The organism is Siphonobacter sp. BAB-5385 (genome assembly GCF_002261125.1).
GTDB lineage: Bacteria > Bacteroidota > Bacteroidia > Cytophagales > Spirosomataceae > Siphonobacter.
Genome location: NZ_NMPS01000214.1, coordinates 1 through 106,192, shown reverse-complemented (window position 1 = coordinate 106,192; position 106,192 = coordinate 1). Strand labels below are relative to the sequence as shown.

The window sequence follows — 106,192 nt, the reverse complement described above, 5'->3', positions numbered from 1 at the left end:
AGACGCGAAACCATTCCACCCCGATCATTCCATAACGATTTAAAATCGGGGTGAGCTAAATTTTTTCGTTACTTCGCCCCTGTTCTCAAACCTCTCTAAACTGATGAAATTTCTCTTTGCTGGCTTTTTTTTCGTAAGCCTAACCGCCTGCCAATCCCATGATGACCTTCAGGGAACCTGGCAATTAGTATCCTCGGCTAAAATCGAAAAGGGTCGAACCACTACGGATGACTGGTCGGGTAAGAAAATGATCAAAATTCTGAATGCGACTCATTTTTCATTCCTTAATCACGATACAAACGGCGGGAAAGATTCTACGACGGCTTCGTTCGTGGCCGGAGGTGGTACCTACACACATGAAGGAGATCGGTATACGGAACAGGTAGAATACTGTAGTTACCGACCATACGAAGGAAAAAGTTTTGATTTTACTGTAGAAATTAAACAGGATACGCTTATTCAGACGGGCAAGGAAGAAGTGAAGGAGATGGGTATTAACCACGTTATCGTGGAGAAGTACGTCCGGGTTAAAAATTAAGCAGCCTGTTTCAATCCTACTGTCTTTTTTAATCAGCCCGGTTCGTACCGGGCTTTTTCTTACCCAATCTGTTTCTTCCTGTCGATACAGTTCAGACGATGTTTTCAGCAATTCAGTCAGGTTCGTCTATAAGCTACGCATCTCTTCTACTAGGTTCGTGGAAACAAAAGCCATGAACTATTTTTTTATCACGTTAGCCCTGCTGGCCAGTACCGTCGCCCGAGCTCAGTACCAGCCCCTGGGGGCCATCACGCAACCCGTCGAAGGTTTCGTCATCACTACGCAGGGCGATACGCTGGTCGGTGAAGTTCGCATTGTTTCACTTACCAACGCCTCACCCGCTAGCGTAACCGTACAAATTCCCGATCACGAAAAGCAGAAGTTCAGGAGTGTTGAACTGCGGGTAATTGCCCAGCAGATTCCTGATTTTGCCTACCGAACGGGCAGCATTCCCCGCGAACGCGAGTATGTACTGTTTGAACGCGTTACGAATCCGAGAACTGATAAATCAGTATTACTGGAACGATTGACGCCAACGGACGGTCCTTTGGCTCTGTATTTCGATCCTTCGGGTTGGAAAAATTCGCCGGGATTTACCTTCGGCAATTTCACCATTAGCCGGCAGCAGGAACTCAGCTATATTCTGGTGAAAAACAATCATGCTTTTTTCCTGGCTCGTCCGACTGACGTTGAGCAGATTCACCAAAAAGTCATGTCCGACTGCCCAGCTTTTCTAGAGCGTTATCCAACGGCTACACGTCGCGACTGGCAAGAACTGGGCGAACGCGTGGTCTTCTACAACCAATCCTGCCCGTAATTCAAGCTACAGAAGTTATTCCATCTACCACGTTCTGAGTTATCTATTCATGAAAAAGTATTGGCTGATATTCCTCACCACCGTGAGTCTGACTGCCTGCGAGCGTTCTATTGATTCGTTTACACTCCGGATCGAACCCGTTTTTGCTCGAATCACCCAACTTCCTGAAACGGGACAAGTTTCCAAACCACTCCGGATCAACCTTCGGGTGCAGGAACCCAATCCGTGTTACCAGGACATGAACCTTCTATTGGAAAAGGAAAGTGAATTTACGTATCGCCTACAGGCTAATTCAGGATATGTAAATCATAACCATGCCTGTTCACAGGTTGTAGTCGTGACGGATACAGCCCTCACCTTTGTACCTCCACAAAAAGGCACCTACGTTATTCATACCAACAAGCCGCCCCTGCCCGTACAAACCGATTCTATTCGGGTAGATTAACCTGGTATTGGTTAAGTAAAAAGGGCGATATGTTAAAAACATATCGCCCTTTTGGGGAGATAAAACTACTTTTTAGATGCCAGATATTGTTCGTAAATTGAATCTGACTTACCCAGGTATTGATTTGCTTCGCGTAAGGTCCAGCGTTCTTTTAATACCAGGTACGTATTCGGATAAGCATTGTACGGAACCGGAGTAAATGCTACGTTCTTGGGAAAATAATAAGCCGTGAGTTGATTCACGCGAACCGCTCGAATGATCCGACCGATGGCAATGAAGCAGGATGAAAATACGAGCAGTAAACAAATCGTTATGAATTGACTTTTACCGGGAACCTCTTTGACTATACGAATGGGTTTGATCAAATTAGACAGGGGCTCAAGCAGATATGAACCAATAACAATTAAATAAGGCATCGGGCCCCGGAAGAGAAAATCATTGACTTTACCCATTCGATACAGGGAAAAGAACAGAATTAAAACTAAAATAGTATTAAATAAATAGTCTGGTAAGAGTTGACTGTATTGTCTTAAATACCGCCGGGCCAGAAAGAACAGCAATAGATTTAAGCCAATATTCGTAGCAAACTCTTTGAAGGTATTTACATGATCTTCACGAAAAGTCCAGATGAAGCCAGAAATGGGTACTTGCTGATGGGAAGAAAAATAGAAGAGAGCGGGTAATACGATTAAAGCTGGCACTACTAACTTCAAAATAAATGTAAACCAATTACGCCTGTAATGTGATAAAATAAAGTTTCGAATGACCATAATCGCCATTAATAAACTCATGGTAAGGGCGGGAAATACAGCCCACCAGAACGAAAGTACAATAGCAAAAAAACTGTCTTCAACATCCTGTCTGTATTTGAGAGCAAAAACTAACATTCCAGCCATAATGAACGAAGGAATCGATTGATTGGGTACCCAGAGGAGGTTTTCAAAGTTCGACCAGATTTCCACACCAAAGTCCTGATAATCATAGAAATGTACTGAAAATTTAGCAAAGAAAGTTTTCAGTACATGGGCCGTATCTCCGATCGTCAGGGCCAGCAATACCAGAACTATTTTCCGATTAAGTATCAGATAAATCCAGAATAATCCCAGAAAGAAACCTACATACGTCCAGATAAATATAGCTGATTCACTTAATTGATGGGTAATTTTGGATACTAATCCAGGCACTACGTAGTAGCCAAAATAGTACGAAACATTAGGTCCTCTTTCAGGCATTTTTAAGGGCCAGTCGTGCACGAATAAATCATAATGCTTGGTATTGTGGGCCCAATAGTCAAACGTTTGATGACACAATCCGCTAACGCCCGAAATCAGGGTAATAAACAGAGCGAAGGCCGCAACGATAGATACATCTTTACGCCGGATGGATTGTCCAATCGGTAAAGTCCGAACCTGATATGCATATACTAACAACAGCAGAGGAATGGCAATACAGGCAACTATTGTATTGAACCAGTAATAAAAGAAGACGAGATTTGGCAGCAATAGGTAACCCGCACTCAGCAGATGTAACTGACGAGAATTCATACCAGTCTTTTTTAAGGGCTCTTAAAAAAACAAGTTCATGCAAATTCTTACGTACTCCAGAAACGATACTGAATTTAAAAACGACCATACCCTACCCGTTAGATCATCCATACGGATACATCTTACTAGGGAAAAGTACTTAAAAATGGTGGATTTATTACGAAGCGGTAATCGTATCAACAAGCCAAGTCGTACCTTTAAAAAGTGTGAACAGTAAGCGGCCTGTTCAGGATAGATAAGCGAAAAAAGAATAGATACTGTTCACAAATGGGATATACGCTAACGCGTGGTTAACGTTAGCCAAGGTAAAGAATAAATTTTAAATACCGAATTAAAAGCCGTGTAAATTCACTTCATCACTTTCGCGTATGTCCACGCTTTTTCCCATTTTCTTCTGAATGATTTTGAAGTGGTGTTCATCCTCGGGTGTAATAAGCGAAATCGCTTCACCGGAGGCTTCCGCTCGTCCGGTACGGCCAATCCGGTGTACGTAATCCTTGGGCGAACGGGGTAACTCATAATTGATCACGTAGGGAAGAAACTGAATGTCGATTCCCCGACCAATCAGGTCCGTGGCCACCAGTACCCGAATTTCTCCGGATTTGAACCGATTCAGGGCCTGCACCCGGGCTCCCTGGCTTTTCTGACTGTGCATGGCGTAGGCCTGAATGCCGTTTTTATTCAGTTTCACGACCAGATTGTCCGCCGTACGCGTGGAGGATACGAAGACCAGTACTTGCTGCATGTCCTGACTCTTGATCAGATACCGAAGGAAAGGACCTTTACGTTCGTCCGCCACCCGATACGCTACCTGCTGAATTAAATCCAGGTTTTGCTCTTCTTCAACGATCTCAATTTTTACCGGATTATTCAGTAATTGCTGGTTGATCCCTTCAATGGCATCACCCAGCGTAGCCGAAAACAACAGGCTCTGCCGTTTGCGGGGCAAGCGGGCAAATACCTGTTTCATTTCTTCAGCAAAACCCAGATTCAGCATTTTGTCCGCTTCATCGAGCACCAATATTTCCACCTCGGCCAGCGACACAGCCTTGTTCTGCATCAGATCCAGCAGACGACCCGGCGTGGCTACCAGAATCTCCGTACCTAACATTGCCTTCATCTGGGGATTGATCGATACCCCGCCGTATACCGCCAGCGTTCTTATTTTTCGGGGAAGGCGGGTACTAAACGTCTGAAATACTTCGGCAATCTGCATCGCCAGCTCACGGGTGGGCACCAGCACCAGTGCTTTGGGCGAACGGTTGCGAGTCGAAGGCTTCTGCTGAAAGAGTTCCAGGATGGGCAGAGCAAAACTGGCCGTTTTTCCCGAACCGGTTTTCGCAATTCCAAAGAGGTCTTTTCCCGCCAGAATCGCAGGAATTGCTTCTTTTTGAATAGGATACGGTTGTGTATACTGCTGTTCAGCGATTGCTTTCAGCAGGGGTTCGGAAAGACCAAGATTGGCAAATGACATAGAATTCGGGTACGATGAAAGGCCAAATATACGACGGATTATCCAGAGCAGGGGCGGATGGGGTCAAAGCGTCCCCTGTTAAGCTTTGTTGGAACAGTTCTTTCTTTTTTCCCTGAAAAACGATCCATTCCACCTATGAATATCTTCGAACTTCTGGTTGCCAGCATTGCTGGCACGTCGCTCATGACGTTGTTTATGTACCTGATGAGTTTTCTGACGGGTTACAAAACGAAAGTTATCAACGTGTTAGGAACTCTTCTCACGTTTCAAACCAAGCCTTCGGGTGAACTGTCGTATTCACCACTGGCCGTTGCAGTAGGGACCGTTGCTCACTATGCGGTAGGCTTTGCGTTTGCACTGGCGTACGGCTGGCTTTGGTCGGAAGAAATCCTGCAGCCCAATCTCTGGGGTATCCTGATTTTAGGTACGGTGAGCGGTATTCTGGCTGTGATTTTCTGGTGGTCTTTCTTTAAAATCCACCCGAAATCGCCGGATTTGAAACTTTCAGCCTACCTGACGGCCATTTTCCTCGCCCATTATTTTTTCGTCGCTGGCGTAGTCTGGTGTTATAATTTTTTGCGATCCTGAGTTGAAAGCCATCCATTTCCAACGGAACTACTATTTTTGCGGCCAGTGAGCCGGAAATGCCGTGGGAATACCCTTTTTGAAGCCTGTATTTTCACTTTTTCATCATCTAAAACCGAACTTTTCCATCACGTATCGTTCATACACTACTGAAAATGAGCAAGAAAGTTTTAATTATTGGTGCCGGTGGCGTAGGCAATGTGGTTTCTAAGAAAGTAGCCATGAATCCGGATTCTTTTAGCGAAATCCTGTTGGCCTCGCGTACCAAGTCCAAGTGTGATAAAATTGCCGCCGAAGCTCGTGAGCATGGCCTTCCTACGCCCATTCAGACGGCCCAGGTGGACGCTGACAACGTAGCTGAGTTAGTTGCATTGATCAACGACTTTAAACCCTTCATGGTCATCAATGTGGCTCTGCCCTACCAGGATCTGACCATCATGGATGCCTGTCTGGAAACAGGTGTACATTACCTGGATACGGCCAACTACGAGCCCAAAGACGTAGCGAAGTTCGAATACTCCTGGCAATGGGCCTATCAGGATCGCTTCCAGAAAGCTGGATTGATGGCCTTACTGGGCTGTGGTTTTGATCCGGGCGTAACGCAGGTGTTTACGGCGTATGCGAATAAGCATCAGTTCTCGGAAATGCAGTACCTCGACATCGTAGACTGCAATGCCGGTGATCACGGAAAAGCCTTTGCTACGAACTTTAACCCTGAAATCAACATCCGGGAAATTACGCAGCCGGGTCGGTACTGGGAGAATGGCGAATGGGTGGAAATTCCCGCCATGAGCGTTCATAAACCCATCGAATACCCGAACGTCGGTCTTAAAGAGAGTTACGTTCTGTACCACGAAGAACTGGAATCGTTGGTGAAGAACTTCCCAACGCTGAAGCGGGCCCGTTTCTGGATGACGTTTGGTCAGCAGTACATTACCCACTTACAGGTGCTCGAAAACGTGGGTATGACCAGCATTCAGCCCATCAAGTTCCAGGGTATGGATGTGGTTCCGCTGGAATTCCTGAAAGCTTTACTACCCGAACCCGGTACGCTGGGCGAAAATTATACGGGTGAAACGTCCATCGGTTGCCAGATTCGGGGTATTGGTAAAGATGGTCAGGAAAAAACCTACTTCGTTTGGAACAACTGCAAGCACCAGGATGCCTACAAGGATACGCAGGCTCAGGGCGTAAGCTACACGACGGGCGTACCTGCCATGATTGGAGCCAAGCTGATGTGCGACGGGGTGTGGATGCAACCCGGCGTCTGGAACTGTGAGCAGATGGATCCCGATCCGTTTATGGATTTGTTGAATAAACACGGTTTGCCCTGGCACGAAGCGGTGAATGAACCGTTGTCCGTAGAGCAATAGAATAAAAAAGCCGATTCTTTAGGGAATCGGCTTTTTTGTGTTTGATGGATACTATTCTCGACCCCCACATTGCACATGGGGGCTAGACTGGTACCGTTTGCGACTGGTGCAGGTTTCCAAACCTATACCCGCCCTTTGGCCGTTTCCAATTGCCTTCATTAGAGAAGTAATTGTAGTTACAAGAGGTAACCGTTCCCCGCATTGCATACGGGCTATTCAAATTGAACCCCTTCGGGGTTAAGAACTTCTTTTGTATAGAAACTAGACTGGTGCAGGTTCCCTAACTCCATTAGAATTTCCCAATTATTGCAACTCCGCCTTAAATCCAGCTTTTTCGACAGTTTGAATGACGGTTGCGGCTTCCAGCTCCTCTCCTTCCACCGTTAGAATTTTATCCGGATTGTTAGTGTCTACTTTCCAATTATCAATCGAATCTTCCTGATTCAGAAACGGAGAAACTTTGGCTACGCAATTGCTGCAGTTGATATTAGTTTTGAATTGAATCGTTTCCATGTGTTTAGTTTACAGCGGTCCGCCGCTGCGGTTTTTAATTTTCTGTTTTCAGTTAAGCACCTGACCTGTCCGTACTCTGAAAACAGCTAATCTACTCCTTCATTTATTTATTTCATTAAAAATCAAACCCTCCGGTACTTTAACCGTAGACTATTCATCACGACGGATACCGAACTCAGGGCCATGGCTGCTCCGGCGATCATGGGATTCAGTAAAAATCCGTTCAACGGGTACAATACCCCGGCGGCAATGGGAATACCGATGACATTGTAAATGAAAGCCCAGAACAGATTCTGTCGAATGGCGTGTACCGTCAGTCGGGAAATTCGTAGTGCTTTGGGTAATTGCAGTAAGTCCCCTGAAATCAATGTCATTTTTGCTACGTCCATCGCCACATCCGAGCCGTGCCCCATCGCAATACTTACGTCGGCCTGAGCCAACGCCTGCGAGTCGTTGATGCCGTCGCCTACCATGGCGACTACCTTTCCCTGGCTCTGGTAGGCTTTCACCACCTCGGCTTTATCACCGGGCAGGACTTCCGCCCGGAACTCAGTTACGCCCACTTCTGCCGCCACCTGAGCGGCCGTCTGGGCATTATCGCCCGTCAGCATGAGTACCTGCACGCCTTGCTTTCGCAACTGCGTAATGGCTTCTTTTGAATGAGCTTTGATCGGGTCGTTGATCGCCAGTACGGCCAGCACTACCTGCTCCCGAGCCAGTACAATCACCGTACGAGCCTGATTTTGCCACTGCTGTACGGGCCAGTGGTCCAGTACTACGCCTTCGGCCTCCATCCAGCGGGGACTTCCTGCCCGAAAAACTACGCCTTCTACCTGACCGCGGATGCCCTTCCCGGGTACATTTTCCAAAGCCGACACCGCGGCTGGTTTTACTTTCTCTGCTTTCAGAGCTTGTACAATAGCCTGAGCCAGCGGGTGCGTCGATTGACTTTCCAGGCCTAACAAGACGGGTTTCCAGGCTTCGTCGCTCCATTGGCTATCCGTTACGCTGGGCTTGCCTTCGGTGATCGTTCCGGTTTTATCCAGAATAAGGGTATCCATGCGGTAGGCTCGTTCCAGGCTTTCCGCGTCTTTGATCAGAATGCCGTTTTCGGCTCCCTTACCTACCCCAACCATAATCGCTGTGGGCGTCGCCAGTCCCAGAGCACAGGGACAGGCAATGACCAGTACCGTGACGGCATTAAGCAGGGCGTACGTAAGGGCGTTTTCGCCACCTATCAGCCACCAGACCACAAACGTCAGTACGGCAATTCCTAAGACTACTGGAACGAAAATACCCGCAATTTTATCAACCAGTCGCTGAATGGGGGCTTTACTCCCCTGAGCTTCCTGTACCTGCCGGATGATCTGAGCCAGTAAGGTATCGCTGCCTACTTTTTGGGCAATGAAGTGAAAACTCCCCTGCTGATTGACGGTTCCGGCAAATACCTTGGTCCCCTTCGTTTTTTCTACGGGAATGGGTTCCCCCGAGATCATACTCTCATCAACGTACGACTGGCCTGATTTGACCTGCCCATCCACGGGTATCTTATCACCGGGCCGTACCAGCAGACGATCGCCCACGCCTACTTCGGCGAGAGGCACCTGTACTTCCTCGCCGTTTTCAATTCGTATGACCGTCTGCGGTTGCAGCCCCATTAGTTTTTTGATGGCCGAAGACGTATTAGACTTAGCCCGTTCTTCCAGCCATTTGCCCAGCAGAATAAACGTTACTACGACCGCCGCTGCTTCAAAATACACGTGTGGATGCAATCCCCGCTGATGCCAAAATTCCGGATATATCGTGTTGAACACGCTGAAGGCATAGGCAATACCCGTGCTCATCGCGACCAGTGTATCCATGGAAGTTTGTCCGAAGCGGGCCTGCTTGACGGCATTGACGAAGAACTTCCGCCCGAACCAGAAAAGTACCGGCGTACTCAGTCCCCACATCAGGTAGTTGGCGGGCGGCCAGTCCATCCATACCATCCCCAGTACTACCACCGGAATCGTCAGTATGGCCGACCAGATCAGGTTAGACTGTAAGGTTTTGAGGCGATTTTCTTTGTATTCGGCCTGCTTTTCCTGAGCACTCTCCGCATCAATGATCAACCCATAGCCAATGCCCTGTACGGCCTTTTGTAGCTTTTCCAGGGACGTTTGCTGCGGATCAAAAACAATACGGGCGGATTCGTCGGCGAAGTTGACCGTTGTGGTTTCTACGCCAGGCTGTTTCGTCAGTATGGTTTCCACGCTTTGGGCACAGGCCGCACAGCTCATGCCCGTGACGGGTATACGTAAAGATTCGGTGGATGTTTCAAGCGTTTCCATAACTACTTCCATTACAGATACAAAGTTCGGCATCCTGGTGTGCTTCGGCATTACAGCTTTCCGGAAGTAATTTGCATAGTTTTGCCACTAGCGTCGGGGTTTACGCGGGTAATCTTCCATCTCCACGGCGGGCAGTACCGGATTCAGAATTTGCTTGGAAATGACCACCCGGAAAAACTTTACCCCACTCACTTCGTAATCCTGCCAGAACTTATCCCGTAACTGTAAATTTCGGTAAATCGTTGAGTAACTCACCTGAGGTTCCCAGCCATGAATGTTCAGCGTAGTTAACAAAAATTCTACCGTTTTTTTCAGATTAGAAAAGTACACCACGGACGCGTCTCGCCGCCGCTGGTCGGGTAAAGCGGGATAGGGCTGGATACTGAGTTCATAAATAGGTTGCTGATTCATAGCACATTCCTGGAAAATTATGAGCTTATTTTTCAGTAACACAATTTCAGGATAAGAAGTGCCGTTTTACCCACATACACCAACAAAAAGACCCCGACTGCTTACGGCTGGGGTCTTTCTTTTTTTGTTTGGTATCTTCCAGCTTTATTGCAAACGCTTAAACAGACGATTAGGTAGGTCTACATATGATCCTACGGCCAAATCAATCTGCATGGCTTCAGGGCATACAAACAATCGCCCACTTAGGTAATTGTCAGGTCTGGTTCCATACCTGGCAAGGCCCAAGGAATCAGCAATGGCAACTCCTTTTTCTAGTTTAATAAGTTGATAGCTTCCCTTGTACAGCACACTTTTCTCTTTTCGAACTTCAATGTGATTCGTATCGGCGAAAATCATTTCCACGTTCGGTACCGGAGCGGTATAATTCGTAACGGATGAACTCGTATAGACAAGTTTCCATTTGCCCAGCAATTGCTGTCGAAACGTTTTGACATCCGTAGCGGCATTCTCTGCCAAACAAGGCCTTAGTACCGGCTCAACGGATTTGTTTTTTTGACAGGCCACAGCTAGTACCAGCAGAAGAAAAGTAGTTTTTTTCATTGATTTCCCTTTTTTCACCAGGACCCAGGCGTATATCCTAACGTTGGAAAGCCATTTCATTATTTTCATTTTTTATTCAGCAGCCAATCGGCTGACGGCCAATTTTTTAAGTACTCCGGTCAAAAAAACTGTCAACCGAAAACCGAAAACTCTAAACTTTTGCTATTATCTTTGTATCCCGTACACAAATCATACACGTCGTCATGTCCACGGCCAAACCGACGAAATATATCTTTGTTACGGGCGGGGTTGCATCTTCTCTCGGCAAAGGCATTGTCGCCTCCTCGTTAGCTAAACTTCTGCAAGCCAGGGGTCTTTCCGTTACTATTCAGAAAATCGATCCTTACATTAACGTCGATCCCGGTACGCTCAATCCGTATGAGCACGGCGAATGCTACGTTACCGATGATGGAGCCGAAACGGACCTGGATCTAGGTCACTACGAACGCTTTCTGAACGTTCCTACGTCACAGGATAACAACGTGACGACGGGTCGTATCTACTACAACGTCATCATGGCCGAACGCGAGGGTAAGTACCTCGGTAAAACGGTTCAGGTGGTCCCTCACATTACCGACGAAATCAAACGCTGCATTACGGCGTTGGGTACGACGGGTAATTTTGACATTGTCATTACTGAAATCGGCGGTTGCGTAGGTGATATTGAATCCTTACCCATCATCGAAGCTGCCCGTCAGCTGAAGTATGAACTGGGCGAGAACAATACGCTTTTCATTCACCTGACTCTGGTTCCGTACCTGAGTTCGGCGGGTGAATTGAAAACCAAACCGACGCAACACTCGGTTCGTACGCTTTCGGAATCCGGTATTCAGGCCGATATTCTGGTTTGCCGTACCGAGCACCCGATTCCGCAGGATATGCGTCGCAAGATCGCTCTCTTCTGCAACGTACAGCCTAACGACGTAATCGAATCCATCGACGCCGAGACCATCTACGATGTGCCGCTGTTGATGAAAAAGGAAAAGCTCGATCAGCGGGCGTTGTACAAACTCAATCTGTACAACGATCAGGAACCCGACCTGGATTCCTGGAAAGATTTCCTCGGCAAGTACAAAAACCCAACGGACCAGATTACGGTAGGTCTGGTAGGTAAGTACGTCGAACTGAAAGACGCCTACAAATCCATTGCGGAAGCTTTCATCCACGCCGGTGCTGAAAACGAGTGCCGGGTTAAGGTAGAATGGATTTCTTCGGAAACCCTGGAACAGGAAGAAGTGATTGAGCAATTGCTCAATCTGGATGGAATTCTGGTAGCTCCGGGTTTTGGTGAGCGGGGTCTGGAAGGAAAAATCCGGGCCGTACAACTCGCCCGCGAGAACAAGATTCCGTTCTTCGGTATTTGCTTAGGTATGCAGATGGCCGTCATCGAGTACGCTCGCAACGTAGCGGGCATTGCCGGTGCTTCCTCTTCCGAGCTGGAACCTTCCACCCCGAATCCGGTCATTGACCTGATGCAGGAGCAGAAAGCCATCAAAGCCAAAGGCGGTACCATGCGACTGGGAGCCTGGCCTTGTGATCTGCAAAAAGATTCACTCGCCCATCAGATTTACGGCAAGAAGAAAATCTCCGAGCGTCACCGTCACCGGTACGAATTCAACAATGCGTATCTGAAGCAATTGAATTCTGCTGGTCTGGTTACCTCAGGTATCAATCCGGAAAGTAAACTGGTCGAAATCATTGAGCTGAAACCTGACGTTCACCCCTTCTTTATCGGTGTGCAGTTCCACCCCGAGTATAAAAGTACGGTGTTGAGTCCAGCTCCGCTCTTCGTGCATTTCGTGAAAGCAGCCCTTACTTACTCCCTGGCGAAACGGGAATCGGTAACGGTAGGCGTATAAAATCGCTCTAAGTAAACGGAACAAGCATCTGATCATTAACCTATTATCTCATTCTAACTAAAGTATATTTTTAGAAAAGATAAGCCGTTAGGTCCTAGGTTTTATTGCCACCAATCGGCACTGTCGGTTACCGTTTAACATTAATTCCATTCTATTACTGGAAAAAAAGGACGAGCACGCAGGGCTTTCGGGATTGTTTCCGAACTTTGCGTGCTCATTTTTTTAAACTCTAATTACACCGGAGCCTTGTTGTCTCCCCACCATCCTTATGGATCGTAATACCATCATTGGGTTGCTATTGATTGTTGGCATGTTGCTTGGGTACCAGTTTCTGATGCCCGAAGAAAAGCCGCAACCCCAGAAACCCCAGCAAATGGGTGTTCCCAAGAAGAATGTCTCTACTGCTGCGACGCTGGACACCGCCGCATTAGGTAGCTTTTCATCCGCTGCGAAAGGCACTTCTCAGGAAGTAGTCCTTGAGAACAAAGACGTTCGCGTCACGTTCACTACCCAGGGCGGCCGGATTAAGGAAGTATTGCTCAAAAACTACAAAACGTACGATCAAAAGCCGCTGTACCTTTTCGATGACAAGGGTTCCCGTCTCGGACTGGAATTGCCCAACGGTCCCGGCAAAGTAGATGCCAGTCAGTTATTCTTTACCACGACGGATCAAAGCCAGGTAGTTGCTGAAAATGGTTCAGGTACGGTAGCTTTCACGCTCCAACTGGCGAGTGGCCAAACCATCGAGCAACGCTATACGCTTCCCGGCAAAGGTTTTACGCTGGGGTACGATCTAAACGCAAAGAATTTCGGTGGTAATGCCCGTTTATTCTGGTCACATACCATCGACCGTACGGAGAAAGATGTTAATAAACTGCGGAATGAGAGTACCATCAACTATTTAACGACGGATGAATCCTTCGATCACCTGAGCCAGAATAGTTCCGGTACGGAAGAGCAGACGCTGGAAGAACCGATCAAATGGCTTTCGTTCAAGCAGATGTACTTTGTATCCGGTCTGGTGGGTGAAGGTACGAACCTCTCGGGTGTAAAGCTGAAATCAACGGCCTTCCCCGACAATAACGAGGAAAATCTGAAAACGCTGGAAGCCGAAGTACAACTGCCTGCGGCTGATCTGGCGGCGGGTAAAGGCAAGTTCAAGCTGTACTTTGGCCCGAACGATTACCAGCTTACCACGCAGGTAGCTCCCGACTTTAACGAAAACGTGTACCTGGGTTACGCCTTCCTGAAACCCGTGAACCGGTATGTATTCGTTCCGCTGTTCAATTTGCTCGGTGGATTTATTTCCAACTACGGCGTACTGATTTTTGTACTGGTCTTCATTATCAAACTGATTCTGACGCCTCTTACGTACAAGAGTTACATTTCCATGGCGAAGATGCGGGTGTTACAACCGGAGCTTGCGGCCCTGAAAGAAAAAATCGGCGACGACGATGCTCAGAAAATGCAGCAGGAACAGATGAAGCTGTACCAACAGGTGGGAGTCAATCCTTTATCGGGCTGCGTACCGCAATTGCTGACGCTGCCCATTCTGATGTCGGTGTTCTTCCTTTTCCCGAACCTGATTGAGCTGCGTCAACAGCCCTTCCTGTGGACCAATGACCTTTCGGCGTACGATGACTTGATTAAGTTCGGTTTCTCGTTACCGATTCTGGGTAATCACATCAGCTTGTTTACGGTGATGATGACGGGTTCCAGCATTCTGTTTGCGTATTACAACAACCAGACGACGGTAAGCACGCCGGGTCCGGTAGATTATCGTACGCTGGGTTACATCATGCCGCTCGTGTTCTTCTTCATCATGAACTCCTTCCCGGCGGGTCTGGCCTGGTACTATCTGGTATCCAACCTGATCACAATCGGGCAACAGCAATTGATCAAACGCTTCGTTGACGAAGACAAAATCAAGGCTATTCTGGAGGAAAACCGTCGCAAGATTTCGAGCGGAGAAAAGAAAAAATCGAAATTCTCTGAGATGCTCGAAAAACAGTTGAAAGCGGCGGAAGAAGCGAAAAAACAAGCCGAAGCTCAGGCCAACAAAAAGAAAAAATAGTTGGTAACTGGCCCGATGGCCTGCCTAACGTGACAAAAGCCCCTGACCTACCGGAAAGGGGCTTTTTGATTGGTATCTTTCTTTTGCGTAAATATTGGGGGCGGTTGGTAAGACCGTCCATTCTGATTTACTTTTGTTCAAAGACGTATTCATGATTCGACTTACCTTCATCTTTTTCAGTATCCTTTTCTCGCTGAATGTGTTGGCCCAAACCGCTCCTGCGGACTACCAGCAGGCGTACCAGAAGGGCGAACGGGCTCTTCGCGATAAAAAATACGATCTGGCCCGCGAGTACTTTGCTCCGCTCACCTCGGCCCGTTACCAGAACGAACTGGTACCCTACAGTCACTACTTCATGGCTCTGGCCTGTTTAAAAAGCGATCGGCTGGCCGAAAGTCGCACGTACTTACGGCAGTTAGAAAGCCGTTACCCCAACTGGTCAAAAATCGCTGATGCCCGCTACCTGTACGCCAATGTGCTGCTGGAAGAAGATCAGTTTACGGCCGGTGTGGATGCCCTTAAACGCCTGCCGGAAGCACGCATGAAGCAGGACATTGAATCACTGGAAGCGTATTATCTGGCTCAGTGTACGAACCTTTCCACGCTGCGTCAGCTCCATACCAAGTACCCGAATGATGCCATTATTGCCGAAAACCTGGTCGCTCTGATTCAGCGGACGTCAACGAATAAGGCCGATCTGGATTTAGCCGCCCGACTTACTACTCGGTTTTCCCTGAAACCCCGCACGGCTCCAACGGGTCCAAATACACCGGTAGTGACTGCCCCGAAAGGCAAGAAAAGTGCCTATACCGTTGCTGTCCTTTTCCCGTTCCGAATGAATGAGCTAAACTCGGCAAACAATCAATTCGTGGTGGATCTGTACGAAGGCATCCGGCTGGCCGTCAAAAAACTGCAAAGCGAAGGGATCACGGTCAATGTCCTGGCCTATGAAGTGGATAATACGGCTGAAAGTATGCAGAAGGCATTCGGTGATCCGCAGTTTCAGCAATCGGATGTACTCATTGGACCGCTGTATCCGGTTACGTACGAATTAGCGACGACCTGGGCTGCCGAACGGAACATTCCCATCGTCAATCCCATTTCGACGAATAGTTCTTTACTGGAAAACCAGACGTATCTGGTACAACCCTCCGTTGAATCACAGGCTCGTCTGCTCTTCCAGTTTTCGCAACGCTTCACGCCTAAATCCACCTACATCGCCTACGGCAATACGCGTCAGGATTCACTACTCGCTGCCACCTACGCTCAAGTAGCAAAAACCAATGGCGTGCAGGTACTGGGCATGAAACGCGGTCGCAGCGAAAGCCTCACCGTTGAATTAAAGGGTAAGAAGCCGGGTCACATTCTGGCTGCTTTTACGGGTAGCGGCGAAGGCCCCGGCGTGATTTCCTGGAATCGCAGTACAAACCTGGGTGTCCCCCTGCTGGTTCCTTACGAAGCCTTTAATACGAATACGTCTTCGGCGTCCACATTTTCGGGTTCGAATGTGTATTTCTTTGATTCCATGTTTAGCAGTGATACCGATCCAGCGGTACTGGATTTTCGACAGAAGTACATGACGCAAGTCAATACACTGCCGTCTAATTACGCCTACCTTGGGTACGACACCATGCTCTTTTTCGGTCGTATGCTGGGTAAGTACGGTAGCGATTTTACCAAAGGTCTGAAAAATCAGTCCTACAAGGATGGCTATACGCTGGGTGGATTCGACTATCGGCAATCCACCGACAATCAGAATTTCAACGTTCTAAAATTCAGTAATTATCAATTTATTCAGGTTAAATAAATGAGTTTACCGTTTTCTGTTTACCGTTTTCAGTCTAACTAAGCATTCATCAATTCAAAGCCTATTGTTCTTGCAAAGCTTCTTGCCTTTGTACTTACTCACCCAAATGGTACGGTAGATTACTGAAAACTGTAAACTTCAAACGGATAACTGCTTCTGCTTCCATGACAACATCTGAACAACTTTTTCAACGAGCCAAAGAGGTCATTCCTGGTGGCGTCAATTCGCCGGTACGGGCGTTTCGGGCCGTGGGTGGCAATCCCCTATTTATCAAAGCAGCTCAAGGGCCTTATTTGATTGATGAAGATAACAACCAGTACATCGAACTGATCAACTCCTGGGGGCCGATGATTCTGGGCCACGCCAATGAAATGATCCAGAAAGCCGTTTCGGATGCGGTTCAGCATTCGTTTTCCTTCGGGGCTCCTACCCGTCGGGAAGTAGAAATGGCGGAACTCATCATTTCAATGGTACCCTCCATCGAGAAAGTTCGGATGGTGAATTCCGGTACCGAGGCTACGATGTCGGCCATTCGCGTGGCTCGTGGCTTCACGGGTCGTGAAAAAATGATCAAGTTCGAAGGTTGCTACCACGGTCACGGCGACAGCTTCCTGATTGCCGCCGGTAGCGGGGCCGTAACGATGGGCGTTCCTGACAGTCCGGGGGTAACCAAAGGCGTCGCTAACGATACGCTGACGGCTCCCTTCAATGATCTGTATTCCGTAGAAACCCTGGTAGAGGCCAACAAAGGCCAGATTGCCGCCATTATCCTGGAACCCGTGGTAGGAAACATGGGTCTGGTATTGCCCGAGCCCGGTTTTCTCGAAGGCTTACGGGAACTGTGTGACAAAGAGGGAATTCTGCTGATCTTTGACGAAGTAATGACGGGCTTTCGTTTGTCTGCTTCCGGTTTTCAAGGCATCACGTCCGTACAACCCGATTTAACTACACTGGGTAAAATCATTGGCGGCGGTATGCCCGTAGGAGCCTACGGGGGCCGCAAGGAAATCATGGATTTTGTCTCTCCGGCGGGTCCCGTGTATCAGGCAGGTACGCTTTCGGGAAATCCCATTGCGATGGCCGCTGGAAAGGCCATGCTTACCTACCTCAACGAAAATCCGGAAGTCTATACGGAACTGGATCGCATCGGAGCCAAGCTGGAAAACGGTCTGCGGGCAGGTAACCAGAAAGCCGGCAAAAATTTTACCATCAACCGGATTGGTTCGATGTATACGCTCTTCTTCAACGAGCAGCCCGTTACGGATTTTGCCTCGGCCAAGGCTTCTGATCTCAGTATGTTCGGAGCCTATTTCCAGGCGATGCTGAAACGCGGTGTGTACCTGGCTCCTTCGCAGTTCGAAAGTCTCTTCATTTCAACGGCCCTGACGGATGACCTCGTCGATCAGATTATCGCCGCTCACGAAGTAAGCCTGCTGGAGGTACTGGGTGGAGCGTAGGTAGTTTGAAAGAGGTTTGAAGAATTTGATTGAGTTTGAGGTTTGATTCGTGTTTGAGAAAGGTTTGAAGGTTTGACTACAGCGAATGTCGCCTTCCCAGAAAAGGTGTTTCAGAAGATAAGTTTGTGGAAGTGATTTAAAAGCTCGCCAATCTTCAAACCTTAATCAAACATTCAGACAGCCTTCAAACCCTCAAACATTAATCAAACTTTGAACCATTTATGAAACCTCAAACACCATTCAAACCTTAAACTATATTCAAACCCTTTCCCCATTCATGCGTCGCTTTTCCATCATTATTCCCGTGTATAACCGTCCAGACGAATTAGCCGAATTGCTGGCGTGCCTGGCCCGACAAACGGTTCGGAATTTTGAAGTCGTCGTCGTGGAAGATGGATCAAGCGTACGGGCGGAACACGTCGTTCGGTCGTTTGAGACCGCTCTGGACATTCGTTATTACGAAAAGCCCAACAGTGGACAGGGTTTTGCCCGCAACTACGGCATGGAACGGGCAGCTGGCGACTGGTTTATTATTCTGGATTCGGATGCTCTGGTGGAGCCGCAGTACCTGGAAATCGTCAACCGGGAAATCGATTGCCAGCAACTCGATCTGTACGGTGGCCCTGACCGCGATCATCCCAGCTTTACGCCCGTACAAAAGGCCATCAGTTATTCGATGACTTCCCTCTTTACTACGGGGGGCATTCGGGGTAAAGCTAAGAATGCGGGCGGTACCTTTCACCCCCGGAGTTTCAATATGGGACTGAGTCGGCGGGTATGGGAACAAACGGGCGGTTTCCGGATTACCCGAATGGGTGAAGACATTATTTTCAGTATTCAGGCCCTCAAACTGGGCTTTCGCAGTGCTTTGATTCCCGAAGCTTTTATCTACCACAAACGCCGGACCGACTTTGGGGCTTTTTTTCGACAGCTTCGTTTTTTCGGACGAGCCCGCATCAACATTACCCGCTTTTTCCCGGATACGCTGAAACTGGTACATTTTTTCCCGGCCGCGTTTACCGTATGGCTGTTTAGCTTTCCGCTTCAACTGCTCATTTTTAAACCCTTGTTTCAGCTTTCGGTACTGGCTCTGCTGGCCTACTGTCTGATGATTTTCTTTGATTCCTGGAAACAGAATCAGAGCATTACCGTCGCCATTCTCAGTGTGCAGGCCGTTTTCGTGCAAATGGTGGGCTATGGCCTGGGCTTTTTAAGTGAAGGTTGGAAGTACCTGCGGGAACCCAAAGGCACGGTACAAACCGGCGAACGCGTGGAATATCCCTCTTAATACTAAAGCCCGACGGTTCTTCCGCCGGGCTCTATTTTACAACGAAACGACACGATGAAATTTGACTCCCTTTCCCTCAACGTAAACGAGGACGATCAGCAATTTGAATTACAAATCGACCAGCATACGGCTCTGATTACCTATCGCGTACTGGATGCTCATACGCTGGCTCTTGATCATACGGAAGTTCCGGAGGAACTCGAAGGTCAGGGCGTAGCTTCGGCACTGGTCGAAAAAACGTTTCAGTACCTGGACGACAACCAGCTCAAGCTCGTACCCAACTGCTCATTCGTACGGACGTATCTGGAACGGCATCCCGACTGGAAACGCCTGGTGGCCTAATCCAGCAGTCGCGTAGCTTTGATGAATCCGCGTTGCCAGTAGTCGTTGTACAGGTTGTCTTCAATGACGCCCCGACTACTGGACGCGTGGATAAACATGACACCCTCGGAGCCATTGATGTGCGTGACGATACCCGTATGATTGATTCGGTTCGCACCGAAACCTTTGTATTCCGTGTTGAAGAAGACCAGGTCGCCGGGCCGTAAGTCACTTACTGAGATCGATTGTCCCACATTGGCCTGTTCGGCGGCCGTACGCGGCAGTTTCAGTCCGATCTGCTTAAAGCTTACCTGTACCAATCCTGAACAATCGAGCCCAACACTGGTCCCCCCGCCCGTTCGGTAGTTGGTCCCGCCGTAACTCTTGGCGGTATTGATTAAATCATTCACCAGCTGTTTGTCGTACCGAACTGCCTTTGGGTTGTACTCCGCTTTTTTAGTTAAAGCATATTTGGCCGGTGTAGCTGGGGAAGCCGCCGCCGAAGCCCCCGCATACGATCGCGAGGCGGATGTTCCGCCATAAGAAGAACGCGAGGCCGTAGAGGCACGATTGACAGGTGCCCGGTACGTGGTTTGGCGACTGACGGGTTTACTACGAGTCGTCGTACGAAATAATTCACAGGAACTAAGTAAAATACTTAGCGTACAAAGGAGCGGAAAAGTCCAAAAACGCATAAGCCAGTGTTTAAGTGAGTTGTGAAGGAAGACTAGTACTTACAATTGATTTTCAGCTATTTAAGACCTGTTGTCTTCCAAAAAACTTCGGTTTAAAATACCCTATATCGGCTTGAATGTAAGGATTCAGTCCTAAAAACGACAAAACGGGAAGCATATTTTTTTACATGCTTCCCGTTTTTTTTATCAGAATTTCATGGTCAGAGCAATGCGTTTGCGGGTCAGATCGACCTCCACTACTTTCACCTGAACCTGCTGTTGCAACTTAACGACCTCATTGGGATCCCGGACAAAGCGATTCGACAATTGCGATACGTGCACCAGTCCATCCTGTTTCACCCCGATGTCCACGAAGGCTCCGAAAGCCGTAATGTTGGTAACGATACCGGGCAGAATCATCCCCTCCCGCAGATCTTCTGGCTTCCGTACGGAAGCATCGAATTCGAAGGCCGTAAGGGGTTGACGCGGGTCCCGACCGGGTTTTTCCAGTTCGCTCACAATGTCCTGCAAGGTGGGCAATCCTGCTTTTTCAGTAACGTATTTTTGTAACTGAATTTTCTTCCGCTGCTCGGTCTGGGTCATCAGGTCTTTTACTGACACGCCCAGGTCTTTCGCCATCCGTTCGACGATGTCGTAGCTTTCCGGATGTACCGCTGAATTATCCAGGGGATTGGCGGCTTCCGCAATTCTCAGAAAGCCCGCACATTGTTCAAAGGCCTTTCCACCCAATCGCGGTACTTTCAGGAGTTCTTTCCGGGATTTGAAAGCTCCGTGTTCGCGGCGGTACGTCACGATGTTCTGAGCCAGCGTAGGACCCAACCCGGAGACGTAACTCAGCAAGTGCTTGCTTGCGGTATTCAGGTTGACGCCTACCGCATTTACGCAACTTTCTACCACCGTATCCAGACTTTTCTTTAACGCTCCCTGATCTACGTCGTGCTGATACTGTCCTACACCAATGGACTTGGGATCGATTTTAACCAATTCAGCCAAGGGGTCCATCAATCGACGACCGATCGATACGGCTCCGCGGACCGTAATGTCTTTATCCGGAAATTCATCCCGGGCCACCTCCGAAGCGGAGTAGATGGAGGCTCCCTGTTCGGAAACCATGAAAATGGGAATCGTCAGGGATAGTCCTTTCAGGAAATCTTCCGTTTCCCGACCGGCGGTACCATTACCTACCGCTACGGCTTCGATCTGGTACGAAGCAATGAGCTGACGGACTTTCGCTTCCGCCTCCTGCTTTTTGTCAAAGGGATAAAGTACCGTATCACTCAACAGATTGCCCTGGGCATCGAGTACAATGGTTTTGCAGCCCGTCCGGTAGCCGGGGTCAATACCCAATACGCGTTTTTGTCCCAATGGCGACGAGAGAAGCAATTGCCGGAGGTTTCCCACAAAAATGGTGATTGCCTCAGCGTCGGCTTTTTCTTTCGAAAGTCGGGCAAATTCATTTTCAATACTGGGCTTGATGAGTCGCTTGTAACTATCCGTAATAGCATCTTCTACGAATGGTTTAGCGGGTGAAGAACCCCGAACGAACAATCGATCTAGCTGTTCCAGCGAGCGTTCTTCATCCGGAGAAATGCTTACGGATAAAATGCCTTCTTCTTCCCCCCGCCGAATGGCCAGCAGGCGATGCGAGGGAATTTTCCGCAACTCTTCCGAAAAATCGAAATAATCGCGGTATTTGGCTCCTTCCTCTGCTTTATTTTTTTTGAGTTTAGCGTAGACAATTGCCTGTCTTTCAAAGACTTTACGAATGGCATTTCGGGCGTCCGCGTTCTCGGAAATCCACTCGGCCATAATGTCGCTGGCTCCCTGATAGGCTTCTTCCAGCGTGGGTACCGCCTCGTTAACAAAGGCTTGAGCTTTCCCCGTAATATCGCGTTCGCGTTGCTCAAAAATTAGCCGGGCCAACGGTTCCAATCCCTTTTCAATGGCGATACTGGCTTTGGTTTTCCGCTTGGGTTTATACGGCAGGTACAGGTCTTCGAGCTGGGTAAGCGTCTGAGCGGCTTCGAGTTGCTTCCGAAGCTCGGCCGTTAATTTACCCTGTTCCTGAATGGATTGCAGGATACTCTCCCGACGCTTTTCTACTTCCTTGAATTTCTCGTACTGATCTTTGATGGCCTGAATTTGTACTTCATCCAGACTGCCCGTCATTTCCTTACGGTACCGGGCGATGAAGGGCACGGTAGCTCCTTCATCGAAAAGTTGAATGGTATGCTCGACCGAACGAGCGGAAAGCGATAACTGACTTGAAATAAAAGCTACTGCGGTACGCATGGGTACAATATTCAGTTTACGGTTTTCAGTTGCCTGTTTTGGGTTTAGCGTTTGGGGTTTTGAGTTTCCTCGGCTCACCCCGATTTATAACCGTTATGGAATGATCGGGCTACAACTGGTTAAGTGTCTCCGACGCGAAACCAGTCCCCTCCTACTTATTGCTGATTACAGACTGAGCAGTTAACCCAAAACGCTAAACTCAACACTCACTTCACAGATACAATCTCCCCGGTTTCCAGATACACAATCCATCCTTCAACCTTTGTATAGCCCATTTCGCGGTAACGGCGGGCGTAGGATTTCATTTGGTCCCGGTGGCTTTCGCGGATCTGGCCGGTTTTGTAATCCAGAATGGCTATGCTTTGATCGGGGCGAATTACGACCCGATCCGGACGCAGAATATCTCCGTTGGGCATCAGGATTTCCTGTTGCGACAAAAACTCGGCGGGCAATTCAAAATACGGTTTCATTTCTTCCCGACTCAATACCCGCTCAATGGCTTCCCGGAGAAGAATCACCTGCGACTCGTCAATGAGTCCCCGTTTCTGCATTCGATCAATCACGTTGGGTACGTCTTCAGGCGTACGGATTTCCCGCATGACGGCATGAGCTTTATTGGCCCAGTCTTTCTGACTGGTAAACGTATCCCATTCCGTTAGCCTGTCTTTCTGCCGCCGTAAACGCATGCTTTCCCGCCGGACCGTGATCACGTTCTCAATGCTGATCGTCGTGTCATCTTTGACTGAGACAGGGCGGGGCTTGGGAAGATTTCCCTGCCGTACGATGTGCTGTCCTTCGTCCGAATCGACGTAACTCACAAAAAACTGCCCGACGGTATCTTTCAAAGGCTCGCCTTTCTTACTCCGTTTTACTTCCATTGACACGTACAGTCGTTCGACCGCCCGGGTCAAGGCCACGTACAACAGGTTTAGATTATCGAGAAAGGTCTGCTCCGTTTCGCGTTCGTATTCGGCCTTCAAGTGGGTTTGAGCGAGCTTCTGCGTCACCGAAAAAGGAGCGGTACGCAAACGACGGAGCTGACGCTCCCCACTCTCGGGCAGTTGTAGTTCCTCTAACTCGACTTCCTCCAGATCTCCCCATATTTCGTCCCATTGATTCGACGTGAAACTCCAGTTGGCGTACGGTAACAAGACGACCCCGTACTCCATTCCTTTCGACTTGTGGATCGTCTGAATGGTAACGGCATCACTACCTTCGGGGGTATTGACGCACAATTTGTTCTTTTGCTGTTCCCAATCCTGAACGAAATCGCTCAGGTGGCCGCTTTTGCGAACGGAGAAATCCTGGGCGTAGTCCAGAAACCGAAACAGATACGGAGCCTGAGCGGGTACGTCGAATAGCCGGAAACGGGCAATCAATTCTTCGCAGAGTTCGAACAGTCCGAATTTTCGTAATACCGAAGGCTCCAGGGTTTGCCCTTCTTCTTTCAGCCACGTCCAGAAAGCTTTCCAATCCGTCGATTCCACCATCGCCCGGATCCGGGTGTTGATTTCCTCATTCGGAATTTTCCCCTGAATGTCCTTCAGATACAGGTAGGCTGCTTCGTATTTGACCAGTGGCTGATCGGGTGCATCCAGAACCCGTAAAAACGCCATGACTAAATTCACCGCTACCGAGGCACTCACCAGCAGTGAATCGGCGGAAATGACCGGAATCCGGTGGGCAGTCAGCGTATCCGCCAGCAGCCGGGCGTGCCGGTTTTTTCGACACAAAATGGCAATATCTTTATACGTATATCCTTCAGCCCGGCAGGCGTTGATTTGGTTGATGACAAAAGCAGGCGTTGGTTCGGTATCCGCCTCCGTTTCCAGAAAATCGATCTGTACGTGTCCGCCGCACTTGGGATTTACTTCGGGCGTTTTCTGGAAATAGGTCTGGTAAATTCGCGGCGTGACCTGCCACTCTTCCCGAATCTGATGATCCAGCACATGCTTTAACAGGTCATTGTTGAAATCCACAATTTCCTTACAGCTCCGCCGATTGTAGTTGAGTACCTCCGGTTGCAAATGTCGGGAAATGGTCAGCAAACGATCGCCTACGTTCCAGTTAATGGTATTCCCGGGCGGTAACATCGGCGACAAATCACTGCCTTTTTTCTGGTGAAGATGCACCAACTGCTCCATTTCTCCCCCCCGAAACCGATAAATACTTTGCTTCGCGTCACCCACCACGAGGTTGTAATGACTGGACGATAAGCTATTGTCAATCAGCGGCATAAAGTTCAGCCACTGAAGTTGTGATGTATCCTGAAACTCGTCAATGAGGATGTGATGGAACTTCTCCCCGAGTCGTTCGTACAAAAAGGGTACGGGCTCTTCCAGTACAATGTTGAGAATGGACTGGTTGAAGCGGGAGATGTGAATTTGTCCGGAGTGATCCTCAATAGCTTTTACTTCATCGGACAGTTGCTTGAGCAAAGCCAGTTTATGCAGGTGTTTCTCTAACTCCTGGCACAGCGTATATTTTTCAATCTGACTCTCGTACAGATTGACCACTTCACGGCCAACCACTTCCAGCTCTGCTTCAATACTTTCGAACTGCGAAAGAATCAGCAGGGGTGTTTTGGCTTTCATCCAGTTTTGTTCTCGCTGAATAACGGCCTGTAAACGCGAGGAAACTCCTTCGGCGAACTTCTTCTGTCCGTCGCGTACTTTTTGCAGAAAACCGGCGGCCCCGGTAGCTCCGTAATTAAAATCACTAATGGTCAGCGTTGCCTTCTCCTCAATGAGTTCCATAGCCAGACGGCCCAGGCGGCGGTATTCCTCCTCCTGACACTGGCAGTACTGACGGATCTGTCGGCGTATTTCCCAAAAGTCTTCCGCACTGAGTTCGGATAGCTTTTGCAGTGCATCCCGGTGTTTATCATCCAGAATTTTCTTGCCTACGGTTTGTAATTCCGTTCGCAGGGAAGTCCAGCTTTTGCCTTCATCGGCCATTTCGGCTACGAGTTCTTCCAGTACCAGCGTCAGTTGGCTAAACTCTGTCTGCCCTACCTTACTCAGCAACTGTTCTACCCCGGCGGCTACGATTACATCCGATTCCAGACTTACTTCAAAGTTGTAGGGAATGCCCAGTTCTTCCGTAAACGCCGCTACCACGCGTTGCGTAAAGCTATCGATGGTGGAGACGGATAATCGGCTATACTGATGGAGAAGTACCTGGAAGGTTTGAGCCGAACGTTTTTCGAGTTCTGCTTCCGTAATCGGTTGCCCCGTCTGGGGGTCCGTAATTTCCTGTAAGAGCAGTTGCCGATACGCTTCCACTTTCCGCCGGGCCATCTCATCGAGCGTACGGTATCGGCTGATCCCCTGCAAGGTTTGCAGGATTCGGCTTTTCATTTCATGAGCCGCATCATTCGTAAACGTTACGGCCAGAATGTGCTGGAAGTACGAAGGGCTAAACTGCGACAGGCCTTCTTCGTTTGGATGACTCGATAGAGCCAGTTTCAGAAACTCTTTGGCAAGCGTAAAAGTCTTTCCTGACCCCGCCGAAGCCGCGTAAATCGTAAACATTACCGATGAAAAAAGCAGGCTGGGCCTGCTTTCGTTTAATACTATCTCAAGTTACGGTCGTTTCGTATAAAATCCCGCTGCTTTCCGGATTTTTCACCTTAAAAATTAAAGCGAACCCCAACGCCTCCCTGTACGTGCATAAAGATCGGTACGGGTAGTAATTCTACGTACAGACCAGCATCCGCAAAGAGAGACAACGGCGAATCCCGCAGGAAGTACTCGACGCCAGCCAGGCCGCTCGCTCCAATCCCCGTTTTATTTTCGTAAGCATTATAAGGGGCCAAACGATCCGGGTAACTCCGGCGACTGGTAATTTGTCCCCCAAATCCGTAGTAAGCCTGAAAACGTTTGCCTTCGTTGCCTGTATGGAAGAGGTAATTAGCGTTCAGGGTCCAGCCCGTATTCTTGAATCGGCCGTGTGGACCGTACTTCCGCTCCCGTCCCCAAAGCATTCCGTAGGTACCTAAGCCCACGTCAATAGCCCGGTTATTGTTGAGGTACATCCGGGCATTGAGGCCCAGGGGCTCTCCTACTTTAAAGCCAACGGCGTACTTCTTGGCCTGACCAAAACTAACGTGTGAACCGGCGAGCAGAACGCCCACCAGAAGAACCGAAATACGGAAAAAGTTTTTCATTGGTTGGTTAAACGATAACATGGAGGGATAATCGATATAAGGAAGGAGATCTGAATTCAGACCTCCTTCGCCATACACAAGCAAAATTTGTACTAGTCGTGAACAATCGCTCGGGTAAATTCCAGCAGGGAATCAAACAACACGTTATCCTCTTCCTCGGTACCTACCGAAATTCGGAGGCAGTTGTCACAGTGTTTGACTTTAGAACGATCCCGGACGATGATTTTGTGTTCGAGCAGGTAAGAAAATACGGCCGCCGAATCCTGAAACCTCACTAACAGCTGGTTAGAATCCGTCGGAAATACTTTTTCAACGTTGGGTAATGTTTCCAGACGCTGGCGTAGGCGTTCGCGGTTGACGAGAATCGTCTGTACCATTGCATCCTTTTTCGCCACCTCCGTCAGAGCTTCGGCCAGTAGTTGCTGGGTTACGCTACTGATATTGTAGGGGGATTTGATTTTGTTTAGTAAAGCAATAATGGCTTCACTGGCAAAACACATCCCGACGCGTAAACCGGCCAGCCCCCAGGCTTTGGAGAACGTCTGCAAAACGACGAGATTCGGGTAACGATCCAGTTCCGTCAACAACGTTGTATCCGCCGCAAAATCAATGTAAGCTTCATCAACGACCACAATGCAGGACGTCGATTCAATAATTTGCAGAATGTCCGCCCGCCGCAGTACGTTCCCCGAGGGGTTATTGGGCGAACAGAGCCAGATGAGTTTGGTATGTTCATCTACGGCGGCTAGTATAGCCGGCACGTCGATCTGAAAATCCGGCGTCAGCGGTACTTTCTGAACGGCCACGTTCTGAATATTCGCGGATACCTCGTACATGCCGTAGGTTGGCGGCAGAATCAGAATGTGGTCTTCCTTGGGTTCACAGAAGGCCCGGACCAGTAAATCGATCGGTTCGTCGGAACCATTGCCCAGCATGATCTGCGAAGGCCGCACGCCTTTGAGGGGAGCCAGTTTTTCCTTGACGACCCACTGGTACGGATCGGGATAACGATTGTAGGCATTGGCCGTAGCCGAGCCTAAGGGGTTTTCGTTCGCATCCAAAAACACGCCTTCCTTGCCACTGTATTCATCACGAGCGGACGAGTACGGGGTAAGCGAAAGCAAGTGCGGACGTACTAGTTTCTCTAACTGAAACATCGGTATGTGCTATCTTTTTTGGGCTTATTCACCCGTTTCTAACTGTTCCAGACGAATTTCTACGGCCCGTCGGTGAGCGTCCAGCGATTCGGCCGCGGCCATTTCCATAATCGTCGAACCAATGTTCTTCAATCCTTCTTTCGAAATGGACTGCACCGTAATTTTCTTGACGAAGCTATCCAGCGAAACGCCTGAATACGCCCGGGCGTACCCGTTGGTAGGCAGGGTGTGGTTCGTACCCGAGGCGTAGTCACCCGCTGATTCGGGTGTATAGTGACCCAGGAAAATGGAACCGGCATTGGTAATTTCATCCACCAGAGCTTCGGCATTTTCGACCGAAAGAATGAGGTGTTCGGCGGCGTAAGCATTCAATAAATCCAGTGCTTCGCTTGAATCGCGTACCAGCACGGCTTTGGAATGCTCCAGAGCCTGCGTAGCGAAGTCCTCACGGGACAATTCGCGAACCTGTTTTTCTACCTCATCCATTGTCTGAGCGAGTACGGATTCGGAAGTAGACACCAGCAGTACCTGACTGTCCTTCCCGTGTTCGGCCTGCGAGAGCAAATCAGACGCCACAAAGGCCGGATTGGCCGTCTCATCGGCGTATACGGCCACTTCGCTGGGTCCGGCGGGCATGTCAATGGCCACGCCTTCTTTCGCCACCAGCATTTTAGCCGCCGTTACGAATTGATTGCCGGGACCGAAAATCTTGTACACCTGTGGTACACTTTCCGTGCCGTACGCCATGGCGGCAACAGCCTGAGCCCCACCGATGTTGTATACTCTGGTTACACCCACCAGCTTGGCAGCGTACAAAATAGCCGGGTGCTGACTAGGCGAACACAGTACTACTTCCTTACAGCCCGCCAGTTGAGCCGGTATACCCAGCATCAAGACGGTGCTAAACAGCGGTGCTGTACCTCCGGGAATGTAAATGCCGACTTTCTCGATCCCAACGGATTTTCGCCAGCAGGTCACCCCCGGCATGGTTTCGATCTTCTCGGGAGCCTGCCGCTGAGCCGCATGGAATTTAACAATGTTCGAATACGCCTGCCGGATGGCATCCTTGAGGGCTGGCGAAAGCTGCCGTTCGGCCACTTCCATGACTTCCATTGGCACATCCAGCCGATCCAGCCGGACGTTGTCGAATTTCAGGGCGTATTCTTTCAAAGCCGCATCGCCGTGGCTTCGTACGTGTTGCAAAATGGGTTGAACCAACTGCTCGATTTGAGCCATTTGCTGTACGGGCCGGGCCAGCAGGGTATCCCAGGTTTCCGGCTCAGGGTAACGAATAAGTTGCATACACAAAGTGCCTGAAACAGACACTGATTAGTAAATCATTTTTTCGATCGGTACGACCAGAATGCCTTCGGCACCCGCCGTACGCAGGGCATCAATTTTATCCCAGAAATCTTCTTCACTCAGTACCGAATGCACGGCCGACCAGCCTTCCGTTCCCAGCGGAACGATGGTGGGAGCCTTCATACCGGGCAGTAGAGCCGTAATGGCTTCCAGCTTTTCGTTGGGAGCATTCAGTACGATGTACTTGTTGTTTTTAGCCGTCTGTACCGCGTGAATCCGGAACAGCAGTTTCGACAGAATTGCCCGCTTGGCTTCACTCAGGGAAGGATGAGCAATCATTACGGCTTCGGATTTGAAGATGACCTCTACTTCCGATAAACCATTGGCCAGCAGCGTACTGCCTGACGAGACAATATCGCACACGGCATGGGCCAGACCGATACTGGGGGCTATTTCCACGGAACCACTGATTTCGTGAATTTCCGCTTCGATTTCGTTTTCTTTCAGAAAGTTACCCAGAATGGTCGGGTAACTGGTGGCAATGCTACGACCCTGCAAATCCTGTACGCCCTGGTACGAATCCCCGCGAGGAATGGCGATGGACAGGCGACACTTGGAGAAGCCCAGTTTCTTGGCGATGTCCACGTTGCGGCCCGTTTCTACCTGAACGTTTTCGCCCACGATGCCGATATCCGCTACGCCATCTTCGACGTATCCGGGAATATCATCATCGCGGAGAAATAGAAATTCGGCGGGAAAATTGCTGGACGTGGTTTTAAGCTTGCCGGCTTTGGAATCAAACTTGATTCCACATTCCTTAAAAAGAGTAAGGGAGTCTTCGCTGAGGCGACCGGACTTTTGAACGGCTATACGGAGGAAATCTTGGCTCATGAGTAGATCTGCGACTTCGGGCTTAGGCCCAAAGCAAATACGATTAGGCCCGCAAAATTAGCTATTCGTCCGGAATAAGAATCATGCAGGAGCAAGGACTTTCACAAGCGGCAGTATTCTCTATTCTCCGGGCGGATCTGATGCCTTGCCCGACGCTTTGACAGCGTCCAATTTCAGTATATATGGATACAGGAAATCCGATTTTTTTTCTTTGATTCGCTTTTGGACTGTTTGCTCAATTTTACTTCATTGGTATCCTAACGCATGATTACGCTCCTTCGCACCAATTCTGAACACCCCGATTTCCGGACGCTGGTCACTTTACTTGACCGCGAACTGCACCAGCGTGATGGTGAAGAACACGCCTTTTACGCCCAGTTCAATACAATTGACGCCATTGCTCACGTAATTGTTGCCTACGCTGAAGGTAAGGCCGTAGGCTGCGGAGCGATTAAGTTCTTTGCTGAAGATACCACCGAGGTAAAACGGATGTTTGTGCATGCCAATTACCGCAGTCGGGGAGTGGCTTCGCTGGTATTAAAGGAACTCGAAGCCTGGGCTCAGGAGCTGGGATTCACGGTCTGCGTACTCGAAACGGGCAAGCGACAACCCGAGGCTATCCGGCTATATGAGAAAAACGGATACGTACCAACCCCAAACTATGGTCAATACATCGGTGTAGAAAACAGTGTTTGCTTCCGAAAAGAAATCCAGTGAAAAATGATCGGCTTTTCAGGCTGATATGAGAAGCCGATCATTTTTTACTACACTAGGCAATAAGTATTGTTTTTCTTTCTTTTGATATTAATTTTAAAGGCTAATCGTTTTCCATGAAAATTGTTTTATTTTCATCGGATAAATAGACTAAAGTCTACAATTTACCCCCAGAACACCCAACTTAAATCGATGATTTCCTCTGCCAAGTCATCTTTAATTATTTCTACGTATAACTGGCCAGAAGCACTCCGGTTTTGTCTGCAAAGTGTAGCGGATCAGAAGATTATGCCTGCCGAAGTAATCATTGCCGACGATGGTTCCGGTCCAGAAACCCGTGCGGTCATTGAGGCGATGCGGCCCTTACTTTCGGTTCCTCTTTTGCATGTCTGGCACGAAGATCGGGGATTTCGTAAAGCTGAAATTCTCAACAAAGCGGTTCAACATAGTTCAGGCGAATACCTCATCCAGGTAGACGGCGATGTCATTTTACATCCCTTCTTCATTCAGGATCATCTGTTGGCTTCTGAACTGGGAGCTTTTGTTCGAGGAACCCGGGCCCGAATTACCGAAGCCCGAACATCGGAGTTACTTTCGAGTCTGGACTCTGCTTCCAGCTATCCTTCGCTGCATGCCCTTTCTCCAGGTGTTTACAACCGACTCAATGCCCTTCGGTTACCCTGGCTTCAATCACTTGGGGAGCGAAAGGAAATGAAAAGCCGCGATGTCAGAGGTAGTAATCTTGCCTTCTGGAAGGCCGACTTTGTTCGGGTAAATGGCTACAATAACGATTTGCAGGGCTGGGGACACGAAGATGAAGAATTAGCTGTCCGATTTATCAATAATGCAATCGTGAAAAAAATTGTGAAACTCCGGGCCGTTCAGTTTCACCTGCACCACAAGGAACAACCCCGCGAACACGAACCTTTTCACGCCCACACAATTCAGAAGGCCATGTCTTCTAAAATTAAAACTTGTTCTAATGGATATGGCCGCGATTAACTCAAAACACCTCATCAAAACAACGCTTATCATTTCAACGTATAACTGGCCCCAGGCTCTACACCTCTGTTTGTTAAGCGTGAGTCGCCAGTCCGTTCTTCCGGATGAAGTAATTATTGCCGATGACGGCTCGACCCGTGAAACACGCGACCTGATCGAAATGATGCAGAAAACCTTTCCCGTACCTCTTCTACACGTCTGGCAGGAGGATGAGGGTTTTCAGCTGGCCCGGATTCGTAACAAAGCTATTGCCCGATCTTCCCATGAGTATATCATTCAGGTAGACGGTGACCTGATTTTACACAAGCACTTTGTGAAAGATCATCTGGAAATCAGTAAACCCGGAACCTTCGTGACGGGCAGTCGGGTGCTGATGAATAAAAAATTATCCGATAAGCTGATTCATGCAAAAAAACCAGTACGGGTCTTCTGTGCCGGGGTCTGACAAATCATACCAATCGTTTTCAGATTCGTTTCCTGCGTAACTATTTCGCCGATCGTTACAAGGCCAATAATATCATGAAACTGCGAGGTTGTAATATGGCTTTCTGGCGAAAAGATCTTATTCAGGTCAACGGCTATAACGAAGATTTTTATGGCTGGGGAAGGGAGGATAATGAAATTGCGGCCCGCCTGGCCAATGCAGGCATCCGAAAAAGAGCTATCAAGTTTGGCGGAATTGTTTTTCACCTGTATCACCCCGAGAAATGCCGGGAACACTGCGAGGAAAACGAACGACGACTTGCCCAGACCATTACCGATAAAATCACATATTGTAGCCAAGGTGTCAATCAGTATACGTATGCACTTTCAGAGCTATATGCCTGATGAATTCCATTCCTTTAATTTCAGTAATTCTTGTGACCTATAATGCCGAAAAATGCTTGCAAGCTTGTCTGGACAGTATTTTTCGGCAAACGTATCCTCGCATTGAACTTATTATCATGGATGGGGCCAGCACCGACGCTACTGTGTCCATTCTGGAAGCGAATACTGAAAAAATAACGTTCTGGCGGAGTGAAAAAGACCAGGGTATTTATGACGCCATGAACAAGGCTCTAGATTATGTCCGGGGTGAGTGGGTGTATTTCATCGGAGCAGATGATGAGCTAACCCACGAATTTTCCAGCATGGCTAACGAATTAGTGGATTCCAGAACCATCTATTACGGAAGTGTCTGGAAGGATGGCAGAAAGTATCTAGGTAAACTTTCCTCCTATCACCACGCCAAGACGGGGATTAATCACCAGGCCATACTTTATCCCGCTTCGATCTTTCAGCAATACCGATATGACCCGATGTATCCGATTTCCGCCGATCATATTCTGAACATGTGGTGCTGGAAGGACACTGACTACCGTTTTGAATTTAGGGACTATGTCATTGCTACCTTTAATCACACGGGTATTTCTTCATTGAAAAAAGATATCCGCTTTGAAAAGAGAAAGGCTCAGTTCATTCTGGAAAACTACGGTGTCGTAATCTGGTTGCGATTCCTGTTTAAAAAGCTTAAGGCTTCCCTTTTCATGCCATAGTGAAAAGTTTGATTACATGTTATACTAATTGCCTCTGACCGCCCAGGCCCCTCAACGTGGAATACTCAGTTCATCTCTGCTCTCCCTGTACGAACTATTGCCCTTTAACTAGTACCCTAATCCCCTAATGCTTTATTTCTGTACGCTATTTGATTCTGCCTACCTCTCCCGGGGACTGGCTCTGTATACGTCTTTAGAGGAACATTGCCCCAGCTTTCACCTCTATATACTCCCCTTCGATTCGCATTGTCAGCAGGTACTTGAGGCGTTATCCCTTCCACACGCCACTCTGATTAGCCTGGCCGACTTCGAGAATGAAGAACTTCTGGCTGTCAAGGGCAGCCGTACTCGCGGCGAGTACTGTTGGACGTGTACGCCCTCGCTGCTTTCTTATTGTCTGCATACTTATAGTCTGGAAGCGTGTACCTACCTGGATGCCGACCTGCTCTTCTTTTCGGATCCGGGTGTGCTGATTCAGGAAATGGGTAAGGCTTCCGTACTCATCACTGAACATCGCTATAGTCCCGAGTATGATCAATCGGTTTTGTGCGGCATCTATTGTGTCCAGTTCATGACTTTCAAACGTACGCCGGCAGGACTTCACGTGCTCAACTGGTGGAAAGACGCTTGTCTGGACTGGTGTTACCGTCGCTTTGAAGACGGCAAGTTTGGTGATCAGAAGTACCTCGATGACTGGACCACTCGCTTTGAAGGCGTGCATGTGCTCAAGCATCTGGGGGGTGGAGTGGCTCCCTGGAACAACACGCGGTATGACTACGTTGAGGCGAACGATCAGGTCTGGGTGCGGGATTCTTCCGTAGCCAGTCCCCTCGTGTTTTACCATTTTCACGACTTTCGTTACTGCCAGGATGAAACCTTCCGTTTAACCAATGAAGAGTACCGGCTCAGGAAAGAAGTCATTGCTCTGGTTTACAAACCTTATGTGAAAGCCTTACAGGCGGCGGCTCAACGCATCAGGCAGGCAGACCCAACCGCCTGCTTTCATGAACCTCCGTTCTCTCTGGACTGGTTGACAACGAATGCGGGCCGTAGAGTTACTTTTTTACTTAAGGGTTCCTATAAAAACTATCATAAACATACCAGACTCTGGCAGTAGCGGGCCTAGTCCTACCCAAATGCAAAAGGGACCCGTTTGTTTACGGGGCCCTTTTGCTGCCTGTCAGATTTAAACAAACAGACGTTATAGATCATTTACAACGAGTTCACCATAATACGTCGGCTGGTATGGAAGCCATCCGCGTCGATCACCAGAATGAGCAAGCCCGAATTGTCCTGAATTTCGATGGTTTGCGTATCATCCAGTGAACCTATCTTTTTCTCCAGAATCGGGTGACCCGTCGGCGTGAACAAACGTACGGTTACATTTTTCAGACCTTTCAGCGTCTCCAGCGTTACGCGACCATTGGTCGAGGGATTAGGATAGATACTGATGTCCTGGCTTAATGGATCCAGCACAAAATTGAGCGTACTGTTCTTGGCGGAATAACAGGAGAGCGTTCTACCCGAGGACAGGGTATACACCAGCTCCGACCGCACGGAATAAGTACCCGTAGCCGTAGCTTTAATGACGGCCTCGTCGGTGGTCAGTGAATCCGTCCCGCGTTTCCAGTAGAAGTTCTTTCCCGTACCTCCCGCCTGTAATTTATACGTACCTACTTTGGTAATGGTCGGTTCCGTCGGGAGCGGATTTACTTTCACAGTCAACACGTTCGAAACGGGCGATGTACAGCCAATGTTATCTGTCACCTGAGCGGTGTAGTTACCCGACTGTTGAACCGTAACGCGATTACCGGCATCGCTGGTACCTATCCAGGTATGCTTCAGGCTATTGTTGTTAGAGGTCAGCGTAACCGTACCGCCTTCGCAAAACTCCAACGCTCCCGAAGCCGTGATGGTTGGAGCAGCGGGCAGCGGACGCACACTGGTCGTAACCGCATCCGAGGTGGCAGACAAACAGTTGAATGTGTTTTTCGCTTGTACCGAAAAAGAACCTGCTTTTGAAATAATCAACGATTGACCCGTTTCACCCGTATTCCAAACGACGGCAGCCTCTGAAGAAACGGCTTGCAGGGTTACACTCTTATCCTCGCAGAAGGTTGTTGATCCGACTACAGTGATCCTTGGTTTTTCCGGACGGGGATTCACGGTTACGGTAACCGGATCGGATGAAGCCGATCCGCAACCAAACGCATCTTTCACGGTCACACTGTACGTACCGGCCTGCGTAGTTTGAATCGTAGCACCAGAAGCTCCATTACTCCACTGATACGAAGCTGCCGTGACCGAAGACGCCAGCGTAACGGCCGCACCCGAACAGATCGCCGTTGGGCCCTGAGCCACTACCGTAGGTTTCGCCGGTAAGGGGTGTACGGTTACTACTACTTTGTCAGAAGCATCCGAACGGCAGCCGTTGGCATTGACTGTATAAACCGTAAATTCACCGGATTCGCTTACCGTGATAGCCCGGCTATCTGACTGATTCGACCAGACGTAAGAATTACCCTGACTAGCCGTAAGTGTTACATTTTTTCCATCGCAGAAAGCTACTGCTCCCGAAGCGGCAATGTTGGGTTTATCGGGTTTTGGAGAATACGACACGACAATGGCATTCGAAGCGAGGGATACACACCCATCGTTATCAATGGACTGAGCCGTGTAACTGCCACCCTGCTTAACTGTTAAAGTAGCCGTATTGTCCTGGCTCGTATTCCAGCGGTAGTTGATTCCGTTGCTAGCCGCCAGCGTCACTTCCGTACCCGGACAAATGTCTTTGATTTTATCAGAGGTGGTAATCGTTGGAGCCGTGGGTAGGGTACCCATTGTTAAAACTAATGCCGAAGAATTAAGCGACTCACAACCCGTAGTAGGGTCTTTTTCTTTCGCTGTGTACGAACCAGCCGTTTTCACGCTGATCGATGTCCCCGTTTCACCCGTACTCCACACGTAATTTTTTCCGGCAGGAGCACTGAGCGTAGCCGCAGAACCAGGGCAAATGACTTTGGTAGAAGACGTAAGTGCCGGACCCGGTCCAGGTTCGGTCTGCGTAATTTGTACGGCGGCTGACGTAGGCGATTCACACCCGTTGCCATCGTTAATGCGTACCGAATACGCACCAGATTGCTTTACCGTAATCGACTTTCCAGTTTGTCCGTTACTCCAGACAAAGTTATTACCGCCTCCGTTGGCCGTCAGCGTAACTTGGCTACCGACGCAAAAGGTTGTACTGTTTGCTACTACCGAAGGCGTACCGATGTCATTCGGTACAATAAAGGGCGGAGCAAACGCGGAATTTCCAATACCATCTTTCACGCGAGCGTAATAGGTTTTTCCGGATTGCCCGACAATAGTACCATCGGTTTTATTATTCCCATCACTACTAATCCAATAGTATTGACCCGACCGACCAGCAATGCTCAGATTGAATTGATTTTTTGCCCGACAGGCAAACGTTACCTGCAACATATTCGCCGCTGCCTGCGGTTGTGAACTGGATAGGAAGTTAGAATTTACGATACTTTCGAACCAGGCCTGAGCGTGTTTTTTATGATTTTCCGGGCCCGAAAAATGCCACAAATCAGCGGCATCGCGGGGGTTTTGAATATTATCCGTTTCGGGACCCGCAAAGCAGTTTCCGGCTTGTTGAATGGCCATATTCTGTCCCTGAATTACACTGGCCCGGCTGGAGACCTGGGTTACCCCTGAAGGATACAGCGATGCCGGGCAATCATCCAGGAAACGTTTTTTCCACCCAGGTCAGACCTCGATTTATCAATTACGGTCTTGATCTGATTATAGTAGGTCTGAGCGGCGGTTCCATTCAAGCCATCCCATTCGCCCTGATGCCACAAAACAGAACGTACGCCCGTCAGATTTGTATAATATTGTAAGGAAATCCGTAAGTTGGCATAGGGCATACCCGCCGGCATGGGGGTCTTATCAGCAAAGGGGAAATAGGTTGTTTTGCCCTGAGCACTCTCGGCCCAGTTGTAAGCTCCTGTGGCAGAGTAGGCTGAATTAATAAACAGGACGGGTACGTTAAGACGAGCCGTTAACAAATCACCCAAATGCCCCCAATGCCAGGCCGTTTGCCCGTACGGAGCATACAATTCATTCTGGGTCATTTTTTTAAAGACCGGAAAAGCTGAACCGGGGTCCTGATTACTCTCACCGTTATTGCTGAAATTGGAAATAACATTGATCCGATCATCTTGCGGGGCGGGCGAATCATTTTGTTCGGTTCGTCCCTGAGCGTTCGACTGCCCAGCAATCACAAACACCTCTCCTACCCCAACGCGTTCGAGCGTAGTGCTCTCCAGAACGTTGCCCCCTGACAGGGCCCGAACTTCCACATTATACCAGCCACCACTTACGAAGACTGTTCCCTGGAAGTTACCGCTACCTGCGGCTATTGGCGTCCAATTGGTGGTCACGCCGCCGTTCCGGGCGACAAAACGAGCTTCAATCCGTTCGGCATTATTGCTGAAACTACCCGCTACCGTGACATTAGCCGAATTGCCATTGTTGCGTTGAAAAACAATGCGTTCAACGGGGAAAGTAATTTTTAATTGACTAAAAGCCGAGGTTGAAAACGCTAGACAGCAAAGGGAAAGGCCATACTTAAAAATAGATTTTAATGTCATAGCATAGTGCCTATTCATGTACACAATGGTTGTTAATCTGGGAATAAAAACTCGTAAATATAAAAATCAAGAGAAACGCTAAACCTTAATCCTAGGGAGAAACCCGTATTTTGGCAGATTGTTTAAGATTATTTAACAAACGGTCTGTCCGGTTGACGACTCCTTAGAGCCGGTAAATAAATACTGTTTTACGAACACAACTCCGGTAATTCCCAGCGTATAAGCGATCAAATCCGTATACAGAAAGCCTTGGCCTAACAGGAGCTTCCCTGGCAGTGTCGACCGGAGTTGTACGAGCCAGGAAGCTTGCCAAAGCTGACTGAATTCAACGGCATAGCTGATCAGTAAAGCAACCAGGGCCAGTCGAAAGGTTCTAGCTTCTGGAATTAGCAGGTGCAGTCCCCAGAATACCGCTACGGCCCACAGTGCATCTCCCGTAGCCAGAGGCACAAAGGATAAACGCCTGCCAATCAGACCTAACGTGATGGTTATGAGCAATAAAACCAGGTACGCTGCCCGACTAGATTTAATCATCGCTGAAAAGTCTGGGCTTCGTTTAATAAATACTCAAGTCCATTGAGCTTAATTTCGTAAAGGGACTGAAGCAATACGCCCAACCTGCCTTCCGGAAAGCCCTTGCGGGCAAACCACTCCAGGTAAGAGACAGGCAACTGTCTGAGGAGCTGCCCCTTGTGCTTTCCATAAGGCATCCGATAGGTTAGCAGTTGTTGAAATAACTGGGCATTTGCTTGAGGTAATTCTTCCATGGAATGAGTCGTACTTTTATTTAATTCAGGGAACAGGAATACTCGCTTTTAAACTTTTGTCTTCGCTTATTTCAGGTATTGGTAAATCGCGATTGAGCGACTTTTGCGGAAATGATAAAAATTATAGTTTAGCTAGTTTTTATGAATCTAAAAAGCGTTTGTATCACGGGTTCATCTTCTTTGCAACGCTACTATTTATGTGTTTATACGGTTAAAGACACCAATCTTTAAAACTTAGTTGGACCCCGGCTCTCCGTTAAAAAAGTTTTCAAAAAATGACTTATTTTCTCTAACTTCATCACTAAGTACAAACATCTAATTAGTTAATCCAGCAGCCTGATCACCAGCTGGTATGTATCTATGAGCAACCACCGCTATTTCATTGTTAATAAACCTTTTCAAATGCTATCTCAGTTTACAGGAACGGAATCTTTGCCTATGCTGGGTGAATTGGATTACGATTTTCCTGAGGGTACGCATTGCATTGGCCGACTGGACAGTACTTCAGAAGGTCTCTTAGTATTGACGACCAATAAACAGGTGACCCGCTTACTTTTTGACAGCCAAACGCCGCACCAACGCCAGTATCTGGTACAGGTCTACAAGCACGTGAGTCCGGCCACATTGCATCAATTACGAACCGGTGTGCCCATTCCGATTTCCGGAGCTTTACATTATATCACGGAGCCTTGTGAAGTATCCATTGTAGAAAAACCAACCGATCTCTTTGAAAGCGGTTGGTCTTACCCTGACGACCGTCCCCATACGTGGCTACTCATTTCGTTGACAGAGGGAAAATTCCGTCAAATCCGCAAGATGTTAAAAGCGGTTCGTCATCATTGCCAGCGGTTAATCCGGGTAGCTATTGAAGACTTAACTTTAGGTGATTTGCAGCCGGGTCAGGTACGGGAAATTCCCGAAGCCGAGTTTTTCGCCAAACTCAGAATTCCCTACCCTCATTCATAAAAAAAAGGAGCGGCTTTCACCGCTCCTTTTTGTATACTACCTATACTTCTATTCTTCTGTAATCGTTTCTGGCTTTTTCGCCGTGATGGTCAATGTTTCACTGGTTCCATCGTGGTCAGCCAGTAGAATATCGCCTTCGGCTAAATCACCTTTCAGGATTTCCTCCGCTACGGGATCTTCCAGATAACGCTGGATGGCCCGGTTCAGCGGACGAGCACCGTACTGCGGATCGTAACCTTTCTTGGCCAGAAAGTCTTTAGCAGCTTCCGTCAGCTCAACGCGGTATCCCAACGTGGTAATACGAGCGAAGAGTTTGCCTAACATCAGTTCGATGATCCGGTGCAGGTGTTCGCGTTCGAGTGAGTTAAACACAATCACATCATCCAGACGGTTCAGAAACTCCGGTGAGAACGCTTTACGCAAGGCATTCTGAATGGTGCTTTTTACGGCTTCATCCTGACCTTCTACCCGCGTTTTAGTGGCGAAACCGATACCCGTACCGAAGTCTTTCAGATCACGTGCTCCGATGTTCGAAGTCATGATAATGATTGTATTCCGGAAGTCAACCCGACGACCCAATCCATCCGTCAGAATACCGTCATCCAGTACCTGAAGCAGAATGTTGAATACATCCGGGTGAGCTTTTTCGATCTCATCCAGCAGTACAACGGAATAGGGTTTGCGACGAATTTTCTCCGTCAGCTGACCGCCTTCTTCGTAACCCACGTATCCCGGAGGAGCTCCGACCAGACGGCTTACGCTGAATTTCTCCATGTACTCCGACATGTCAATCCGCACCAGCGAATCATCTTTATCGAAAAGGTGGGAAGCCAGCACTTTCGCTAACTCTGTTTTACCCACGCCCGTAGGACCCAGGAAGATGAAAGAACCAATCGGTTTCTTCGGATCTTTCAGACCTACCCGCGTACGCTGGATAGCTTTCGCCAGTTTTTCAATGGCTGATTCCTGACCAATTACTTTACCTTTCAGGTCTTCCGCCAGCGTCAGCAGTTTTTTACCTTCATCTGTCGAAACGCTACGCACGGGAATGCCCGTCATCATTGCTACTACTTCGGCTACATTGTCTTCCGTAACCGTATAGCGACGCGTTTTGGTATCTTCTTCCCAGCGTTGTTTCGCCCGGTCGAGTTGTTCGAGTAATTTCTTCTCCCGATCCCGCAGTTGAGCCGCTTCCTCGTATTTCTGCGATTTTACGACCTGATTTTTCTGCTTTTTGACTTCTTCAACGGCTTCTTCCAGTTGAATAATGTCTTCGGGTACCGAGATATTATTGATGTGTACGCGAGCACCTACTTCGTCCAGTACGTCAATGGCTTTGTCAGGCAGGAAACGGTCAGAGATATAACGTTCTGACAATTTCACAGCGGCTTCCAGAGCTTCCGGTGTGTAATTTACGTGGTGGTGATCTTCGTATTTATCTTTAATGTTATTCAGAATCTCAACCGTTTCTTCAATGCTGGTGGCATCTACCATCACCATCTGGAACCGACGGGCCAAGGCACCATCTTTCTCGATGTATTGACGATACTCGTCCAGCGTAGTAGCACCAATGCATTGAATATCACCGCGAGCCAGTGCGGGTTTGAACATGTTCGAGGCGTCCAGCGAGCCTGAAGCTCCACCGGCTCCCACGATCGTGTGAATCTCATCAATGAAGAGAATCACCTCGGGCGATTTTTCCAGCTCGTTCATCACGGCCTTCATCCGCTCTTCGAACTGACCGCGGTATTTGGTACCAGCCACCAGCGAAGCCAGATCCAGCGTTACGACACGTTTGCCAAACAGGACACGGCTCACTTTCTTCTGAACAATCCGGAGGGCCAGCCCTTCAGCGATGGCTGTTTTACCAACGCCGGGCTCACCGATCAGAATCGGGTTGTTCTTCTTACGACGGGAAAGAATCTGAGCGACCCGCTCAATTTCTTTCTCACGACCCACGATGGGATCAAGTTTGCCTAATTCGGCCAGCTTGGTAAGATCACGGCCGAAATTATCCAGTACAGGTGTACGGGATTTTTCTGCACCCGGCTTACCGGACTCACTACGAGGGCTGGAACCGAACATGCGGCTGTCTTCATCATTGTCGTCCGTATCCGGGCCGGCATTGATATTCGGGTTCGATTGATATTCCAGCATTTCCTTAACGATTTCGTAGTTGACGTTAAACTTATGGAGAATCTGAGTCGCAATGTTGTCCTCATCCCGAAGGATAGCCAACAGTACGTGTTCAGTGCCAATCAACTGGGTTTTGAAGACTTTCGCCTCCAAATGGGTCATTTTAAGAACTTTCTCGGACTGACGAGTCAAAGGAATATTGGCCATGTTCCGAACGCTATGCGTCGCCGTACCCTTCGTAGCTTGCTCGATAGTCATGCGTAACTCATCGAGGTTGATACTTAATTTTTTCAACAGGGCCACGGCTACGCCTTCGCCTTCACGGATCATACCCAAAAGCAAATGCTCTGTCCCGATGTAATCATGTCCAAGTCGCAGAGCTTCCTCTCTACTCAGGGAGATGACTTCCTTCACGCGGTTTGAAAATTTTGCTTCCATACTTAAGGTTTAGCGTGCTTCTATTAACCAGCTAACGCCGGAAGAACAGCTATTGTTCAATTTAGGATCAGAATCTCTACTAAAATTGTCGGGAATTACACGTCCAGTGAAGAATCAGCGGTTGTATAGTGGGCTGAAGCGTTAAGAATGCTTAAGGCTTCGTTTCCCTGACAGAATAATAAATCGAGAATACTTAAATTGGGAAAAAACTGTTCCCCAAAATTTTGCCGGTAGGGTATCGGTTTATAAAACGGTCGCTCCTGATAACTTATTTTAGGCGTAATCAGGCCTCTAGCATCAAAAACTTCCTTTTCGTACCCTTTCTCATACTGGCTGGTGTAGTCAAAATTGGTTTTCAATCGTAACAGTTCCCGACAAACTGTCAGCATTTCCAGATTCAGATCGAACAAAAAGTCAGGTTTGCGATCATATATCCGTTTGAAGCGTTCTTCGAAGTATTCAAAGAAAGGCGTTTTCCGATACGCTGACTCAATAGCTCCCCAGTGTCGTTTCACCCAGGGTTGCCGGTAATCAATCCGAATATCCCGAATGAACGTCTTCTGCTGGCTTCTCCCTTCGAGTATCGGAACTACCAAGGTGTCGATTCCCTGACTGGTTAGAATTTGACAGCGATTCCGAAAGGTCTGTTTCTGAAAATGTTCATGGCTTTCAAGCAGGATCGTGTCAAAGGATGCTCCACACGTCCAAAATTCCAGACCTGGCAAATACTGTAATTCTATAACTAAACGCTTACTTTCTGACATTTGTACTTAAGGATCACTTTTTTAAAGAAACGAAAAAGATGTCAAGTATCAAATTATTTTTTAATTTTTGTAGTTAGATAGTTACTACATGTATCTTTTTGAATCTATTGATTGCATAAATGGTATTTTTCCAAGTCATATCCCGATTACCCCTCACCGTACTGTATTGGTTTTCTGATTTTTTATTTGTACTGATTTACTACGTTTTCGGCTATCGTAAACAAGTAGTATTAGGAAATTTAGCAGCAGCATTCCCCGAGAAATCAGAGGCTGAGCGGCAGGCAATCGCTAAAAAGTTCTTTCGTAACTTCTGCGATCTGATGGTAGAAACGGTGAAATCGCTGACTATCTCACGGGAGTCTATTGCCCGTCGGATGAAATTAGAAAATTCCGAGGTTCTGCACAGTCTCATCCATCAGAAAAAACGGTGTTTGTGATGCTGGGGCATCAGATGAACTGGGAGTGGATTTCCCTGAGTATTGCCAACGATGGAATTCCGGCAGATGTGATCTACAAGCCGCTCTCCAATTCCTTTTTTGAGCGTTTCATGCTGGCCATTCGTTCCCGCTTTGGCATCAAGCCCGTCTCGATGCATACGATTTTGCGGGATATGATTACGCGGAGAAACGAACCCCGTGTCATTGGTACCCTGGCGGATCAGGCTCCGCACCATCCGGATTCGGCGTACTGGTCCACCTTCTTTCATCAGGAAACTGATTTTTTTACGGGTACCGAGAAATTAGCCCGTAAGTTCAACACTCCATTGGTCTTTGGCAAAATCAGAAAAATCAAGCGAGGCCATTACAGCTTTCACCTTGAACTGATTGCCGAACCCTCCTATCAGGATATTGAGTCGGGTCTGCTGACGGAACATTACGTTCGCTGGCTGGAAACTATGTTACGGGAACAGCCTGAACTTTGGCTCTGGTCGCACAAACGCTGGAAACACAAACGCGAAACGCACCCGACCGAAGACGAAATGGTACTGGCTTAGCTTTATATAAAAAGGGACTGATTTGAATCAGTCCCCTTTTTATAGGTAGAAGGTTTTATTCCCACTCCCCTAAACCCTGACGGATCACTTCAAAATCATTGTCCGTCGCATCCACAATCGTAGAGGGAATCAGTCCACCCGGACCCCCATCAATGACCAGATCAACCTTGTGCTGAAACTGGTGAAAAATTTCTTCGGGATCGGTTGGGTATTCCATAAAATCATCATCAGATTTAATGGAAGTCGTCACAATGGGATGCCCCAGCTGACTAACGATTTCCCGGGTAATGGCATGATCAGGAATCCGGATACCAATTGTTTTCTTTCGGGGATTCAAGGTTCGGGGCAACTGCGTATTGGCCGTGAGTACGAAGGTGTACGGGCCCGGCAGTATTTTCTTCATCGTTTTGAAGGCAACATCCGAAACCTTGGCATAGTCAGAAATGTGACTCAAATCATTACAGATGATAGAAAAATCACTCTTATCGGGTTTAATTCCTTTCACCTGAGCGATCCGTTCGATGGTCCGGGCGTTGTGAATATCGCCACCCATACCATATACGGTATCGGTTGGGTAAATAACGATTCCGCCCTGACGGAGCACTTCCAGTACCCGGGCAATTTTACGGGGCTCGGGATTGATGGGATGAATAGACAGAAATTCAGCAGGCATATGGATTCGGGATAAAAGGTTACCGTGCTTATCGTCGCAGTTTTTGATAGGTTCGGTACACCTGATAAAACGGAATTTTTAACTGACACGCCCACGCAATTGCTTGCAGGGACGAAGGCAACGGTTTGAATCGTCGGTATAAGGCCGCGTACTGAGCTCCCAGTGCATAGTGTTCCAGGAAAAAACATTGCCGAAGGCCATTTCGCAACCGAATGAGCAGAGCCGTAATTTCCTCTGGCGTTTGGACCAGAACAGCGGCTTTTTCGCATACCTTCCAGGTGGACTCCATCTGCTGCGTACGCCGAAGTTGCTGCTGCTTCGAATGCGAACCTTTCACCTGCCGATACCCTACCCAGCATTCATCCTTGAAACCATATTTCCAGCGGCGGGACGCTCGGACCAGGAAGTCAAAATCTTCGTAAAGCAGACTTTCATCGTAACCGTCCAGAGCCTCGTACACCGACCGGCGGGTCATGGCCGTTACTGTCAAAATGGGCGTGCCAGCCAGCACTGCTGCAAACACATCTCCGCAAGGAACGTGCTGCAAACGCTTTCCCTGAGCCGTACGCTTATACCAGGTTCCCAGCTTTTTGCCCGTTTCGTTAATCAGTACAGCATCACCGAAAATGGCCCCATATTCTTCGGAAAGCGTTTCAAAATAAGCTACCTGCTTGGCAATCGTATCGGGAAAAAGTACATCATCCGCCGCCAGATCCACTATGTATTTGCCTTTTGCCAGGGCTAATCCCTGGTTGAAACTCCGGCATACGCCCCGGTTATCGCAGTTTTGAATGAACTGATCCTGCGGCCGTAACACCCCTTCTATTATGGATACGCTACGGTCTTTACTGAAATCATCGACAACGATTAACTCAAGGGCCGGGTATGTTTGCCTAAACACGGATTGCAGGCATTCCGCTACAAAACGTTCGTGGTTATAACACAGACAGATAATTGAAACCAGGGGCTGCTTCCTACCCATTTGAAGTACAGTTATTCAGTTTCTTCCTGCTTGGAGGCATCGTCCAGGCTCTGATTGACCTCAAAGCCCAAAATCAGTACCAGAGCCACCAGATACAGCCAGATCATTAAAGCCACCAGCGTACCCACCGCTCCGTACAATCGGTTATAGCTGGCAAAATTCGAAAGATAGTAGGAAAATCCCTGCGTAATCAGAATGATCAACAGGGAGGCGGTGACCGAACCCGCATTGAAGAATCGCCAGCGTTTATGTAAAGCCGGAGCAATGTAGTATATGATGGAAACGGCCATAAACAAAACGACGAAAACAGTCAGGTAACTAATGCCCTCAACAAACGAATATGTAGAATCGACATTGATCAAACGACGCTCGACTAAAATATCTACCGCAATTCGTCCGATAATGAGTACACCCACGGCCACCAGTAGTACCACTGCCAGGAGCACCGTCAATAAGATGGAGATCAGTCGGGTTTTGATAAAGCCGCGATCGTCCTGCGTACGCTGGGTGATATTGAAGGCCCGCATGAGGGCAATCATGCCATTGGTTGCCGAAAACAGGGCAAACAGAAAACCGAACGACAATACGCCGCTTCGTTTTCGGCTCACAATGTCTTCAATGGTAGGCAGTACTTCTTTATAGATTCCCCGAGGCATTGCCTCCGACAGAAAGGCCATAATCTGATCATCCAGCCCCGCAATTGGAATATAAGGAATCAGGGTAAAGAGGAAAATTACCGCCGGAAAAAGAGCCAGGGTAAAACTGTAGGCAACCGCCGTCGCCCGCTGGTCAATGTCAAACTGCAGGACATTGGCAAACAGTACCCGAAGCAGGTGATACAAAGAAAAACTTCTTCGCCGAATGCGTACATTTCTTAAGAAGGTCTGTACGCGTTGCAGGGGCTTATGTTTACGGGAAAATTTCGCCATTGATGCTTCTTGATACAACTTCTGGAGTGGGCTAGGAAATTGACTACGCTTTAGTTTACCTACTCTTCTTTAAAGTAAGGCTGCAATTTATCCAAAAAGTCGACGGGAGCCATGATGGGCCGATTCGTTTCCCGGTTGATAAAAACCAGCGTTACCTCACCGGTATTCAATAGCACATCTGATTCATTGAGCAACTCGAAGTGAAAGATGATGCGGGCCCCGGGCCGTTGCTCAATACGCGTCCGAATGGTAAGCAGTTCGTCATAACGGGCCGGTTTTAAATACCGCGTTTTCATTTCATAAACGGGCATCATCACACCCGACTCTTCCAGAACCTTATAGGCAAAACCTAAACTACGCAACGCTTCCACGCGGCCAATTTCATAAAGCCGGGCGTAATTGCCGTAGTACATATATCCCATCTGATCCGTATCGGCGTAACAGACCCGGTACGTGTGCTCATGTTGAAAAGCCATTCACTGGATAAAATTAAATGCGGGCGATGATTCATCGACGAATCATCCGCCCGCAGGATACTTGGTTTATTTTTTGATTCCTAGCTGATTTAACGCTTCCTGGTAGAGTTTGGCGTTGCGTAGGTGATCTTCGTAGGTAACCGCAAAAATGTGGTAGCCATTCAGTTTCGGACTCGCACAGAAATACAGGTAATCGTGCTTTTCCCGGTTCAGTACGGCATCGATCGACGACGGTTCAGGCAGGTTGATCGGCCCCGGCGGCAAACCCGTGTTGATGTAGGTATTGTACGGAGATTTGTACAGCAATTGATTGTGTAACAGACGTTTGATACCAAAATCACCGATGGCGTAGATAACGGTCGGGTCCGCCCGCAAGGGCTCCGATATCGCCAGACGGTTCAGATACACACCCGCGACCCGTGGTTTTTCATCCTTCTTTTTCGTTTCTGCCTCTACGATACTCGCCAGCGTAATCACCTCTACGGGAGATAAACCCACCGCCTTGGCTTTGGCTTTGCGATCATCCGTCCAGAATTTGTCGTACTCCGACTTCATCCGACCCATCAGTTTCTGCGGTGTTGTATTCCAATACACCTCGTAGGTATTAGGCAAAAACATGCAGAGAATGGTTTCGGGAGTAAAGCCATAAAACCGGCAAACCTCAGGATCATTCAGCATGCGTTTGAATTCGGTGGAGTCAAACTCGAACCTGGTTCCAATTTTCTCAACCAGATCCTGCTTCAAACGGACGTTATTAAAAGTAAGTTTTACGGCCGTCTGATTGCCCGAACGTAAGGCTTTAATCACCTCGTAATTGCCCGCACTCGGTTTGATTCGGTACCGACCCGGCTTCACGTGATCGGGGTACTTGAGAACCTTTGACAGAAAGCGGAAATACATTTCGTTGTTTACCATTTTATTGGCTTTCAACGAATCAATAACCGTTTCGAAACGAGCTGATTTACTGGGAATTAACAAATAGAAATCCCGGTCTTTCTCCGTATTCAGATTGGCCGTGTAAAAAATTTGCCAGAGGTAAAAGGAAACAATCGGAGCCAGAATGGATACGATGATGATAAAGTATTTGAAGAATTTATTACGAACCATGGGTCGAAATAGGTTACACGCTAGGAGAATTATTCATTTCGCCGGGAAAGGCTACGCCAAAACGTTCGCCCAGGCTTTTTAAATCAGCGATTACAGGAGTTAGTACCGGAATTCCTTCCGTCCGACGAATGGCTTCCATTTCCCGCTCCGGATCGCCTGGGATGCGTACACTTTCCCCGTTCAGTCCTTCCGCCGAGCGGAATCTACGAATCCATTGGTCCAAATGGGTTTTAAATTCATCCGCTGGTCGGAACGCATCCACCCGCATGGCCCCCAAGAAATGCCCCGTCCCAATACCTACGCCTTCTTCCGCAGCCATGAACCCAGCCGTAGCAAAGGGAGGCACCCAGGGTCCGTAGTTGGCTCCGGAAAGGACGCCCGAAAATAAATCGACCATCGCCCCCAGTCCGTAGCCTTTATGACTGCCGTGTTCCCGATCACCCCCCAGCGGTAGCAGGGCTCCGCCCTTCCGTACGGCATTGGCATCGGTAGTGGGCTGACCTTCGGCGTCCTGTACCCAACCGGTGGGCGTATCCAGATTTTTCCGCTGGAGAATTTCCAGTTTGCCGTAAGCGGCCGTTGTAGTGGCCATATCCAGCAAAAAGGGAGGTTCTTCCTTGGCGGGCATGGCTACACAGATGGGGTTCGTTCCGAGAAGGCGTTCTTTCGAAAAGGTCGGCGTAACCAGCGGCCCGGCGTGCGTCATGGACCAGCCGATCATGTCCCGTTCCAGGGCCATGGAGGCATGATAACCGGCAATACCGAAGTGATTGGAATTGCGTACCGCGACCCAGCCCGTCCCTACCTTGTCGGCTTTTTCCATCGCAATTTCCATCGCTCTGGGAGCTACAACGAGTCCTAGGCCCGCGTCGCCATCCAGAACAGCCGTAGAAGGCGTTTCATGGACGATCCGCATCTGGGGTTTCGGATTCAGACGACCGTGATCCATCAGCCGGACGTAACCGGACAACCGGGCCACGCCGTGGGAATCAATGCCGCGTAGGTCGGCAGAAACCAGTACGTTAGCCGCCAGCGTAGCTTCGGATTCGGGGCAACCCATGGCTAGAAAAATATCCCGAACGAAGGCATTAAGTAATCGATGATCAATCATTCACACGTACAATCACGGCCAGCGTGACTTATTTTTTCGGTACAAAAATATCAGTTGAAGGTCAGAATGGAAAAAGATTGAGGGATCACTTCAGGCGTTCGAGCAAGGCTTTTACCAAAGCCGCCGAGTTTCGGGCCGCAATCGGTCCGTAGGTATGCATGTCTACTGAAGCCGAATGGTTGGCATTATCCGAAAGACTGCGAATGATCAGAAAGGGTACGCGTTGCTGCCAGCAAATCTGACTGACGGCCGCCCCTTCCATCTCGATGGCATCGGTCTGCATGGTCCGACGGATGTGTAGACTGGCGGAATCAGAGGCCATAAAAACGTCCCCCGTTACGACGGTACCGCTGTAAATGGTCGGTTGGTAAGTCCCCACTTTTTCCAGCTTTACTTTCGGAATTACGACCCCTGCTACGAGTAACAACGATGAGTCAGCCGGGAAATACAGCGGGTTTTCCTGAAAATTATACGGATTACGCGTGGGTCGAACGATCATTCCCTCTTTCAGTACGCGACCGTAATCGTGGTAGGCCACTTTGGTGGCCATTACGATATCTCCGGGCTGATATTTTGGATTCAGGCCGCCGGCGATTCCCGTGAAAATCACTTCGCGGGGCCGGAAATGTTCCAACAGTAACGTCGTGGTCAACGCAGCGTTTACCTTTCCGATCCCACCCTGCACCAATACAATTTTCCGACCTTCCAAACTACCCGTGTAGAACGTCAATCCTTCGATGTGTTGTTCACGACGACCTTTTATTTCTTTTTTAAGCACTTCTACTTCATCAGCGAAAGCACCCATAATCGCCGTCAGATTACTACTTTTTCGGGGGAATCTGGTTTGAGCGTCCGGCGTAGTGGAATAGGTAAGCTGAGCAGAAAGATTAAAACAGATTCCGAGCAAACCTACGAGTACGAGTGTACAAATTTTCATGAAGTAAGGAGCTTATTCTACGATCAAGGCGACCACGCACAGAGCAATGATGCACCAAAACGCCAAAGGTAATTCACGAAACTTACCACTGGCTGCTTTTAGCACCGCATAACTTAAAAAGCCCCAAATGATTCCTTGCGTAATGCTATAGCTAAAGGGAATGAGTACCATGGCCAGAAAAGCGGGTACCGCTTCCTCCCACTCGTCCCAAGGAATTCGGGTAACCGTTTTCATCATAAGCACCCCCACCAGCACCAGCGAGGGGGCCGTAGCCACGGAAGGTACCATGCTCAACAAGGGCGATAAAAACAGACAGGGCAGAAAACAGAACGCTGCCGTAATGGCGGTCAATCCGGTACGTCCTCCGGCTTCAATACCAACCGCAGACTCGACATAAGCCGTACCGGGACTCGTACCGACCAGACCCGCCAGCGTAGTCGATACCGCATCAGTGAGTAAAGATTCTTTCAGCATCAGCGGCTCTCCGTCGGCATCCAGCCGGCCCGTGGCTTCCGCCAGGCCTACAAAGGTGCTCAGGCTGTCGAACAGATCGGTAAATACAAAGGCAAAGATGACGGGTGCCAGCGACCAGCTCAGGGAACCTTTCAGATCAAGCTGAAGCAGCAGGCTAAAATCCGGGGCGGCTACTACTCCCTGCCAGTTGACCAGTCGCGGACTGTCATCCAGCCGACCGGGTAACAAAGCAAGTAATGTGGTCAGTACGATTCCCCAGAGCAGGGCTCCGTGTACTTTCTTCTGAATAAGAACCGCGGTCAGAAACAGACCTATCAGAAAGGTACAGACGGCGGGCGTCAGTGGTCCGATGCTAATCATCGTTGCCGGATTAGCAATCACAAATTTCGCATTACCGAATCCAATCAGGGTAATGAACAGTCCAATGCCCGCCGCGATACCGTATCGCAAGGACTTGGGGATTGTTTTAATGAGTAAGACGCGTACGTTAAACAGCGAAATGATCAGGAAGAAGACGCCCGACCAGAATACGGCACCCAAAGCCGTGGGTACGGGAACTTTCATACCCTGCACGACGGTAAACGTAAAAAACGCGTTGAGACCCATGCCTGGAGCCACCACATAAGGGCTTTTGGCATACAGACCCATCATCAGGCTACAGAAGAAGCAAACCAGCACGGTAGCGGTTAATACACCCGAGAAGGGCATTCCGGCGAGGGATAAAACGGAGGGATTTACTACCACGATATACGCTGTGGCCAGAAAACTGGTGACGCCGGCTAGTAATTCAGTACGAATAGAAATGGGGACATGATCCATAGATTTCATGTCCCCAATTTCCATCAAAAAAGATCAAAATGCGAATCTTTTCTAATTAAAGATATTTACGCAGACGACTCAGGGACTCAGGGGTAACGCCCAGGTAGGAGGCTAAATGGTACTGCGGAACACGTTGAATCAGCGAGGGATGATCCTGTAACAGGCGTAGGTAACGGCGGGCCGCATTGTCAGCAATCTGTGAATCAATACGTCCTTCCATATCCTGGATGGTACGCTCCAGCATCATCATGGAGAAACGTTGATACGCCAGGGATTCTTCAAAAAGAGCCTTGCGACGTTCACTGTTCATGACCAGCAAGGTAGAATCCTCCAGGGCCTGTACGGTGTAGGGACTCAGGCGATGAGCAGAGTATCCTGTTACACTCGTTACAAACGAATTTTCATCCTTTAAAAACAAGGTAACTTCTTTGCCTTTATCCGTACGAAAAACCCGCATCACACCTTCGATGATAAAAGCGACTTCATCGATGTGATCTCCTTGGTGAATAAAATAGTCTCCTTTCTTAAACGTGCGTGTTTCGTACGCACCGTTAATAGACTGCACATCCTCATTAGACAGCTCGACATATCGCCGGATGTAGGACAATAAGGGCTGGGTGATCGTTTCAGAGAGCATAATTTTCAGGAAATATGTAACGGCGGTTTAATTAGGGGCTAAAGTAAGAAATTTTCTTAGATTTTACACATTTAAACCGCTTTCAAAAAGTGACTTTCTACTTATTTTTTAAACATTTCATACGTGTATCACACTTCTATAACTGTAGATCTACCTTATACTATACGTTTTTTCGTAAAAAGTTAATTATTGAGCTTCACTAGCTAATAATTAGGGGATACTCTTGAGAAATGTAGATTAGATGTATAGTTAAACAATCAGACCGTTCTAACTAATACAGTAAGAACTTGCAGCAGATCAATTGATTCGCTGCAAGTTCCTATTTTATTTTCTATAAATTGAGTACTAATCGTTATAAAATGGTAACGATTTTCCCCAAATCCTCCCAGAAGTGGGGATAAGATTTTACGACTACAGAAGCATCATCAATTTCCAGATTTGTACGCATGGCTAATGGGGCAAAAGCCATGGCCATCCGGTGGTCTTCATACGTATGAATGGAAGTCCCCGGCCGATCCCAGCTGGTCAGTTCGTTGGTCACAATTCGGTATCGGGTATTCGCTTCTTCTTCCACCAGGTTGGCATCGAACTTCTGTAATTCCTGCTGAATGGCCAGTACGCGATCCGTTTCCTTCACTTTAAGGCTTTCGATCCCCGTAAATTCGGCCGGAATACCCTTCACTGCCGCAATCACGGCAATAGTTTGAGCCAGATCAGGGCAATGAGTAAAATCCCAGCTAAAGGACTGCTGGGCAGGAATCTGAGTTAGCAGGAAACCCCTTCCGGTATAAGTACTTTTGACCCCCAGCTGTTCCATGATGGCGATGATGGCCGAGTCTCCCTGCAGTGAGTTTTCTTTTAACCCCAATAGCTCGGCTTCCGATCCTTCTGGCCCCAGGGCTACAAGGCTATACCAGTAACTGGCAGCGGACCAATCCGATTCCACGGCGTAATCACTGGAATGATACGGCTGGGCGGCTACCTGAATCTGTCGGTTTTCCCAATCAGCCGTGACATCCGCTCCAAACTGCCGCATTTGCTGGATCGTCATTTCGATGTACGGAATCGACCCGAGCTGTCCGGTCAGATGCAGCGTCAGCCCTTCCGGCAAAGTAGGGGCAATCATCAGAATAGCTGATATAAACTGACTACTCACGTCACCCCGCATCGTCAAGTCTTTGGCACCCGCGTACGAGAAACCTTCCAGCTGAAGCGGTGGATACCCTTCTTTATTCTGATACGTGATGCGGGCTCCCAGTTCACGCAAGGCTTCTACCAGAATACCAATGGGCCGTTCCTGCATCCGGGGGGTGCCGGTCATGACTTTCTGACGATTGGCCGTTGCATAATAGGCCGTCAGAAAACGCATGGTTGTACCCGCGTCAAGTACATCGGCTATGGGTTCGTCGCGTTGCAGCAGCCGTTGCATGGTTTGCGTATCGCGAGCTTCTGACAGGTTACTAAGTGATCCTGTTCCCCCCGCCAGAGCGTTGAGAATTAGAGCACGATTGGACTCTGACTTGGATGCCGGTAGCTGAATTTGGGCCTGAAAAGGCTGAGTGATCTTATGGAGGAGAAGCTTTTTCAAAACGGTACAGAAAAATAGATCGGTGATTGCAGGGCCAAAATTATTCTTTTTCGCTGGTTTTGTCCCTGTTTTCTGGCAAACTGTGTTGCCGCTGTATAAATAAAGGGCTACTTCCCAGTGGTTTCCGGAAGTAGCCCCTCGCCTATTCGCTGTGTCTTTTAAAACGTCTGCAGTACTTTCAAGCGGTGTCGATTGCCAATTTTCATGGCTTTGTGCGTGGACTTGTAACACAAGGCACCCAGCCCAATCAAGCCACCACTGACAACGGCCGTCGAAGGCGTTACCCGCAGGGGTGCTCCTTTGAATTCCTTATTCCAGACCGGACTAAAGAAATCCATGATGAAGTATAACGCACCAGCCGCGGGCAGCAGATACCCCGCCTGCGTAGCCAGCGAACTTCCTTTCATAAAGTACACCTTCCGAATATCTTCCAGTCGATATTCAGTGTATTCCTGCTGGTTGGTGATTTCGCTAAAATCGGCGAAGACAAGCGTGGAGTCCGTTACTGCGAAAATGTTGTCACGGATTTTACGACTCTGACCTTTGGCCTTGAAGACAAATTCATCGCCCGCAAAAAATCGCTTCCGCCCCCCCGGATAATCCACGGCAATGTATTTTATGGTCTGGCGGGACGTTAGTACCCGGCCCGTTGGCGAAGGAGGTTGCTGGGCGTACAAAGCAGGTGCCCCAAGCAACATAAGTAGAAAAAGTAGCCGTTTCATGGTTTCAATTACGGATGGAGGTATGGAGGAAACGTACGGTATCAACAAAACGTATTTCCTACCCCGCGGTTTCAAACAAAGGTATACAATCCCTCGCTTGCTCCACAGACACCTAAATGCTGGTTAGGATTAATGAATCGAGACGCCACCGGAAACAATAAATTTCATCACTTCGGTTGCGTTAGCTTTTACGGGTTTTACGTTTTCTTTGGGCATGATGAATAAATGGCCCGAAAAGGCGTACGATTGCGGGAAATAGACCGCTACTGAGCCCGGCAGTTCCCACTCCGAAAGATCAGATTGGGTTAAGAATCCCAGCCGGTATAATTCCGTATTCGTATCCATCTTCACGAGCACGGGCTGGTTAAACTTTTTCTTATCGCCGACGAAAGCAGAGGTTAAATCTTTCAGGGAAGAATAAATAATTCGTACCAGTGGTAAACGATTGATAAACTCTTCGAAAAGATTAAATACGGGAATGATGACAAACGTAGAGCCCAGAAAACCTACAAGAAAGACGATCGCCAGCACGATGAGCATTCCCATTCCCCAAAGTCGAACCTGATTTTCACCCGTACCGATTCCCACTGGAACCAGGCCGTCGAGGTATAAAAAGGATTGATACAGAATATAGCCAGTGAAGAATAACGGAGCAATTAACAGTAAGCCTCGAATGAAGTAACTGACAAAGCGATTTACTAATCTTTTTTCATGGGAGAAACAGATAGAAGGGGGAATCTATTCTACAATTCGGATTCCTTCGTCAAAGTTCATCCGGTTGCAATTTTAAAATCTCCAAGTACCTACAATTGAAAAGAGTCGCAGGCCTGGGCTTACGACTCTTTCGATGGTATAGGAATAGCGATTTTTTTATTCTTTACGCTTAAGTCAGATAACGAAAATCCTGTCCGGCTTCCAGTTTCAGAAGCGTTTCGTACATCAGGCGAATGACTTCCTCCACGTCCTGCTTGTGCACGGTTTCTACCGTCGTGTGCATGTATTTGAGGGGCAGAGAGATCAGGGCGGAAGCCGTTCCTTCGGCGGCGTAGGCAAACGAATCTGTGTCGGTTCCCGTTGAACGACTGACAGCCTGCCGCTGAAACGCAATCTGCTTTTCTTCGGCTACTCCGATCAGAAAATCCAGCAGATTATTCTGTACGGCCGGACCGTAGCACAACACAGGACCACCTCCGCATTTCAAATCTCCCTGTTCTTTCTTGTCGTACCGGGGTGACGTAGTATCGTGGGTAACGTCGGTACAGATCGCCACGTCCGCTTTCAGACGCCGGGCAATCATCTCAGCCCCCCGAAGACCAATTTCCTCCTGTACAGCATTGACTACATAAAGCGTAAACGGTAGGGAAACGTTATTCTCCTTCAGCATACGGGCTACTTCAGCAATCATGAAGCCGCCGATCCGGTTATCCAACGCCCGACCTACGTAGTACCGATCGTTGAGTTCCGTCAGCTCGTCTTCGAAGGTTACGACACAACCCACGTGAACGCCTTTTTCCTCCAATTCTTTTTTGGTAGCCCCGCAATCAATCGTCAGGTCCGTTACCTTGGGAGCAGTGTCCTTTGCCAGATCACGTACGTGAATGGCAGGCCAGCCGAAGATACCTTTGACGATTCCTTTTTTGGTGTGAATATGAACACGCTTGGACGGAGCAATCACGGCATCCGAACCCCCATTCCGACGAACGTAGATATAGCCGTCGTCGGAAATGTAATTAACAAACCAGGAAATTTCATCCGAGTGAGCTTCAATGACCACCTTGTACGGCTGGCCGGGGTTAATGATCCCTACTACGGTGCCATACGTATCGACGATGTAGTCGTCAATATAGGGTTTAAGATAATCCAGCCAAATCCGTTGTCCGGCGGCTTCAAAGCCCGTTGGAGAAGGGTTATTCAGGTATTGATAGAGAAAGGTTTTGCTACTTTCAGTCATCATAGAATAGAAAATGTGTAGTGATTCGTTAGGTGCTTCGAACGAAAGTTCGTAGGATCCGTTTGCCAGTGTACTAAAAATCCGGACCGTTTACCTGCCTTTTCGCAGTTCGTCCTGCCATTCTTTCAGTTCTACCCAGCGGCCCTGCGTTGCCAGACGAGCCTGATCAGGCCAGGTCGTCGGGTCATGCATCTGGAATCGGGAACCGGCGGCATTCAGGATTTCTTTAATTCGCTCGGGCGAAACGGCGGCCAGCTGCGTAAAGCTGGAAATACCTTCATTATTTAACAGCTGCTCGATTTTGGGACCGATGCCTTCAATGACTTTCAGATCATCCGGTTCTTCGTACAAGATCGGAGCGGCGGTTCCGGTTGTAATTCCTGGAATACCTTCAATCGGCGTTATGTCCATCGGAATTTCCATCAACGGCGGTTCTTCCACGACAATGGGAACGGGTGGTTTCGGCTTGGGCGGATTCGTCTTTGACTCGCGACAGTGCTCCAATTCTACCCGTTTGGTAGCGATTTGCATTTGCATCGTGTCGATCTTGCCGTGCAAGGCCCGGCGGCCCAGTAACCAGCCCAAACCAGCCACCAAACTCATAAACGCGACCGCTTCGAGTACGGCAATGGGAATATTCTGACTTAATGATTGTAGGAGTAACATAGTTGATGTCGAAGGATGAAGCTCTCTTTATTCTTTCCCCTTTTGCAATTCCTGTTGCCAGGCCCGAAGTTCATCCCACTTGCCTTCCTGAGCCAGGCGAGCCTGACGGGGCCAGGTATTGGGATCCTGAATCTGAAACCGGGAACCCGCCGCCCGCAGAATGGACATTACATGCGAGGGTTCGGCTACGGCTAGCTGAGCAAACGTTTTGATGCCGGCCTCGTGCAGGAGCTTTTCAATCTTCGGGCCGATTCCTTCAATTTTTTTGAGGTCATCTTCTTCGTGCGGTACGACAGCAAATGGTTGTACGGCTTCTTCCGCGGGGGGAGCCACAATGGGTTCGGGCAGCGGGCCGGCGGTTCGAACCGTTGGCTTGGGTACGTACAGCCCTTTATGACACTGATCCAGGTCAAACTCAATCTGGCGAATTTCCGCTTCGAGATGATGGAGTGTATTCTTACTTTTCAGAAATCCAATCAGGTACCCCAGGATACCCGCCCCCAGCAGAAAAAGCAAGTGTTGAAGCCACGCACTTTCCAGTTGTAAGGGATTAAAATGTTCATACATAATTGCAGTGATTTGAAGGATAAGTCGACCTGCCAAAATGGCTAGTGCTTACCTTTTTTGTTCCTGAACAACGATCGTAACCCGACGGTTGGCTTTTCTGCCCGCAGGCAGGGCATTATCGGCAATGGGTTGCGTTTCGCCCTTTCCATCGGTTACCAGCTGTTCGCTTTTCATGCCTTTCCGGATGAATTGTTTCTTTACCGCTTCCGCCCTACTTTTTGATAAACGCAGGTTATGATCGTCGGGCCCTTCGCTGTCGGTATGACCAATCAGCGTCAAGCGTTTATTTGGATGTTGTCTGAGGTATTTCTTCGCTTCCTCAAAAAATTTATCGTTGTCTTTTGTCCGAATAAACTGGTTACTACTAAGCGGGAAATACAAATCCATGGGTTTGAAAATCCCATCGTACGTCGCAGCAGCGGCCAGCTCTTCTTCGTTTTGTCCCTTCGGTGCTCGTAATACGGGAGCAGGTTCAGTCGATTCAACAACGGCGGGTTCAGATACTGCCGGCTCGGCTACGCTGGTTTCAGCAACTGTATTAGGAAGTTCGTTAGTACCCGCAAATGCAAACCCAGCTCCGTAAATGGAGTCAGCTGGACTAAAGGCCATATCCAGTTGTTTAGCATCGATCCGCAACTGATTTGGTGAGACCCCAGCCTTCACGAAGTACTGACGGATGGCATCCGCCCGGGCTTGTCCCAGCGTAGGAAACGAAGTATTGTTTTCCTCAATGGATGAATAAAAGCCCGTAACGGTCAGCGTTTTCTTAGAATTCTCCTTTAAGTAACCCGCCAGTGCCTGTAATTGAGGCTCGACGGCTCCAGTCACGACTCGTCCGTTTGACCGGCCAAAACTCAGGTTGTTTTCGGAAGTAACGTGGAAATGAGAGCCGTCCTGAATATCCAGGGCAGGACTGATGAAGGCTTCCGACGATTCCGTTTTCGTAAGGGGTTTGGGGTTTCCATCACACAATTGTTTAATCTGACAGACGTGCCAGTAGGTCCCTCCGGCTATCCAGCCGATGAGTACCAGCCATGTCAGGGTTTTGGCGATTGACATACAGAAGGTTAGCTAATAAATGTACCGATAAACATAAACTTGTTTTCTTAGACTAAGCTTCAGGATGTGGGAGTCATTCACGATTCGGAGCAGCGAAAAAAGACAGAAGCCTAATCGAAAGCAACAAGAATTGAATGATAAATGCAAATTTACTTTCGATTCCAATCCTGCCTCGCTTTATCCAGGCATTTGGCAGAATCACTTAAAAAGCAACCGTATTTAACGGAAAAAGTTATAAAAAAAGCCTCACCCGTAGGCGAGGCTTTTCATATACGCTTATCGTAAGGTCAAATCTTAGCGATTCATTGACAACAGGAACTCTTCGTTCGAACGGGTACCTCTCATTTTTTCGAGCAGGAACTCCATCGATTCCACCGAGTTCATGTCGGACATATACTTCCGCAAAATCCAGACACGCTTGAGCGTTTCGGGATCCATGAGCAGGTCTTCGCGACGTGTACCCGAAGCTGGTACGTCGATGGCAGGGAACATCCGACGGTTGGACAGTTTCCGGTCCAGCTGGAGTTCCATGTTACCCGTACCTTTGAATTCTTCAAAGATTACCTCATCCATCCGGCTTCCGGTTTCGATCAGGGCCGTAGCGATGATCGTCAGCGAACCACCGTTTTCCACGTTACGGGCCGCTCCGAAGAAGCGTTTGGGTTTGTGTAAGGCGTTGGCATCTACCCCACCCGAGAGAATCTTACCGGAAGAGGGTACCACGGTGTTATACGCACGGGCCAGACGCGTAATGGAATCCAGCAGAATTACGACATCGTGACCGCATTCGACCATTCGCTTGGCTTTTTCCAGGACCATGCTGGATACTTTTACGTGACGGTCCGCCTGTTCGTCGAAGGTAGAAGAAATCACTTCCGCCTTCACACTACGCTGCATATCAGTTACCTCCTCGGGACGTTCGTCAATCAGCAGAATGATCAGGAACACTTCCGGGTGGTTACGGGCAATGGCGTTGGCAATTTCTTTCAATAATACCGTTTTACCCGTTTTAGGCTGAGCAACGATCATCCCCCGTTGTCCTTTTCCAATCGGAGCGAACAAATCGAGAATACGGGTAGAATTTTCGCGGCCCGAAGTAAATAGGTTCAGTTTTTCCGTCGGGAACAGCGGCGTCAGGTATTCGAATGGAATCCGATCCCGAATTTCCTCCGTCGTTTTTCCGTTTACGGACTCAACCCGTAACAGGGCAAAATACTTTTCTCCTTCTTTCGGCGGACGGATGGCTCCACGTACGGTATCCCCCGTTTTCAGGCCGAACAGCTTGATTTGGGAAGGAGACACGTAAATATCATCGGGGGAAGCCAGGTAATTGTAATCCGCCGACCGCAGGAAACCGTATCCACCATCGGACATGATTTCGAGTACGCCTTCGTTTTCAATCAGGCCATCAAACTCCCGAATGTGCTGGTTATAGTTTCGCTTCACCTGCTGCTGCAATTGCTGCGAACGCGGGTTAGGCTGCAAAGGCTGACCACTTTCGTCAGTACGACCTTCACGGGGCTCACGGGTATTGGGACGATTCGGGTCAGGGCTTACCGGATTAACTGCCGGGGCCGATTCACTTTCCGAAGGCATCACTTCCATCGTGGACTGATACGCTTCATCCAATGAGAAATCATTCGCCAATTCGGCGGGGATTTCCATTTCATCTACGGGTTCAAAACTAGCGTCCTGCTCTTCGTTTTCCGGAGCTACTGGAGCAGCCGAAACAGGAATAGCAACGGGTACCTCTTCAGAAACACTGCCCCGCCGGATACGTGCCCGTTTATGGCGGTTTTCGGCTTCATTCTGGGCAGTAGTAGATGCTTCAACCGAAGCAGGCTCGGGCTGAGACGCGGGAGTCGCTGCAGCAGGGCTTTCTTGAACTTCTTCCTGAACTTCTGAACTTGAAGATTCCGTTTCGGAAACGGAAGGTGCAGCGGGCTCTTGGGCCGTTTTTCGTGTACGACGAGCCCGTGGTTTATCGGATGCTGCTGGCATAGGGGTAGGACTGGCCGGCTTCTCTTGGGAAGCCTGCCGCTCTAAAATTTTGGTAATGAGTTCGGATTTGGACAGTTGGGTTGGATTGGATATACTCAACTCCCTTGCGATTGCTCTCAATTCGGACAGCAGCCGCAAACTCAGCTCTTCTGATGTATACATGAAAATTACGTATCAATCACGGCCGTGCCGGAATAGAATGAAACAGGATAGTCAGGCGAAATTGATAAATGCGTTGAGTTCTTTAGAATTCATTCACAGGAGGGTAAAAGCTACTACTGTCGGGGAAGAGGATGGTACCGGCTTCTGGGATGCGTCGCTGGGGTGAATGAATTGCAAAGGTAAAATGTTCTTCAGCAATTTGTCAATATCTCTATGTAAACTTTTTTAGGACAGCGAATTATCACTGACGGACTGGGTTTGAAAATCATTTTTAAGATTTACGGTGCTGATTGGACTGGCAAAGCGAACGTCGTTTGCTTCGACAATCTGCATAATTTTAAAATTCAGCTCTTCCTTCACGCGATTAAACGTCCGGAAATCGCTGGTTTCTACGTGATAAATGATCAATACGTCAAATGACTGATCGCCGAAGGTATCGAAACGAACGCTTCCGGGCTTGCTTTTGGTAAATTCATGGGCATCAATAGCGTCCTGAATCTGATCAATCACTTGCTTTAAAGTCGCCGCAGACGTTTTTAAATCCAGACGAATGGTGTACTTCGCTCGTCTGAACTCCCGCTGACTCTGGTTTTCCAACATTTGAGAAACAATCAAGCGATTGGGAACGGTCATCATACTCCCGTCTACCGTGCGTATACGTGTACTGCGAAACCCGATTTTTTCGACGTCGCCCATCGTCTGGCTAATCTGAATGGAATCGCCAACGACAAAGGATCCATCGGCAAAGATGGTAAAGGAAGCGATCAGGTTTTCGAGCGTTTCGCGGGCAGCCAGAGCGACCGCGATACCTCCAATACCCAACCCTGCAATCAGTGTCGCAACATCAATATTAAAAATCTTGCCTGTGATGATTAATCCGGAAATTACCACCACCAGCACAATCAGAATGTCCTTCAGAAAAGGTACTAACTGATCGTCTACTCTGGTTTCGGTCCGTTCGGCCCTTCGTTTGAATACGACAGCCAGAAACTTAACGAAACGAATCACAGCCCACGTCAGGGCCAGGATAAGCAAACTTTTATAAATCCGGTAAAGGATGAGTCGAATGCCAAACTCGGTTTTGTGAGCTAAACCCCAGTGGATGGGAATACGGATCAGGTCGAAAGCAAAATACACCATGACCAGTAAAAAAACGTATTCCAGCGGACGGCGTAATAGTGCGACAAACTCCTGTACACTTACTTCGTTTTCCCGGGAGACCTTGCGAACGACGGCGAAAAGTACCTGGCTGAGTAATCGTCCAATGGGGCGACGCAGGAAGGTACCGACTAGCAGAGTACCAATAAAACCAAAAAAATTGAACCAGTGATTACCTGGAAGTACTTTATTTAAAAATTCCTGAAACGGTTCCATTCGAACTGAACGGGATTGTAAGCCTTAGCACGACGAAGACGCCAGCTGCTCTTTCCAATACCGGTAGGCTTCGGGGGTATCAACGCTAATTAACTCTGAGGGCTGCGGGGGACACAGAAGTGTAACGTCGGAAGTTGTTAAAAATTTCCGCAAGCTTAAATGATTTTTTTCAAATAATAAGCGAATCAGCGAAAAACTCCTGGGTTCGTAAATCGTTACCAGGGGTTCCGGTAACGCATCAGCCCCGGAAAAAGCGGTTGCCAGGCTTGCGGGCTTACGATTTTGAACTAACGATTCAAGCGTAACGTGCTGAACGAGTGGCATATCCACTGCTAAGATCAACCAGGCCACGGAGGAATTGGTTCCGAAGGCTGTAAGTAATCCGCCCATGGGGCCCTTTTGGCAGAAATCAACCTGACAATTTTGGACGGATGGCCGTTGCTGTTCCGGATTTACGGATACGTATACGCATTCGCAGTACCGTTGCAGAAGTTCATAACTTCGTTTCCACTGCGGCTGGTCACTGTACTGAAGCCAGGCTTTATCCGTACCCATGCGGGTACTTTGTCCGCCACCCAGTACCAGTCCCCAGAGCGGTGGCGTCACCTCGGTATCGGGAAGTAAAGCCATAGGTGCGTATTATTTTCCCTGAAAATCGGATTTACCTCCGGTTTTTTTCAGCAAACGGGTTTCCTCAATGACGATCTCGTGCGAAAGAGCCTTACACATGTCATACACCGTCAGAGCCGCAATGGTGGCTCCGGTGAGTGCTTCCATTTCTACGCCCGTTTTCGCTTCCAGGGCACAGGTACAGTCAATCTGCACCCGATCTTCAATGACTTCGATCTGAAATTTACAGGAATCGAGCCCCAGGGGATGACAGAATGGAATCAGCTCTGACGTTTTTTGGCCCCCATCGTTCCGGCAATTACAGCCGTATGGAAAACGGGACCTTTCTTGGTACGAATGTCGCCATCCTGCAAAGCCGCCCGTACGGCCTCGGGCAGACGCACCACACTACGGGCCGTAGCCGTACGCCGCGTTACGGCTTTATCGCCCACGTCTACCATGGTTGGATTGGCCTGTTCGTCAAGATGAGTGAAGCTCATAAGTGTGTTTTCAAAAGTCGATAAAAAAACGCGTATCCGGGAGTCGCTCCCGGATACGCGTTCAAATGTACTTTTTTTACGGATTATCGGGCACCCGGAGGGCAGTTTTTCAGTAAAAAGTCCGTATAGGTTTTAGACAAGTGCTGAGACGTTCCCTGACCTTCGGAAATACTGTGCGTCCGGTTCGGATAAATCATCAGACTGAACAATTTACCGGCCTTGATCAGTTCGTTGATCAGTACCTCCGCATTCTGGTAATGGACGTTATCGTCGCCCGTACCGTGAATGTAGAGCAGGTTACCCTTCAGATTTTTCACGTGACTGATCGGTGAACCTTTCAGATAGTCGGCCTCGGCTTCTGCCGGAATACCCATGTAGCGTTCCTCGTAAATGTTGTCGTACAAATGCAGGTTCGAAATGGCCGCGATGGCGATACCGGTCTGATATACGTCAGGGTACTGCATCAGGGCATTCAGGGTGGACATCCCACCCCCACTCCAGCCCCAGATGGCGATCCGGTCTTTATCGACGAAGGGCCATTTGATGATTTCCTGCGTGGCCAGAGCCTGGTCTTTGGCGTTGATAATGCCGTTGTTCCGGTAAATGGCTTTCCGCCACTCCCGACCCTTCGGAGCGGGCGTACCCCGGTTATCCAGTGAAATGTAGATGTACCCTTTATCGGCCATACTACCCTGGAATAGACGGTTATACCCGACGCCAAACTGATCGGTTACCGTGGCCGAAGCGGGTTCGCCGTACACATAAAACACCACCGGATACCGTTTGGTCGAATCAAAATTGGTCGGTTTCACCATCCAGCCGTCCATTACGGTTCCTTCGGAGGTTTTTACCTGGAAGAATTCAACTTTCATCCGACCGGGTTTCAGTTCCGGCAGACTTTTGCCATCCGCGGCTTTATGCGACGGCAGACTGATGAAGCTCTGCATCGGCTGCGTATTGGCCGAGGAGAAATCGTGCTGAGCCCACAAACCGTTGGGAGAAATTTCGTAGTCGTTCGTGCCCGCGTACGTGGCCGGAGTCAGACGTTCAGCTTTCCCTTTGCCGTTGAGTTTCAGGCGGTACAGATACTGTTGCGTCGCGTTGGTGGGGGAAGCGGAGAAGTATACCCAACCGTTTTTCTCATCCACCGTATAGATTTTAATAATGTCGTATGGTTCTGCCGAAACGAGCGTTTCCTTGCCCTCTTTCGTAACGCGGTACAATTGACGCCAGCCCCCTTTTTCGCTCAGGTACAGGAATTCCTTGTTACCGGCCAGCCAGTACCAGTTGGTCACTTCGCTTTCGGCCCAGTTACTACGAACGTCTACCCAGGCGGCGTCCTTTTCGGTGTTGATGGCCTTCGCCGTTCCCGTCGTTCCATTGGCTACGTAGAGCGTGCTAACCTGTTGACGACGGTTCAACTGCTGAATGAGCAGTTCCTGACTTCCCGGAATCCATTCCATGCGGGGCAGCAGGTTGTTGTCCGGCTCACCGGGAATTTGAATCGGTGTAATTTTTCCGGTGGCCACTTCTACCGTTTTCACAAACGTTGGAGACGGTTTCTCGCCTGCTTTCGGGTATTCAACGGGAACGTTAAAGGAGTACGTTGAATCCGTATTGTTGATCATCAGGAAGTTCCGGATCTTACGGGCATCCACCGTCCAGAACGCGATGTATTTGCCATCGGGCGACCAGCGGAAGCCATCGCGGCAGTCGAGTTCTTCTTCATACACCCAATCGAAAGTACCATTGATCAAACGATCCGTACCGTCGGTAGTCAGGGCTTTGGCCGTTCCCGTACTCAGGTCTTCTACGTACAGGTTATGACCGGAAACGTAGGCCGCCTGCGTCCCGTTGGGCGAAAGCTTGGCAAACATCAGCGAGCTTTCGGGCCGCGACGCTCCGAGCTTTTTCAGGGAATTACTGGCCAGATCCAGCACGTAATAATCGCCCCGGGTGGGGTACCGCCATACACGTTTGGCATTGGTATAGAGAACGGCTTTTTTGAGGGTAGGCAGGTAATCAAACGCCAGGACGCGAATGGGTTGCGTAGCTCCCTGCGGAATGAGCTGCTCTTTTTTAATGAGCGTCGTTTTCGTACCCGTTTTTACGTCAACCTGTACGAGCTCGCCACTCTGAAACTGCCAGTACGCATTTCCATCGGGCGACCAGTGAAACTTGCGGGCATCCAGGATGGTCAGGGCCTGGGGGCCATACGGCTCGGTACTGGGCTGAGCCAGCGATACCACCGAAACCAGTAAAGTGATCAGGGGGATTAAGAAGGACTGTTTTCTCATAAACTTGGTTTTGCATGTGTGACTGGAGCCGGTTCACTACGCTATCCTTATCAGATGGGGCCAGAGCGGTTTCCCGACGATCACAATTCCACAAAGAGAACCAAGAAAATTAATATTTACAAAGCATTCGCCGACCGAAGCATTGATTGAATAGACATCCTCTCCCATCTTTGAGTTTCATTTGTTCGCTGCTGCTCTTATGCTTTCCGTACACGAAGCTTTTACTACTGTTTTTTCCCAGACGATCCACTGGGGTACTGAATCGGTCTGGCTCCACGAAGCCGGCGGACGCGTGCTGGCGGAAGCCATTACGGCCGACCGTGATTTCCCGCCTTTTGACCGGGTAACCATGGATGGCATTGCTTTATATCTGGAAGCTCCCATTCCGGAGGGTTTATTCCGGATTGAAGCCACGCAATACGCGGGCGAGGCGGCCAAACACCTCGTCTCCCGGGCTTCGGCTATCGAAGTGATGACCGGGGCGGTATTACCCGAAGGAACCAATACGGTGGTTCGTTACGAAGATCTTGTCTTTTCCAATTACGGAGATAAACGCTTCGCGGCCCTGCAAAATCCGGCTACGCCCGGACAGAACATTCACACCAAAGGCAGTGACCGTGTAACGGATGAAGTGCTCATTCCGACGGGTACACGCCTGGGATCATCCGAGATTGGTATCCTGGCTTCCGTGGGAAAAACGCAGGTAATGGTTGAAAAACGTCCCAAGGTAGCTCTGATTTCTACGGGTGATGAATTAGTGGAAGTCAATCAGACGCCCCTGCCCCACCAGATTCGACGGTCGAGCGGCTATCAGCTGGCGGCGGCTTTGCAGCAAATTGGGTTTTCGAGCCAGTTGTTTCACCTACCCGACCTTCCAGAATCCCTGGAATCGAACATTCAGGATATTCTGAATCGTTTTGAGATCCTGATTCTGACGGGGGGTGTATCGGCGGGTAAAAAAGATTTCATCCCCGCTACGCTGGAAAAACTGGGCGTACAGAAGCATTTTCATCAGGTGGCCCAGCGACCAGGGAAACCGCTGTGGTTTGGCACACGGGGTACGCAGCATGTGGTATTTGCCCTGCCCGGAAACCCCGTATCGACGTTTGTGTGCTTTTTACGGTACGTTCGCCCCTACCTCCTCCACGAGTCGGCGGTTGCTGCCAAAGCCGTACTGGCGGAAAATCTCGTATTTAAACCTAATCTCACGTACTTCGTACCCGTGGCCGTTAGTTTTGCTGAAGATGGCCGACTCATGGCCCTACCGCTCAAAGGCTCGGGTTCCGGCGATTTCGCGAATTTGCTGGATTGTACGGGTTTTCTGGAATTACCCGCCGATCGCTCGGAGTTTCAGGCGAATGAAGTATTTCCGTATCTGGCGTTTCGGTAAAACCTCCGCCTGGATTGATTTGATTCGTATTTTGCTCTACGGGTAAACCCCCTTTTTTATTAAGCTAGGAATAGGTTTACAGGTATGGCGTTTTTTGAACAATTAACACTATACGTCAGAAATAGAAAAGGCAAACAGTGCCCGCTCGTATCTGAACCGTCCCGCTATTCGTCTGCTTGACCCAGGAAAGAAAGTACTGCTTCAAAATCGCTAAACCTATGCTCACGCTACCCGCTATGCTTCAGGAAGTTCAACAAGAGTTCCGGCGAATCTTTCAGTATTGGGAAACGCACGACGTCGATCCCCGGGGCGGGTTTTATGGTCGCGTGGATGCTCAGAATCAACCCGATCCGGCGGCGGATAAAAGCATTGTACTCAACGCCCGGATTCTCTGGTCTTTTTCGAATGCATACCGGGTTACCAAAAATCCGACCTATCGTACTTTAGCCGACCGGGCCTTCGCGTATATCCAGCAATACTTCCTGGACCCGAAACACGGCGGGGTGTACTGGTCGGTCCAGGCCGATGGTACGCCGCGTGTCACTACCAAGCAACTGTACGGACAGGGTTTCGCCTTGTACGGCCTGAGTGAGTACTACCGGGCTACGAAGCAGGCCGAGGCCTTAACGGCCGCTCAGCAATTATTTCGTACGCTGGTTGACCGGGCTTATGATTCTAAAAACGGTGGCTTCATTGAGGCGTTCCATCAGGATTGGTCCAATACGGACGAGTACATTTTAAGTAAAGGTGAACTCCGCAAGTCCATGAATACGCATTTGCACCTGATCGAGCCTTTTACCAATCTGTATCGGATCTGGCCCGATGCGAGCGTACAGAAACACGTCCGTTCGATGCTGGAAAATGATTTCATGCAGCACATCATCGACCCCACGACGTACCACATGCGGTTGTTCTTTACGGAAGACTGGCAGGTACGCTCTTCGGAAGTATCCTACGGGCATGATATTGAAGCTTCCTGGCTACTCTACGAAACCGCTGAAGTATTGCATGACAAAGCCTTACTGGCGAAGACGAAAGAGCTGAGTTTAAAAATGGCGACGGCAACGCTGGAAGGCCTCAACACCGACGGAGCCCTCACCTACGAGTACAACCCCCAGACCGGGCACAAAAACGAAGACCGGAGCTGGTGGGTGCTGAGCGAGCAACTGGTGGGTTATTACAATGCTTATCAGTTGTCGGGGAAGCAACATTTTCTCGAAAAAGCCCGCACAAGCTGGGAGTTCATCAAAACGCATTTACTCGATACGAAAAACGGCGAATGGTACGAGAAAACCGATGCTGCTCATCATCCTTCGTTGAAAGCCGATAAAATCAACGCCTGGAAGTGTCCCTATCACAACAGTCGGGCGTGCTACGAAATCATGCATCGGCTTCAAGCCAAGTAACGAATAAAGTTTTTAAAAAAAATCAAAAACTTTATTCGTTGTCAAATAGCTCTGACCTACAATTAGTTACCTTTTAACAATCAACTTACCCTTCTTTTCTGCTCCCGATATTTTCAGCCCTTTTCCAACCCGGCCTTTTAAAACCGGGTCATCAAACGTAGAAAGCTTTTTCAGACCTTCCCGTCTGCCACTGCATCAGTGCGAGATTACGTATTTATTTTAACTAACGACTATTCCATGAAACTGACGAAATGGCTATGCGTGTGGTTCCTGGCCGCCGGAATCATGAGTTGCAGCAAAGAGAGTTCAACTCCTTTTTTATTAATGACGACGGATTTTACGCAGGGCGTAAGTCAGGACTGGAAGGCCGGTTTTGCCGAATACTCTACGGAAACCGACACCAGTTCCATTCAAATACGGTCGGGTGCCCGAAAATTACCCGCTCCCCTGAACACGAACGAATCGGGCTTCATGCTTTCGGCGTACAACCGTAGCGACGATATGTTCATGTACATTTACCAACGCCTTCCCAACTTTGCTCCCAACACGAAGTACAACGTGGAATTTTTCGTTAAACTGGCTTCTGATGCCGCCGAAGGCAGTGTAGGCGTAGGCGGTTCGCCCGCTCATTCGGTCTATCTGAAAGCCGGAGCAACGGGTACTGAGCCCGTGACGAAGCTCGAAGGAACCCAGTATGTCTTCAATCTGGATAAAGGCAATCAGGCCAATGAAGGAAAGGACATGATTATTCTGGGAGACATTGCCACGGGGCTAAGCACGCCTACGTACAAGCTTATTGAGCGTAACAGTACGAAACCATTTCAGGCTACATCCAACGCCAAAGGTGAACTGTTTCTTGTTGTTGGTACGGATTCCGGTTACGAAGGCCTGACGACGCTGTACTACAGTCTCATTCAGGCCCGCTTTACACCGGTTCAATAATATTGGTTTTTCAACGCTTCCTATCTGCTCTATTACGGAAAAAGCCCCTGCATTGGGGCTTTTCTTTTTGGATGGAGCTTACTGGAATTTCAGATCCGCTACGATGGCTTTGTGATCGGACTCCTTCATATCCAGGGTACGGAAACCTACCGTTCGGAAGCCTTTGTTGGTCAGCACGTGGTCGATGGGAATCATCAGGGGGCCGTAGCCATTGCGATACGTTGGACTGATACCAAAACCCTTGCGGGACGCCTGCATCCCCGAAGATGCCACCAGCGAACGATACACGGGCGAGAACACACTAACGTTAAAATCGCCCGCCAGAATGGTCGGCACGGATTCCTTCGCCGCCTGATCGAAGGCGTATTGCAGGCGTTCGTTCCGGCTTTCAAACCAGGTAGGATTCAGGGGCGTCTTCGGATGTACTGAAATCAGGGCAATTTCCCGTCCTTTTACGGTAGTATGCACGTGTAGCATTCGATTGGCAGTTACCGCGGCGTGGTTGACCCGCAGGGGGGTTCGGCTGCCAATGGCCACGTAACAATGCGTTTTCGAATACACCAGATAGCCGTACGGATACTCGCGGTGCAGTTCCTGCCGAAATTTCTGGAACAAGGGTGGCGTAGCTCGGCAATGAGTATAAGGTCAGCGTTTTCGCGGCGAATGCTTTCCAGGATAGCGTCGTACTCCCGATTCGTAAAGAGTACATTGGTATGCATGATTCGCAGATCGGCCGGCTCCGCCGCCGGAGTTTTACTCGTCACCCAGGGCAGTACCAGCCAGGCATTCAGCAGTACACTGAATAAAGCCACCGCGTACAGTCGGTTCCGAAAAAGAATCCAGTAGACGAACAGGAATCCGGCAATGGCCAGGCATTGGGCGGAAAAGTGGCTGAACAACTCGAAGAAAAAGAAGTAGCTTCCCAGACGCCCCAGCAGGCATACCAGCAACAAAGCGTACGTGCAAAGGGCGACCACAGACTGCCAGAAATGAAATTGTTTTTCAGCTTTTCGGTTTTGAACGGGAATCGGACTTTCGATGGTTTTCACGAGTTCAATGATTAATGATGGCGGAGGGAAGGAATGACACGTTTGATTTTCACAAAAATACGGGAATGATTCTGATTCTCAGAAGTCCGGTTTCAATGCCTTTTGAAACTTCCAAAGAAAGCATCGCACAAATCAAGTAAATACCAAATAATACCTGCCCTTTCAATAAAATTGCACAATTTTGTTCCTTGGTTAATGCAATTAATGCCTTAAACCAAAGCTTACGTTTAGGGTCTAACTACTGCTTATTTCTATTCGTCTTTTATCCTTCTATTCCATTGAAACTGCTTCTTCACACTCATACGTTGCGGCTCCGGCACACGTTCACGATTACCCACGAATCCCGAAACGAGCAGCCTACGCTCATTGTTGAACTTCAGGACGGCGAGTTTTCCGGCTACGGCGAGGCTACTGAAACCACCTATTACGGCGTTTACATCGAAGGCATGAAGGCCCAGCTGGAAGCCGTACGTACCCTCATCGAAAACTACGCCGGAGGTACACCCGAAGAATTCTTCGACTTCATCGAGCCGCATTTGCGTAATGACCATCCCTTTGCCCTGTGTGCACTGGATGTGGCCTATAACGATTTATACGCGAAGAAAGCGGGCAAAAAACTGTACGAGGTCTGGGGGCTGGACCCCTCCCATAATCCCATCACCGACTATACCATCGGTATGGATACCCTGGAAAAGATGGTGGAGAAGATGAAGGAAATGCCCTTTCCGCTCTACAAAGTCAAGCTGGGGACCAAGGAAGATATTGCGATCATTCAGGAACTACGGAAGCACACGGACGCGGTATTTCGGGTGGATGCCAATACGGCCTGGGATGTGGAAGAAACCCTTCAAAATTCGCGGGCGTTGAAAGAGCTGGGTGTTGAATTCATCGAACAGCCCATGAAAGCCACCAACTGGGAAGGCATGAAACGGGTATTTGAAGAATCAGCCCTGCCGCTGATTGCCGACGAAAGCTGTATTGTAGAAGCCGACGTGGCCCGTTGTTACGGCTTTTTTCACGGCATCAACATCAAACTGATGAAGTGTGGAGGCCTGACGCCCGCCCGCCGCATGATTGCCCACGCCCGTCAACTGGGCCTGAAAGTGATGGTCGGTTGCATGACCGAATCGAACATTGGCTGCTCGGCCATTGCCCAGTTGTTGCCTTTGCTGGATTACGTGGATATGGACGGTATTCTGCTCGTCGACGACGATTTGTCCACGGGTGTATCGATTGAGTACGGCAAGGTGATTTACGCCGAAGAAAATGGTACGGGAGCCCGCTTATTGAATCGCTAACACGGTTTCAGAGCAAGCATTCGTGGGATTTAAACGCAACGTTTATGTTTTATACGGACGAACTTCCGGGACGAACCGTCGTACTCGACCAGCGGGAATACCTCTGGTGCAGCGGCACATCGTACCTGGGCATGAGCCGAAATCCGGTCTTTATTGAGCGGGTACTGGAGGGCATCCGTCGGGTGGGCATCAACTGGGGCAGTTCCCGGAACAATACGCTTCGCCTGACGATTTATGAGGAGGCCGAACGCGTACTCGCTCAATGGATGGGTGCTCCGGCGACCCTGACCGTATCGTCGGGCATGATGGCGGGACAGGTGCTCATGAAGTGGCTAACCTTCTCGCAGCCGGGCGTGCTGGTTTTATACGCACCCAATGTGCATCCGGCTCTTTGGGCGGATGATTTCCTTCCCGCCACGGAATCGTACGAAACCTGGTTTGCTGAGTTGCCCGAACGCATTCGACAGTCGCAGGCCCCGGAAGTGGTGATTGTGACCGATTCCGTGGGTTCGCCGCATACCCGGCTGGTTCCCTTCGACTGGATGAATCACTTGCCTACCGAAGCCCGGATTACGGTCGTGGTCGATGATTCGCACGGCCTGGGGGTGTTTTCTCAGGGCCGGGGGATTTATTCGCAATTGTCCGCACCCGCGAACGTACGACTGTTATACGTCGCTTCTCTGAATAAAGCCCTGAGCGTCCCAGCGGGCGTACTGGCCGGACCCGTGGAGGTGATGGAGGCAATCCGTCACTTTCCGATGTTTAGTGGAGCCAGTCCGGCAAATCCGGCCAACCTCTGGGCATTTACGCAATCGCTGGAACTGTACGATGAAGCCCATCAGTTGCTTAGCCAGCGGGTGGATCAGTTTGTTGAAGAACTGGGGCCCTCTATACGCCTTTTTCACTGGCTTCCGGCGTATCCGGCCTTTACCACGAAGCAGCCCGGCCTGCACGAGTATCTACGCGAAGCAGGGATTCTAACGGCCTGTTTCCCCTACCCCGGCCCTAATGATCCCGCCATTACGCGGCTGGTCATTACGCCCCTGCACGAGCCTTCGGATATTAGCCGTATCGCGGCGGCCTGTCGAGCGTACGAAGTCAGGGCCAGTGTAGCGAGTGAACAGACGGAAGCTTAACATCGTTGGCCTTGCGTAGGCGATGCCGTCCTTCTTATCTTTCCTGAACTGATGAAGAAAATCCTAACCCTGGGTCTTTGCCTGACCGCATGGTCCGCGATGGCTCAGCATACCCCGATGAACGAGATTATTGCCAAAGTCCAGCAGCAGTATGCCCCCGATAAACGAACCGTCATTTTTCAGGTAGAAGCGACCGAAGACGGGCATGTAAAGGGTAAGACCAGCAGTCCGGAAGCCCATCAGGCCCTGCTCGCTGAACTGAAAGCCGCGGGTACTTCGGTACACGACGACATTCAGGTACTGCCCTCCGCTGAACTGGGTGAGAAAACGCAGGCCATCGTTCGCGTATCGGTGTGTAACATTCGTTCCACTCCCAAACATGCCGCCGAACTGGCGACGCAGGCCCTGCTGGGCACACCTTTGAACGTCTACGAACAGGAAAACGGCTGGTACCGCGTCCAGACGCCCGATCAGTACATTTCCTGGGTCGATCATGGCTCCATCCAGCTGGTTACGAAAGCCGAGGCCGAAGCCTGGGAGAAGACCCGCAAGCTCTTGTATTTAACGCCCTACGGTTTTACGTACAGTGAGCCGAATACGGACAGCCAGACGGTATCGGATATCGTCGCTGGCGATTTGCTGGCGTACCAAGGCGAGAAAGGTTCCTTTTACGAAGTGGCGTACCCGGATGGCCGAAAAGCGTACATCAAAAAGACGGACGCCCGTTTTTACGCCGACTGGCTGGCTTCGGTACGGATTTCGGAAATTTCGCTGGTGAATACGTCCAAAAAACTCATGGGACTACCCTACCTCTGGGGTGGTACGTCGTTTAAAGGCGTCGATTGCAGTGGTTTTACGAAGACGGTGTATTTTTTGAATGGCGTACAACTGCCCCGCGATGCTTCCCAGCAGGTACATTCGGGCTTATTAGTAGATGCGGAAAAAGACTGGGCGAAGCTGCGGCCCGGTGATTTGCTCTTCTTTGGGAAACACAACGAGGACGGCACGGAGAAGGTGGTACACGTGGCGATGTGGCTGGGCGAAAACCAGTTCATTCACGCTTCGAACTACGTCATGGTCAGTAGCGTGGACCCGACGGCGACGAATTACGATGCGTTCAACGTAGGTCGGTACCTGCGGAGCAAACGTATTATTGACCATTACACCAACGCCCTGAAACTCAGCAAAAAATAAATTATTTAAAAAAAGGCTGCGGGGAAAGCTTGACAAAGCCTCTTGAAGTCACTACTTTTGCATTCCCGATCGGAAAGATACCCAGTATCAAACGATCAAAGGACGGTTGCGTAGCTCAATTGGATAGAGCATCTGACTACGGATCAGAAGGTTTGGGGTTCGAATCCCTACGCGACCACTCAAAGCCTGCTTCAGCTGAAGCGGGCTTTTTTGTTTTTCAATCTTCATACTTTCGTCACACCAAAAGTTTTGTAAAACGACCCCCAATCCCGTTTTTTACACCCTCAAACTACGTTGCACGTAGTAAAAACGGAAATTGGACCAATATAGTCCTTCTTCACTTACCTAATCAATACGCTTCTGCCTGACCAGGATCTTATACCATTGATCAGCATTTTTTCGCGTACGTATGTCTCTTTTTCCTTTTCGAATGAAGTATTACAGGCTCAGCCTGAAGTGTTTCCTGTTGGTGTGGTGCTCCGTGTGGCACGCGGTGGCTTTTGCCCAAAGTAATCAGGTGAATGTGTTTCTGGGGTCTTCCGGCGATCATGGACAGCTATCCCCGGCGGCGACCTCTCCCTTTAGTCAGCTGAGTATTCTGCCGCTTACGGTACCCGGTACGCACACGGGCTACGAGTATCTGGCGAAGGACGTGCTCGGTTTTACGCACAATCGCTTTGAAGGCGTGGGCTGTCAGGGCAGCGGTGGACTGCTGTTACTGAAACCCTTTCTGGGGACGCAGGACGATGGCAAGCCGCTCCGCAAGGTTTCCGATACCGCCCAACCCGGTCAGTACGCGATCTCGTTTACGAACGGCATACGTATGAAAGCGACCGTTCTACAGAATGAGGGCCAGTCCGAATACACCTTTCCCGAAGGTGCTAAAGGCTTTCGGCTCGATCTGGAGCATACCTTTAACCGGGCCTTCGTCGGCGAACAGCATACCCTGAACGGATCGCGGGTGTCAGGATGGATTCAGGCGAAAACGACCTGTCACGCAGGCACGTATACGATCTATTACGCCCTGGACCTGGGTACTACTGCTACCTGGACGGAGGAATCCAACCACATTCTGGTCGCTCATCTGTCGCCCGCGACGCGTCAGGTTCCGGTACGGATTGCCTTTTCGGCGGTCGATCAGGCCTCCGCTGAGCAACGCCTACAGCAGGGAGCTACGCAGACGTACGCGTCCCTTTTCCAAAAATCCACTGCCGCCTGGAACGACCTGCTGGGTATTGTTCAGGTGGAAGGCCCCAAAGATCGCACCTCGCTTTTCTACTCGTTACTATACCGAACCATGCAGTCGCCCTTCCGGATTTCGGAAACTGATGGCCGTTTTCGGGGAACGGATGGAAAAATTCACGAAGCCACCAGCCCCCGGTACCACGGTTGGGCCATCTGGGATAACTACAAAACGCAGCTACCCCTGCTGGCTCTGCTGTATCCCGGCCTGTATCAGGACATTACGCATTCCATTGCCAACCTCTACCGCTACGGCAAATACGATTTTGCGGGGCCGACCGAACCCGCCAACTCCGTGCGTACCGAGCACGCGGCGGTGGTCCTGCTGGATGCCGTCCGGAAAGGGTATACGCTGGATGTACCCGCTATCCGGCAGGCCCTGCTGGCGGATACGGCCCGTTTTGATTTTAGCAAGCCGGATAAATTCCTGGAAGCGTCCTACGATCTGTGGACGATGGGAAAACTCTTCGAGGGCCTGCACGAGAAACCCCTGTCCGAGCATTTCCTGCGTAAATCCCAGGCGTATCGCTCCTTGTGGGAGAAGGAATTCAAAGACCTGAGTAAGTCCGACGTGGACCGCATGTCGGCTCGCAGTATGTACCAGGGTACCATCCGGCAGTACCGCTGGTCGGTACCCTTTGATGTTACGGGTCTGGTGCAGTTGGCGGGCGGCCGGAAGGCCTTTACGGAGCAACTCGACGACTTTTTTGATAATCAGTATTTCAACCGGGCCAACGAACCCGATTTGCAGTCGCCGACGCTGTACTACGCCAGTGACAAACCCTGGAAGTACCAGCAGCTTGTGCAGCAACTGGCCGTTGATACGGTCGTGCAGTATTACTTTAATGATAACAGTCGCGGGATTGGAGCCCACATCGACCGCATTTACAAGAACGAACCCAAAGCCCTGGTACGCACGATGGATGACGACGCCGGAGCCATGTCGGGCTGGTTTGTGCTGACGGCACTGGGCATTCAGCAGCCGCTGGTGGGCGAACCCATCTATTACCTGAACGTTCCTTTATTCAGGAAAATTACCATTCGGCTTCCCTCGAAAAATCTGGAAATCAGCGTACCTAATTTTTCCAGTCAACGGCGATACATCCAGCGGGTGACCCTGAACGGCAAAGATCTACAGCGACTCTGGCTCACGCACGAGGAACTGACCGGAGGGGGCAAACTGGTGATCGAAGCCAGCGATAAACCGACCACGTACGGAACGGGGAATATCTGGATTTCGGGTAGTAAAAACTAATCTCCGTTTTTTAAACCGCTGGTTAACCCACAAAAAAGCGCTTCAAGCTGAAGCGGGCTTTTTTGTAGTACTAGAAAAATTCCTATTTGTGTTGAAGACGTAAGGCCGAAAGAGCCTGCTTCAACGAAAGCGAAGCGTTTTTGCCGGCCTTGTATTTACCTTTAAACAACTGCTTCAAATCTTTCGCAGCTACGCGGCCACCGCTTGCAAAATCAAATGGAACGTATACGGCTACTAAACCCGCAGAATCGTCCACTAATAGACCCATGACTACTTTATCTGAAATGGCTACGTACAGCTCATTTTCACCTTCTTCAACATCATACCGCTCATAATAATAAGTAACGGCTTCCTGAGCGACTTGGTTAGTAACAGTCAAGAATAGAATCGAATTAATCAAGGCAGCGTTTTCAAACTGATACCCAACCCCTCTTAACTTTGCATTCTCTCCCTGATATTCTAAGGTGTTGTCCGTTTCCTGTACCAACGTTCGGGTTTCCTTAGCTTTCACCGTAGCTTTACTATTACCGAAATCCAATGCTGGTTCTTTCACGAATGAAGCTACATAGGGAATCACCGTTACCTTACTTTCCACGCGATTTTTACCATCGGCGGACACCCCAGTAACGGTGGTTTCGCCAATGCGATTCCCCGTGAAAGTACCGTTTGCATCTACCGTACCTACGGTTTCGTTGCTGGAAGTCCATTGATACTGACTGGCCGTGAGCGTATTATTTCCCTGCGTTAATACAAACTGATGTTCTTCATCGAAGTGGATTTGTAGTTGCGGCTGGTCGATCGAAACGGCCGGAGCTTCATCTTTTTTAGAGCAGGACGTAAAAACCCAAAGCAGGCTTACGATTAAGAAAAGGTGTTTCATGAAAGCAGATTTTTGCTGGATATGAGGTAAGTACGGAAATAGGTAGCGAGAATCCAAATAATAAGTTTTTGCCTGCCGCCCTATCTGTCAACATAAAAAAAGAAGGCCTGCCAGAAGCCTTCTCTTTTTAAATGAGGTACGCTCTTTTTTTATAGAACGCCGGGCAAACGACCACCCTTGACATAGGGACTGTACTGCACCATCAGGCCGTAATCATTGGTGTACTGATAGCGGATGGTCACTGTTTTTCGTCGGTAAACACACTGGCTCCGTTGGACTCTCCTACGTACTTATACCGCTCATCGAGGAAGCGGCTGCCTTCGTTGGCGATGTCCTGCGAATCCATCAGTAGTACGCTGGCTGAGCTGAGTTTGCCCGCCGTGAAGTTGTACCGGATCGCCCAGGTTTTACTGTTTTCGCCCTTAAAAGTCGTTACAGTGGCGGATTGCTCGCGTAATTCGCGGGTCTCTTTACTCTTAACCTGTTCTGGGGTCAGGCTGAAATCCGTTACGGGTTCGCGGTAAAGCGTGCTGTACGGAACCACGGTCACCTTGCTGGTCCATTGCTTTTTCCCATCCTTCGAGCTTGCCGTAATGGTCGTTTCGCCAATTTGCTCGGCTTTAAAATCGCCATCGTATACGGTTCCTACGTACTCATTGCTTGAGGTCCAACGATATTGACTGGCTTTCAACTCGCCCGTCCCCTGCTTCAATTTAAACTGGTATGTCTGATCGTAGTGTAATTCAAGCTGGTCCTGATCGAGCGTAATAGGCGGAGCATTGTCCTGATCCTTACCGCATGAATTCAGTACATACAGGCAAGTGATTCCAAGGAAAAGGTGTTTCATTCGAGAATAGATCTATAAAAGTTCTTCAAAGTTGGCAATTCCTTTTCACATCCCAAGCAGGTCGTTCAGGAGTCGGCTACCGCAGACGGTTGTCCAGGATAGGCCATTGTGGAAATTTCTTCGGTCCCTGCCAGGCTAATATCCTCAGGTCTTTCGCCGTACCGCCATACAGTCCTGATCGTTATCCTGGTCCTAATCAGCAACTTCCATGGTAAGGGTGGTGCGGGTTTTTCAGGAGCCTGCGTCCGGTAGCTGGAGTGAAGCAGAATTGGGAAATCCCTAGCAAACCGGACTGACAAGCCAGCTGTTCCGCCATAAGCGGAAAATCCGAAGTAAATGATTGCTTTCAGACGTAATCTGAGAAAAGAATACGGCTACTGCTCCCATCCGCAACAGGCTTTTAGTAATCGCATGAACTGTTCAGGGAAAATATCTTATTGTTGATCCTGCGTCCTGAGGTAAGGATCATAGCCCTATTTAAGCTACGAAGGCGTACATACCCTAAACAAAAGAAAATGGTCAATTTTTTGTACTGAATTCGATTTGTACAGAAAAAAAAGCTAGTTTAAATCCGTATTTGCAGAATATTATCATGATCAATTTTCATGTCATGGGAATTTATTTCCCTGTAATGGGATGTTTGTAGAAAAAAAGTCGCATTTACAGATCGGTTATTGCCCCATTCGTTAACATTTTATAATTGGTCCGGTCTTTTTGTAAAATATTTTACAAACAAGATCCGTAAGTATTGACGAATACTTAAGACACTTGTGCCCTCGAGCATTGGCGGATGTTCGAGGGTTTTTTTTGCCTTTTTGTGGCTCTACTTACCCGATTCGTAGATTTTGTAGGTTTAGAATACTTTTTTAAAATCTGATTTGCGTCACCATCCATTTGAATCACGTTCCGCCAGACGTTATGAAAAAGGTCTTTTATCGCCTCACTACACTGCTCAGCCTTGCCTTACTCGGCATTGGTTTCGGCTGCGAAAATCCCTTCGAAGGAATTGAATTTCAATTCAAGGATCCACTCACTCAGGCTACGCTTCACATTCAGTATACGGATGCGAGTGCTGGTTCCAGAATCAAAACACCCCCCAATTTGCAGGTAGCTGTGGTGGGTGAAGATGCCAATCGTGTTAAAAATCTAACCGGTGGAGAGCTCATCAAACCCAGTTCTGAAGGTTTCCTGGGTTTAGCCGTAGACCCTGATCAGTTACCCTCCAGCCAGAATCCGGTCACCGTGGCCGTATGGGCACAAGCCGATGGCTATCTCAGCAGACTTACGGAATGGCAGCTCAATACGCCCGATAATGTCAATACTACCGTTCCGCTGATTAGTGCCAGTCAGCCGCCAGCGGGGATAGCCGCCTCGCAGCAGGATCACAGTACGGGGGCTCACACGGTCCAAACGACGGCGATTAACGGAGCAAACGCCCAGTGGAGCTTACCGCAGAATACTTCGCTGAGTACCGCCGATGGACAGAATGCCCGGGGTGAAACCAAGACTACCCTCTACTACTATACGCCGCAGGCTGCAACGACGTATTTACCCAATCGTTCACTCCGGTCCTTTAATGCGATTGGTCAGAATGGGCAAAAGCTTCCGGCGTTTTTATTCCAGGGCTTAGTGTTCTTCCAGTTGGAAGGCTTTACCCGGGAAGGGCAAGTCTTACGCCGTACGTCCGCTCCGACGGAAGTCACCGTGGCGATTCAGCCGAATCAGCGGTTACTCAATGGACAAGTCCCGAAAGAAGGCGATTCACTCCCCTTCTGGATGTTTGATGTTACGCGAAATGCCTGGGTGCAGCAGGCTTCCCTGCGACTTCAGCGAAACCCGCAGAATAATCAGCTATTCATCAAAACCCAGCTTTCCCAGCTAACGCACTACGCATTAGCCGAAACCCAGGAAATCTGTGAAAACGGCCCAACGTTCCGATTCCAGACGAATCTTTCGGGGGTGGATATTCGCTACTACGCCCGGTTGGTTGATGCCGCTACCAATCAAACCGTTTACGAAACGTACGTGGACCTGAATAATGGTGCCCAGCGAACGTTTTCGGGGATGATTCAGCGAACGGTGAAATTGCAGGTGTTCCGGGCCAATAACCACACGGGCGGGGATCAGATTACGCCCATTTATGTATCCGAAGCCGTTGACCTCTGCGATACCCGAACCATTACCGCTCCGATTAGTTTCGCAACGCCGCCTACCAAAGTATCACTCATCTTTGATGTTACCTGTCCGGAAGGACGTCAGGTGGATGAAGCCAAACTACCCGCTGAATTGCGGATCCAGTATCAGATTGTGGGTACGGAAGACTGGGTAGACCTGATTACCATGACGCGTACGGTTCGGGCAGTGGCCTCCAATCGACTGGAAATCGGCAAACGCTACCGCTTCCGGGCGACACCCAACCCAGCCATCGGCTGGCCCTTTACGCAAAAAGATACCACGCTCAGACAAGCCGTATACCGATTAGATATTCAGTCAGATACGTTTTGTCGGTAGTTGTTGAAGGGTTTTGATTGGTTTCAAGTTTGAGGCTTGAATGGTTTCAGTACAAAAGGACATCCTAAAAGCCAAAACTTTTGAGATGTCCTTTTGTGCGATTTGATGCTAACAAGCCCAAAACTTAATCTAACCGACAACTATTAGCTACCGACCACTAATAGAAAGAAATCCCGAAAGCTCACAACTTCCGGAATGTCTTGTATTACTCAAACTTGAAACCATTCAAACCTCAAACCTGAATGAAACCCCTCCAACAACTCCTACTCCACCCGCACCGTCTGCCCATCCCGGATTTCTTCGGAGGCTTTTCGTACCAGTACGTCTCCGGCTTTTACATTTCCGAATACTTCTACGAGACTGTCGAGGGTATTTCCAGTGTCTACGGTTACCCACTGGGCTTTGTCGCCATTCATTCGAATTACAAATACTTTTTCCGAAGAAGTCACAACCGCGGTTCGCAGTACAAATAGCGTAGGCTGCGAGCGTTCGACGGGCAGTCGCACCTGAGCGTACATGCCCGCTTTCAGTTCGCCTTTCGTATTTGGAATGTCAAATTCAGCCATCATCGAACGCTGGGCGGCCTGTAGACTTTCGGCACTACGGGCCAGACTGCCTTTGAATACGCGTTCAGGAATGGCATTCACCGTAAAATCAACCGTACTCTTTTTACCCAGCTGATTGGCATACGCTTCAGGAATGGCTACCGTAAGTCGAAGCGTGCGACTATCTTCCAGTACCAAGAGAGGCTTTCCGGCTTCCCCCGCTCCGACCAGGGCTCCGGGACTGATATTCCGTTCGATAATCACGCCATCGAAGGGAGCCGTCAGCGTCAGGTACTGTTTTAAATCCTGCTTACTTCGCAGATTGGCTTTTGATGCCTGCACGCTTTCCTGAGCGGATAGTACCAACGCACTGTCGGCCTCCATTCGGGATTGAGCCTGATCGATTTCCTGCAAAGAAACCGCTCCTTCCATCCGGTTGGTTTCCAGTAATCGGCGATAGGTGAGCTTACTGGCCCGGTATTTCGATTGTTGCTGAATAAGATTGGCCTGCTGAGCCTGTACCTGAGCCTGGGCCTGATTGACCTCCGCCAGTACTTCCGGGGCTTCGAGTTGCACGAGTACCTGCCCTTTGCGAACCCAGGTACCACGGTCTACGCCGACCTGACGGACGAAGCCTTTTACTTTGGCGTATAGATTTACCCGGTTCCAGGGCAGTAATTCGCCCGGTAGGGTTACTTCTTTACTGGGTTGCATTTCCCGTACCTGCGTGGATTCGAGCCGGGCGGGAGTGGCGGGTTTTGCTTCCGCTTTTTTTGTTTCACTTCCGGCGGGACTACAAGCGTACACACTAGCCAGAGCCGGAATCAGCAGCCAATTGATTGAGGGTTTCATACCGTTTCTTCTTGAAGTTGAAAAGATTTGCTTTCGGGATCTTCGGGATCCAGGGATACCGACTGGAAGGAAGCTTTCGCCTGTACCTGCGTGAACACACAGGGCAAAATCAGCAGGGCGGCCAGGGTTGAAGCCACCAGACCTCCAATAACGGCCTGTCCCAGCGGTGCAATCTGATCACCCCCTTCACCCAGACCCGAGGCCATGGGTAACATCCCCGCCACCATGGCAATACTGGTCATCAGAATGGGACGAATCCGGCTACCCGCCGCCAGTACTACGGCCCGGTTGGCATTTCGAATGGAAAGCCGCAGGTTTTCGGCATTGGTAACCATCAGAATGGCATTCGCTACCGATACCCCTACCGACATAATGAGGCCCATGTACGATTGCAGATTCAGCGTAGCCCCGCAGGCCAGTAGCATCAGCAAGGCTCCGGCTACTACGGCGGGTACGGCCGACAGAATCACCAGTGATAATTTCAGCGACTGATAATTCGCACTCAGCAATAGGAAAATAATGACGATCGCCACGATCAGACCCGTTTGCAGACCACTGAGCGTATCCGTCAGCAGTTGGGTCTGTCCTTTCAGTTCGACGATCACCCCCCGGGGCGGATCGCCTGCGTCTTTGATGGCCTGTTGTACGGCTTTCTGGGCCGTTCCCAAATCGATTTTCTGCAAGTTGGCATTGATGGTCACCAGCCGGTTCGGTCCGGCCCGGTCGTATTCACCCGGAGCGGTTTCTTCCGTAAAGCGGGCCACGTCCGAGAGTACCGGGTGCATTTCCCCGGACTTGAGCGGAATGTTTCCAATCTCGTTCGAGGAAGTCATCAAATACTCGGGAATCTGTACCTGCACCTGATACGCCAGTCCTTTCGCATCATCGAGCCAGAGGTTTTTATCCGTAAACCGGCTGGAAGACGTCGCCGCCACCATCGAGCGGGCCACCTGCGTGGAGGTTACGCCCAGTTGTCCGGCCCGCTCCCGGTCCATCGTCACCCGCAGAACGGGATACTCCAGCGGTTGGGCAATCTGCACATCCCGCAGGAAATCGATTTTTTCCATATTGGCTTTGATCCGCTGGGCAAATCGTCCAGCTTCCTTCAGGTCTTTCGCCGCCACGCTTACTTCAATGGGTGTTGCCGACCCCTGGCTCATCATCTTGTCCGTCAGCTCAATGGGTTCGAAGGAAATGCGGGTACTCGGCAGGGCCTGGCCAATCCGGCGGCGGAGTTCTTCCTTCAGGTTGTCCATTTTCACGTGGTACTCCTCCTTCAAGGATACCTGCATCACGGCTTCGTGGGGACCGCTGTTGAAGACGAAAATGTTGGACGTCCCGTAACTCGAAGGCACCGTACCAACGTAGGCCGAGGAAATTTCCACGTTTTCGGGCCCCACGGCCTCCTTAATAATATCCAGAATTTTCAGCGTTGCGGTTTCCGTCCGTTCGACCCGCGTGCCGTCCGGTACCCGAATCCGCATTTGAAACTGGTGACTATTGGCGTGCGGCAGAATGTCCGTGCCCAGCCATTGAAAGCAGAGTACGATCAGTCCGATACTGCCCAGCAGATAGGCGGTTACGACCAGCTTGCGGCGAGCAATGAGCTTTTGTAAAAACTGCGTATACCGGTGTTTGAAGCGTTCAAAACCCGTTTGGGGTTCGTGCGTGTCTTCCTCCAGGATACCGAGTCGCTCCCGTTCGTCCAGAGCCAGCGTGGGGGCTTCATGCGAAGGATGGGATTTGAGCAGCCAGTTGGAGAGCACCGGTACGAGGGTCTGCGAGAGTAAAAACGACGCGATCATGGCAAAACCCACCGAGAGCGAGAGCGGCAAAAACATGGACTTCGGTACCCCTGTCATCACAAAGGCCGGAGCGAATACCGCCAGAATCGCCAGCAGAATCAGAAACTCGGGAAATACGATTTCCTTACAGGCTTCCCAGATGGCTTGGGCCTTGGGTTTACCCATCTCCAGGTGCTGGTGGATATTTTCAATGGATACCGTCGCCTGATCGACCAGAATCCCTACCGCTAGGGCTAACCCCGAAAGGGTCATCGTATTGATCGACTGCCCGAACAGATGGAGCATCATCACCGCAATCAGTACCGAAACCGGGATGGTCAGGACGACAATGATGACACTTCGCCAGTCCCGCAGGAAGAGTAGTACCATCAAACCCGTCAGCAACGCACCGAGTACCCCTTCCGTCACCAGACTTTTCAGGGCATTGGTTACGTAAATGGATTGATCGAATTCGTAGGAAATCTTGACGTCTTCGGGTACGGATTTCTGGATTTCGGGTAAGGCATTTTTCAGGTTCGTTACTACCTGTAACGTCGAAGCATCTGATTTTTTCACAACCGGGATATACACCGCCCGGCGACCGTTCACGAGGGCATAACTGACCGTCACGTCGGCACCGTCTTCCACTGTACCGATGTCCCGCACGAAGACCGTCGGACCCGAACCCGTGCGAATCGGGATGTTCAGAAAATCTTCGGGTTTCTGTACTAATGAGTTGACGGGCGTCATTACCGCCTTATCTCCCACCCGAATATTCCCGGCGGGCGAGGGCTGGTTATTGCTGACGATGGCTTTAATGACCTCTTCCGGCGTCAGCTGATAACTCTGGATGCGTTTGGGGTCAACGCGTACGACGATGGTCCGCTGGTTTCCACCAAAGGGTGGCGGACTCGATACGCCTTCAATCCGGGAAAACATGGGTCGCACCCGCGAGGAGGCATAATCCTGAATTTCATTAAGGGAACGGGTCGCACTTTCAAACACGAGCTGCCCGACGGGCACGGAGCTGGCATCGAAGCGAACGACCTGCGGCGGCACCGTCCCTTCGGGCATATAGGCCTTGGCCCGTGAGACGTTGTTGGCGACCTCCGCCGCCGCCTGAGCCATGTCCGTACCGGGATAAAACTGCAATTTGATCAGCGACAAACCCTGAATGGTTTTCACGTCAACGTCCTTAATACCGGATACGTACAGAAAGTGGTCCTGATACCGGGTGGCAATGAAGCCGTCCATCTGGTCAGGAGCCATACCGCCGTAGGGTTGCACGACATAAATGGTGGGCAGATCAAGGTTCGGGAAAATATCGACGGGAATCGTTCGCAGGGACAGTACCGAAAAGAACAGTAACCCTACCACGGCCACCACCACCGAAATGGGCTTCCGCAAAGCGGATCGAATGAGTTGATGCATGAGAGATAGTTTTCAGTCTTCTGTTTGCAGTTTTCTGTTTGCAGTTGGTCGAGGCGAAATTGTTCATCAAACGTTTAGAACTTGGTTTTGATTAGGTAATCCGTTTTTTACAGCACCTCAAAAGCGTATCATTTCTAATTAGGTCTAACCGTTCTTTTACCAACTGAAAACAGAAAACTTCAAACTGTAAACTCATTTTGGTACTTGATTCAGAAACACCGCCAGATCACCTTCGGCGGCGGCGATGCGTAAGAGGGATCTCCAGGCATTACTGGTGGAAACGTAGGTATCTACCTCGGCCCGGTTGAGGGTTAGGAAGGTTTGTAGTACCGTGGGCAAATCGGCGAGGCCGTTTTTGTAGCGAGCCTGAGCCTGATTGTATGCCTGTCGAGCGGCCCGTAACTGCACGGGAGCCTGTCGGGCCTGTTCAAGGGCGACGCGAAACTGCGTCTCAGATTCCCGCTGAATCCGTTGCAGGCGATTGTCCTGTTCCTGATACAGGTGCTGGAAGCGTTCGGTCTGGGCGACCTCCCCTCGGTATTCGCGTTTGAGGCGTAAGGCATTCGTCAGATTCCAGCGGGCCGCCACCCCAAAGAGGTAATTACCTACCTGATACCGGATGCCGTTGGACAGGTCCGTTCGGTAGACATCTCCATCGTTTTGTACCCCTGAACCCCTCGCCCAACCCGCTCCCACCAACGAGATCGTGGGCCACAGCGAACGGCTGGTGGCCGTGCTGCGGGCGGCTGCCCAGTCGATCTGGCTGCGGGAAAATCGTAAGGCCGGATGATTCCGGAATAAACTGTCACTCGCGGCGGGTGACAGAGGTAACTGGGTATAGAAAGACAGGCTATCCACCTGTAGGTTATCCTGTACCAATCCCGTCAGCTCCGAAAGCCGGAGTCGCTGTACCTGTTCCTGTTGTTGACTTTCCAGTAACAGAATGCGGGCCCGCGAAGCCTCCGCCGTCGCCAGCGAGCTATCCACGCCGGGACGCATACCCGAACGAACGCCGGAGTCGACGATCCGTTTGAAGGTCAGGGCCCGATCCAGGTTTTGTTGTTGAATGGTTACCAGTTTCTGTTGAATCAAAAGCGTTAGATAGGCATCGGTCACCCGTACCTGATGCTGAAAGCGTTCGTTCGCGTAGTCTTCTTCGAAACGGTGAACCTCGGCATTGGCAGCCTGGATGTTCGCTTTTACGCGACCGAAATTAATAACCCGCCACTCCGCAACGGCCGTGGTAAAACTGCCAAATACGCCTTCATAATTGTTTTCGGGACGTACCCCACCAGAAATGGCCACGGCGGTTCCTTCGTTATTGAAGACCGATCCCGTGATGCTGTTGTTGGTGGCGTAGTTGTACTGGTGCTGGAGCGTTACGATGGGGAGTCGCTCGGTCAGGGCCGCCGACTCCCGCTGCTGTGCACTCTGAATTTCCGATTGTTTGGCTTTCAGTAGTGGATACTGCGTAACGCTTCGGTTGAGTACCTCCCGTAAGGTTTGCACCTGACCCGTACTGGGCAGGGCTGCCAGCAGACAGGCTCCGAGTAAGAACCTTCGCGGACTTTTCCTACACAAAAAATTCAAGGGAAGAGAGTTCATACGCATACACCGACCGTTTGACGCTGCGATCGATGGTTGCAAAACAAGAAGGCAATTCTGGAAACATTTGGGAAAAGAAATCCCGGGGTTCACCAAATTTTATGAATCTATTTCTCACCTTATACTTTAAAAAATAAGGCAATTCTTTCCAAAGGCATACGGATAGCTGCTCACTGGTGCAGCTATCCTAATCGGTACCGATACCCAGACAGGCTCCTAGCTGCTTTTATCTTGCGTACTCAGGCAGTTTCTAACTGCCTGATGGTAGGTACAAGTATGGAAACTTACACCAGTAGCTCCCTGCCTTCATCGAATACCCTAACCCCGGAGGGGTTTAATATCAGTAGCCCCGGATGAAATGCGGGGTAATCATGGCGGAATGATCATCGCCGTTTCCATGGGTATAACCCATGGCTAATTACATTAAACCCCTTCGGGGTTGCGTAATAACACTTTCCTATTCTATCCAATTTCTTGCTTCTATACCTACACATGCCAGACTCGCCAACCCCGCCCCCGTATGAAATGCGAGGTAACTCACCGTATAGTTACATACCCTACGAGAAACATACCTCCATTGCCCGAAAAATCCCCTTAAACAAATTCATTTTCAGAACGTTATGAAAGGGCAATAATCCCCTAAATACATGCCGCTGAAATCATCCGCGTATGCGTTAGCTCTGAGTGAACGTCGCTGGTTACGCTATTTTGCCTTTTTTTACCTATACGTCATGCAGGGCATTCCGGCGGGTTTCGGTTTATATACCCTGGCTAATTACCTCACTGCTCATCAGATCTCCCCGGCTGCAGTGGGAGTTTTTGCTGCAACGGTTGGCCTGCCCTGGTCTTTTCAATTCATCTGGGGACCAATTATCGATAAGTATCAGCAATCGAGCATGGGTCGGCGGCGGCCCTGGGTATTGCTCGCTCAAACTCTCGCTTTACTGGCTTCGCTGGGTTTATTGGTTGTCGACGATCCGATCCGGGAGCTATCCTCGTTGCAACTGGCCTTTTTCGTGCATAGTGTTTTCGCTTCGGTGCAGGACGCCAGCGTAGATGCTTTGGCTATTTCTGTCATTCCGGAAAACGAACGCGGTCGCCTTACTGCCGTCATGCGGGGCGGTTTCCTCGGCGGCATTTCGCTGGGTTCCGCTGGCCTGGCCGTAGTCCTGCACGCCTACGGATTTCATGCGGCCGTATGGACGCAGTCACTGGTACTTTTATCCCTAACCGTACTGACCTTTTTCATCAAAGAACGACCCGAGCAGGCGTTGTTCTCCTTGAAACAAATTCCCTTCGTACAGGCCAGTCTTCCTTCAGCCAGGGGGTTATTCCGCGAACTTTTTCGGGGTTTAACCGAAAAACGGAGCCTGCGGCTGTTTATTCCTATCCTTTTATATTATGGCTGTCAGGCAGTATTCAGCCGGGCTTATTCCGTACACCTGATTCAGCGACTGGGCTGGTCTGACGCAGACGTATCGGTTCTACAGGGTACTTTGGGCACGCTGGTCGTGATTGCTGTTGTACTCTTGGGTGGAATTATTGCCGATCGCATGGGAGCCCAGCGACTGATGGGCCGGGTCATGCTTGGGGCGGGGCTATTTTTACTTACGTTCAATTTACTGCATATCTATTGGCACGAGCTGGCCGTGGGACGGATGGGTCTGGTGGCCCTTTCCATGATGGACCCGAGTTTCAGCGTAGCCAGTATGCCCGTACTCATGGCACTTTGCCGGAAGTCCGTGGAAGGCTCACAGTTCACCGCGTATATGGCGATGGTTAATCTTACGGACATCACCGGGGCTTACGTATCGGGTCAGGCCCAGATGAGTATACCCGCTCCGGTGCTGGGGGCTGTCTGTGGCATAATCATCCTGGTAGCGGCTTTACTCGTGTGGTTCCCTTACCCCTGGACTCGCTGGCAAACAAAAATTGCCAGTCCGAAGACTGGCAATGAAGTATAGTGACAACCTGAGTTAGCTTAGCTTACCCGTTCTACACCAGCAATGACCGTGAGTTTTTCCACGACGGTATCAATTTCCTCCCGGGTATTATATTTCGAGAACGAAAAGCGGGCCGAAGGACGTGAAGGGTCGGCTTTAAGAGCCGTCAGCACGTGTGAACCTACGTCTGAACCGCTACTACAGGCGGAACCACCCGACGCAGAAATACCTTCAATATCCAGGTTGAACAACAGCATTTCGCTATCGGCCGTTGGTGGGAAACTTACGTTCAGCACCGTATACAAACTTTGAGCGGCATTTTCCGGATCACCGTTGAAGCGTACATCAGGGATGGCTTCTTTCAGCCGTTCGATCATGTACGATTTCAACCCCTGCACATGTTGCTGGTGTTCGCTCATTTCGGCATACGCCAGCTCCAGGGCTTTCGCTAGTCCGGCAATGCCGTAGACGTTTTCCGTTCCACCCCGCATGTTACGTTCCTGGGCTCCCCCGTGAATGAAAGGAGGAATCCGGGTGCCGCTTTGCAGGTACATGAATCCAACGCCCTTGGGTCCGTGGAATTTATGGGCCGCTCCCACGATAAAGTTCGTCTTCAGGCGTTGCAGATCGTGCACGTAATGGCCCATCGTTTGTACCGTATCCGAATGGAACAGGGCTCCGTACGCCGTCGCCAGTTCGCCTACCCGATCCAGATCCAGCAGGTTCCCCACTTCGTTGTTACCGTGCATGAGTGAAATCAGGCTGGTGGAGTTCTCTTTCAGCAACGCTTCCAGATGATCGTAGTCCACGTAACCTTTGGCATCCAGCTCCACGAAAGAAACCTTCGCGAGTCCTTTTTTCTGTAAATCTTCCGCCGTATGCAGCACCGCGTGATGCTCAATCTTAGACGTGATGATATGTTTGATTCCTTTGGCAAGAACCGTATTCTGGATAATGGTATTGTCGGCTTCCGTTCCTCCCGAGGTGAAAAAAATCTCCGAAGGCGAGGTGTTCAGCAGCTCGGCCACCTTTTTCCGGGCCTTTTCAATCGCTGAACGTACCACGCGGCCATGACCGTGGATGGACGAAGGGTTACCAAATTGCTCCCGCATCAGGGGAAGCATCTCTTCCAGTACCAGCGGGTCCAGAGGAGTAGTCGCCGCATTATCCAGATAAATTCTTTTCATAATTGGGGATGCTAGTAAGCGTATAACCTGAGAAGAAAGAAGTTTGCTGATTAGTTGGCAAAGATAACAGCAATCCCGCATTTACGGTTCATGGGAGGGCGGTCTTACGCGAGCAGGACTGCTCCAATTGGATGTGGCTTCTGTCCATCGTATAGCTATCAAAGTTCCTAAGTTTCCTACAAGGATCGCTTCGTATAGCCCATCACGTAATTGTCAATTCTTTGGCTCTAGTCAGTTTCAACGTATACTTAAGACCAATTTAGAGCCTGTCGGCCAATTTTAATTGGCAATATGTCTTCTCCGCGAATATTTAGCGGTTCTATTTTGAGTAAAAGTGGCTAATTCATTGGAAATAATAAGACAATTTAGATTCTATAAAAATAAGGGGAGTTGTTCTTTTTAAAAGAGCTGTATGGAAATAGTACAATCTTACCATAAACAAAAACTTAATGATTATTTAACATTATGAAAATTGATTTATTTAAATATTAAAATGAGCATTTCCTATAAATCAATACATTATTGTTATAATTTAAATCCAAATCAAAAAAGCAAGACTTGAAAAAAGACAAAAACATGTGTTTCTTTGTATTGAATTTTACATAGCATACCCTGTAAAAAGTTCAATTTAATCAAATTCCAAATTTCTTATGATGAGGAAATTTTTACCACTAACCCGAGCTTTAGGATTTCTGGTAACGCTGGTGTTACTGATGGCAGGCCAGTCCGCCTTTGCTCAGGTTACCACCTCTTCCATCAGCGGACGAGTTACTGATGTTAAAGATGAAACCCTGCCCGGTGCATCAGTTGTAGCCGTTCACGAACCTTCGGGTACGCGTTACGGTACAGTAACTAATGCAAACGGTTTATTTTCCCTGCCCAACGTGCGAGTAGGTGGCCCTTACCGGGTAACGGTATCCTTTGTCGGTTACACCGAACAGAGCCAAACCAATGTTTTCGCCGAATTAGGTGGTACTGCAACCGTTAATGTCACGCTTTCCGACGCTGGTACGCAACTGAGTGAAGTGACCGTTAGAGGATCGGGCGAAGATGTACAACGCGTAGGTGCCTCTACGAACCTTTCAAATCGTCAATTGAATACGTTACCGACGATTACCCGGAGTATTGGAGACTTTACGCGGATTACGCCTCAAGCCAGTGGTAACAACTTTGGTGGACGCGATGGTCGTTACAACAACATCCAGGTTGATGGTGCTAACCTGAATAACAACTTTGGTCTGAGCAACGATCCGTTGCCCGGCGGCGGAAACCCCATCTCACTGGATGCTATCGAAACGGTTTCTGTCAACATTGCTCCTTTCGACGTACGTCAGTCCAACTTTACGGGTGCCGGTATTTCAGCCATTACCCGTAGTGGTGACAATGAATTCAAGGGATCGGTTTACACGTTCTACCGGGATCAGTCTTTCAACGGTACGAAAGTGAAAGATTTCACCATCGAAAACCTGCCGAAACAACAAAGCAAAATCTTTGGTGCTCGTTTGGGTGGACCCATCATCAAGAATAAACTGTTTTTCTTTGCCAGCTACGAATACGAAGAAGCGAGCCGTCCGGGTATCAACTTCGTTCCCAGTGGTTCTTCCGTTACCGGCACACCTTCCAGCGTTAGCCGCGATTCTCTGGCCCGGGTTTCTAACTACCTGCGGGAGAAATTCAATTACAACACGGGTTCGTACGAAAACTTCCCCAACTTCGTCAATAAGAACTCCAAAATTCTGGCCCGCATTGACTGGAACATTAACACCAAGCACAAGCTGACGGTTAAGTATAGTGACTTCAATGGAACAGACGGACAAGCTCTGAACGGAAGTAGTGTACCGAACGGCGGAATTAATCGTGGTGTAAACCCGCTGCTGCCAAATGGCTTGACTCGTCTGCCGAACAACCGTTTCAGTACGCGTTCGATGTCTTTCGAAAACTCGAACTACGGCTTTGAAAACACGGTTCGTTCGGGTACTGCTGAATTGAACAGTACGATCAACAGCAACATGTCTAACCAGATCATTGTAACGGCTACCAAAACCAATACGGTTCGTACCTTCAATGGCGGCGTATTCCCAACCATCGACATTTTGGATGGTAGAGGTCAAAACCAGATTTCTGCGGGTATGGACCCCTTTACCCAGAATAACCGGGTTGTGAACGATGTGTATAGCGTGATCGATAACTTCACCTATACGCTCAACAAGCATACCATTACGGCCGGTGCTTCGTACGAGTACCAACGCGTAGGTAACATGTTCATGTCTCCTTCCAACGGTTACTACATTTTCAACAGCATCAGTGATCTGGTGAACGATCGGGCTCCCATCTATTATGCCCACACCTATTCTTTGGTTCCTGGACAGAAAGAAGTATTCTCGGCTGATTTGAAGATTGGTTTGCTGGGTATCTACGCTCAGGATGAATTTGCCATCAATCCTAACTTTACGCTGACGGCTGGTTTACGGGTCGATAAGCCTTTCTATCTGGAAGACGCTTTATTGAATCCTGCGGTTAACAATCTACAGTTCTTTGCTGCCGATGGTACGACGAAAGTAAACTACCAGACTAACTATCCGAACTCCAGCTGGTATTTTTCTCCCCGCGTAGGCTTCAAGTATACGACGGGTAAGAACAATTCCTGGACGCTTCGTGGCGGTACCGGTTTATTTACGGGCCGTTTCCCGCTGGTATGGCTAACGAACATTCCTTCGAACTCGGGTATGTACCAATTCGGAGGTAGCATTACGAATCCTGCTACGCTGGCGAACATTCGCCTGAATCCGAATGCTGACGCGTATGCCAACCTGTTCCCCCCCCGCGAACCAGGAAAAGCTGTTCCTAACGACGTAGTATTTGCGGATAAAAACTGGAAGTTCCCCCAAGTATGGCGAAGCAACCTGGGTATTGATAAAAACCTGGGTAATGGCTGGAAAGTAACCGGAGAATTCCTGTACACGAAAGACGTAAACGCCATTCGGATGCGGAACGCCAACCTCGTAGCTCCTACGGGTACGCTGGCGGGTCCTGACAATCGCGAAGTCATTACGGGTTCGAACCGTTTGAACACCAATACGTCTTCGGCCATTGTACTGGAAAATACGTCGAAAGGTTACGGTTACTCCCTCACGGGTCAGATCAGCAAGGCGTACAATAATGGCCTGTATGGTTCATTAGCGTATACTTATACGGATGCCAAAGACGTAACGGCTAACCCTGGCAACCGGGCCTCATCGGTGTGGAATGCCAACCCGAACGTTGGAACATCAAACAGTCTGGAACTGGGTTACTCGCAGTACATGGTGCCTCACCGTATTGTAGGTACCCTCTCCTACCGCAAAGAATACATCAAACACGCCGCTACGACGCTTACGTTGTTCTTTGAAGCAGCTTCACAAGGTAACTTCAGCTACGTATACAACGGTGACATCAATGGTGACGGTAACAACACGACTGACCTGATGTACATTCCCCGCGATCCTTCTGAGATCACGTTTGTAGCTTCCGGTACGGGTGCCAATGCAATCTCAGCTGAAGATCAGTCGGCGGCATTCTTCCGCTTCCTGGAGCAGGATAATTACCTGAGCAAGAACAAAGGCAAATACGCCGAACGGAACGCTGCTCGTCTGCCCTTCTACTACCAAGTGGACCTGAAACTGTTACAGGATTTCTTCATCAACGTAGGCAAGAAGCGTCACACGTTACAGTTTAGTGCTGATATGTTGAACGTACTGAACTTCCTAAACAAAAACTGGGGCGTACGTCAACTGTATCAATTAAACAATCCTCTGATTTACCGGGGACTGGATCGTACGACGCAACGTCCGACGTTCAACTTCGCTCAGGTGAGTGGTGGTTTCCCAACGTCTAACTTTACCCCTAACCTGACGACTTCCAGCACCTGGAGTCTGCAATTAGGCGTACGTTACCTGTTCTAGTGCATTTTAAATAGAAGTATAAAACCTGGCAGTCTGAGTTCATATTCTGCCAGGTTTTTTTTAATGAGCAGCCCACTTCATCAGCATATCCCCAATTAACTCCTTAATTCCAAATCAAACTCTTGTGAAAACATTTTTAAAAAAATCCAGAAAGACACTCGCGTGTTTAGGACTTTTTTTAGCTACTCTGTGTGGGTTTAATCAGGTTCAGGCTCAGGTGACGTCGTCAACTGTCACCGGAGTCGTGGTTGACAACAAAGGTGAAGCACTACCCGGTGCTACGGTGGTAGCGATTCACGAACCTTCGGGTAGCCGCTACGGAACCACCACGAACGCGTCGGGCCGTTATACGTTGATTGGTGTCCGCGTAGGTGGGCCTTTCCGCATTACTGCTACTTTCGTTGGCTTTCAGGAACAGGCCAAAACGGACATTTACACCAGCCTGGGAACTTCCGCTGACGTAAACTTCCAATTATCGGATGCTTCTTCTCAGCTTTCTGAAGTAGTCGTAACCGGTAATCAGAATGGCGTGTTCAGTTCAAACCGCACCGGAGCGGCAGCTTCCTACGGTCGCGAAACGATCAATACTATCCCTACCCTGGGTCGTACGATCAATGACATTACCAAGTACAATGCCTATGGTAATGGTCAATCCTTCGGCGGTCAGGATGCCCGTTTCAACAACATTACTATTGACGGTTCCGTATTCAACAATGGCTTTGGTTTAGGTTCTTCAGCTTCAGCCGGTGGACGTACGGGTACTACGGCCGTTTCACTCGACGCTCTGGATCAGGTACAATTGAACGTAGCTCCTTTCGACGTTCGTCAGACGGGCTTCTCTGGTGCTAGTATTAACGCCGTGACGCGTTCGGGTACCAATGAAGTTTCGGGTTCGGTGTACTATCTGTTCCGTAACTCGGATATGGCCGGTAAGAAAGCCGATGGCCGCGAATTACCCCCAGTAACGATCAACAACAATACGTTTGGTTTCCGGATTGGTGGCCCGATCATTAAAAACAAACTGTTCTTCTTCGCCAATATGGAACGCTACACTAGCAGTGTTCCCGCCCTGGATTGGGTAGCCAATCGTCCGGGTGCTACGGGTAACGTATCCCGTACCACAGCAGCCGATTTAGAAGACTTGAAGCAATTCATGGCCACTAACTTCAACTTTGATCTGGGTGCGATTGATAACTTCAATAACCAAATTAAAAGTACCAAAGGGCTGCTTCGCCTGGATTACAACATCAACGATAACCATAAATTATCGGTCCGTTACTCACAGCACGATTCACAATCGGAACAAGCGATCAGCAATAGCTACAGTAGTGGTACGGCAGGTGCCGAAAACCGTACGGGTTACGCAACGGGTGCTTACAACGGTGGTTTAGCTCTTTCTGCCCAGAATACAGGCTACAAAATTGCGGATAACACGCGTTCGGTTGCAGCGGAGTTAAGCTCTACGTTCAATGGGCAGTTTGCGAACCGTTTAACGGCTACGTACAATAAGCAAATTGAAGATCGTACGTACAGAACTGGCCTTTTCCCAACCATTGATATTCTGAAAGATAACTCTACCTACACATCCGTAGGTTTTGATCCGTTTACCCCCAACAACAAACTGAACTATTCAACGCTAAATATTACGAATAACTTCAGCTACTTTGCGGGTAAGCATACGTTAACCTTCGGTTTAGCCTACGAGCACTTTACATCTAACAACGTATTCTTCCCCGCTTCCAACGGCGTATACGTGTATAACTCAATTGACGACTTCAAAACGGCGGCTTTAGCTTACCTGGCTAATCCTAATGCAACAACCTCGCCCGTAAGCGTTAACAAATTCAATTATCGCTACTCGTTATTACCCGGAGGAGCCGAGCCTTTGCAAACGTTGAAGAGAGCTACGTATAGTGCTTATGTGCAGGATGAGTTTCAGGTAAATGCTAATTTCAAGCTGACGGCCGGCGTACGAGCGGACATTTTTGCTTACGATAAAGCGACGGCCCGAAATTTCTACAACCCGGTTTTGACGGAAGATTTAGCGGGTAAATTCCACGATGAAAACAATAACCCTTATACGGTTAACACGGGCGTATTTCCTAAACCTCGTCTGTTGATTTCTCCCCGCATTGGTTTTAACTGGGATGTAAAAGGAGATAAGATGACTCAGGTACGCGGCGGTAGTGGCTTCTTCGTTTCCCGTATTCCGGAAGTATTGGTCTCTAATCAATTGGGTAACAATGGAATCAATACGGTATTGATTACCCGGGAACGCACGGATAATAATCCGAACAACATTCCTTTCACACTAGACCCAAGCCGATTTATTCCAGCGGAAACGGACATCAGAAAATTGAGCCCGTATACGGTAAATGCTACGGATCCCAATCTGAAGTACCCACTGGTCTGGAAAACGAACCTGGCCGTAGATCAACGTTTACCCTGGGGTCTGATCGGAACCTTGGAAGTCATCTATAACAAAACTCTTCAGGGCCTTCGGTACATTGATGCCAACTTAAAGACGCCCGATCGTAATTTCGCTGGCCCAGACACCCGGGATCGATACCCGTCTGCTCGTTTCGTTAACGCTCCTGTAACCAGCACATTCGTCATTAAAAATACGAACAAAGGTGAGGCCTATACGCTGACGGCTAAGTTAGAAAAGCCTGTTTCTAAAGGTTTCGGCGGTATGCTGGCCTATACCTACGGCCAAGCAAGGGATTTACAATCGGTTGGCAGTACCGTTCAGGCTAATATTCCTGCCATAAACGGTCAGAACTACCTGGGTGTATCTTACGCCGATAACGATTTGCGTCACCGAATCATTGGTTATGCGAACTACCGAATCAATTACGGAGGTGCTTTGGGTGGCTCCACTACGTTCACGTTAGGTATGACTTCTGCTAGCGGAAGCAAAATTTCCTACACGTACAGCGGTGACTTAAATGGTGACGGTCAGCGAAACAACGAGTTGATTTACGTTCCAACCGATGCTTCACAAATCAGTTTTGTTCCGCTTACCGTTGGCACGGGTACCAATGCTCGGGTCTACACGGCTGCGGAGCAACAAGCTGCCTTTGAAGCGTATATTAACAACAACAAATACCTAAAAACGCGTCGAGGCAATTACGCCGAACGTAACGGTGGCCAATTCCCCTGGCTGACTCGTTTTGACTTTACGGTTATTCAGGAATTTTACATTCTAACGGGAGCAAAACAAAAGCGTAATACGATCCAGTTACGGGCGGATATTCTCAACGTAGGTAACCTGTTGAATAACAAATGGGGTGTGGGATACGTCTCTACTTCGGCTAACCCATTAGCTTATGCGTCTACGAATGCTGAAGGTGTCCCTAGCTATCGATTTGGCACGCAAAACATCAACGGCCAAACGATTCTGCTGAAAGATTCTTTCGTAAAATCGGTGACCCTTGACAATGTATGGCAGGCACAAATTGGCCTGCGTTACATCTTCAATTAATCCTTGAAGAAAGGTAGTACCAAAAAGACCCCGGCTGGTTTCAGCCGGGGTCTTTTTTTGTTTGAATTGGGTTTGAGGTGGGTTTAACGTTTGATAGGCGTTTGAAGTTTGAGTTAGTTTCAAGTGTAAGATGTGTTTGAAGTTTGACTATCGAAACTTGTCAAACCTTATACCTGATCAAACCTCAAACATTTTCAAACGTTAAACCTCCTTCAAATCTCAAACCCATCCCCTCTCTCCCTAACTCAAATACACCTGGTAATTCATCTGGTACGTTTCTTCGGGCTGTAGTTCGTACAGACCTTCGCCATTATTGAAAGCATTCACATTCGCCGTCAGCGGTTCCATCGCTACGCGTTGCCGATCCGGGAAGGTATAGACCACTTGGTAATTTACTTTCCCCTCCCCTCTCGTGTATTCCAGGTTTAGCGTCACGCCTTGTTTGGCGGATACCAGCTGCGTTAGGTAACCGGCTTCGTTGAGCTCATAGATGGCATCCAGCGAGCGGTTTTTCAGTTTATAGCCTTCCGTGGCATCAAAGGGTTCGCTACCAGCGGGCATCATGAATGCATCATCCAGGTGGATTTGCCGGGCCGCCGGGAAATAGATCGTCCAGTCATCCACTGTACCGCCGGGTAGCTGAAAGTACGGATGCCAGCCCAGAGCGACGGGCATGGTTTCACCACCCGTATTCACGGCCTGCGGCATAATGTCCAGTTTTCCCGTACTCAGCAGCTCGTAGCGGATTTCAAACCGGAATGGAAAGGGGTAACCCTCGTAACTGCCGTCGTGTTCGTACCGCAGGCGAATCCCCGCTGCCGAAACGGAGGTCCATTCTTCGACGACTTCAAAATTTTCGTGATGGACAATTCCGTGGATGGCCGCCTGCTTTTCGGGTTCGTTGATCGGTAACTGATAGGATTCGCCCCGGTAGGTATAGTGTCCGTCTTTGATTCGACTGGGCCAGGGAAACAGAAAGGCACTCGCATATTTAGGATTTGCCCCAAAGGCTTCCGCGTCGGCGGGCGTATCAATAACCGTAAACGATTCGCCTTCCTTGGTAAGCGTCAACTGACGAATGATTCCACCGAGCTCGGGCAAAATGTGTACTTCATCACCGGTAATCGGGTTTTTCAAAATGTACGACTGATAGGAGCCGTACGTGGAGGTAAGGATATTCATAACCCTGTTCAGGCAAAAATAAACTGGCTCTTCACCAGCCATGACAATAGGTGAGAAAAATCAAAAGCCAGTCGAAACTGGCTTCTGGCTTATAAACTTAGTAATTCTTTGAATCGAATGCCTGACGGCGGGAAATTTCGATCTTTTCGGGCTTGTCGCCGGGGCTGCGTAAAGTAGCCAGCAGCCCGCCCGAGAACCAGGGTTCGATCTTATCGATGTAATTAAGATTGATGATGTGCTTGCGATTAGCCCGGAAGTAAATCTTGCTGTCCAGACGGTCCTCCAGAGCATTCAGGGATTTCAGTACCAGCGGCTTTTGGTCGTCGAAGTGCAGGCGAACGTAGTTGCCCATACTTTCAAACAAACGCACCTTACCCAGTTTCACAAACCAGCACTTTTCACCATCCTTGATAAAAATCTGATCGTTTTCCGACAGGGCTTTGATCGTACCATCCACCCGGCCTTTTTCATCCATTTCGTGATGGTGGATTTCTTCTTCCGCCCGTTGAATGGCTTCCGTCAGACGCGACAGCTCCACGGGTTTCATCAGGTAATCCAGAGCGTTCTGTTCAAAAGCCTTGATGGCGTATTCGTCGTAAGCGGTCGTAAAGATCACTTCGGGGACATCGCCTTCCAGACTTTGCAACAATTCAAAGCCATTTTTACCCGGCATCTGGATATCCAGAAACAGCAGGTCCGGCTTGAGTTCATCAATCAGCTGAATGGCCTCATCGGCATTGGCGGCTTCGCCCGCAATATGAACTTTGGGGAAATTTTCCAGTAAGCGTTTGAGTTCATTACGAGCCAATCGTTCATCGTCGACAATGAGTGCTTTCATATTCGATTTCGGTTGAGTACAGGGAGCTAGTAGCGGCGAGTAGCCGCTGGGTAGTTATATGTTGTAAGGAGTTTACTATTAGACGTTCACCACGACGGGTGCTTCTTTCGGCTTGGGATTTTCCATAGGAATCATGATCTCCGCACAAACCACATCTTTAGCCGACTGGTAGATCTTGAATTCTGCTTCTTCGCCAAAGAGAAGTTTCAGGCGGCGTTCCGTATTTTTCAACCCAAATCCGCCCGATTCGGTATCCTGCAAAATGCCCGTATTTGAAATCCGAATGTCCAGTCTATTCTGTTGTAACCGCGTTTCGATACTTACAAAGCCGCCCTTGATGGGTTTGGAAACCCCATGTTTGATGGCATTTTCAACCAGCGTCTGCAGCATCATGGGTGGTACCAGACAATTGATGGTTTCGGGGTAAACATTCCGGCGTACTTCGAGTCGTTCTTCGTACCGAATCTTTTCCAGAGCCAGATAATCGTCTACGGTACGCATTTCTTCGCCCAGCGTAACGGTCTGACGACGGTCGGCCAGCAGACTACTCCGCAGGATATTCGACAATTGTGTAATGCCTTTCTGAGCCCGGTCGGGGTCTTCCAGAATCAACGCCCGAATGCTATTGAGGGCATTGAACATGAAGTGCGGATTGAGCTGAGCCCGCAGTACCTTAGCTTCGGTCTCCTTCGCCAGTGACTCCAGTTTGACCTTTTCTACGGCAATTTCCCGCGTACTTTCCAGGTATTTGAAGACATGATACAGAATCAGCCAGATCAGCATGGGTTTTCCCCAGAAAAAGAGAAAGCTCAGAAAATGACCACTCGGCGATTCCAGATCGGTCGTAAACACATCGAATGGAATGTTCAGGGCCGTCATGATACAGGCAAACAGAAAGGCCGTACACAGCACCTGGGGTAAGGCTTTGGGAGCATCCAGTACGTCGCGGTGGTGTTTTTTGACGTAACGACGGTACTGGTGCGTCAGAAAAATACTAAGAATAATATTGATGACGTAGTTAAGTACGAGCACCCAATTTTCGGTATCCTTGAATTCCAGCGAATACGTAAGCAGATCGTTGGAGAGCCACAAAGGCCATCCAATGAGTTGGAATATCCAGTATGTTTTTTCTTTATCGTTCATAAGAACTAGCTGGCGGTCGTTTGCTCGAAGATCTGTCCAGGGCCATGCCGTTTCCGAATATAGTCCGAACCACCGCACTCCCTTTTGTTTTTTAGGACTAGCGGGGAAATACGTAGATAAAACCGATAATTCAAGGGCCGAAGTTTTAAAATCCGGGTTCGAACGGTACGGGGACGAAACGAGCGAATAATTCCTCGCCGTACCACTGCTGCTGTTCTTTTTGCCGCATGGCTTCTTTGTGATCAGCGGTACGGTACGCGAAGGCCTTCATAGCGTCCAGGCTTTCCCATACGCTGAAAGTCGCCTGCTGGAAGTACGGCACTTCGCCCATGCCAATGGAATAGATCAGGCCGGAAGCCTGTTCCAGTCGGGCAGCGGCCCGGTATGAGTTTCGCCAGAAAGCGGGCAAGGCCCTTAATTTAAGCGTAGCCCGGGTAATTACCGCAATCGGTCCGGTACCCTCCTCGGCGGGACTATCCGTCTGAAAAGGGTTCGAACCATCCCAGGCTCCATGACTACGAATGGTTTCCAGAGCAAATGTGCGAACGGTGGATGCCCGCTGCTGCACCTCCTGCCAGGAAGAAGCAGTAGTAAAAAAGTCCTTGGCCTGGCTTTCCGATTGCCAGACGGCCAGAAAGGTATACCGCGAAAAGTCGGGTTTGAGACTGAAGACTTTCCCCTGCCCGGTACCCATCCATTTGAAGAACGTGAGCTCGGGCAATTGCCGTAGTTTGCGGGGCATGAGTCCCATCTGCTGAATGGCCCACCAGCGATGCTTCGGCGGGTAAGTCATGACGCAAAGAGTAATGTACATGGCAAGGGTGCTTTCTTCAAGAACTCGCAGCAGGCCCAGGTGTTTTGAAGGGTCGGAGAATTTTTACGGCTCGCGAGCAAAAAAATACCCCGCATTGCATACGGAGCTACTCATATTGAACCCCTCCGGGGTTAAGGTGTCTGGTTGAAGAGGCAGGAACTGGTGTAGGTTTCCAAACCTGTACCTGGCATGAGGCAGTTTCCAACTGCCGTATCAGGGGCATTACTTACGCAATGAAGGCAGGTAGCACTTGCCGTATTATGGGTACAGGTTTGGAAACCTGCACCCGTGGTTTTACCCGTGTGCTACCTATTCAAACACTTTCAAAAACGTTACAATAAACGGAGCGGACAGTAACAGACCGTCGAACCGATCCAGAAAGCCCCCGTGACCGGGAATGACCGAACCCGAATCTTTAATCTGAATGCTTCGCTTAAACAGGGATTCGACCAAATCGCCGTAAGTACCCGCCACCACGATTACGCCCGCAATCCAGTACCACTGCCAGGGGTTAAGATCGGTATAGGTTTGTGAAAGGATGAACGCGACCAGCATGGCCGTAATCGCTCCCCCCAGACTACCCTCCCAGGATTTTTTGGGTGATACGCGTTCAAAAAGCTTGGTACGGCCGAATTTGGTCCCGGCGAAATACGCTCCTGAATCACTGGCCCAGAGTAAAAACAGACATCCCAGTACCCGCTCGTAACTGTACACCCCCCCTAGCAGAGCAATCACGGTAATCAAAGCAAAAGGCAGGGCTACGTAGATGATACCCAGAAAGGTATACGCAATATTGGTAAAGGGCTTTGCCTCGTTTTTCTTATACAGCTTGATGAAGAAGATGAGCGTAAAGAGCGGAGAAAGTAGAAAGTACAGCTCAAAATCCAGGTAATGTTTTTCGATCAGAAAGGTCAGGATATTCATGAAGACCCCGACGCCGGTTCCGTAGTACTTGAGCGGAGTAATGTCATCGAGACCTACGAGCCGGTAAAATTCCAGCTGACTCAAACCGCCAATGGTTGCAAACAAAACCAGGTAGGTCCACTCGCTCCAGTACAGACAAAAAATCATCAAAGCCGCTCCAATGACCGCCGCAATGACCCGTTGTCCTAAATTTGAATAACTACTCAGCCTGGTCTGTATTCTTTTCCTCATGTTGAATGATAAATTCGGCAAAAGCCGCGTCTTTAACCGGAACGTGCAACTCGCAGTGTCCAAACAAATACGAGCGATCCTGTTTGCTCAGTACGACCCCCTCAATTTGGTATTCATCCAATAGCCAACCTTTGACGAGTTCCACTCGCCAGGGCATATAGGACTCGTATATCTTAACCCAGCCTTCCACGATTCGTTGGTTTATAACGGTTGTTAACGCTGATTTTTGAAAGTTGTTTTGGTTAGGGTTACGCAGAAATCAGCCAACGCTCCTATTAATGACGGCGACCGTTGTGTTTCTCTATTCTGGCAAAAATACTACAGCTTTCAGGGCTTCCCGGTTTTGAACGCAATTTGTTTGAATAAATTACGACTGAGGTATCGCCCCCTGACTGCGTTGATAGATCAGCCGCAGTACCCCGATCGTCAGTGCGGCCGACACCAAGGCGTACGGCAAGGGCATGGCTTCGTTGCTTTCCACGTCCAGCTCGGTGATCTGCCGATGCCGCAGGTAAATCATCACGACGACAAAACCGTTATTGACAAAGTGAGCGAAAATGGGTACCCAGAGGTTTCGCGTCCAGACGTACAGGTAACCAAATAAGGCTCCCAGAATCATGCGGGGGAAAAAGCCCATAAACTGCACGTGATACGCACTGAAAATAGCCGCCGATAACCATACTGCTACGTGTGGGCTTCCCCACCAGCGTTCGAACAACCGTTGCAGCGTGGCCCGAAACAGTAATTCTTCACCCAGGGCCGGGATCAGGCCAATGACCAGTAGGCCGAGCATAAAATGGCCGAAACTGGGAAACTGCGTCAGGAATTTTGTCAGGGTTTCCAGTTGTTTTTCGCTATCTACCATCCACTGCGGCAAAGGCAAAAGCTGGTTCCATTCAAAAATCAGACTGTTCAAGGGAATATATCCAATGACGAGTACCACGATCATGGCCCAGATCAGCGGATCGGTCGAACCTTTTTCCACGAAAACGATGTTGCGTTTTTCAGTCAGGTACCAAAACAGATACGCCGTAAGGATAAAACTGAACACCGACGTGATGGCCTGCATCAGCATCGTGGCCAGCCAGCTGTGGGGGTAGTCCTGCGGATGAGCGATAAAATCGGCAGCCCCGGCAGCAAAGTCTGCCCCCGTCAGGAATTTGACCAGGGGATAAACAATGGCTATCTGGGCGATACTGCCTAAAACGACCATCAGGCCGAAAAGGATTAGCAAACTCGCAAAGGGAGAAAATCGTCGGGTGGGAAGATCAGGCGTTTCGATCATTTCGATGTAATTTTGTATGCTTCAGTGATTCGTACTGAATTGAATCGTTTACTAAACAGGTTTTTTAGAGTGGTTGGTTGTAAAGGTAAGGCAGGTTCGGCGGTAAGGCTGATCATCATCCCTGGTCCAGACACAATCGTACCACTGCTCTCAAATAGATATTCCCCAACGTTTACTTCGTCACAGTCGAATGGTTAAGATTAAAGATATTGAACTAGGTGATTTTCCGCTGTTGCTGGCTCCCATGGAAGACGTCAGTGATCCTCCCTTTCGGGCGGTTTGTAAGGCCGGTGGAGCGGACCTGATGTATACGGAATTCGTATCCAGTGAAGGCCTGATTCGTGACGCCGTCAAGAGTCGGCAGAAACTGGACATTTTTGAGTACGAACGCCCCATCGGTATTCAGCTCTTCGGTTCGGACATCGAAACAATGGCGGAATGTACGAAAATCGCTACAGCCGTTTCGCCCGATCTGATCGACATCAATTATGGCTGTCCAGTGAAACAGGTGGCTTGCCGGGGTGCCGGTGCTGCCTTGTTGCAGGACATTCCTAAAATGGTCGCCATGACCGAAGCCGTGGTTAAAGCCACGCACTTACCCGTGACGGTAAAAACTCGTCTGGGCTGGGACGACTCCACCAAGAATATCGAAGATGTAGCCGAACGCTTGCAGGACATCGGTATTCAGGCCCTAACGGTCCACGGACGTACCCGCGTGCAAATGTACAAGGGAGAAGCGGATTGGACACTGATTGGCAGAATCAAAGAAAATTCCCGCATCCGAATTCCAATTTTTGGGAACGGCGATATTACTACGCCCGAAAAGGCTTTGGAGTACCGGAATCGCTACGGCGTTGACGGTATCATGATTGGTCGGGCCAGCATTGGTTATCCCTGGATTTTCAATGAAATCAAACATTTCCTGAAGACAGGTAAGTTCCTAACGCCCCCAACCATTGCGGACCGTGTGGCCGTATGCCGGCAGCATCTGGAGTTTTCCATTCGCTGGAAAGGTGAAAAGCTGGGTGTTCTGGAAATGCGTCGGCACTACGCCAGTTATTTCAAAGGCATGGATGGAGCCAAATCCTTCCGGAACCGACTGGTACAGGCTGATACATTTGCGGAAGTCGAAGAAATTCTTCAGGAAATCAGTGCCACGTATATCCTGGAGGCTAGTTATTAGTTGTTTGTCTTTTATGTTGTTAGTTATTCGTTGGTGGTTGTCAGGGTTGGCTTTAGAAATAACCATCAACGAATAACTAGCAACCGCTGCTTTTCTGGTTGGCGTTTGTGCCAGGTTGGTTAGGGTTGGATGTATAAGAAGCCAATCACTAAGAACCAGCAACTGACAACCATCCCTTTCTTCCCCCATGTATGAATCAGAAATCTACTCCAGCCATGGCCTGGATCATCCTGATGGGACTTGCTCTTACCTGGGGCAGTTCCTTCATTTTGATGAAACAGGCCCTGCATACGTTTTCCGGCGTACAGATTGCTTCGTTCCGTCTGCTGGCGGCCGGAGCTTTTTTTGTACCCATTCTGCTTTCGCAGATCAACAACTTACCCACGCTTCGTCAGTGGTTCTGGGGATTTGTTTGCGGGATGGTCGGCAGCTTTTTACCAGCCTACCTGTTTTCCTACGCGGTCATGCACATGAACAGCTCACTGGTCGGCATCCTGAATGCCTTTACGCCGCTGTTTGTACTGATTATTGGCGTACTCTTTTTCAGGCAGAAAATCAACAAACGGCAATTGATTGGTCTGGCTTTAGGGCTGATGGGCTGTATTCTCATTACACTCAGTGGTACCCAGGGAAGTCTTTCGTTTAACTCGTACTCGCTGCTGGTTATATTGGCCACGATCCTGTACGGTATCAACCCGCACTTGTTAAAAACCCATCTTTCGGGCGTGAAACCCTTCATCCTGACGGGACTCACCTTCGTTACCATCGCTCCGATTGCCATGGCCTTTCTGCTGCAAACCGATTTTGTGGCCCGCTTTAGTATGGAAGGAGCAGGTTGGTCGTTTGCCGCGGCGGTAACGCTGGGTCTGGTCGGCTCGGGCATTGCCATGATTTTCTATAATCAGTTGTTACAGATGACCGGACCGGTATTTGTCAGTTCCGTTACCTACCTGATTCCCATCATTGCTGTGGCCTGGGGTGTACTTGACCACGAACAGGTACAGTTTCAGCATTTCATTGGCATGGGGATTATTCTGATTGGGGTATATCTGGTTAATGCTACGACTAAGCCAAAGGGAGTTGATAGTTGATAGTTGATAGTTGATAGTTG

Annotated in this window: 84 protein-coding genes, 1 tRNA gene and 3 pseudogenes; 33 read left to right on the top strand and 55 right to left on the bottom strand. The window is 49.3% G+C overall.

All coding sequences use genetic code 11. The features are described from left to right. Positions 1-103 precede the first annotated feature (103 nt). The 3 genes from BWI93_RS22525 (at position 104) to BWI93_RS22515 (ending at position 1,800) form a co-directional block, all read left to right on the top strand. Entirely contained in the window at positions 104-538 is a 435-nt protein-coding gene (locus tag BWI93_RS22525) for a hypothetical protein (RefSeq protein WP_094815458.1), read from the top strand. Positions 539-710: 172 nt separating this feature from the next. Continuing rightward, on the top strand, positions 711-1,355 hold the full coding sequence (locus BWI93_RS22520; protein ID WP_094815456.1) for a hypothetical protein: 645 nt from the start codon (positions 711-713) through the stop codon (positions 1,353-1,355). Positions 1,356-1,404: 49 nt separating this feature from the next. Beyond that, on the top strand, positions 1,405-1,800 hold the full coding sequence (locus BWI93_RS22515; protein WP_094815454.1) for a hypothetical protein: 396 nt from the start codon (positions 1,405-1,407) through the stop codon (positions 1,798-1,800). A 65-nt stretch (positions 1,801-1,865) separates the two neighbouring features. Here BWI93_RS22515 and BWI93_RS22510 read toward each other — a convergent pair whose 3' ends face one another. Beyond that, entirely contained in the window at positions 1,866-3,344 is a 1,479-nt protein-coding gene (locus BWI93_RS22510; protein ID WP_094815452.1) for a hypothetical protein, read from the bottom strand. 331 nt (positions 3,345-3,675) lie between these two features. Continuing rightward, positions 3,676-4,818, bottom strand: a complete 1,143-nt coding sequence (locus BWI93_RS22505; RefSeq protein WP_094815450.1) for a DEAD/DEAH box helicase — start codon at positions 4,816-4,818, stop codon at positions 3,676-3,678. 135 nt (positions 4,819-4,953) lie between these two features. On the opposite strand from BWI93_RS22505, the gene BWI93_RS22500 reads away from it, so the two are divergent. Both BWI93_RS22500 and BWI93_RS22495 read left to right on the top strand, forming a co-directional pair. Further along, a complete protein-coding gene (locus tag BWI93_RS22500) occupies positions 4,954-5,406 on the top strand; it encodes a hypothetical protein (RefSeq protein WP_094815448.1) in 453 nt (150 codons plus the stop codon). 152 nt (positions 5,407-5,558) lie between these two features. Next, positions 5,559-6,776 carry a saccharopine dehydrogenase family protein gene (locus BWI93_RS22495; protein WP_094815446.1) on the top strand — a complete coding sequence of 406 codons (1,218 nt, stop codon included), beginning with the start codon at positions 5,559-5,561 and terminating at the stop codon, positions 6,774-6,776. 303 nt (positions 6,777-7,079) lie between these two features. On the opposite strand, the gene BWI93_RS22490 is transcribed toward BWI93_RS22495, so the two are convergent. The 4 genes from BWI93_RS22490 to BWI93_RS22475 all read right to left on the bottom strand — a co-directional run bounded on the left by BWI93_RS22490 (position 7,080) and on the right by BWI93_RS22475 (position 10,630). Beyond that, entirely contained in the window at positions 7,080-7,289 is a 210-nt protein-coding gene (locus BWI93_RS22490) for a heavy-metal-associated domain-containing protein (protein ID WP_094815444.1), read from the bottom strand. Between the two features lie 122 nt (positions 7,290-7,411). Next, on the bottom strand, positions 7,412-9,619 hold the full coding sequence (locus BWI93_RS22485) for a cation-translocating P-type ATPase (RefSeq protein WP_094815468.1): 2,208 nt from the start codon (positions 9,617-9,619) through the stop codon (positions 7,412-7,414). Positions 9,620-9,706: 87 nt separating this feature from the next. Next, positions 9,707-10,030 (bottom strand): hypothetical protein, encoded by a 324-nt coding sequence (locus BWI93_RS22480; RefSeq protein ID WP_094815442.1) that lies wholly within the window; start codon positions 10,028-10,030, stop codon positions 9,707-9,709. Positions 10,031-10,174: 144 nt separating this feature from the next. Further along, positions 10,175-10,630, bottom strand: coding sequence for a hypothetical protein (locus tag BWI93_RS22475; protein ID WP_141217565.1), 456 nt, complete (start codon positions 10,628-10,630; stop codon positions 10,175-10,177). Positions 10,631-10,833: 203 nt separating this feature from the next. On the opposite strand from BWI93_RS22475, the gene BWI93_RS22470 reads away from it, so the two are divergent. The 6 genes from BWI93_RS22470 to BWI93_RS22445 all read left to right on the top strand — a co-directional run bounded on the left by BWI93_RS22470 (position 10,834) and on the right by BWI93_RS22445 (position 19,457). Beyond that, positions 10,834-12,489 carry a CTP synthase gene (locus BWI93_RS22470; protein WP_094815438.1) on the top strand — a complete coding sequence of 552 codons (1,656 nt, stop codon included), beginning with the start codon at positions 10,834-10,836 and terminating at the stop codon, positions 12,487-12,489. Between the two features lie 268 nt (positions 12,490-12,757). After that, the gene (yidC, locus tag BWI93_RS22465) at positions 12,758-14,563 is read left to right on the top strand and encodes a membrane protein insertase YidC (RefSeq protein WP_094815436.1); all 1,806 of its coding nucleotides are present in this window, start codon (positions 12,758-12,760) and stop codon (positions 14,561-14,563) included. 151 nt (positions 14,564-14,714) lie between these two features. Beyond that, positions 14,715-16,370, top strand: a complete 1,656-nt coding sequence (locus tag BWI93_RS22460) for an ABC transporter substrate-binding protein (protein ID WP_141217564.1) — start codon at positions 14,715-14,717, stop codon at positions 16,368-16,370. Between the two features lie 164 nt (positions 16,371-16,534). Beyond that, on the top strand, positions 16,535-17,827 hold the full coding sequence (gene hemL / locus BWI93_RS22455; protein WP_094815432.1) for a glutamate-1-semialdehyde 2,1-aminomutase: 1,293 nt from the start codon (positions 16,535-16,537) through the stop codon (positions 17,825-17,827). A 277-nt stretch (positions 17,828-18,104) separates the two neighbouring features. Next, positions 18,105-19,115 carry a glycosyltransferase family 2 protein gene (locus BWI93_RS22450; RefSeq protein ID WP_094815430.1) on the top strand — a complete coding sequence of 337 codons (1,011 nt, stop codon included), beginning with the start codon at positions 18,105-18,107 and terminating at the stop codon, positions 19,113-19,115. A gap of 54 nt (positions 19,116-19,169) precedes the next feature. Beyond that, positions 19,170-19,457, top strand: a complete 288-nt coding sequence (locus BWI93_RS22445; RefSeq protein ID WP_094815428.1) for a GNAT family N-acetyltransferase — start codon at positions 19,170-19,172, stop codon at positions 19,455-19,457. On the opposite strand, the gene BWI93_RS22440 is transcribed toward BWI93_RS22445, so the two are convergent. The 7 genes from BWI93_RS22440 to hisG form a co-directional block, all read right to left on the bottom strand. After that, entirely contained in the window at positions 19,454-20,131 is a 678-nt protein-coding gene (locus tag BWI93_RS22440; protein ID WP_094815426.1) for a C40 family peptidase, read from the bottom strand. The two genes, BWI93_RS22445 and BWI93_RS22440, sit on opposite strands and share 4 nt — an antisense overlap. Before the next feature lie 186 nt (positions 20,132-20,317). Then, the gene (locus tag BWI93_RS22435) at positions 20,318-22,423 is read right to left on the bottom strand and encodes a Tex family protein (protein ID WP_094815424.1); all 2,106 of its coding nucleotides are present in this window, start codon (positions 22,421-22,423) and stop codon (positions 20,318-20,320) included. Positions 22,424-22,629: 206 nt separating this feature from the next. Continuing rightward, the gene (locus tag BWI93_RS22430) at positions 22,630-25,956 is read right to left on the bottom strand and encodes an exodeoxyribonuclease V subunit beta (RefSeq protein ID WP_094815422.1); all 3,327 of its coding nucleotides are present in this window, start codon (positions 25,954-25,956) and stop codon (positions 22,630-22,632) included. Between the two features lie 98 nt (positions 25,957-26,054). Further along, on the bottom strand, positions 26,055-26,591 hold the full coding sequence (locus BWI93_RS22425) for a hypothetical protein (protein WP_094815420.1): 537 nt from the start codon (positions 26,589-26,591) through the stop codon (positions 26,055-26,057). Between the two features lie 92 nt (positions 26,592-26,683). Then, the gene (gene hisC / locus BWI93_RS22420) at positions 26,684-27,748 is read right to left on the bottom strand and encodes a histidinol-phosphate transaminase (RefSeq protein ID WP_094815418.1); all 1,065 of its coding nucleotides are present in this window, start codon (positions 27,746-27,748) and stop codon (positions 26,684-26,686) included. Positions 27,749-27,772: 24 nt separating this feature from the next. Next, complete coding sequence (gene hisD, locus BWI93_RS22415) at positions 27,773-29,050, bottom strand: histidinol dehydrogenase (protein WP_094815416.1); 1,278 nt, start codon at positions 29,048-29,050, stop codon at positions 27,773-27,775. Positions 29,051-29,077: 27 nt separating this feature from the next. Then, entirely contained in the window at positions 29,078-29,941 is an 864-nt protein-coding gene (hisG, locus tag BWI93_RS22410; RefSeq protein WP_094815414.1) for an ATP phosphoribosyltransferase, read from the bottom strand. Positions 29,942-30,205: 264 nt separating this feature from the next. On the opposite strand from hisG, the gene BWI93_RS22405 reads away from it, so the two are divergent. The 6 genes from BWI93_RS22405 to BWI93_RS22385 all read left to right on the top strand — a co-directional run bounded on the left by BWI93_RS22405 (position 30,206) and on the right by BWI93_RS22385 (position 34,309). Next, complete coding sequence (locus BWI93_RS22405; RefSeq protein ID WP_094815412.1) at positions 30,206-30,658, top strand: GNAT family N-acetyltransferase; 453 nt, start codon at positions 30,206-30,208, stop codon at positions 30,656-30,658. 189 nt (positions 30,659-30,847) lie between these two features. Then, positions 30,848-31,657: a glycosyltransferase family 2 protein gene (locus tag BWI93_RS22400; RefSeq protein WP_094815410.1), complete on the top strand. Its 810-nt coding sequence runs from the start codon at positions 30,848-30,850 to the stop codon at positions 31,655-31,657. Continuing rightward, positions 31,644-32,102 (top strand): glycosyltransferase, encoded by a 459-nt coding sequence (locus tag BWI93_RS28330; RefSeq protein WP_217902318.1) that lies wholly within the window; start codon positions 31,644-31,646, stop codon positions 32,100-32,102. The genes BWI93_RS22400 and BWI93_RS28330 overlap by 14 nt, the downstream gene beginning before the upstream one ends. 95 nt (positions 32,103-32,197) lie before the next feature. After that, positions 32,198-32,485 carry a galactosyltransferase-related protein gene (locus BWI93_RS28325; RefSeq protein ID WP_255158012.1) on the top strand — a complete coding sequence of 96 codons (288 nt, stop codon included), beginning with the start codon at positions 32,198-32,200 and terminating at the stop codon, positions 32,483-32,485. After that, positions 32,485-33,192: a glycosyltransferase family 2 protein gene (locus BWI93_RS22390; protein ID WP_094815408.1), complete on the top strand. Its 708-nt coding sequence runs from the start codon at positions 32,485-32,487 to the stop codon at positions 33,190-33,192. The genes BWI93_RS28325 and BWI93_RS22390 overlap by 1 nt, the downstream gene beginning before the upstream one ends. 127 nt (positions 33,193-33,319) lie before the next feature. Continuing rightward, positions 33,320-34,309 (top strand): glycosyl transferase, encoded by a 990-nt coding sequence (locus tag BWI93_RS22385; RefSeq protein ID WP_094815406.1) that lies wholly within the window; start codon positions 33,320-33,322, stop codon positions 34,307-34,309. Positions 34,310-34,404: 95 nt separating this feature from the next. On the opposite strand, the gene BWI93_RS22380 is transcribed toward BWI93_RS22385, so the two are convergent. The 4 genes from BWI93_RS22380 to BWI93_RS22365 form a co-directional block, all read right to left on the bottom strand. After that, positions 34,405-36,864 (bottom strand): T9SS type A sorting domain-containing protein, encoded by a 2,460-nt coding sequence (locus BWI93_RS22380; protein WP_094815404.1) that lies wholly within the window; start codon positions 36,862-36,864, stop codon positions 34,405-34,407. A 41-nt stretch (positions 36,865-36,905) separates the two neighbouring features. Continuing rightward, the gene (locus tag BWI93_RS22375) at positions 36,906-37,853 is read right to left on the bottom strand and encodes a sialate O-acetylesterase (RefSeq protein WP_176454299.1); all 948 of its coding nucleotides are present in this window, start codon (positions 37,851-37,853) and stop codon (positions 36,906-36,908) included. Between the two features lie 132 nt (positions 37,854-37,985). Continuing rightward, complete coding sequence (locus BWI93_RS22370) at positions 37,986-38,387, bottom strand: DUF2809 domain-containing protein (RefSeq protein ID WP_217902316.1); 402 nt, start codon at positions 38,385-38,387, stop codon at positions 37,986-37,988. Next, positions 38,384-38,620, bottom strand: a complete 237-nt coding sequence (locus BWI93_RS22365) for a DUF3820 family protein (protein ID WP_094815400.1) — start codon at positions 38,618-38,620, stop codon at positions 38,384-38,386. The genes BWI93_RS22370 and BWI93_RS22365 overlap by 4 nt, the downstream gene beginning before the upstream one ends. Before the next feature lie 360 nt (positions 38,621-38,980). On the opposite strand from BWI93_RS22365, the gene BWI93_RS22360 reads away from it, so the two are divergent. Continuing rightward, positions 38,981-39,586: a pseudouridine synthase gene (locus BWI93_RS22360; protein WP_094815398.1), complete on the top strand. Its 606-nt coding sequence runs from the start codon at positions 38,981-38,983 to the stop codon at positions 39,584-39,586. 48 nt (positions 39,587-39,634) lie between these two features. Here BWI93_RS22360 and BWI93_RS22355 read toward each other — a convergent pair whose 3' ends face one another. Together BWI93_RS22355 and BWI93_RS22350 are read right to left on the bottom strand one after the other, a co-directional pair. Then, positions 39,635-42,160 (bottom strand): ATP-dependent Clp protease ATP-binding subunit, encoded by a 2,526-nt coding sequence (locus BWI93_RS22355; RefSeq protein ID WP_094815396.1) that lies wholly within the window; start codon positions 42,158-42,160, stop codon positions 39,635-39,637. A 95-nt stretch (positions 42,161-42,255) separates the two neighbouring features. Next, positions 42,256-42,924, bottom strand: coding sequence for a WbqC family protein (locus BWI93_RS22350; RefSeq protein ID WP_094815394.1), 669 nt, complete (start codon positions 42,922-42,924; stop codon positions 42,256-42,258). A gap of 119 nt (positions 42,925-43,043) precedes the next feature. Here BWI93_RS22350 and BWI93_RS29770 point away from each other — a divergent pair. Next, positions 43,044-43,918 (top strand): annotated as a pseudogene (locus tag BWI93_RS29770) (lysophospholipid acyltransferase family protein). Between the two features lie 55 nt (positions 43,919-43,973). Here the strand turns inward: BWI93_RS29770 and BWI93_RS22335 are convergent. From BWI93_RS22335 to BWI93_RS22235, 21 genes and pseudogenes are all read right to left on the bottom strand, one after another. Beyond that, the gene (locus tag BWI93_RS22335) at positions 43,974-44,591 is read right to left on the bottom strand and encodes an L-threonylcarbamoyladenylate synthase (protein WP_094815388.1); all 618 of its coding nucleotides are present in this window, start codon (positions 44,589-44,591) and stop codon (positions 43,974-43,976) included. 28 nt (positions 44,592-44,619) lie between these two features. Beyond that, positions 44,620-45,573 (bottom strand): glycosyltransferase, encoded by a 954-nt coding sequence (locus tag BWI93_RS22330; RefSeq protein ID WP_094815386.1) that lies wholly within the window; start codon positions 45,571-45,573, stop codon positions 44,620-44,622. An 11-nt stretch (positions 45,574-45,584) separates the two neighbouring features. Next, on the bottom strand, positions 45,585-46,502 hold the full coding sequence (locus BWI93_RS22325) for a YihY/virulence factor BrkB family protein (protein ID WP_233207769.1): 918 nt from the start codon (positions 46,500-46,502) through the stop codon (positions 45,585-45,587). Between the two features lie 59 nt (positions 46,503-46,561). Further along, complete coding sequence (locus tag BWI93_RS22320; RefSeq protein WP_094815384.1) at positions 46,562-46,978, bottom strand: thioesterase family protein; 417 nt, start codon at positions 46,976-46,978, stop codon at positions 46,562-46,564. A 66-nt stretch (positions 46,979-47,044) separates the two neighbouring features. Beyond that, on the bottom strand, positions 47,045-48,085 hold the full coding sequence (gene mltG, locus BWI93_RS22315) for an endolytic transglycosylase MltG (RefSeq protein ID WP_094815382.1): 1,041 nt from the start codon (positions 48,083-48,085) through the stop codon (positions 47,045-47,047). A gap of 13 nt (positions 48,086-48,098) precedes the next feature. Beyond that, on the bottom strand, positions 48,099-49,196 hold the full coding sequence (locus BWI93_RS22310) for an Ldh family oxidoreductase (protein ID WP_094815380.1): 1,098 nt from the start codon (positions 49,194-49,196) through the stop codon (positions 48,099-48,101). Positions 49,197-49,281: 85 nt separating this feature from the next. Beyond that, on the bottom strand, positions 49,282-50,133 hold the full coding sequence (locus BWI93_RS22305; RefSeq protein ID WP_094815378.1) for a 5'-methylthioadenosine/adenosylhomocysteine nucleosidase: 852 nt from the start codon (positions 50,131-50,133) through the stop codon (positions 49,282-49,284). A 12-nt stretch (positions 50,134-50,145) separates the two neighbouring features. After that, entirely contained in the window at positions 50,146-51,426 is a 1,281-nt protein-coding gene (locus BWI93_RS22300; protein WP_233207770.1) for an NCS2 family permease, read from the bottom strand. A 55-nt stretch (positions 51,427-51,481) separates the two neighbouring features. Beyond that, on the bottom strand, positions 51,482-52,063 hold the full coding sequence (locus BWI93_RS22295; RefSeq protein ID WP_094815374.1) for a Crp/Fnr family transcriptional regulator: 582 nt from the start codon (positions 52,061-52,063) through the stop codon (positions 51,482-51,484). A 352-nt stretch (positions 52,064-52,415) separates the two neighbouring features. Further along, entirely contained in the window at positions 52,416-53,651 is a 1,236-nt protein-coding gene (locus BWI93_RS22290; protein WP_094815372.1) for a 3-phosphoshikimate 1-carboxyvinyltransferase, read from the bottom strand. Between the two features lie 158 nt (positions 53,652-53,809). Continuing rightward, complete coding sequence (locus BWI93_RS22285) at positions 53,810-54,373, bottom strand: hypothetical protein (RefSeq protein WP_141217563.1); 564 nt, start codon at positions 54,371-54,373, stop codon at positions 53,810-53,812. A gap of 129 nt (positions 54,374-54,502) precedes the next feature. After that, entirely contained in the window at positions 54,503-54,961 is a 459-nt protein-coding gene (locus tag BWI93_RS22280) for a DUF502 domain-containing protein (protein ID WP_255158010.1), read from the bottom strand. 295 nt (positions 54,962-55,256) lie between these two features. Then, complete coding sequence (locus tag BWI93_RS22275; protein ID WP_094815462.1) at positions 55,257-56,324, bottom strand: M42 family metallopeptidase; 1,068 nt, start codon at positions 56,322-56,324, stop codon at positions 55,257-55,259. Between the two features lie 90 nt (positions 56,325-56,414). Next, on the bottom strand, positions 56,415-56,990 hold the full coding sequence (locus BWI93_RS22270) for a hypothetical protein (protein ID WP_094815366.1): 576 nt from the start codon (positions 56,988-56,990) through the stop codon (positions 56,415-56,417). 27 nt (positions 56,991-57,017) lie between these two features. Next, entirely contained in the window at positions 57,018-57,557 is a 540-nt protein-coding gene (locus tag BWI93_RS22265) for a helix-hairpin-helix domain-containing protein (protein WP_094815364.1), read from the bottom strand. Between the two features lie 48 nt (positions 57,558-57,605). After that, on the bottom strand, positions 57,606-58,616 hold the full coding sequence (locus tag BWI93_RS22260; RefSeq protein WP_094815362.1) for an OmpA family protein: 1,011 nt from the start codon (positions 58,614-58,616) through the stop codon (positions 57,606-57,608). A 294-nt stretch (positions 58,617-58,910) separates the two neighbouring features. Then, positions 58,911-60,779: a transcription termination factor Rho gene (gene rho / locus BWI93_RS22255; protein WP_094815360.1), complete on the bottom strand. Its 1,869-nt coding sequence runs from the start codon at positions 60,777-60,779 to the stop codon at positions 58,911-58,913. A gap of 225 nt (positions 60,780-61,004) precedes the next feature. Next, positions 61,005-62,153, bottom strand: a complete 1,149-nt coding sequence (locus BWI93_RS22250; RefSeq protein ID WP_094815358.1) for a mechanosensitive ion channel family protein — start codon at positions 62,151-62,153, stop codon at positions 61,005-61,007. A gap of 24 nt (positions 62,154-62,177) precedes the next feature. Next, a complete protein-coding gene (locus tag BWI93_RS22245; RefSeq protein WP_094815356.1) occupies positions 62,178-62,783 on the bottom strand; it encodes an NTP transferase domain-containing protein in 606 nt (201 codons plus the stop codon). 9 nt (positions 62,784-62,792) lie between these two features. Continuing rightward, positions 62,793-63,262: pseudogene (gene moaC / locus BWI93_RS22240) on the bottom strand (cyclic pyranopterin monophosphate synthase MoaC). Positions 63,263-63,345: 83 nt separating this feature from the next. Then, positions 63,346-65,559 (bottom strand): DPP IV N-terminal domain-containing protein, encoded by a 2,214-nt coding sequence (locus BWI93_RS22235; protein WP_094815354.1) that lies wholly within the window; start codon positions 65,557-65,559, stop codon positions 63,346-63,348. 199 nt (positions 65,560-65,758) lie between these two features. Between BWI93_RS22235 and BWI93_RS22230 the strand changes: the two genes are divergently transcribed. From BWI93_RS22230 to BWI93_RS22220, 3 genes are all read left to right on the top strand, one after another. Beyond that, positions 65,759-66,949 (top strand): molybdopterin molybdotransferase MoeA, encoded by a 1,191-nt coding sequence (locus BWI93_RS22230; RefSeq protein ID WP_094815352.1) that lies wholly within the window; start codon positions 65,759-65,761, stop codon positions 66,947-66,949. 218 nt (positions 66,950-67,167) lie between these two features. Then, positions 67,168-68,355, top strand: coding sequence for an AGE family epimerase/isomerase (locus BWI93_RS22225; protein ID WP_255158009.1), 1,188 nt, complete (start codon positions 67,168-67,170; stop codon positions 68,353-68,355). A gap of 237 nt (positions 68,356-68,592) precedes the next feature. Beyond that, a complete protein-coding gene (locus tag BWI93_RS22220; protein ID WP_141217562.1) occupies positions 68,593-69,297 on the top strand; it encodes a hypothetical protein in 705 nt (234 codons plus the stop codon). Between the two features lie 78 nt (positions 69,298-69,375). On the opposite strand, the gene BWI93_RS22215 is transcribed toward BWI93_RS22220, so the two are convergent. Both BWI93_RS22215 and BWI93_RS22210 read right to left on the bottom strand, forming a co-directional pair. Further along, entirely contained in the window at positions 69,376-69,834 is a 459-nt protein-coding gene (locus tag BWI93_RS22215; RefSeq protein WP_141217561.1) for an endonuclease/exonuclease/phosphatase family protein, read from the bottom strand. Next, on the bottom strand, positions 69,786-70,346 hold the full coding sequence (locus BWI93_RS22210) for a hypothetical protein (protein WP_094815344.1): 561 nt from the start codon (positions 70,344-70,346) through the stop codon (positions 69,786-69,788). Before BWI93_RS22210 ends, BWI93_RS22215 begins: the two co-directional genes overlap by 49 nt. Positions 70,347-70,624: 278 nt before the next feature. Here BWI93_RS22210 and BWI93_RS22205 point away from each other — a divergent pair, with 278 nt between their 5' ends. From BWI93_RS22205 to BWI93_RS22185, 5 genes are all read left to right on the top strand, one after another. Further along, positions 70,625-71,644 (top strand): dipeptide epimerase, encoded by a 1,020-nt coding sequence (locus BWI93_RS22205; RefSeq protein ID WP_094815342.1) that lies wholly within the window; start codon positions 70,625-70,627, stop codon positions 71,642-71,644. Between the two features lie 44 nt (positions 71,645-71,688). After that, positions 71,689-72,780 (top strand): aminotransferase class I/II-fold pyridoxal phosphate-dependent enzyme, encoded by a 1,092-nt coding sequence (locus BWI93_RS22200; protein ID WP_094815340.1) that lies wholly within the window; start codon positions 71,689-71,691, stop codon positions 72,778-72,780. A gap of 51 nt (positions 72,781-72,831) precedes the next feature. Further along, the gene (locus BWI93_RS22195; RefSeq protein ID WP_094815338.1) at positions 72,832-73,974 is read left to right on the top strand and encodes a C40 family peptidase; all 1,143 of its coding nucleotides are present in this window, start codon (positions 72,832-72,834) and stop codon (positions 73,972-73,974) included. A gap of 104 nt (positions 73,975-74,078) precedes the next feature. Further along, a tRNA-Arg gene (locus BWI93_RS22190) sits at positions 74,079-74,152 on the top strand. Positions 74,153-74,383: 231 nt separating this feature from the next. Continuing rightward, positions 74,384-76,471, top strand: a complete 2,088-nt coding sequence (locus BWI93_RS22185) for a glycoside hydrolase domain-containing protein (protein WP_094815336.1) — start codon at positions 74,384-74,386, stop codon at positions 76,469-76,471. An 82-nt stretch (positions 76,472-76,553) separates the two neighbouring features. On the opposite strand, the gene BWI93_RS22180 is transcribed toward BWI93_RS22185, so the two are convergent. Both BWI93_RS22180 and BWI93_RS22175 read right to left on the bottom strand, forming a co-directional pair. After that, entirely contained in the window at positions 76,554-77,351 is a 798-nt protein-coding gene (locus tag BWI93_RS22180; protein ID WP_102200474.1) for an Ig-like domain-containing protein, read from the bottom strand. A 238-nt stretch (positions 77,352-77,589) separates the two neighbouring features. Next, positions 77,590-78,198 (bottom strand): Ig-like domain-containing protein, encoded by a 609-nt coding sequence (locus tag BWI93_RS22175; RefSeq protein WP_094815332.1) that lies wholly within the window; start codon positions 78,196-78,198, stop codon positions 77,590-77,592. Between the two features lie 918 nt (positions 78,199-79,116). Here BWI93_RS22175 and BWI93_RS22170 point away from each other — a divergent pair. Then, a complete protein-coding gene (locus tag BWI93_RS22170) occupies positions 79,117-80,709 on the top strand; it encodes a hypothetical protein (RefSeq protein WP_094815330.1) in 1,593 nt (530 codons plus the stop codon). A gap of 263 nt (positions 80,710-80,972) precedes the next feature. On the opposite strand, the gene BWI93_RS22165 is transcribed toward BWI93_RS22170, so the two are convergent. The 3 genes from BWI93_RS22165 to BWI93_RS22155 all read right to left on the bottom strand — a co-directional run bounded on the left by BWI93_RS22165 (position 80,973) and on the right by BWI93_RS22155 (position 86,926). Further along, positions 80,973-82,106, bottom strand: a complete 1,134-nt coding sequence (locus tag BWI93_RS22165) for an efflux RND transporter periplasmic adaptor subunit (protein WP_094815328.1) — start codon at positions 82,104-82,106, stop codon at positions 80,973-80,975. Beyond that, on the bottom strand, positions 82,103-85,321 hold the full coding sequence (locus tag BWI93_RS22160) for an efflux RND transporter permease subunit (RefSeq protein ID WP_094815326.1): 3,219 nt from the start codon (positions 85,319-85,321) through the stop codon (positions 82,103-82,105). Before BWI93_RS22160 ends, BWI93_RS22165 begins: the two co-directional genes overlap by 4 nt. A gap of 192 nt (positions 85,322-85,513) precedes the next feature. Then, positions 85,514-86,926: a TolC family protein gene (locus BWI93_RS22155; RefSeq protein WP_094815460.1), complete on the bottom strand. Its 1,413-nt coding sequence runs from the start codon at positions 86,924-86,926 to the stop codon at positions 85,514-85,516. A gap of 647 nt (positions 86,927-87,573) precedes the next feature. Between BWI93_RS22155 and BWI93_RS22150 the strand changes: the two genes are divergently transcribed. Next, positions 87,574-88,890 (top strand): MFS transporter, encoded by a 1,317-nt coding sequence (locus BWI93_RS22150; protein WP_094815324.1) that lies wholly within the window; start codon positions 87,574-87,576, stop codon positions 88,888-88,890. 17 nt (positions 88,891-88,907) lie between these two features. Here the strand turns inward: BWI93_RS22150 and BWI93_RS22145 are convergent, their stop codons facing one another. After that, positions 88,908-90,056 carry a cysteine desulfurase family protein gene (locus BWI93_RS22145; RefSeq protein ID WP_094815322.1) on the bottom strand — a complete coding sequence of 383 codons (1,149 nt, stop codon included), beginning with the start codon at positions 90,054-90,056 and terminating at the stop codon, positions 88,908-88,910. Between the two features lie 650 nt (positions 90,057-90,706). On the opposite strand from BWI93_RS22145, the gene BWI93_RS22140 reads away from it, so the two are divergent. Together BWI93_RS22140 and BWI93_RS22135 are read left to right on the top strand one after the other, a co-directional pair. Next, positions 90,707-93,997 (top strand): TonB-dependent receptor, encoded by a 3,291-nt coding sequence (locus BWI93_RS22140; RefSeq protein WP_094815320.1) that lies wholly within the window; start codon positions 90,707-90,709, stop codon positions 93,995-93,997. A gap of 187 nt (positions 93,998-94,184) precedes the next feature. Beyond that, complete coding sequence (locus BWI93_RS22135) at positions 94,185-97,481, top strand: TonB-dependent receptor (protein ID WP_255158013.1); 3,297 nt, start codon at positions 94,185-94,187, stop codon at positions 97,479-97,481. A gap of 240 nt (positions 97,482-97,721) precedes the next feature. Here the strand turns inward: BWI93_RS22135 and BWI93_RS22130 are convergent, their stop codons facing one another. The 7 genes and pseudogenes from BWI93_RS22130 to BWI93_RS22100 all read right to left on the bottom strand — a co-directional run bounded on the left by BWI93_RS22130 (position 97,722) and on the right by BWI93_RS22100 (position 103,898). After that, entirely contained in the window at positions 97,722-98,663 is a 942-nt protein-coding gene (locus tag BWI93_RS22130) for an aldose 1-epimerase (protein ID WP_176454298.1), read from the bottom strand. An 89-nt stretch (positions 98,664-98,752) separates the two neighbouring features. Beyond that, positions 98,753-99,501, bottom strand: a pseudogene (locus BWI93_RS22125) (LytR/AlgR family response regulator transcription factor). Between the two features lie 78 nt (positions 99,502-99,579). Continuing rightward, a complete protein-coding gene (locus tag BWI93_RS22120) occupies positions 99,580-100,644 on the bottom strand; it encodes a sensor histidine kinase (protein WP_094815314.1) in 1,065 nt (354 codons plus the stop codon). Between the two features lie 145 nt (positions 100,645-100,789). Next, entirely contained in the window at positions 100,790-101,458 is a 669-nt protein-coding gene (locus BWI93_RS22115; protein ID WP_094815312.1) for a DUF3291 domain-containing protein, read from the bottom strand. A gap of 309 nt (positions 101,459-101,767) precedes the next feature. Beyond that, on the bottom strand, positions 101,768-102,613 hold the full coding sequence (locus tag BWI93_RS22110; RefSeq protein WP_094815310.1) for a phosphatidate cytidylyltransferase: 846 nt from the start codon (positions 102,611-102,613) through the stop codon (positions 101,768-101,770). After that, positions 102,582-102,803, bottom strand: a complete 222-nt coding sequence (locus tag BWI93_RS22105; protein ID WP_094815308.1) for a hypothetical protein — start codon at positions 102,801-102,803, stop codon at positions 102,582-102,584. Before BWI93_RS22105 ends, BWI93_RS22110 begins: the two co-directional genes overlap by 32 nt. A 177-nt stretch (positions 102,804-102,980) precedes the next feature. After that, the gene (locus BWI93_RS22100) at positions 102,981-103,898 is read right to left on the bottom strand and encodes a CPBP family intramembrane glutamic endopeptidase (RefSeq protein ID WP_094815306.1); all 918 of its coding nucleotides are present in this window, start codon (positions 103,896-103,898) and stop codon (positions 102,981-102,983) included. Positions 103,899-104,088: 190 nt separating this feature from the next. On the opposite strand from BWI93_RS22100, the gene dusB reads away from it, so the two are divergent. Together dusB and BWI93_RS22090 are read left to right on the top strand one after the other, a co-directional pair. Next, on the top strand, positions 104,089-105,081 hold the full coding sequence (dusB, locus tag BWI93_RS22095) for a tRNA dihydrouridine synthase DusB (protein ID WP_094815304.1): 993 nt from the start codon (positions 104,089-104,091) through the stop codon (positions 105,079-105,081). Between the two features lie 191 nt (positions 105,082-105,272). Beyond that, positions 105,273-106,172, top strand: a complete 900-nt coding sequence (locus BWI93_RS22090; RefSeq protein ID WP_094815302.1) for a DMT family transporter — start codon at positions 105,273-105,275, stop codon at positions 106,170-106,172. The last annotated feature ends 20 nt before the right edge of the window (positions 106,173-106,192 follow it).

What these genes read in the sequence shown, in the direction of transcription:
- BWI93_RS22225 (WP_255158009.1), top strand. Translation starts at nt 67,168, where the DNA reads ATGCTCACGCTACCCGCTATGCTTCAGGAAGTTCAACAAGAGTTCCGG.
- BWI93_RS22130 (WP_176454298.1), bottom strand. Translation starts at nt 98,663, where the DNA reads ATGAATATCCTTACCTCCACGTACGGCTCCTATCAGTCGTACATTTTG.
- BWI93_RS28325 (WP_255158012.1), top strand. Translation starts at nt 32,198, where the DNA reads ATGGCTTTCTGGCGAAAAGATCTTATTCAGGTCAACGGCTATAACGAA.
- BWI93_RS22120 (WP_094815314.1), bottom strand. Translation starts at nt 100,644, where the DNA reads ATGAACGATAAAGAAAAAACATACTGGATATTCCAACTCATTGGATGG.
- BWI93_RS22495 (WP_094815446.1), top strand. Translation starts at nt 5,559, where the DNA reads ATGAGCAAGAAAGTTTTAATTATTGGTGCCGGTGGCGTAGGCAATGTG.
- rho (WP_094815360.1), bottom strand. Translation starts at nt 60,779, where the DNA reads ATGTATACATCAGAAGAGCTGAGTTTGCGGCTGCTGTCCGAATTGAGA.
- BWI93_RS22425 (WP_094815420.1), bottom strand. Translation starts at nt 26,591, where the DNA reads ATGAAAAACTTTTTCCGTATTTCGGTTCTTCTGGTGGGCGTTCTGCTC.
- BWI93_RS22325 (WP_233207769.1), bottom strand. Translation starts at nt 46,502, where the DNA reads ATGGCGAAATTTTCCCGTAAACATAAGCCCCTGCAACGCGTACAGACC.
- BWI93_RS22195 (WP_094815338.1), top strand. Translation starts at nt 72,832, where the DNA reads ATGAAGAAAATCCTAACCCTGGGTCTTTGCCTGACCGCATGGTCCGCG.
- BWI93_RS22090 (WP_094815302.1), top strand. Translation starts at nt 105,273, where the DNA reads ATGAATCAGAAATCTACTCCAGCCATGGCCTGGATCATCCTGATGGGA.
- BWI93_RS22520 (WP_094815456.1), top strand. Translation starts at nt 711, where the DNA reads ATGAACTATTTTTTTATCACGTTAGCCCTGCTGGCCAGTACCGTCGCC.
- hisG (WP_094815414.1), bottom strand. Translation starts at nt 29,941, where the DNA reads ATGAGCCAAGATTTCCTCCGTATAGCCGTTCAAAAGTCCGGTCGCCTC.
- BWI93_RS22275 (WP_094815462.1), bottom strand. Translation starts at nt 56,324, where the DNA reads ATGACTGAAAGTAGCAAAACCTTTCTCTATCAATACCTGAATAACCCT.
- BWI93_RS22475 (WP_141217565.1), bottom strand. Translation starts at nt 10,630, where the DNA reads ATGAAAAAAACTACTTTTCTTCTGCTGGTACTAGCTGTGGCCTGTCAA.
- BWI93_RS22430 (WP_094815422.1), bottom strand. Translation starts at nt 25,956, where the DNA reads ATGTTTACGATTTACGCGGCTTCGGCGGGGTCAGGAAAGACTTTTACG.
- hemL (WP_094815432.1), top strand. Translation starts at nt 16,535, where the DNA reads ATGACAACATCTGAACAACTTTTTCAACGAGCCAAAGAGGTCATTCCT.
- BWI93_RS22170 (WP_094815330.1), top strand. Translation starts at nt 79,117, where the DNA reads ATGAAAAAGGTCTTTTATCGCCTCACTACACTGCTCAGCCTTGCCTTA.
- BWI93_RS22250 (WP_094815358.1), bottom strand. Translation starts at nt 62,153, where the DNA reads ATGGAACCGTTTCAGGAATTTTTAAATAAAGTACTTCCAGGTAATCAC.
- hisD (WP_094815416.1), bottom strand. Translation starts at nt 29,050, where the DNA reads ATGCAACTTATTCGTTACCCTGAGCCGGAAACCTGGGATACCCTGCTG.
- BWI93_RS22350 (WP_094815394.1), bottom strand. Translation starts at nt 42,924, where the DNA reads ATGTCAGAAAGTAAGCGTTTAGTTATAGAATTACAGTATTTGCCAGGT.
- BWI93_RS22180 (WP_102200474.1), bottom strand. Translation starts at nt 77,351, where the DNA reads ATGAAACACCTTTTCTTAATCGTAAGCCTGCTTTGGGTTTTTACGTCC.
- BWI93_RS22470 (WP_094815438.1), top strand. Translation starts at nt 10,834, where the DNA reads ATGTCCACGGCCAAACCGACGAAATATATCTTTGTTACGGGCGGGGTT.
- BWI93_RS22265 (WP_094815364.1), bottom strand. Translation starts at nt 57,557, where the DNA reads ATGTATGAACATTTTAATCCCTTACAACTGGAAAGTGCGTGGCTTCAA.
- BWI93_RS22140 (WP_094815320.1), top strand. Translation starts at nt 90,707, where the DNA reads ATGATGAGGAAATTTTTACCACTAACCCGAGCTTTAGGATTTCTGGTA.
- BWI93_RS22160 (WP_094815326.1), bottom strand. Translation starts at nt 85,321, where the DNA reads ATGCATCAACTCATTCGATCCGCTTTGCGGAAGCCCATTTCGGTGGTG.
- BWI93_RS28330 (WP_217902318.1), top strand. Translation starts at nt 31,644, where the DNA reads ATGGCCGCGATTAACTCAAAACACCTCATCAAAACAACGCTTATCATT.
- BWI93_RS22360 (WP_094815398.1), top strand. Translation starts at nt 38,981, where the DNA reads ATGAGCAACCACCGCTATTTCATTGTTAATAAACCTTTTCAAATGCTA.
- BWI93_RS22450 (WP_094815430.1), top strand. Translation starts at nt 18,105, where the DNA reads ATGCGTCGCTTTTCCATCATTATTCCCGTGTATAACCGTCCAGACGAA.
- BWI93_RS22435 (WP_094815424.1), bottom strand. Translation starts at nt 22,423, where the DNA reads ATGCGTACCGCAGTAGCTTTTATTTCAAGTCAGTTATCGCTTTCCGCT.
- BWI93_RS22480 (WP_094815442.1), bottom strand. Translation starts at nt 10,030, where the DNA reads ATGAATCAGCAACCTATTTATGAACTCAGTATCCAGCCCTATCCCGCT.
- BWI93_RS22500 (WP_094815448.1), top strand. Translation starts at nt 4,954, where the DNA reads ATGAATATCTTCGAACTTCTGGTTGCCAGCATTGCTGGCACGTCGCTC.
- BWI93_RS22370 (WP_217902316.1), bottom strand. Translation starts at nt 38,387, where the DNA reads ATGATTAAATCTAGTCGGGCAGCGTACCTGGTTTTATTGCTCATAACC.
- BWI93_RS22145 (WP_094815322.1), bottom strand. Translation starts at nt 90,056, where the DNA reads ATGAAAAGAATTTATCTGGATAATGCGGCGACTACTCCTCTGGACCCG.
- BWI93_RS22305 (WP_094815378.1), bottom strand. Translation starts at nt 50,133, where the DNA reads ATGAAAATTTGTACACTCGTACTCGTAGGTTTGCTCGGAATCTGTTTT.
- BWI93_RS22380 (WP_094815404.1), bottom strand. Translation starts at nt 36,864, where the DNA reads ATGGCCATTCAACAAGCCGGAAACTGCTTTGCGGGTCCCGAAACGGAT.
- BWI93_RS22175 (WP_094815332.1), bottom strand. Translation starts at nt 78,198, where the DNA reads ATGAAACACCTTTTCCTTGGAATCACTTGCCTGTATGTACTGAATTCA.
- BWI93_RS22485 (WP_094815468.1), bottom strand. Translation starts at nt 9,619, where the DNA reads ATGGAAACGCTTGAAACATCCACCGAATCTTTACGTATACCCGTCACG.
- BWI93_RS22200 (WP_094815340.1), top strand. Translation starts at nt 71,689, where the DNA reads ATGTTTTATACGGACGAACTTCCGGGACGAACCGTCGTACTCGACCAG.
- BWI93_RS22365 (WP_094815400.1), bottom strand. Translation starts at nt 38,620, where the DNA reads ATGGAAGAATTACCTCAAGCAAATGCCCAGTTATTTCAACAACTGCTA.
- BWI93_RS22510 (WP_094815452.1), bottom strand. Translation starts at nt 3,344, where the DNA reads ATGAATTCTCGTCAGTTACATCTGCTGAGTGCGGGTTACCTATTGCTG.
- BWI93_RS22460 (WP_141217564.1), top strand. Translation starts at nt 14,715, where the DNA reads ATGATTCGACTTACCTTCATCTTTTTCAGTATCCTTTTCTCGCTGAAT.
- BWI93_RS22335 (WP_094815388.1), bottom strand. Translation starts at nt 44,591, where the DNA reads ATGCCTGCTGAATTTCTGTCTATTCATCCCATCAATCCCGAGCCCCGT.
- BWI93_RS22285 (WP_141217563.1), bottom strand. Translation starts at nt 54,373, where the DNA reads ATGAAACGGCTACTTTTTCTACTTATGTTGCTTGGGGCACCTGCTTTG.
- BWI93_RS22525 (WP_094815458.1), top strand. Translation starts at nt 104, where the DNA reads ATGAAATTTCTCTTTGCTGGCTTTTTTTTCGTAAGCCTAACCGCCTGC.
- dusB (WP_094815304.1), top strand. Translation starts at nt 104,089, where the DNA reads ATGGTTAAGATTAAAGATATTGAACTAGGTGATTTTCCGCTGTTGCTG.
- BWI93_RS22405 (WP_094815412.1), top strand. Translation starts at nt 30,206, where the DNA reads ATGATTACGCTCCTTCGCACCAATTCTGAACACCCCGATTTCCGGACG.
- hisC (WP_094815418.1), bottom strand. Translation starts at nt 27,748, where the DNA reads ATGTTTCAGTTAGAGAAACTAGTACGTCCGCACTTGCTTTCGCTTACC.
- BWI93_RS22445 (WP_094815428.1), top strand. Translation starts at nt 19,170, where the DNA reads ATGAAATTTGACTCCCTTTCCCTCAACGTAAACGAGGACGATCAGCAA.
- BWI93_RS22185 (WP_094815336.1), top strand. Translation starts at nt 74,384, where the DNA reads ATGTCTCTTTTTCCTTTTCGAATGAAGTATTACAGGCTCAGCCTGAAG.
- BWI93_RS22270 (WP_094815366.1), bottom strand. Translation starts at nt 56,990, where the DNA reads ATGTTACTCCTACAATCATTAAGTCAGAATATTCCCATTGCCGTACTC.
- BWI93_RS22220 (WP_141217562.1), top strand. Translation starts at nt 68,593, where the DNA reads ATGAAACTGACGAAATGGCTATGCGTGTGGTTCCTGGCCGCCGGAATC.
- BWI93_RS22515 (WP_094815454.1), top strand. Translation starts at nt 1,405, where the DNA reads ATGAAAAAGTATTGGCTGATATTCCTCACCACCGTGAGTCTGACTGCC.
- BWI93_RS22320 (WP_094815384.1), bottom strand. Translation starts at nt 46,978, where the DNA reads ATGGCTTTTCAACATGAGCACACGTACCGGGTCTGTTACGCCGATACG.
- BWI93_RS22260 (WP_094815362.1), bottom strand. Translation starts at nt 58,616, where the DNA reads ATGTCAATCGCCAAAACCCTGACATGGCTGGTACTCATCGGCTGGATA.
- BWI93_RS22235 (WP_094815354.1), bottom strand. Translation starts at nt 65,559, where the DNA reads ATGAGAAAACAGTCCTTCTTAATCCCCCTGATCACTTTACTGGTTTCG.
- BWI93_RS22330 (WP_094815386.1), bottom strand. Translation starts at nt 45,573, where the DNA reads ATGGGTAGGAAGCAGCCCCTGGTTTCAATTATCTGTCTGTGTTATAAC.
- BWI93_RS22505 (WP_094815450.1), bottom strand. Translation starts at nt 4,818, where the DNA reads ATGTCATTTGCCAATCTTGGTCTTTCCGAACCCCTGCTGAAAGCAATC.
- BWI93_RS22310 (WP_094815380.1), bottom strand. Translation starts at nt 49,196, where the DNA reads ATGATTGATCATCGATTACTTAATGCCTTCGTTCGGGATATTTTTCTA.
- mltG (WP_094815382.1), bottom strand. Translation starts at nt 48,085, where the DNA reads ATGGTTCGTAATAAATTCTTCAAATACTTTATCATCATCGTATCCATT.
- BWI93_RS22155 (WP_094815460.1), bottom strand. Translation starts at nt 86,926, where the DNA reads ATGAACTCTCTTCCCTTGAATTTTTTGTGTAGGAAAAGTCCGCGAAGG.
- BWI93_RS22355 (WP_094815396.1), bottom strand. Translation starts at nt 42,160, where the DNA reads ATGGAAGCAAAATTTTCAAACCGCGTGAAGGAAGTCATCTCCCTGAGT.
- yidC (WP_094815436.1), top strand. Translation starts at nt 12,758, where the DNA reads ATGGATCGTAATACCATCATTGGGTTGCTATTGATTGTTGGCATGTTG.
- BWI93_RS22390 (WP_094815408.1), top strand. Translation starts at nt 32,485, where the DNA reads ATGAATTCCATTCCTTTAATTTCAGTAATTCTTGTGACCTATAATGCC.
- BWI93_RS22150 (WP_094815324.1), top strand. Translation starts at nt 87,574, where the DNA reads ATGCCGCTGAAATCATCCGCGTATGCGTTAGCTCTGAGTGAACGTCGC.
- BWI93_RS22115 (WP_094815312.1), bottom strand. Translation starts at nt 101,458, where the DNA reads ATGTACATTACTCTTTGCGTCATGACTTACCCGCCGAAGCATCGCTGG.
- BWI93_RS22385 (WP_094815406.1), top strand. Translation starts at nt 33,320, where the DNA reads ATGCTTTATTTCTGTACGCTATTTGATTCTGCCTACCTCTCCCGGGGA.
- BWI93_RS22245 (WP_094815356.1), bottom strand. Translation starts at nt 62,783, where the DNA reads ATGGCTTTACTTCCCGATACCGAGGTGACGCCACCGCTCTGGGGACTG.
- BWI93_RS22300 (WP_233207770.1), bottom strand. Translation starts at nt 51,426, where the DNA reads ATGGATCATGTCCCCATTTCTATTCGTACTGAATTACTAGCCGGCGTC.
- BWI93_RS22440 (WP_094815426.1), bottom strand. Translation starts at nt 20,131, where the DNA reads ATGCGTTTTTGGACTTTTCCGCTCCTTTGTACGCTAAGTATTTTACTT.
- BWI93_RS22110 (WP_094815310.1), bottom strand. Translation starts at nt 102,613, where the DNA reads ATGAGGAAAAGAATACAGACCAGGCTGAGTAGTTATTCAAATTTAGGA.
- BWI93_RS22400 (WP_094815410.1), top strand. Translation starts at nt 30,848, where the DNA reads ATGATTTCCTCTGCCAAGTCATCTTTAATTATTTCTACGTATAACTGG.
- BWI93_RS22490 (WP_094815444.1), bottom strand. Translation starts at nt 7,289, where the DNA reads ATGGAAACGATTCAATTCAAAACTAATATCAACTGCAGCAATTGCGTA.
- BWI93_RS22230 (WP_094815352.1), top strand. Translation starts at nt 65,759, where the DNA reads ATGCTTTCCGTACACGAAGCTTTTACTACTGTTTTTTCCCAGACGATC.
- BWI93_RS22165 (WP_094815328.1), bottom strand. Translation starts at nt 82,106, where the DNA reads ATGAAACCCTCAATCAATTGGCTGCTGATTCCGGCTCTGGCTAGTGTG.
- BWI93_RS22100 (WP_094815306.1), bottom strand. Translation starts at nt 103,898, where the DNA reads ATGATCGAAACGCCTGATCTTCCCACCCGACGATTTTCTCCCTTTGCG.
- BWI93_RS22295 (WP_094815374.1), bottom strand. Translation starts at nt 52,063, where the DNA reads ATGCTCTCTGAAACGATCACCCAGCCCTTATTGTCCTACATCCGGCGA.
- BWI93_RS22375 (WP_176454299.1), bottom strand. Translation starts at nt 37,853, where the DNA reads ATGACATTAAAATCTATTTTTAAGTATGGCCTTTCCCTTTGCTGTCTA.